This is a genomic window from Aeromonas salmonicida subsp. salmonicida (genome assembly GCF_001643305.1).
GTDB lineage: Bacteria > Pseudomonadota > Gammaproteobacteria > Enterobacterales > Aeromonadaceae > Aeromonas > Aeromonas salmonicida.
On the sequence record NZ_LSGW01000047.1, the window covers coordinates 57292 to 171875 of the forward strand.

The window sequence follows — 114584 nt, forward strand, 5'->3', positions numbered from 1 at the left end:
CGTGCCTGGCTCTGACGGCCCGGTCGACAGCGATGCCAAGCACAACGCCGCCATCGCCAAGCGCATCGGTTATCCGGTGATCATCAAGGCCGCCGGTGGCGGTGGTGGTCGCGGCATGCGCGTGGTGCGCAATGAAGCCGAGCTGGCTGCCGCCATCGCCCTGACCAAATCCGAAGCAGGCCAGTTCTTCAAGAACGACATGGTCTACATGGAGAAGTACCTGGAGAACCCGCGCCATATCGAAATTCAGATATTGGCAGACGGCCAGGGCAACGCCCTCTATCTGGGCGAGCGTGACTGCTCCATGCAGCGTCGCCACCAGAAAGTGGTCGAAGAGGCACCGGCACCCGGCATCACTGAAGAGATGCGCAAGTTCATCGGCGAGCGCTGCGTGCGCGCCTGTATCGAGATCGGCTACCGCGGTGCGGGGACCTTCGAGTTCCTGTACGAAAACGGCGAGTTCTATTTCATCGAGATGAACACCCGTATCCAGGTTGAGCATCCGGTCACCGAGATGGTCACCAGCGTGGATCTGATCAAGGAGCAGCTGCGCATCGCCGCCGGCCAGCCCCTGTCGATCACCCAGCAGGACATCCGCATCCGTGGCCATGCCATCGAATGCCGGATCAACGCCGAAGACCCGGCTACTTTCATGCCGTCTCCCGGCCTGATCCAGCGCTTCCATGCGCCGGGTGGTCTGGGCGTACGTTGGGATTCCCACATCTACGCCGGTTACAAGGTACCGCCTTACTACGACTCCATGATCGGCAAGCTGATCTGTTACGGCGAGAACCGTGACGTCGCCATCGCCCGCATGCGTCAGGCGCTGGACGAGCTGGTGGTAGAAGGGATCAAGACCAACGTCTCCCTGCAAAAAGAGATCATGAAGGACGAAAACTTCCAGCACGGTGGTACTAATATCCACTACCTGCACAAGAAGTTGGGTCTGTAAGGATCCAAGGCAGAACAATGACTTCCGATAGAAGTCAGCTCCGCAAGGAGCCTCTGTTGAAAAAGGGCCATGGCGACATGGCCCTTTTTTGTTATTCTTGCGCCCCTCAAAATTGTCGGAGGCCAAGGTGAATCGTTTCGCGCTCGCTCGTCGGGAAGCAGCCCTCTGCCTGCTGCTGACCCTGCTCTATTTCTTTGCCTGGTATGGCACTGCGTATTTCATCCCGGAAGAGATCGAATACTGGGACATGCCACTCTGGTTCCTGCTCAGCTGCATGGTGATGCCGCTGCTGTTCATTGTGCTGTGTGGCCTGATGGTGGATCGCCTGTTTGTGGATATTCCCCTCGATACGCCTCACCCCCATGCCAAGGAGTCCCCCCATGAATCTTGAGCTGATGCTGCCGCTCATCATCTATCTGGTGCTGGTGCTGGGAGTCGGCTTCTGGGCCAGTCGCCATCGCACTGGCGGCGACTTCGTGCAGGAGTACTTCATCGGCAACCGCAGCATGGGTGGTCTGGTGCTCGCCATGACGCTGGTGGCTACCTATACCTCGGCATCGTCCTTCATCGGCGGGCCGGGTGCCGCCTACAAGATTGGCCTTGGCTGGGTACTGCTGGCAATGATCCAGCTGCCCACCGTCTGGCTTACCCTGGGGGTGCTCGGCAAGAAGTTCGCCATCATTGCCCGCCGGGTCAATGCGGTGACCATCAATGACATGCTGTGGGCCCGCTACCAGAGCAAGGCGGTGGTCATTCTCGGATCCGTTACTATCATCCTCGCCTTTATCGCCACCATGGTGGTGCAGTTCATCGGCGGTGCCCGCCTGCTGGAGACGGCCACCGGCCTCTCCTACCAGCAGGGTTTGATGCTGTTTGCCAGTTGCGTGCTGCTCTACACAGTGATCGGCGGCTTTCGTGCCGTGGTGATGACCGACGCCCTGCAGGGGATCATCATGCTGATCGGCACCGGCGCCTTGCTGGCAGGGATCCTGATTGCCGGGGATGGATTACCCAACCTCATCCACCAGCTCAAGGTGATCGATCCCAAGCTGGTGAGCCCGACGGGGGCCGGCGATATGCTGACCCAACCCTTCATGCTGAGCTTCTGGATCCTGGTCTGCGTCGGTGTAGTGGGGCTGCCCCACTCGGCCCTGCGCTGCTTCGGCTATCGGGACAGCAAGGCGCTCCATCGCGGCATCCTTATTGGCACCGTCGTCAGTGCCCTGCTGATGTTCGGCATGCACCTGGCCGGCGCCCTGGGCCGCGCCATCCTGCCCGGCATGGACAGCCCGGACAAGATCATGCCCTCCCTGATGATGGAAGTGCTGCCGCCCTGGCTGGCCGGGGTGTTTCTGGCGGCACCGATGGCGGCCATCATGTCCACCATCGACTCCCAGCTGATCCAGGCCTCCGCCACCCTGGTGAAGGATCTCTACCTCAACTACCTCAATCCCAAGCAGGAGAAGCTGGAGGTGCACATTCCTCGCCTCTCCCTGCTCTGCACCCTGATCCTGGGCACGCTCGTACTGCTGGCGGCGCTGCAGCCCCCCGAGATGATCATCTGGCTCAACCTGCTCGCCTTCGGTGGCCTGCAGGCCGTGTTCCTGTGGCCGCTGGTACTCGGCCTTTACTGGTCAAGGGCAAACGGGCCGGGCGCCCTGGCCAGCATGGTATCCGGCATCGTCTGCTATGGCGTACTGAGCCAGTGGGGGATAAAACTGGCCGGACTGCATGCCATAGTACCGAGTCTGGGACTGGGGCTGGTTGCCTTTGTGCTGGTCAGCCTGCTGACTCCGCCCCCCTGCCAGGGGGTTCGGCGATTATTCGAACAGCAATAACAAAGAGATTAATAAAGGGTTCCAAAACTATCCCCAAATAGGTGTTTTACGGGTAAACTGTGCGCCAAGTCACAAAACTCAGCACCTTTATGCCAGTACAGAACGCCAGACAGACCCTGATCCAGGCCCTGCAACGACTCGGTTACGCCCTGTTGTTGCCGGTCTCCATACTGCCACTGGCTGCGCTGCTCTACCGGCTCGGTCAACCGGATGTACTGGATCAGGCTGTGCTCTCCCTCACGGGGCGCGCCCTGTTCAGCCAGATGCCGCTCATCTACGCGGTGGCCATCGCCTTCGGCCTGAGCCGACAAGGAGAGGGCACTCAGGCGCTGGCCGGGGCGGTCAACTTTCTGCTGCTGAGCTCGGCGCTGGGCACCCTGGCCCCCGGCCTGCATGCAGACATGATCTGCGGCCTGCTGGCGGGGCTCACCACCGCCATCATCTACCCCTGGGTGAAACGGCGCACCATGCCTGGCTGGCTGCAGATGGCACAGGGGGATTTCGCCTGCCTGTGCACCTCGGCGATCGCCTGCCTGTTGCTGGCGTTTCCTCTCTCCCTGTTCTGGCCGCTGCTGGAGCAGGGCATCACGCTGCTGGCCTCGGAACTGCTCACCACCCCACTGGGCGCCTTCTGTTACGGTACCCTCAACCGGCTGCTGATCCCCCTTGGCCTGCATCAGGTGCTGGGCAGTCTCATCGGCCTTGGCGAGAGCAACCTGCAGGCGCTGGCCACCGCCCAGCCGCTGCATGAAGGCTATGTAGCCGGTCTCTATCCCATCATCATGTTCGGCCTGCCGGGCGCCTGCTTTGCCATCTGGCTGCACCGCCAGCGCATGCAGCGACTGCCGCAGGGTGGACTGCTGCTCACCCTGGCGCTCACCTCTGCACTATTGGGGATCACTGAGCCCATCGAGTTCCTGTTCGCCTTCACCGCTCCCTGGTTGTTTCTGGCTCATGCCCTGCTGACCGGGTTGTCCCTGGCCATCTGCAGCGGGCTTGGCATCCAGGTGGGTAGTTACTTCTCCGCCGGTCTGCTGGATCTGGTGCTGAGCTATCAGTCCGGCGAGCACAGCTTCTGGCTCATTCCGGTCGGCATACTCTTCTTCGTCGCCTACACACTGCTGTTCTATCAACTGCTGGAACGAGCGCCTCTGAGCCTGCCGAGCAAGCCCATCGCCAATGAGCACCCACGGTTGGCCAGTGTAGCCCCCTCGGATCCCCAGATGCTGGCAATCCAGTACCTCAAGGCGCTGGGGGGCATGGACAATCTGCAAGCCATGAGCGTCTGCCTGACCCGCCTCAGCCTGCGGGTGTGCGACATAGCGCTGGTGGATCAGTCCCGCCTGCCGGGGCTGGGTTGCCTCTCCTGGATCCAGCTCAACGACCATCAACTGGTACTGGTGCTGGGCCCCAACGCCAGCCTGATCGAGGGGCAGATCCGCATGCTGGCGGAGCGTCAGTCGGTAGCGCTCGGCCTCAAACCCAATCAGGAGTCTGCCAGCCCAGGCAACTGGTAGGCTCAGGCGAACGGCAGCCGCTCGGCGACAAAGTCCATCAGCGAGCGCAAGGCAGGCGCCAGATGTTCCCGGCTCGGGTAGATGAGATAGAAGGGATTGGGCGGTATGGGGTGATCCGGCAGCAATTTCTGCAACCGCCCCGTCGCCAGATCCTCCTGACAGACATGGTGTGGCAACAGGGCAATCCCGCCTTCGTGCAATGCCAGCTCCCGCAGTGCCAGCAAGCTGTTGCTGATGCAGGCCCCTTGCGGCCGCCAGCCCCCCTCCTGCAATGGCCACACAGGCAATGCCGAGTGCACCAGACAGGGGTGAAGCCCCAACTCAGACAACTGCTGCGGCGCGCCATGAGCCGCCAGATAACCGGGAGCCGCCACCAGATGGCGCGGCACCTGACCAATGCGCCTGCAAATGAGACTGGAATCTTTCAGCGGCGCCGCCCGCAGCGCCAGATCATAACCCTCCCCCACCAGATCCAGCTGATCGTCGCAGAGGGTCAGCTCCAGCACCACCTCGGGATAGAGGGCACGAAATTCGGCCAGGATCCTGCCAAGCAGCAGGGTACCGGTCGCCTCGGGCGCCGTGATCCTTACCCGACCAGCGGGGGCGGCGCGCAGCCGCGCCATCGCCAGATTGGCACTACGGGCCAGCGCCAGCAGCGCCTGGCATTGCTCCACGTAGATCTCACCCTGTGGGGTCAGGCTGAGCCTGCGGGTGGTACGCTGCAGCAGTCGCACCCCTAGCTGGGTTTCGAGCCGCGAGATCTTCTGGCTCACCGAGGACTTCGGCATGCCAAGCGCCTCGGCGGCACCGGTAAAACTGCCCTGCTCCACCACGGTAGCGAACAGCCCCATCAACTCCAGATCGACATTGTTCATATATTCAAACAGTCTTTACCAATTACCCATCTTAATAAGAATAATTAACCAGACTAGAGTAGCTGGCAATCCCAATCCATCCGATTTGAAAGGAACTGCCATGAAAGCCATTGCCCTCACCCATTATCTGCCCAGCGATCACCCCCACTGCTTCATCGAGGCCAATCTGCCCGACCCGACCCCAGGCCCGCGGGATCTGCTGGTGAAAGTGACTGCCACCTCCATCAATCCTGTGGATACCAAGGTGCGCGCCCCCAAGGCCAAGGTTGAAGCCAGCCCGCGGGTACTGGGCTGGGATGCAGTCGGTGAAGTCGTGGCCGTCGGCAGCGAAGTGAGCCTGTTCAAGGCGGGCGACAGAGTCTGGTATGCCGGCGACATCAGCCGCCCGGGCAGCAACAGTGCCCTGCAACTGGTGGATGAGCGCATCACCGCCCTCGCCCCTACCAGCCTGACCGACCTGGAAGCCGCCGCCCTGCCGCTCACCGCCATCACAGCCTGGGAGACACTGTTCGAGCGCATCGGCCTTCGCCGCGAGAGCACAGGCAAGCTGCTGATCATTGGCGGGGCCGGTGGGGTAGGCTCCATCGCCATTCAGTTGGCTCGCCAGCTCACCAATATGGAAGTGATTGCCACAGCCTCCCGACCAGAAAGCCGTGAATGGTGTCTGGAAATGGGCGCCCATCAGGTGGTAAGCCATCACAAGCTGCAGGCAGAGCTCACCGCTCTGGGCATCACCCAGCTCGACGCCATCTTCTGCACCAATGCTACCGAGCAGCACTGGGATGCCATGGCCAGCCTCATTCGCCCGTTCGGCCACATCTGCACCATCGCCGAATCCAGCGAGCCCTGGGATCTCTCCCTGCTCAAGAGCAAGAGTGCCACCTTCGGTCAGGAATTCATGTTTACCCGATCCCTGTTCCAGACCCCGGACATGATCGAGCAACACAAGCTGCTTGGTCAGGTTGCCTCCCTCATCGACCAAGGGGTGCTCAAGAGCACACTCACCCGCACCCTGTCCGAACTGACCCCGGTCACCCTGGCCCAGGCCCATGCCGAGGTGGAAGCCGGCCGCATGGTGGGCAAGCTGGTGATCGACATGAGCAGATTTGCAAACTAATCCCTTATAGGTAAAAACTGCACCATCATGGGGTGATTTCACCAGTGACAGGCCCCAACAGTGCACAGTTCATATCAGGCACCAGACAGTCACCACGCAGAGTCACCATAAAAACGACATAAAAAAGGGGCCATCCCGCTGGGATGGCCCTAAATACCTGAACGTTGGGGTAACAATCACACACATATCCTTATGCAGGACATACCCATCTTTGCATCTTGTGTGCCAACGCCCCCACTTCCCCCTGTTCCATCCCCTCACGCCTGCCATCCGTACTTGTTTCCCCCAGCCAGCACTAATGCCGAAAAAAAAAGCCACCCTAAGGTGGCTGAAAAAAGATGACGGAACTTTCCTAGAGCAAAGCATTCAGCGGGAACAGGTTGCTTCCCGTCACCCAATGAGGAATACATTAACCGTGCCAACTCGGCAGAGTTCTCTTCCTGCGCCATGCAGACATGGGCAAACCACGACAGCACAGGCCCATGATGATAGAATCTCGCGGTTTCACATTTATGAAGAGTCGACGCAATGCCCTGGATACAAATTCGAATCAACGCCACTGCCAAGACGGCAGACAAGGTGAGCAACATGCTGCTGGGGCGTGGAGCCCAGGCCGTGACCTTTATGGATGCCCAGGATGTCCCCGTATACGAGCCGCTGCCCGGTGAAACCCCGCTCTGGGGCGAGACCGAAGTGATGGGTTTGTTCGATGCCGAAACCGATCCGGCCCCCACCATCGCCTTCTTCCAGCAGATCTTCGGGGAAGACGTGGGCTACAAGGTCGAACAGCTGGAAGACAAGGACTGGGTGCGCGAGTGGATGGATCACTTCCACCCCATGCAGTTTGGCGAACGGCTCTGGATCTGCCCGAGCTGGCGCGATGTGCCAAACCCCGATGCGGTCAACGTCATGCTGGATCCGGGTCTGGCATTTGGTACCGGTACCCACCCCACCACGGCGCTCTGCCTGCAGTGGCTGGACGGGCTGGATCTGGCCGGCAAAACCGTGGTCGACTTCGGTTGTGGCTCCGGCATCCTCGGCATTGCCGCCCTGAAACTGGGGGCCGCCCGCGTCATCGGCATCGACATAGACCCGCAGGCCATTCAGGCCAGCCATGACAACGCGGAGCGCAACGGCGTGGCGGGCCAGATCGAACTCTACCTGCCGGCGGATCAGCCGCAAGACGTAGAAGCGGACGTGGTGGTGGCCAACATACTGGCCGGCCCGCTGCGCGAGCTGGCACCGCTCATCGCCGGCCATGGCAAGCCAGGCAGCCTGATGGCGCTCTCCGGCGTGCTGGAGAGCCAGGCCCCGGAGCTGGAAACCATTTACGGCCAGTGGTTCGACATGGACCCGACCGCGGTAAAAGAGGAGTGGTGCCGCCTCTCCGGCCGCAAGCACGGCTGATGGCAACCACCTCATACAACAAGGGCACCGATGGGTGCCCTTGTTGTTTCCGCCATCCTCTCGTATCTCCCCTGCTCACTGCCCCACATACAAGCAAAGGCCCGGACTTCGGCCGAACAATCTGGTGCTGCTGCACCACAACAACGCAGCGGACACACCTTGGCCTCAGACCATAAAATAGCTGTAACCATATGAATAAAAATGACTAAATAGCCATATAACTGGATGGCATATCCCTTGCAATTTGCCTCTTCAGAGACTTTCACCATTGAACGTCATATTGGAGAAGCGTATGCAGCAACAGGATTGTGCGAAACCGGAACTGAAACGAACCCTGGGGGCTTTTCACCTGTGGGGGATCGCCGTGGGACTGGTCATTTCGGGGGAATACTTTGGCTGGAGCTACGGCTGGGCGCAAGCAGGTACCATGGGCTTTCTGGTCACCTCCCTGCTGGTGGCCACCATGTACACCGCTTTTATCTTCAGTTTTACCGAGCTGACCACCTCAATTCCCCATGCAGGAGGCCCCTTTGCCTATGCCTACCGTGCCTTTGGTCCGGTCGGAGGATATATCGCAGGCTTTGCCACCCTGGTGGAATTTGTGTTCGCGCCGCCCGCTATCGCCATGGCGATAGCGGGCCTACCTCAACGTCCAGTTTCCGGCCATAGACCCCAAGTGGGTGGCGGTGAGCGCCTATCTCATCTTCATGACCCTCAATCTGGTCGGAGTCGGTATCGCCGCTACCTTCGAGTTGCTGGTCACCCTGCTCGCCATTTTCGAACTGCTGGTCTTCATGGGAGTAGTAAGCCCGGGTTTCAGCGCCAGCAATTTTATGCTCAACGGCTGGGCAGGCCAGCAGGAGTTCAGCCTCGGCGCTCTCCCCGGTATCTTTGCCGCCATCCCGTTCGCCATCTGGTTCTTCCTCGCCATTGAAGGCGCCGCCATGGCAGCCGAAGAGGCCAAGGAGCCGAAGAAGACAATTCCGAAAGCCTTCATCGGTGGCATCCTGACCCTGGTCATGCTGGCCATGGGGGTCATGGTGTTCGCAGGTGGCGTCGGAGACTGGCGCCAGCTTGCCAACATCAATGATCCCCTGCCCCAGGCGATGAAGATGATAGTGGGCGAGAGCAGCGGCTGGCTGCACATGCTGGTCTGGCTGGGGCTGTTCGGCCTGATCGCCTCCTTCCACGGCATCATAATGGGCTACTCACGCCAGATCTTTGCCCTGGCCCGGGCCGGTTATCTGCCCGGTGCCCTGGCCTCGGTCAACCGCCGCTTCCAGACCCCCCACTGGGCCATTCTGGCCGGTGGCGTTGTGGGGATCCTGGCGATATTCTCCGACTCGCTGATCGTCATAGGCGGGCTATCCCTCACCGCCAACATAGTCACAATGGCGGTGTTTGGCGCCATTGTGATGTACATCATCTCGATGGCGGCCCTGTTCAAGCTGCGCCGCAGCGAACCGGCACTGGAGCGCCCATTCAGAGCCCCTCTCTATCCTTTTGCTCCGGCTCTCGCCTTGGGACTGGCAGTACTCTGTCTGGTCGCTATGGTCTATTACAACGGCTTGCTGGCGCTGATCTTTGGCGCCCTTATGCTGGCGGGCTATGCCTACTTCCGTCTGACCCATGATGAAGGGATTGCCACCAGTGACGGTGAGCTGGTCAAGGCAAGCTGAACCAGGTCCTCTGTGCCCATCAGGAGCAAGGCCATGCGCTGGCCTTGTTTCCCCCCCCCCAGCATCGACGAGAGAGCCCCATGTATCGCACCCAACTGTCACACCACGGCTATCAGTTTCCCGACCTTCGCACCCTGATGGCCAAGGCGACCCCTGCCCGTTCAGGTGACTATCTGGCCGGCGTGGCCGCCCACAGCGCCGAGGAACGCATGGCGGCCAGGATGGCGCTGGCAGACCTTCCGCTCAAAACCTTCCTCAATGAGGCGCTGATCCCTTACGAGCAGGATGAGGTAACCCGCCTCATCATGGACAACCACGATCATGCTGCCTTCGCCCCCATCAGCCACCTGACGGTAGGGGATTTTCGCAACTGGCTGCTGTCTGAGACGGCCAACAGCCAGACCCTGGCACACATAGCCCCCGGCATCACACCCGAGATGGCAGCCGCGGTCAGCAAGCTGATGCGCAATCAGGATCTCATCCTGGCCGCCAAGAAGTGCCGGGTCGTCACTGCCTTTCGCAACACTATTGGGTTGCCCGGCCACCTTAGCGTGCGGCTGCAACCCAACCATCCCACCGATGATCCTCAAGGGATAGCGGCAGCCATGCTGGACGGTCTGCTGTACGGCGCGGGAGATGCGGTGGTCGGCATCAATCCCGCCAGTGACAACCTGCCCGTACTGGCCAGCCTGAACCAGATGCTCGACGAAGTGATCCAGCGTTTCGCTATTCCGACCCAGTCCTGCATCCTGACCCATGTCACCAACACCTTGCAGCTCATAGAGCGCAATGTGCCGGTAGACTTGGTGTTCCAATCCATCGCCGGTACAGAGGCTGCCAACCGAGGATTTGGTATCGATCTGGCCCTATTGCAAGAGGCGTATGACGCTGCCCTCAGCCTGGGGCGTGGCACCCTTGGCAACAACGTCATGTATTTCGAGACGGGCCAGGGCAGTTGCCTCTCGGCCAATGCCCACCACGGACTGGATCAGCAGACCTGCGAGGCCAGAGCCTACGGGGTAGCTCGCCACTTCAAGCCGTTGCTGTGCAATACCGTGGTCGGTTTCATCGGACCGGAATACCTCTATGACGGCAAGCAGATCATCCGCGCCGGACTGGAAGATCACTTCTGCGGCAAACTGCTGGGGGTGCCGCTCGGCTGTGACGTCTGCTACACCAACCACGCAGAAGCTGATCAGGATGACATGGACACCCTGCTCACCCTGCTGGGCAACGCTGGCCTCACCTTCCTCATCGGCGTTCCCGGGGCGGACGACATCATGCTCAACTACCAGAGCACCTCGTTTCATGACGCCCTCTATATTCGCGAGCTGCTCGGCCTCAAGCACGCACCGGAATTTGCAGACTGGCTGGTGCGGATGCAACTCACCAACCCTGGTGGCCAACTGCTCGATGCCAGCCTGCGCCACCCTCTGTTAACGGCTTTTGGCCAAAGCGGCAAGGTGGCCTAATGAGCAAGGATCCCCATGACATGAGTGACATAGTTCACCTCAATCCCTGGCTGGAACTCAAACGCTACACCTCGGCCCGCATAGCGCTGGGGCGCACCGGGGTCAGCCTGCCCACAGAGGCACTGCTGGCGTTTGGTCTGGCCCATGCACAGGCTAGAGATACTGTGCACCAGCCCCTGGAAGTGGCCGCCCTGACCAAAGCACTGCACGCCACAGGACACAAAGTTCTGACGGTGCAGAGCGCCGCCACCAGCCGGGAAGAGTATTTGCATCGCCCGGATCTAGGCCGACGGCTGAACGATGCCAGCCGCCTCCTGCTGAGCCAGCTCCCGCAAACAGAGGCCGATCTCGCCCCCCTGGAGTATCAGACCCGGCAGGCTGAAGCCGATCTCGTCATCATGCTGGGTGATGGACTCTCCTCCACCGCTCTGCATCAGAATGCCCTGCCCTTTATCGAGGCGCTGCAACCCCATCTCAGGCGCCTTGGGTTGGCCTGTGCCCCTCTGGTGATCGCCAGCCAGGCCAGAGTGGCACTGGGAGATGAGGTAGGGGAGCTGCTAAGTGCCCGGGCCGTACTGGTGATGATTGGCGAGCGCCCCGGCCTCTCCTCCCCCGACAGTCTGGGGCTCTACCTGACCTGGCAACCCAGAGTCGGGTGCATGGATTCACAGCGCAACTGCATCTCCAACGTACGTCCCGCCGGGCTCGATTTCCCCCAGGCGGCTCACAAGCTGGCCTGGTTGCTGGAGCAGGCCTTCAACCGCCGCTTGACCGGGGTTGCCCTCAAGGATGAGAGCGGCGAGCTGGCCAGCCTGATCGAACACGACGCCCCGCGTCCCCCTTGCCGTCCAGCATGACAACGGGGCGGCCAGCCTGGTCCGCCCCATCACCAATTCCAAACTGAACCACTTGAATCTGCAATGAAAACTGGGCATCGTCTCGCCTGCCCCCGCCAAGAAGCCAAGGGGCGCGCCTCTACCCCTCAGGACAATTGCTTGATACACAAGAGGAACGGATGAAGATTGCCATTTTGGATGACTATCAGGATCAGGTTCGTCACCTGCCCTGCTTTACCTTGCTGGCGGGTCATGACGTTACCATCCTCAACCAGAGCGAACCCGATACAGCGCGCCTCGCCGCAACGTTGGAGGGAGTAGAAGCACTGGTGCTGATCCGCGAGCGTACTCGTATCGACGAACAGCTGCTGATGCGGCTTCCCACCCTTAAACTCATTAGCCAGACCGGCAAAATCAGCCAGCATATCGACCCGGCACTGTGCCAGCGGTACGGCGTTGCCGTGGCAGAAGGCGTAGGCAGCCCTATTGCTCCCGCCGAACTCTGCTGGGCACTTATAATGGCAGCCTCCCGCCATATTCCGGCTTACACTCGCGAGTTGACCAACGGCCAGTGGCAGCAATCTGGCTCACTCGGCCTGGGACGCCCCCTGTACGGTCTGACGCTCGGTATCTGGGGCTACGGCAAGATAGGTCAGCGCATTGCTCGTTACGGCAATGCATTCGGTATGTCTGTGCTGGTATGGGGTAGCGAATCTTCTCGTCAGCGGGCGACACAGGATGGATTCGACGCCGCCCCCAACAAGACAGCGTTTTTCCAACGTGCCGATGTCTTGTCCCTGCATCTGCGGCTCAACGAGCTCACTCGAGCCTGTGTCACCCGTGCCGACTTGGCTCGAATGAAGGCAGACTCTTTGCTGGTCAATACCAGCCGGGCCGAGCTCATTGAATCTGGCGCACTCCATGCGGTGCTCAGTGCGAATCCCACCCGGCGAGCGGCACTGGATGTGTTCGATAGCGAGCCCGCCAACCTGGATAACGAACCTCTCCTGGCTTTGCCCAACCTGCTGGCCACACCGCATCTGGGCTATGTGGAGCAAAACAGCTATGAGCTCTACTTTCGCAAGGCATTTGAAAATGTGCTGGCCTTTTCCGAGGGCAGGCCACAACACCTGGTGATGCCGGCTCTGGGCTGAGGCTCACTCTTATCCTGCTGACAAAGCAGTAATATATGCCTCTGTCAGTGCGCTTGTTGCCGGTGGACAGGTCTGCACTGGAGGTGCTGCGCTTGCGCGACAGCCAGCCACCCAAATCGCCTCATGCCAACCAGAGAGCAGGAATCCCCATGACCGAATATCAGAAGATGATCAGCAGCCAACCCTACAACTGCATGGCGTCGGAGCTGGATGTCCTGCGCCGTGAAACGGCGCGCCGCTATCGACGCTTCAATCGGGTGGAAGAGGAGGATGAACAGCTGGCGCTGTTGCAGGAGATAGTCGGCGAGCTGGCGGAGAACGCCTTTATCTGCCCGCCGTTTTACTGCACCTATGGCCGTCATATCAGCCTGGGGGCGGGATCCTACGTCAACATGGGGGCCACGTTTCTGGACAACGCACCGATCCGCATCGGCGCCAACGTAATGATAGGGCCGAACGTGCAGATCTACACAGCTGCCCACGCGCTGGCCGCCGATGAGCGCATCCAGGGGGGGGAGACGGCGCTGCCGGTGACCATAGAAGACAAAGTCTGGATTGGCGGCGGCGCCATACTGCTGCCCGGTGTCACCATCGGGCGGGAGGCCATCGTCGGCGCGGGGGCAGTCGTCACCAGAGACGTGCCTGCCGGCGCACGGGTGGTGGGCAACCCGGCGCGGATCCTGCCTGTCAACCGCTGAGACGCCCCGCGCTCATGCAAACAAGCGCTGATCCTGACGCACGGGCTCAGGCACTTCCCAGCAAGCGGTCGATACAGTGCACCACCTGCATGCTGGCGCTTTCCATTGTCTTGAGCTGCTCGACCATCTCCTTGATATTGCCCTGCTGGCGAGCATGAAGGGCTGCTTTGCCACTCTCGTGTACCCGTTTGTGTGGCCCATCCAGCTCGCGAAACCCGGGCTGCCGGGCAAAGAGATCGGCGCCTTGTCCCTCGAAATACCACCTGCCCAGCCGACATTCGGTATGACCATTGACCGGTTCATGGAAGTGCTGCTGATCAATAAGGCGATAGATGGTGTTCTTCCAGACCGCATGATCGAGCTTGGTAGTATTGAGGAAAGAGGTGGTGGCAGCACTGTGGATCACCTGCTGCATCCTGCCGGATTGAGCCAGCACCTGGGCCACTACTGCATCGATCTGGGAAGAGGAAGTCGCCACTTCGGCTGCGCTGGCCTGATTGTCATCGATGATGAGCTTGATATCCTGCGCCTGGCCGACAATCTGTTTGACCAGCCCCTCAATCTGGCGGCTCGCTTCGTGGGCCTTGCTGGCCAATTGCCGCACCTCGTCGGCCACGACGGCAAAGCCGCGTCCAGCTTCCCCGGCTCGGGCTGCTTCTATGGCCGCGTTGAGGGCCAGCAGATTGGTCTGTTCCGAAATACCCTGTATGGCCGCAACAAACTGGTTGATGGCCGACGTGGTGGCATCGAGCTGGTTGACCACCTTGAGGCTACGTTCGGCTTCACCTGTGATCGCATGGGCCCGATCGGAGAGGCGGCCGATGGCACTGCGGGTCTGGGCGAACAGTTGATCCAGCTCCGAGAGCGCGCTCTTCTCTTCCATCAGATGTTCGGCACTGCCCGCCAGCGCTTCACGCACGCTCTGCAGCATCTCGCCCCCCTTGTTCTAGCACGAGATCACCTGGTTGAAGAGGTCACTACTCTCCCTGCTACTGCGCTGCATCTGCTCATACTCACCTATGGTGGCGCGCAGCTCGGCCAGCGCCTGCTGGTGTTGCTCCTCCTTGAGACTCAGGGCCTCCCGCAGCTGCTGATTTTCCATTTTTAGTTTGCTGTTGAACCACATAAAGCCTCCGGCTGGCAAGAAATGCAGAGTGGACTACCTCAATGGGAATAACCCACTCTCTTGTTATTATCTGCCAGCGAAGCGGGATCCTGACCCCGATTTTATAAGGAAAAGCGTGAACCTTGATCGCGATCCAAATCTCAATTGGAGCTACAAAAAATCTTGCCCATAAAAATAAAGCCCAATGTCATGAAGACGTTGGGCTGTAAAAAGGTGCTACGGAATTGCGACTCTCATCGCAGAAAATTAGAAGGGGTCACCTTCTAAACTGGCACAGGGATATTAACGAGGCGCAAACGTTTTACATAGCGTAATCAACCAGGATTGAGAACAGCCTCTCACTATTTAAAAAATTCCCTGCCAAGCCCCGCCCCCCTCTTGGCAAGCATTTATTTATCAGTACAGCCTCAGGATCGTGATCGGGCATGATCAAAAAAGCCCTGACAAGTCAGGGCTTTGGCTGAAATTCATACGACTTAGAAGTGGCGGACAAACTCATCCGGCGGCAGTTCACGCAACTTGCGCGCCTCCAGCATGGGGGTGCCGAGGTAGAGAAAGCCCACCAGTTGATCCTCCGGTGCCAGTGCCAGCCCCTTGTTGATCAACTCATCGAAGATGAACCAGCCGGATCGCCAGATGCCGTTGAAGCCCTGGGCTTGTGCCGCCATCTGCATCGCCATCAGGGCGCAACCGGCGGAGAGCTCCTGCTCCAGTTTCGGCACCTTGGGGTGGGCCTGATAACGGGTGGCTACGGCCACCAGCAAGGGAGCGCGCAGCGGCGCCTCCTGGCACTTCTTGATGCTCTCTTCATCTTCGCCACGGGCACGAGCAGCCTCGGCCAGCAGATCCCCCAGCCGCTCACGCCCCTCCCCTTCAAACAGGATGAACTGCCAGGGAGTCAGGGTGCCATGATCCGGTGCGCGCAAGCCCGCCTTGAGGATATTGTCGAGCACCTCACCGCTGGGGGCGGGTGTGGTCAGGCGGCCACAGGAGTGGCGGTTGAGCAACAGAGTGAGGGCATCCATGGGCAAATCCTTGTCAGGGGCTGTGATGGCGCTACCTTAGCACAGCGCACAATGAAGAAAACCCCTGAGGCTCAGGGGTTTATCGCAATATCAGACCAATAGCGGGCCAGGGCGGAGTAACTAGATAACGGCGGCCAGCTCGGCCCCTTGGCGGATCGCCCGCTTGGCATCCAGCTCGGCGGCCACGTCGGCGCCACCTATGATGTGCACCGGCTTGCCTGCCGCCTGCAAGCCGGCCTGCAGCTCCTTGAGAGGCTCCTGGCCGGCACAGATGATCACCTGATCCACCGGCAGGCACTGTTTGGCTTCACCTATCTGGATATGCAAGCCTTCATCGTCGATGCCAAGGTACTGGACGCCGGAAAGCATCTGCACCTTGCGGTTCTTGAGCACGGTTCTGTGGATCCAGCCGGTGGTCTTGCCCAGACCGTCACCCACCTTGCTCTCCTTGCGCTGAAGCAGCCAGATCTGGCGCTCGGGGGCGTCGATCTCCGGCGTGATCAGGCCACCGCGCTCACCAAGCTGCTTGTCGATGCCCCACTCCTTGAGCCAGTGATCGCGATGTCCGTCGGTACCGCTATCAGCCTTCTTCTCCACAAGGTACTCGGCCACATCAAAGCCGATGCCACCGGCACCGATCACCGCCACCTTCTGGCCGACCGGTTTGTGATCCCGCAGCACGTCGATGTAATTGAGCACCTTGGGATGCTCTATGCCTGGTATGTTCGGGGTACGCGGGCGTATGCCGGTGGCGAGGATCACTTCGTCAAAGCCGCCGCCGAGCAGACTCTCGGCGCTCTGGCGCTGGCCGAGGTAGAGCTCGACGCCGCACTTCTCCAACCGCCTGGCAAAATAACGCAGAGTCTCGTGAAACTCCTCCTTGCCCGGGATCTGCTTGGCAAAGTTGAACTGGCCACCAATCTCGCTCGCCTGATCGAACAGGCTCACCTGATGGCCGCGCTCGGCGGCGTAACAGGCGAACGCCAGCCCGGCCGGACCCGCCCCCACCACCGCCAGCTTCTTGGGCTGGGGCACGCGGCCAAACGTCAGCTCGGTCTCGAAACAGGCGCGGGGATTGACCAGGCAGGAGGCGCGTTTTTGCTTGAACACGTGATCCAGGCAGGCCTGGTTGCAGGCGATGCAGGTGTTGATCTCGTCCGCCCGGTTCTCGGCGGCCTTGATGACAAATTCAGGATCCGCCAGGAAGGGGCGCGCCATGGAGACCATATCCGCTTCGCCGCCCGCCAGAATGCGCTCGGCCACTTCCGGGGTATTGATCCGGTTGGTGGTGATGAGCGGCACTGTGAGGTGCTTTTTCAGCTCGGCGGTCACCCAACTGAAGGCACCGCGCGGTACGCTGGTGGCTATGGTGGGGATGCGCGCCTCGTGCCAGCCAATGCCGGTGTTGATCAGGGTCACGCCGACCTGCTCCAGCGCCTTGCCAAGGGCTACCACCTCCTCCAGCGTCGAACCCTGCTCCACCAGATCCAGCATGGAGAGACGGAAGATGATGATGAAATCCGTGCCGACCCGCTCGCGGATGGCCCGCACTATCTCCACCGGGAAGCGCATCCGGTTCTCATTGCTGCCGCCCCAGCCATCGGTGCGCTTGTTGGTACGCTCGCAGATGAACTGGTTGATGAGATAGCCTTCCGACCCCATCACTTCGACGCCGTCGTAACCGGCCGCCCTGGCCAGCTGCGCGGTGGAGGCAAAGTCACGGATGGTACCGCGGATCTGCCGCTCGCTCATGGCGCGCGGTTTGAACGGGGATATGGGCGCTTTGAGGGCGCTCGGCGCCAGACTGAAAGGATGGTAGGCATAGCGGCCGGCATGGAGGATCTGCAGCGCTATCTTGCCCCCCTCCTGATGCACCGCCTGAGTCACCTTCTTGTGCTTGGCGACTTGCCAGGGGAAGCTCAGCTGTGAGCCGTGGGGCACCAGCCGCCCACGCAGATTGGGGGCTATGCCACCGGTGACGATGAGGCCGACACCGCCACGGGCGCGCTCGGCATAGAAGGCGGCCAGCTTGTCAAAGCCACCCTTCTCCTCTTCGAGGCCGGTATGCATGGAACCCATCAGTACCCGGTTCTTCAACTGGGTAAACCCGAGGTCAAGGGGCGTCAGCAACGTAGGATAAAGGCTCACAATGCCTCCAGTTAATTTTTTGTTATCAAATTGCAGCTAGAGTAAAGAATCAAAAATGCTTTTTCAAACAAATGTTTGGACATTTTTTCAGCGAACAGGCGTATTCCGAAGCAAGAAGGGGTGACAGGGCTATCGATCGCACCGAAGCGGAAATGGCAATTCACCGGCCAACTGGTTAATAATGGCCTTTCTCTACCCATTAACAGGGCGATAACGCGGCTATGTCTATTTTCAAAGGTCTGGGTTGGCTGTTTCGCAGTCTGTGGCGCCTGCTCAATTTCACCCGGCTGATGCTGGTCAATCTGCTGTTTCTCATTCTGGTGCTGGTCATCGTCTTTAGCATCAGCCAGAAAGAAGCACCCAGTGCTCCCATTGAAGGGGCGTTGACCCTCAATCTCAACGGCGTGCTGGTGGAACAGCGCACCCAGACAGATCCCACTGTGCAGTTGCTGCGCCAGGTGGACAGCAGCGACGAGCAGCCGAGCGAGATCCTGCTTTCTGATCTGCTATGGGCCATTCGCAGCGCAAAAGATGACGACCGCATCAAGGCGCTGGTGATCAAACCACAGGGATTGCAAGGCACCAGCTTGTCCAAACTGCAGGAGGTGGCTGGCGCCATCGACGAGTTCAAGGAAAGTGGCAAACCTGTCATCGCCATGGCCGACTACTACAACCAGGGTCAGTATCTGCTGGCTGCTCACGCCGATCATGTGCTGCTCAATCAGAGCGGCGCCGTACTGATCGAGGGACTCGGTGTCTACCAGACCTACTTCAAGTCGGCGCTGGAGAAGCTCAACGTCACCCCTCACGTGTTCAAGGTCGGTACCTACAAATCCTTCGTCGAACCCTACACCCGGGACGAGATGTCCCCGGAGAGCAAGGAGGCGAATCAGCGCTGGCTGGATCAGCTGTGGCAATCCTATGTAGCGGACGTGGCCGAGCAGCGGGAGATAGAACCCGAGGCCGTCGCCCCAAGCAAAGATCGTTTCCTCGAGCTGCTGCGCAAGGCCGGCGGCAACGCCGCCAGCTACGCCCTCGACAATGGTCTGGTGGATCAGCTCGCCACCCGTGACGAGATGACCCAGGCTGTCATCAAGGAAGTGGGTGAAGACGAGGATCACGGCTGGAAAGGGGTCGGTCTGAAAGAGTATCTGACAGCCGCCCCCGAGCAATATCCCCAAAACGGCAAGGATGAGGTGGGCCTCATCGTTGCCAGCGGCGCCATCATGGATGGCGTACAGTCGGCCGGCACCATAGGTGGCGACAGTCTGTCGGATCTGCTGGCCGATGCCCGCCGTGACGACAAGGTGAAAGCCGTGGTACTGCGGGTCGACAGCCCGGGCGGCAGCGCCTTCGCCGCCGAGCAGATCCGCGCCGAGCTGCTGGCGCTGAAACAGGCTGGCAAGCCGGTGGTGATCTCCATGGGCAGCTACGCCGCTTCGGGCGGCTACTGGATCTCCGCCGATGCGGACAAGATCTTCGCCTCCCCTACCACCCTCACCGGCTCCATCGGGGTGTTCGGCATGTTCGCCACCATAGACAAGGCGCTCTCCCAGTACGGGATACACACAGATGGAGTAGGCACCACGGATTACGTCGGTGTCGGCCTGACCCGCGCCCTGCCTGAACACGTAGGCCAGGCCATTCAGCTGAGCGTGGAAGATACCTATCAGCGCTTTGTCGGTCTGGTGAGCAAGGGCCGTGGCCTGAGCCCGCAAGAGGCGGAAAAAGCCGCCGAAGGCCGGGTCTGGACCGGCCAGGATGCCAAGGCGCTGGGTCTGGTGGATGAATTCGGTAATCAGGAGGACGCCATCAAGGCGGCGGCCACGCTTGCCAACCTCAAGGAGTGGCAGGTCACCCCCATAGAGCAGGAGGAATCTGCCAGGGACAAGTTCCTGCGCCAGCTGTTCGACAGCAGTGCCCAGGCGCTGGCCCCGCACCTGCAAAGCTGGTTGCCGGCCGGATTTGGCAAGGCGCTGGTGGAGGTGAACCGCAGTCTGGATCCGCTGACCCGCTTCAACGACCCTCAAGGCACCTATGCCTTCTGCCCGGTCTGTGTGCAGTAAGCGGACACCCTCAATAAAAAAACCGCCCTCGGGCGGTTTTTTGCATCTTGCTCAAGGGGCCTGATTCACACCAGCAGGCCGGACTCGTGCCAATGATGCAACTCAGCCAGTACCCGGGTCTCCCGCGCCGTCCACTGGGGGCAAGGGCCCGCCAGCTGGGTCTTGTTGGTTTGTAGCGCATCATCCAGCTCGAACCAGCCCGGAGTGAAACCTAGCCGTACCTCGTATGGCTGGGGGCGAGGTTCACTCCACCCCTCACCGACCCGGCACAGGTAATAGAAAGAGCGGATGCAATAGGCATCATAGTCGGCCTCCCGGGCAGCGCGGTACTCCCTCGTCTGGCCGAGCAGGGCACCGACCTCCACCAGCTCGGCACCACACTCTTCCCGCAGCTCGCGAGCCAGGGCAGTGCCGTGGCACTCCCCTTCTTCAATGCCGCCGCCAGGAAACATGAGATCGCCGTTGACCCGGGAGTGCACCAGCAGCAACCGGTCGCCACGCAGGACAATGGCCCTGACAGTCACGCGCTCCAGCCGGCGGCCATCAATGGCCACCTGGCCGTGCATCAGCTGGATGTCGAAGGGATGAGGCCAGTCACTGGCCAGTTGGTTTATGTGGTTCATCAGGGATCAGGGACGATAAGTCCCGCTTTTTAGCTGCTCGACTATGGTGGCGGCCTGCAGATCCCAGGCCTCCTGCTCTGTCTTGCTCAAGGAGTGATAGAGACCAAAGCGTTTGGCCGAGACGTCAGGAGAATCCTGAAACGACTCGCTCACCTTGCCCCACAGATAAGCCAGACCGTACTCCTTCTGGCCCATGTAGAGGGTGCTGAGAGAGGTGAGGATCCGGCTGTTGACCTTGTCCCCTTCTCCATAGAGGGAGAGGGCATGGTGCATGAGAGTGATGGCTTTCTGTGGGGCACTCTTGGCATAAATGCCTCCCAGCGCCAGTTGCAGCTCGGGCTCCTCGAGCACCGGCTGCCCCTCCAGCGCCGTGAACTGCTCACGGGCCTGCTCGTTGGTGTTATTGGTCCAGTGCCAGAGCAGCAGATAGGGATCCTGCGAGTTGCGGGTAGCTGCATCGAGCTCGGCCAGCTGATCACCGGCCGCCAGCATGCCTTCCACTCTGGGGCTCTTCTGCTCCCTCGCCGTCTTGTACTCTATGTTGGTCGACCGCTCCGCACACTTGAGATAACGCTCCAGATTGCGCATCAGCTCGTACTTGCGCCTGTCCGTCCCCTCTTCTTGCAGATAGAAGCGGCTGCGGATGATGTCGGTCCGCTCGTAGCGGCACCAGCCATCGTCCACCAGGTCCTGACACAGCTCGGGATGATTGGCACAGATGTTGTGGATCCTGTCATCGTTGCAGGCAATCAGAGTCAGGCCGCAGGAGAGGCCGAGCAGTACGGAACGTAGTGGAAAAGGGGTCATAGTTCACATCTGGTTGGTAACAATGGGAGCCTTGTGCAGCCACCTCTGGCTAGCAAACCGGCTACATATCCATTACAATGCGCGCGCCGTATAAGGCCGCGATTGCAGAATGATATAACGAAATATACACCCCTACACTGATCTGCATTCGACGAATTTCTATTTGCCCCAACAACGTGAAATAAAGGATCTGGTTAATGACCCACGAGCACTACTTGCAGGCGTGGCAGGAGAGCCAGGAGCTCGCCGAAGCCATGCAACCCTTGATAGGTCGCCTCTACCGACAACAAGGGATCGAGATCACCCTCTACGGACGCCCGCTGCAAAACGCCTCCACCATCGATATCCTCAAAGCCCACAGGGTCGTCCGCCGTCATCAGGGCTCCCCGCTTCCGATCCAGCAAAGCTTCCCCCTGCTCCAGGCTATCCTGGCCTTGAACCCCACCGCCGCCGAGATCGATCTTGGCAAGCTGGCCGTCGGCTACTGGCAGGATCACCAGGACGAAGCAGGCATTGACGATTACCTGCGTGCCAGGTTGGCACCAGCACTGGGGCGGTGTGACATCCCGCAACCGACGGACGTGGTGCTCTACGGTTTTGGTCGCATCGGCCGCCTGCTGGCCCGCCTGCTCATAGAGCGTACCGGCGCCGCCAACTCACTGCGTCTGCGAGCCATAGTGGTGCGTGGCGGCCGTGAGGGAGATCTGGAGAAGCGCGCCAGTCTGCTGCGCCGTGACTCGGTACATGGCCCCTTCAACGGCTCCATCGAGGTGGACAGTGATCGCAGTGCCATCATCGCCAACGGCACCTTCATTCAGGTGATCTACGCCAACAGTCCGAGCGACATCGACTACACGGCATACGACATTCACAATGCACTCATCGTCGACAACACGGGTGTCTGGCGCGACGAGGCCGGTTTGAGCGAACACTTGAAGGCGCGCGGTGCCGCCCGTGTGCTGCTGACGGCGCCGGGCAAGGGCGACATGAAGAACGTGGTGTTCGGGGTCAATCATGAAGTGATCGGGCCGGATGACAAGATCATCTCTGCCGCCTCTTGTACCACCAACGCCATCACACCTGTGCTCAAGGTGATGCAGGACAAGTACGGCATCCGCCACGGCCACGTGGAGACGGTCCACTCCTACACCAACGATCAGAACTTGATAGACAACTATCACAAGGGCGAGCGCCGCGGTCGCAGCGCAGCCCTCAACATGGTGATGACCAGCACAGGTGCCGCCAAGGCGGTGGCCAAGGCACTGCCGGAGCTCAAGGGCAAGCTGACCGGCAACGCCATTCGGGTGCCAACCCCCAACGTGTCGCTGGCCATCATCAACCTCTCACTGGATCAAAGCACCGACAGGGAGAGTCTCAATGCCTATCTGCAGCAGATGGCGCTAAGCTCGGCCCTGCATCGCCAGATCGATTTTAGCGCCAGCACAGAGCTGGTCTCCTCCGACATGGTGGGTTCCCGCTTCGCAGGCATAGTGGATTCCCAGGCCACCATCGCCGAGGGGGATCACTGCGTCCTCTACGTATGGTATGACAACGAGTTCGGGTACAGTTGTCAGGTAGTGCGGGTGATGGAGCAGATGGCTGGCGTAGTCCGCCAGGATCTGCCTGCATAGCCCGCCAGGATCTGCCCGTCAGATCCTGGGTTCATGGCTCAATTTTCAAGGAGAAGCCGGATGTCGTTTCAACAGGGTGAGTTTCAACAGGCCATCAGACAGATGCCCAAAGAAGTGTACGAGCGGCTCAAGACAGCGGTCGAGCTGGGCAAATGGCCCGATGGCAAACCCCTGAGCGACGAGCAGAAGGCAACCTCGCTGCAGGCCGTGATGGCCTGGCAGGCGATGCACCTCGACAATCCCGAGCACATGAACATAGGCCGGGACGGCGAGATAGTGATGAAGAGCAAGAGCGAGCTCAAGCGTCAGTACCGTGACGAGGAAGAGATAGTGCGGATCGACCTCAGTCACTGAGGCAGGCCGCCCATCCCGTGCCGCGACCGGATACGGCAAACAGCAAAGAGGGGAGCCATGGTGGCTCCCCTCTTTTTTCCTCTCCCCCCTCATGGTGAGGAGGCCAGAAGCTGTTCACGACCTGTCGCGAGAAGGCGTCAGCAAGGTGAAGAGCAGCGCAGGAACCGGAGTGTATAGGCATACATGAGCCCTCTTGTTCACAAACAAGCGAGCAGCACATGAGCCTTGATCACGGCTTCGCAGCAAGATCGTGGACAGTTTCTCAGGGCGTCAGCTCGCCGCGCAGGGACTGTTGCATCAGCTCGCGGATGCGGGGTGCAGGCAAGTCCAGGCTCAGCAGGAAGTGCAGCTTGGTGAGCGCCGCCTCGGCAGTCATGTCAAACCCCGAGATAACCCCGGCACGGGAGAGCGCATTGCCGGTGGCATAGCCCCCCATGTTGACCTTGCCGTGCAGGCACTGGCTCAAGTTGACTATGATGACGCCGCGGGCAGATGCCTCGGAGAGCAGCGCCAGCATGGCCGGATTCTGCGGCGCATTGCCCACGCCAAACGAGAGCAGGATCAGCGCCTTCACCGGTTGCTGCAATATGTTGGCGATTACCTCGCTGGAGATGCCAGGATAGAGGGTCACCACGCCGATGGGTTGGGGGGTAATGTCGTGCAGCACCAGCGGACGATCGGACGGCTCCCCCAGCTCACCCGCTTCCAGCGAGATGGCGATACCGGCATTGAGCAGCGGCGGATAGTTCGGCGAATCGAAGGCGTGGAAGCCATCGGCGTGCACCTTCTTGCTGCGGTTGCCACGATAGAGCTGGTTGTTGAAAAACAGCGTCACCTCGTGGATCGGGTAGTTGGCAGCGATATAGAGGGCGTTGAGCAGGTTCTGCTGACCATCGGAGCGCAGCTCGGCGAGCGGGATCTGGGAGCCGGTGATGATGACCGGCTTGTGCAGATCTTCGAGCATGAAGGAGAGCGCAGAGGCGGTGAACGACATTGTGTCTGTGCCGTGCAGGATCACGAAACCGTCGTATTTCTCGTAGTTGCCTTTAATGTCCTCGGCGATCCGCTGCCAGTCCGCAGGCGTCATGTCGGAGGAGTCGATAAGGGGGTCATATTCGTGGATATGGTAATCCGGCATCTCGGGTCGATGAAACTCGGGCATCCGCGCCAGACAGTCTTCCATAAAGCCCGCCATCGGCACATAACCGTGGTCGGAACGCTGCATCCCTATGGTACCGCCTGTGTAGGCAATGTAGATGGACTTCTTCACACCCTCTCCTCTTGATGGACCGGCAACCGGCAAATTAATAAAGGAATAAACCGACAACTTCACACCTGACCGGTTTCCTCTTGTGGGCTGGAAACCGGCGAATTATAGAGACTGGCGCCCCAAATGACAGCCGGGAAATAGCAGATCCGGCCCATAACATGACGCTTGTCCCAATAGTGTTAAATGTCACAATAAAGTTTAAAGCCGACCATTTATCTGACAAATATGGATATAAGCGGTGCTTTTTGCTACTATCCGGCGGATTTTTCATAAATCTCATCTGGATGCCTGATCAATTCAGGCCCGCATAGATCCCGCCTTTGCGTGGGACCGGGGCTGCTAGCCCCTTCTTTGTTGGCACTTGAGCCACCCTGGTTTTTATCCCGGCTGAATCTGTGAGTCTTCATCAACGAAAGACACAGCCAATCAACATGGGAGTACTGAATGTTACAACTTGATTCCTACGCCACCCTGGTCGCAGCCACCCTGGTGTTGCTGTTTGGCCGCTTGCTGGTGACCCGAGTCGGGCTGCTGCGCACCTTCAACATCCCCAAACCGGTTGCCGGCGGCCTGGTGGTCGCCCTGGTACTGTTGCTGTTGCGCTCCACCCTCCAGGTAGAGCTGCAATTTGATACCAGCCTGCAAACCCCGCTGATGCTGGCCTTCTTCGCCTCCATCGGTCTCTCCGCCGATCTTGCCAGCCTCAAGCGCGGCGGCAAGGCGGTGATCACCTTCCTGATGGTGGTGACCGGCCTGCTGCTGGTGCAAAACACCCTGGGCGTGGGTCTGGCAACCCTGCTCGGTCTGGACCCGCACATGGGACTGCTGGCCGGCTCCATCACCCTCTCCGGCGGCCACGGTACCGGTGCGGCCTGGAGCGCCACCTTCTCCGAAAAGTACGGGGTGCAATCCGCCGCCGAGCTTGCCATCGCCTGCGCCACCTTCGGTCTGGTACTGGGGGGCCTCATCGGTGGTCCGGTAGCACGCTATCTGGTGAAAAAAGTGCAGGTACCCGGTGAGGAGCACAACAAGGACGACGCACCACGGGGCTTCGAGATGCCCGACATGGAACGTCCGCTCACCACCTTCAGCCTGATCGAGACCCTGGCGCTGATCGCCATCAGCCTGAAAGGGGGGGAAATGCTCTCCACTTTCCTCAAAGGCGGCGCCTTCGAGCTGCCGGTCTTCGTCTGTGTGCTGTTTGTCGGCGTGCTGCTGCGCAACCTGCTGACCCTGCTGAACTGGCACGAGGTGAGCGATCGGGAAGTCTCTTTGCTCGGCAACGTCAGTCTGTCGCTGTTCCTGGCCATGGCGCTGATGAGCCTGAAGCTGTGGGATCTGGCGAGCCTTGCCCTGCCCATCTTTATTTTGTTGGTCGCCCAGACGGTGGCGATGGCGCTCTACGCCATCTTCGTCACTTTCAGGGTCATGGGCAGCAACTATGACGCGGCCGTGCTGGCGGCAGGCCACTGCGGCTTCGGCCTGGGTGCAACCCCGACCGCCATTGCCAACATGCAGGCCATTACCCAGCGCTTCGGTCCGTCCCACCTGGCGTTGCTGGTGGTGCCCATGGTGGGTGCCTTCTTCATCGACATCATCAACGCCATGGTGATCAAGTTGTTTATGGCACTGCCTTTCCTGTAAGCCCGCCAGCAACCACAAAATAAAAGCCCCGCACTCGGCCGAGTGCGGGGCTTTTTCATGGCGGTCTCTGCCGCCTGAAATCCGGTTCCTTACAGGATAAAGGTCGACACCTGCTGGTTCAGGTCGGTGGCACGACCCTTGAGGCGATGGGCCTGATCCAGATCGCGCATGGCGGCGGCAGTAATCTCGTCACTCACATCCTTGATGGCGGTGGTGTTCTGGGTGATCTCGCCAGTCACCTGGGTCTGCTCCTCGGCTGCGGTGGCGATCTGACCCGCCATGTCGGAGATAAGCGATACGGCCTGGGTGATCTCTTCCAGCGCGGCAGCGGCGGCATCGGCGTCTTTCACGCTGTTGTCGGCCAGACCCTGGCTGGTCTGCATCAGGCTGACCGCACGGGCAGTAGTCTGTTGCAGCGTCTCGATAGTGGACTGGATCTCCTGGATGGAATCCTGGGTACGACGGGACAGCACTCGAACTTCGTCCGCCACCACGGCGAAACCACGACCCTGTTCACCGGCACGAGCCGCTTCGATGGCCGCGTTCAACGCCAGCAGGTTGGTCTGCTCGGCAATGCCCTGAATGGTGGAGAGGATGCCGGAAATGGCCTGGGCGTGACGGCTCAGCTCGCCGATCACAGCGGTCGCCTGCCCCACCTCTTCGGCCAGACCGTTGATGGACTGGCGGGTCTGATTCACCAGCATCTTGCCCTGCTCACTGCTCTGGGCGGATTGCTGGGCGGCGGCGGCCGTGCTCTCGGCGTTGCCGGCGATCTCCATGGTGGCGCTCGCCATCTCGGTGACGGCAGTGGCAACCATGGTCACTTCCTGTTGCTGGCGCTGCAGCTCGTCCACCGAGGCCTGGTTGGTCACCAGACTGCGCTCGGCGTCGGCGTTCAGCTCGTTGGCCAGCTTGCGGATATTGGCGATCAGCTGATGCTGACTGCCGACGAAACGGTTGAAGCTGTTGGCCAGCTGGCCCACTTCGTCGTTGGCGTCGATCTTGATGCGCTGGGTCAAATCACCGTTACCGTCGGCGATGCGGGCCAGGGCCTGGGAGACCTTGGTGAGCGGGCCGAGCAACAGGCTGACCAGCCAGGAGATGGCGAGAATGCTGCCCACCAGCACCAGCAGGGCAAGACCGAGCTGGGTCATCAGCAAGGAGGAGAGCGGCGCCTCCAGGGTAGCCTTGTCCAGCACCAGTACCAGTTCCCAGTCGGTATCCGGGATGTCTACTGCCATCAGCAGCTTGTCACGGCCTTCGCTGTCAAAATAGGCAGGGATCAGGGTATTGCCAGCCTTGCTCTGATCGATGAGGGCATTGGTCAGATCGTTGTCGATCTCGGTGGCCGGCTTCATCGCCTTGGCTGCGTCCTTGTACGCGATGACGGTACCATCCTTGTGCATCATGATGGCAAAACCGTCGGCGGGCAGCTTCATCTTGGTGATGTCTTCTACCAGAGATGCGATGGAGAGGTCACCACCGACCACGCCGCCCTGAGCGGGTTGGGCCAGCGTCACCACCATGATGTTGTAGGCGACGTCCAGATAGGGCTTGGTCACAATGAGGCCGCCCTTGCTCATGGCTTCCTGATACCAGCCACGGGAGCGCGGGTCATAACCGCTACGGTTGATGGAAGGATCCGAGTCGTTCATCTTGCCATTGCCCTCACCGAAGTAGGTGAGCTGGAAGCGACCCGACACTTGCGCCTGTTGCAGGGCATTGAGGGGGTCGGCACTGGCCTTGTTGCCAAGCGCCTGGATCACGTCGCGACGGGCAGAGAGCCAGTGACTGACGCTGGCTGCCTGCTGGCTGCCCAGTCGTTGCACCTGTTCCTGACTGCCTTGCAGCAACAGGGACTTCTGGCTGGTATAGCTCTGCCAGGAGAGCAGCAGGATCACCAATGACAAGGCGATCACCACCGACAAGAGTATCTTCTGCTTGAGTGATAGGTTTTTCATCATGATTTCTTCTTATGAGGTCAGGAACCGGATTTCCCAAAAGAGTGCACAGCACTGCGTAGTTATTAGCGACCCGGCAGGCGAAAACTGAACCTGCAAATGAGTCTGCGGACGATATTTTCCACCGAGTTGGGGAAAACTGCACCAGAAATTGACTACCGGATGCGCACAAGAAGAGGCGACCCTGTTTATTCCTTCCACAATTGGCTAGAATATCCCGTTTTTAAATCACATCGACCCCGAGAGTTTTCACGATGTTTGAAGTCAATCCTGTATTAAACAAACTTAAGGAGCTGTCTGAGAGGACAGAGCTTCTTAGGGGGTACCTTTGACTATGACGCCAAGAAAGAGCGTCTAGAAGAGGTCAACGCCGAGCTGGAACAGCCGGACGTATGGAATGAGCCCGAGCGCGCACAAGCGCTGGGCAAGGAGCGCGTCTCCCTGGAGAACGTGGTCGGCACCATTGACGTCTTGACACAAGGTGCTGAGGACGTCGAGATGCTGGTGAGCCTGGCGGTGGAAGGGGAAGACGAAGATACCTTCAACGAAGCCGTGGCCGAAGCCGATGTACTTGAAACCAAGCTGGTGGACCTCGAATTCCGTCGCATGTTCTCCGGTCAGCACGACGGCTCCGATTGCTACATCGACATCCAGTCCGGCTCAGGTGGTACCGAAGCCCAGGATTGGGCCAACATGGTGCTGCGCATGTACCTGCGCTGGGGCGATGCCCACGGTTACAAGCCGGAACTTATCGAGCTTTCTGACGGCGACGTGGCCGGCATCAAGTCCGCCACCGTCAAGTTCACCGGCGAGTATGCCTTCGGCTGGTTGCGTACCGAAACCGGCGTCCATCGTCTGGTTCGCAAGTCACCGTTCGACTCCGGTGGCCGTCGCCACACCTCATTCTGTTCCGTATTCGTCTATCCCGAGATCGATGATGACATCGACATCGAGATCAACCCGGCCGACCTGCGGATCGACGTCTACCGCGCTTCCGGCGCCGGTGGTCAGCACGTCAACCGGACCGAATCCGCGGTACGTATCACCCACATCCCGACCGGTGTCGTGGTACAGTGCCAGAACGATCGTTCCCAGCACAAAAACAAAGATCAGTGTATGAAGCAGCTGAAAGCCAAGCTCTACGAGCTGGAAATTCAGAAGCAGAACGCTGAGAAGCAAGCCCTCGAAGAGACCAAGTCCGATATCGGCTGGGGCAGCCAGATCCGTTCCTATGTGCTGGATGATGCACGCATCAAGGATCTGCGCACCGGCGTCGAAACCCGCAATACCCAAGCGGTACTCGACGGCGACCTGGACAAGTTTATCGAAGCTAGCCTGAAATCAGGCCTGTAAAAACAGAACAGCAGGAATCACCATGTCTGAACAAACCACAACTCCGGAAGTCGACCACACTCTCGAACTGAACAACGAGATGACGGAGCGTCGTTCCAAGCTGGCCGCCTTGCGCGCCCAGGGCAACCCCTTCCCCAACGACTTCCGTCGTGACAGCCTCTCCGGCGATCTGCATGCCGAATTTGGCGACAAGAGCGCCGAAGAGCTGGTGGCCTTGGGTAAACAGGTGAAGATTGCCGGTCGCATCATGACCCGCCGGATCATGGGCAAGGCGTCTTTCGCCACCCTGCAGGACATGGCTGGCAAGATCCAGATCTACGTGACCCGTGACGATCTGCCGGAAGGCTTCTACAACGAGCAGTTCAAGAAGTGGGATCTGGGTGACATAGTCGGCGTGGAAGGGACCCTGTTCCGTACCAACACAGGCGAACTCTCGGTACACGTCTCCACCATCCGCCTGCTGACCAAGGCACTGCGTCCGCTGCCCGAGAAGCACAAGGGCCTGACCGACCAGGAAGCTCGCTGCCGCCAGCGTTACCTGGATCTGATCGCCAACGAAGAGTCCCGCAAGACCTTCATGATCCGCACCAAAGTGGTTGCCGGCATACGCAAGTTCTTCAACGACAAGCGCTTCATGGAAGTGGAAACCCCCATGATGCAGGTCATCCCGGGTGGCGCCTCCGCGCGTCCGTTCGTCACTCACCACAATGCGCTGGACATCGACATGTACCTGCGTATCGCCCCCGAGCTTTACCTGAAGCGTCTGGTGGTCGGTGGTTTCGAGCGCGTGTACGAGATCAACCGCAACTTCCGTAACGAAGGTATCTCGGTACGTCACAACCCCGAGTTCACCATGATCGAGTTCTACATGGCCTATGCCGACTACATCGATCTGATGGACCTGACCGAGGAGCTGCTGCGCACCCTGGCCCAGGACATTCTGGGTGACACCAAGATCCGTTACGCCAAAGAGGGCGAAGAGGGTCTGACCATCGATTTCGGTCAGCCGTTCCAGCGCCTCACCATGGTGGACTCCATCCTGAAGTTCAACCCGGATGTGACCCCGGCGGATCTGGCTACCCTGGAGAGCGCCAAGGCGGTTGCCAAGCATCTGCACATCGAGCTGATGAAGGGCTGGGAGCTGGGCCACGTGATCACCGCCATCTTCGAAGAGACGGTAGAGCACATGCTGCTGCAACCCACCTTCATCACCGAGTACCCGGCCGCTGTTTCTCCGCTGGCGCGCCGCAACGACGTGAACCCGGACGTGACAGACCGCTTCGAATTCTTCATCGGTGGCCGCGAGCTGGCCAACGGCTTCTCCGAGCTGAACGATGCGGAAGACCAGGCCAAGCGCTTCCAGGATCAGGTGAACCAGAAAGAAGCCGGTGACGACGAAGCCATGTTCTACGACGCCGACTTCGTGACCGCGCTGGAACACGGCCTGCCGCCCACTGCCGGTCAGGGTATCGGTATCGACCGTCTGGTGATGCTGTTCACCAACAGCCACACCATCCGTGACGTCATCCTGTTCCCGGCCCTGCGCCCGCAACAGAAATAAGCTCAGAGTGCAGGCCAGGCCTGTGATTCGATGGCAACGAAACGCCCCGCAACTGCGGGGCGTTTTTTATGGCGACCATTATGGCGAACATAGAGGGGCGCACACTTGTACCTTACAGGGTGGATGGCAGCAGCCACTCCCCCTGCCAGAGGGTCAGCGCCTGGCCCGACATCAGCACGCGATCCCCCTGCAACTCGAGCACAAGCTCCCCGCCGCGCGCCGAGATCTGGCGCGCCTTCAGTCGAGTTTTGCCGAGACGCGCGGCCCAGAAGGGCACCAGAGCGCAGTGGTTGGAGCCGGTGACGGGATCCTCATCCACCCCGACCCAGGGAGCGAAATAGCGGGAAACGAAGTCATCGCCTGCACGGCTGGACGGGGCCGTCACCATCAGTCCCCGCCCAGGCAGGGCACGCAGGGCATGAAAATCCGGTACTAGCCCCCTCACCTCCTCTTCGCTTTCAAGCTCCAGCAGGAACTTGGCACCGGCCGCCAGGGTCTGCCGCGGCGTACAGCCGAGCGCAGCCCCGTAAGCCGGGTCCAGCACCAGTGGCGTGAGCGGGATCCGCGGGAAGTCGAGCTGGATCCATTCCCCCTCGCGCCGGGCCAGCAAGACGCCGCTGCGGGTCTCGAAACGGATGACCTCCTGAGGGGCCACCTCCCCGGTCTGCCACAGCACGTGGGCGGCGGCGAGCGTGCCGTGACCACAGAGATCCACCTCGACCTGAGGGGTAAACCAGCGTAGCTGATAACACGCCGCCCCTGCCGGTGTGAGAAAGGCGGTCTCCGACAGGTTGAACTCGGCCGCCATGGCCTGCAACTGCGCATCGGACTGGGCCGGCCCCAGCACCACCACGGCCGGGTTGCCGCCAAAGGGCTGCTGGCTGAAGGCATTGACATGAAACAGTCTGATAGTCGGCATTCGTTTTTCCTGTGACGTCACGACGGGGCTCATTCTTCGCCGTTTATACCATGAAACAGGGCGCAGCCCGAGCAGGCTCAAGCCAGGATCCCTTGGGGTTTTAATGCATTAATAGAATAAAAAAGACATTTTTATTCTTTGTTGTTATCCATCACACCCCTTAACCTGACCAAAAATCAGACCATGGAAGACGCGTGTGATGCAATTGAAGGACTCCCTGACCAATCTGGCCCCCCTCTCTGATGAACAACAACGTCAGCTGAACCAGGCATTATCAACCCTCAATACCCAGCAACTGGTCTGGGTGAGCGGCTATCTCTACGGTCTCTCCCAATCCGGCAGCCAGCCAGTGGCGGCTACGGGTGCCGTGACAGCACCCGGCGGCAGCCTGACCATTCTCTACGGCTCCCAGACCGGCAATGCCAAAGGGGTGGCCAGTGCCATCAAGGCGCAGGCCGAGGCACGCGGCCTGCCGGTGACCCTCACCTCCATGGCAGATTACAAACCCAAGCAGCTCAAGAAAGAGACTCACCTGCTGGTGGTAGTGAGTACTTACGGGGAGGGTGAACCACCGGAGAGTGCCGTCGATCTGTTCGAGCAGCTCAAGAAGGGCAAGGTTGGCAAACTGGAGGGGCTCAAGTTCGCCGTGCTGGGGCTGGGTGACAGCTCCTACGAATTTTTCTGCCAGACAAGTCAGGACTTTGACAGCCTGCTGACCAAGGCGGGCGCCGATCGCATTCATGAGCTTGCCAGCCTGGATGTGGACTATCAGGATGCCGCCAAGGCCTGGGGCGAGCAGGCGGTCAATGCCATTGCCGCCACGCTATCTGCCGGGGTTGCCACCAGCAGCGTGGCGGGGGCGGTACAAGCGGCTGTCGGTCACAGCCAGTACGACAAGGCCAATCCCTTCCCGGCCCGCCTGTCGGTGAATCAGAAGATCACCGGCCGCGATTCCACCAAGGATATCCGCCATATCGAGATCAGCCTCGAAGAGTCAGGGCTGACCTATCAGCCTGGGGATGCCCTCGGGGTCTGGTTCGACAACGACGCCGACCTTGCTGGCCCTGTCCGGACGCAGTGGTGACGAAGCCACCGCCCATGGCAGCCTGCGCGAGGTGCTCACCCGCAATCTGGAACTGACCCGGTTGCACGGCGGCTTTATCACGGGGTTGGCAGAGATCTCGGGTAACGCAGCGCTCAAAGACCTGGCCGGTGACAAGGCCCAGGTCAATGCCCTGGTGGCCTCTGCCCAAGTGGTGGATGTGCTCAAGCGCTTCCCGACCGAACTCAGCGCGGAGCAGTTGACTGGCCTGCTGCGCCCCCTCACCCCTCGCCTCTACTCCATCGCCTCCGCCCAGAGCGAAGTGGAAGAGGAGGTGCACCTGACCGTTGGCGTGGTGCGCTACCCGCAAGAAGATGGCACTGTGCGCAGTGGCGCCGCCTCCTCCTATCTGGCGGACAGGCTGGCCGAAGATGCCGAGGTACGGGTGTTTGTGGAGCACAATGACAACTTCCGCCTGCCGGCCAATCCCGATACCCCCGTCATCATGGTGGGACCGGGCACCGGCATAGCTCCGTTCCGCGCCTTTATGCAGGAGCGCGAGGCACAAGGGGCCGAAGGCAAGAACTGGCTCTTCTTCGGCAACCCCCACTTCACCCAGGACTTTCTCTATCAGGTGGAGTGGCAGCGCTATGTGAAATCGGGCCTGCTGTCGAAGATCTCGCTGGCCTTCAGCCGGGATCAGGCCAACAAGATTTATGTGCAGGACAGACTGCGTGAATCGGGTCTGGAGCTCTACCAGTGGCTGGAAGCAGGTGCTCACTTCTATGTGTGCGGCGATGCTAACCAGATGGCGAAAGATGTGCAGGAAGCCCTGCTGGATGTGATTGCAGAACACGGTCACAAGAGCCGTGAGGAAGCAGAAGAGTATTTGAGCGAATTGCGTCGTGCCAAACGTTATCAAAGGGATGTCTATTGATGAGCAAACAAGTGATTCCGGGACCGGTCGAAGGACCGCTGGCCGACAACGAGCGCCTCAAGCGCGAGAGCAACTTTCTGCGCGGCACCATAGAGCAGGATCTGCAAGACCCGCTCACCGGCGGCTTCAACGGCGACAACTTCCAGCTGATCCGCTTCCACGGCATGTATCAGCAGGATGACAGAGACATACGCCCGGAGCGTACTGCCCAGAAGCTGGAGCCCCTGCACAACGTTATGCTGCGCGCCCGTCTGCCGGGCGGCATCATCACCCCGGCCCAATGGCAGGTGATCGACAAGTTCGCCGAGGAGCACAGCCTGTATGGCAGCATCCGCCTGACCACCCGTCAGACCTTCCAGTTCCACGGGGTATTGAAGCGCGACATCAAGCTGATGCACCAGACCCTCAACAGCACCGGCATAGATTCCATCGCCACCGCTGGCGACGTGAACCGCAACGTGCTCTGCACCAGCAATCCGGTGGAGTCTGAACTGCATCAGGAAGCCTACGAGTGGGCCACAAAAATCTCCGAGCACCTGCTGCCCAAGACCCGAGCCTACGTGGAGATCTGGCTGGATGGCGAGAAGCTGGCTGGGTGGGGACGAGGAGCCGATCCTCGGCTCCAACTACCTGCCGCGCAAATTCAAGACCACAGTGGTGATCCCGCCCCACAACGACGTGGATATCCACGCCAACGATCTCAACTTCGTGGCGATTGCCGAAGGCGGCAAGCTGGTGGGCTTCAACGTGCTGGTGGGCGGGGGGCTCGCCATGACTCACGGCGACACCAGCACCTACCCGCGCAAGGCGAGTGACTTTGGCTTTATTCCCCTCTCCCACGTATTGGAGGTGGCGGCCGCCGTGGTCAGCACCCAGCGTGACTGGGGCAACCGGGTCAACCGCAAAAACGCCAAGACCAAGTACACACTCGAACGTGTTGGAGTCGAGGCGTTCAAGGCCGAGGTGGAAAACCGCGCAGGTATCCCCTTCGCCGAGAGTCGCCCCTATGAATTCACCAGCCGTGGCGATCGCTTCGGCTGGGTCGAGGGAATCGATGGCAAGCACCACCTGACCCTCTTTATCGAGAATGGCCGTTTGCTGGACTTCCCGGGCAAACCGCTCAAGACCGGCATGCTGGAAATCGCCAAGATCCACCAGGGGGATTTCCGCCTGACCGCCAACCAGAACCTCATCATCGCCGGCGTCCCCGCTGGCGAGAAGGCGCGCATCGAAGCCCTGGCTCGTCAATACGGCCTGCTGGATGACGGCGTGAGCGAGCAGCGCAAGCAGTCCATGGCCTGCGTGGCCCTGCCCACCTGCCCGCTGGCGATGGCCGAGGCCGAGCGTATGCTGCCGGCGTTTGTCACCGACATCGAAGGCTTGCTCACCAAACACGGGCTGGCGGATGACGCCATCATCTTCCGGGTCACCGGCTGCCCCAATGGCTGCGGCCGCGCCATGCTGGCGGAGGTGGGTCTGGTGGGCAAGGCACCGGGCCGCTACAACCTGCACCTGGGTGGCAATCTGGAAGGGACACGCATCCCGCGCCTCTATCAGGAGAACATCACTGAGCCGCAGATCCTTGCCGAGCTGGATCGGCTGATCGGCCGCTGGGCTGCCGAGCGCACTGCGGCGGAGTGCTTCGGTGACTTCGTGATCCGCACTGGTGTGGTGGCCCCCGTCATCGACTCAGCGAGGGACTTCTATGCCGCTTGATGTCACTGAAAATGGCCGTCTTGACCTGCAGGCCCTGCTGACCCTCGGCCGTGAAGAGCAGACCGAGGCGCTGGCCCCCCTCAACCGGGAGCTGGACACCATGAGCGCCCCCGAGCGGGTGCGCTGGGCGCTGGCGAACCTGCCGGGGGAACATGTGCTGTCATCCAGCTTCGGCATCCAGGCCGCGCTGATGCTGCACCTGGTGAGCAGTGAGCGGGCCGACGTACCCGTGGTACTCACCGATACCGGCTATCTCTTCCCCGAGACCTACCGCTTTATCGATGAGCTGACCGAACGGCTGGCGCTCAATCTGAAGATATACAGGGCAGAACTGTCACCGGCCTGGCAGGAGGCGCGTTTCGGCCTGCTGTGGGAGCAGGGGGTGGAGGGGATCACCCGCTACAACCAGCTCAACAAGGTGGAGCCCATGGACCGCGCCCTGAGCGAGCTGGGGGCCCAGACCTGGTTTTCCGGCCTGCGCCGCGAGCAGGCGGGCAGCCGTGACAAGCTGCCAGTGCTGGCCATACAGCGCGGCCGCTTCAAGTTCCTGCCTGTCATCGACTGGAGCAACAAGGACGTCTTCTACTACTTCAAGGAGTTCGACCTGCCCTACCACCCACTGTGGGAACAAGGCTACCTCTCGGTCGGCGACGTGCACACCACCACCAAGTGGGAGCCGGGCATGAGCGAGGAGCAGACCCGCTTCTTCGGCCTCAAGCGCGAGTGCGGCCTGCACGAAGAGAGCGGCGAGCACGACGGCTCAGGTATCTGATCCCTCTTCAGGGTTCTGACAATGAAAAAGCGCCCGGCAACTGCCGGGCGCTTTTATGGGTGATATTCAGCGCGTGAAGGCGCGCCCTGATGGCGTGGCACCTTCTTGCGCCCTGATTATCCGCTTACTTGGCGGCGCGAGCCTGAGTCAACCAGTCGTTGACCTGGGCTTCGTGTCCCTTGAGCCAGGCCATCACATGGCGCTCGATATCCGCCTGGGTGTTCTGACCCTTGTTCATCAGACCGTTCTGGATATTGATGTCATTGAGGGGCAGCTTGACGATGCTGAACAGCTTGGCGGCCGCCGGATTGGCTTCGGTAAACCCCTTGTTGGCGACGATGTGCATGGAGTTGACGGGGAAGCCGTAGTTTTTGCCATTGGGCAAACGGGTCTTGTCCGAATCCTTGGCATTGGCAGGGACTTCCAGCCACACAACGTCACGTCCCGGCACCAGCTCGCTGCTCAGCCAGTAAGGCGTCCAGGTGTAGTAGAGCACCGGCTTGCCACTCTGATAGCGGGCCCGGGTGTCGGCGATCAGGGCCGCGTAGTTGCCCTGCTTGTGGGTGACGGTCGGGGTCAAACCAAACGCATCCAGATGATGATTGATGGCCTCTTCACAGCCCCAACCCGGGTTGCAGCCCACCAGATCCGCCTTGCCGTCGCCATCGCCGTCAAACAGCGCCGCCAGCTTGGGATCCTTGAGCTGACCCAGATTGGTGATGCCGTACTGGGTTGCCGTCTTCTTGTCGATGAGATAACCCTGGGCGGCCCCCGATACATAGGTGCCCTGACGGAAAAATACCTTGTCGCCGCCAGCCTGTTCGTACTTGTTGTTTTGCAGCGGGATCCAGTTAAAGGCCAGGAAGGTGCCGTCGCCCTGTGCCACCGAGGCGTAGGCCACGTTGTAGTCCACCTCCTGCACAGGCTGGACGTCATAGCCGAGGCGACCCATCAGCTTGCTGACCAGCAAGGTCTGGAAGGTCTCTTCCGGCAGGGAGCTCTGCAAGGGTTGAACGCGGATCCCCTCCCCCGGTGATTCGGCACTGGCCACGGCGACAGAACTCAGCAACAGGGAGTTCAGCAGCAGTGTGCTCAGGGTCAGTGTCCTGGTAATGGGTTTCATGCGTTTACTCCTTTGTAATCAATAGATTTGCTACGGCCACGCAGGCGCATCAGCAGGGCCACAGGGCCATGTTGATACCAGCGGCCTGTGCGGCTGCGATCCCGCTGCCCCATTGCCTGGGTCAGACGGTCGAGCACTATGGCCAGCAGCACTATGCCTAGGCCACCGATGGAGGCGAGCCCCATGTCGAGGCGACCAATACCGCGCAACACCATCTGGCCCAGACCACCGACCGCTATCATGGAGGCGATCACCACCATGGAGAGTGCCAGCATCAGGGTCTGATTGACCCCGGCCATGATGGTGGGCATGGCCAGTGGCAGTTGTACCTTGAACAGCAACTGGGAGGGGCTGGCGCCAAACGAGTGGGCCGCCTCCACCAGATCCTCAGGCACTTGCCTGATCCCCAGCATGGTCAGCCGGATCATGGGTGGCAGGGCGAAGATGACGGTCACCACCACACCGGGCACGTTGCCGATACCGAACAACATGACGATGGGAATGAGGTAAACGAAAGCCGGTGTGGTCTGCATGGCATCCAGCAGCGGTCGGGTCCAGGTAGACAACCGCTCGCTACGAGCCAGCATAATGCCGACCGGCAAGCCAATCAGGATGCAGAAGAAGAGCGAGTTCAGCACCAGCGACAGGGTCACCATGGCATCGGACCAGGCACCTATGAGCCCGATCCCGACGAGAGAGAGCAGGGTGCCAAGGGCCATGCGGCCATTGACCATCTGCCAGGCTATCAGGGCCAGCATCCCCATCATCAGGGTGGATGGCACTGTCTGCAGCAGATGGGTCATGGCGTTGAGAGTGACCTCTACCGGCGCCCGGATCAGCTGAAATACAGGGCGCAGGTTCTCGACCAGCCAGCCGATACCGCTCTCCACCCAGACATCCAGCGGCACCAGTGCCTGCTGGAAGGGATCCAGCCAGTCGACAGCCGCAGAGGTATCCGTCGCTTCAATCTGGTTCTGCCAGTCAGCGGCTTCAGTCTCTGTGCTACCCCAGGGATCCGTGGCAACAGTCGTGGAGGCAGAGGCACCCCAGGGGTCGGCCTGCGCCTCATCGGCCCGGACGGGGGCACTCGCCAGCAGCAAGAGTGCCAGCAAGCCGGTCAGCAGACGATGAAAGGGTTTGATATTCATACCGGGGTACTCCTGTCCAGGGTGTTCAGCAAGTTGGCTTTGGAGATAAGGCCCAGGTAGGTGCCATCTTCCTCGACCACGGGCACCTGACAGGGCGCTGAGGCCACCTGACTGATGAGTTCATTGAGCGAGGTGTCGCCCAGGATGGGCTGGATATCGGCCAGCAAGGCCTGCTCCAGGCTGCCTTTGTTTTTCACCGCCTGACCGAGCGACTCGACCGAGACGACCCCGAGGAAGCGACGACTGCGATCCACCACGTAACCGAACTCCCGCTCCTGGTCCTTGAGCTGACGCAGGGCGTTGCCCGGTCCATCCGTGGTGTGCTTCTTGATAAGCGGCATCTGCTTGCGACTGACGATATCGCGGGCACTGAACACATTGGCCAGATCCACGCCGCGAAAGAAGGCACGCACATAATCGTTGGCCGGTTGGCTCAGGATCTCGTCGGGGGTCCCGACCTGGATCACCTGACCGTCCTGCATGATGGCGATGCGATCGCCGATGCGCATCGCTTCATCCAGATCGTGGGAGATAAAGACGATGGTGCGCTGATGGCTGGCCTGCAGCTTGAGCAGTTCATCCTGCATCTCGGTGCGGATCAGCGGATCCAGCGCGGAGAAAGCCTCATCCATCAACAGTATGTCGGGGTCATTGGCCAGTGCGCGGGCCAGACCAACCCTTTGCTTCATGCCACCGGAGAGGGCATCGGGGAAGGAGTCCACCAACTGGCCCAGACCCACCTGATTGAGTGCCTGGCGGGCACTTTCCTGACGTTCGAGAAGCGGCACACCGGCCAGCTCCAGACCAAAGGCGGCATTTTCCAGCACGCTCAGATGAGGCATGAGGGCAAAAGATTGGAACACCATGCTGATCTTCTTGCGCCTGACCTGACGCAGCTCGCTGTCCGAGATGGCGGCGATGTCCTCACCGTCGATCAACACCTGACCACGGGTCGGCTCGATAAGGCGGTTGAAGAGACGCACCAGGGTAGATTTGCCCGAACCGGACAAGCCCATTACCACAAAGATTTCTCCCTCGTGGATGGCGAGATCCACCCCATGCACACCCAGGGTCTGACCCGTCTTTTTCAAAATGCTGGCGCGGTCGTGCCCTTTCTCCAGCAATTTGAAGACTTTCTCCGGCTGTTCTCCGAAGATTTTATAGAGTGATTTGACTTCGAGTTTGACTGTCATACTGTCCTATTTTTATTGTCGGCATCTTGATAATTAACCCGCCGAACGCTAACCAATTACTTACTACACTAAGCAATTTACACCAAAAACGAAAGAACCATAAGAGTCCCCACAAAACAATGAAAACATAACATATTGATTTTAATGGTTTATTTTTGACAATAAAAACCCACAAATCGACAAGCATGACCCATGCCAGCATGATTTTTTGATTAGATGACTAATATATTAATCATGCTTGTTAGGGAAAAATCCAATGGAGTCGGGCTGTTATGGTGCGATTCTCGGATGCAGTGATCCCCTCGCAGGAAAAACCTGCAAAATCATTACAACCCTAATGATTTGATTGGGGAGAAAAGAGGTAGAAAGAGGAGCAAGGAGGAAGTGCCAAGTGCAGCCCTGACAGATGATATGTCTCTCGGGCGGCCCAGTTGCAGCAAAGAAAAAGGCCCCTTGTGCAGCACAGGGGGCCTTTCATTTTCAACGGTGACCCGGAGATCTCAGCGCCGCTGCCAGGTTTCGAAGCAGTAGGGATGAGGATTCTTCTCGTCGGGCTCATGGGGTTCGCGCTCAACGCAATGCCACTCGTCCTCCTCGAAGGCGGGGAAGCAGGTATCCCCAGCCACCGCCAGATCGATTCTGGTCAGATAGAGGCTGTTAGCCTGTGGCAGCAGTTGGCCATAGAGATGACCACCGCCGATCACCATCAGCTCGTCCACATTCCCGGCGTTTGCCAGCAGCATCAACGCGGCCTCGACAGAATCGACTACCTCCACCCCGTCGGCCCGGTAATCGGGATTGCGGCTGATCACCAGATTGCGCCGCCCTGGCAGCGGCCGACCAATGGATTCAAAGGTCTTGCGCCCCATCAACACAGGCTTGCCCAGAGTCACCCGCTTGAAGTGGGCCAGATCCGCCGGCAGGTGCCAGGGCATCTGGTTATCCAGGCCTATCACGCGATCGTGCGCCATGGCGGCAATCATGGAAATCTTCATGGGGTCAGCCTCTCACTGCGTCTGTCAAATAATGGGCCGGTTACGGTACACGACCAGGGAGGGGATCGCCAAACCGAAACTGAGAGCCCCCACGATAAACAGTGCCTTGAGGCCGTTCTCCACCGCGCTCTGGATAAGCTCCATGGTCACCCCCGAGATATTGAGCTCCACCACGGCGATCATGGTCTTGAACGCATAGCTGCCGGGGATCATGGGAATGATGGAGGCGACGCTGAACACGGGCCGTGGCGCCAGCAGGCGACGAGACCAGTAGACACAGACAAAGCCGACCGTGGTCGCCGCCGCCAGGGTTGCCCACTCGATGGGCATGCCGTAATGGATGAGCAGGGTACGCAAGCTGTGGGCCAGGGCACCGCCCATGGCACAGTACTTCAACATGCGCGGCGGCACGTTGAACAACATGGCAAACCCCACGGCCGGAATGGAAGACCAGAAGGCATCCTTGGCCAGTAGCCAGATCAGATCCATCATACCTTCCACCCCCAGATACCAGTGACCGACATGGCCAGAATGATGCCGAGGTTGATCCGCGCGCTGATGGTCAGCAGGCCAAGTCCGTTCCTGCTGGCCAATACAGAGTCAAAGTCCTTCATACCTTCCACCCCCAGATACCGGTCACCGACATGGCCAGAATGATGCCAATGGCTGCGCTGATGGTAAGCAGAGTTGCCGTGCCCCAGCGCGCAAGCCCCATGTTGAAGTAACCCTTCACCATGTCGGAGACAGCATTGATGAGCGGGAAACCCGGCACCAGCAAGAGCACGCTGGCTGCCATGGCGAGATAGGGCTGGGCGCCCCAGTTGAAGAAAGTGGCGCTGGAAGAGAGCAAGGTGGCGATAAAACCGGTCGCGGCAAAGTTGATGAGCGGGCTGTGGTGATGGCGGGCGATCAGCTGGCGCACCCGCATCGCTACGGCAGCGGAGAGACAGGTCACCATGAAGATGGGCCAGTCACCGCCAAACAACAGGCTGAAGGCGCCGCAGGAGAGCCCCACCATGGGGACCACCAGCCAGGGGTGGTAATGAAACGGCACTATACCATCGAGCCGCAGACGCACCTCTCGTGCCCCTATCAGCTCCTTTTCCGCCATGATGCAGATACGCTGGATTTCGCACACCACCTGCATGTTGATACCGTGTTCCCGCACCCGGCGGGTAGTGGTGACACAACTGCCCTGATAGAGGCTGGTGAGCACTATGGCACTGGAGGAGATGGCCATCTCGACGCTCTCCAGCCCAAGCGCCATGCCGAGCCGGACCGTGGTCTGCTCTATGATGCGGCTCTCCGCCCCGAACTGGGCCAGCATCTGGCCCGCCTTGACGATGATGCGGGTGATCTCTGTCTGTTGATCCCGCGACAGCACCCGCCTTGGTGTGATACTTCTCATAATCCCTTCGAGTCGTAGCAAATTTAAAGTATCGCCATATTAGCCTAACTGTCGGCACCATTCATCCACACCGATCACGGCAATAATCAATTTTTAATAAAACAGCTGATGCCACTAAAATACATCAAATGGATTACAAATAACTTCAGATAAATTAACGTCACCAAACGAGCCTCACCTGGTAACGAATATATTATCTAAAATAATATTTAACTGAATTATTAATGAAGGGCGTTATTTCTTCTTGTGGTAATAATCAAAGAAAGAAACAACATTATTTTCCCTATAGACGGGCGCCTGATCGGCATAGAGATTGGCATTGAGCTGGATCATCTCGCTGCGCATGGAATAAAAGGAGTCGTGCATCATGGCCGCAATACGAATACAGCTGTCCATGTTGTTCTTGGCCAATTGACGCTGGCAGTCGATGCGAAACTGCAGGCCGCGCAGCCGCTGTTGCTGCTCTGGGCTGACCCGGTCGATCAAGCCCTCTATCTGCTGGCGCAGCAACTCGTCGAGCCGCTCGGGCTCCGCCACAGCCAACCGTCTCAAGGTATCAAAATCAGGCAACTCCATATGCCCTCCCGCGGCCAGCCGCTGCATGGTGATACTCAAACAACAACGATTAGCTCATAATTCAACCAACCGTATAAGAAGTTATATAAGACGATTACCCGCCTGGTTCAATCCATACAGCCCTCTTTCGAACCCGATTGCGCCAAAAAATGACGGCAACGGCAAGCTGCTACTGGCTTATTCGTTATGGATCAACCGATTATTCCTGAATATTTTCCCTTAATTTGTTTATACATTTTTATGGCGACGACACCCTAGCCTTATGTCTTATTGAAAGGGAACCTGCAATATTGCTTTTCATTCGGCACTCGATGTTGAGCACCACACTCGCCGATACCTGGCCTCGTTTAACATATCTCACTGATTATGTTATTTTATTTGCCACTTATTCAGCGCAACCAAGAGCAGACCATGAGCAAGGCAAAAATCGGCATCGTCACCGTCAGCGATCGCGCCAGTGCAGGCATCTACGAAGACCTCTCCGGCAAGGCCATCATAGAGACGCTGGGCGCGTATCTGACCTCTGAATGGGAACCCGTCTATCAGGTGATCCCGGATGAACAGGATCAGATTGAAGCAACCCTGATCCGGCTGGCAGACGAGGAGCAGTGCTGCCTCATTGTCACCACGGGCGGCACTGGCCCGGCCAAACGGGATGTGACCCCGGAGGCCACGGAGGCGGTGTGCGATCGCATGATGCCGGGCTTTGGCGAGCTGATGCGGGCCGAGTCCCTCAAGTTCGTGCCGACCGCCATTTTGTCGCGCCAGACCGCAGGCCTGCGCGGCAGCTCGCTCATCGTCAACCTGCCGGGCAAGCCCAAGTCCATCCGTGAGTGCCTGGATGCTGTCTTCCCCGCCATCCCCTACTGCATCGACCTCATGGATGGACCCTATCTCGAGTGCGACGAAGCCGTCATCAAGCCGTTTCGCCCCAAGAAATAGGTAAATGGACGGGGGATGTGACCCCCCGTCCATCTCTTATTTGCGGCCGTATACCTTGACCCCGGCCTTGCTCCCCTCCGAATTGCCATAGACCTCGATCCGCTTGATGCAAAGGCGGCTGCCGAGGGATTTCCAGTCCGATTCCTGATCCGCTTTCAGATCCTTGTCAAAAGTGAGGGTCTTGCTGCTGTCGTTGCCATAAAACACCTTGACCCGGTTAAGGGTCAATTCCCGTCCTGCCTTGACCATGATGGACTTGGCAGGTCGGCAGACAATGATGGGAATAATGGCGGCATGGTCGCCCACTCCCAGCAAAAGAGTCTTGCCCAGCCGAAATTCATCATCGGCCATGGCCGGCGCAGGCAGCGCCAATAAAAGGGTAGACAGCAAGAGCGCATTGAAGCCGCGGCGCAGGTGGGGTTGAACAGAGAAAACAGCAGATGGAACAGACAATATGCCTCCCGAAAAATGGGAGGCATCTTAATTCATCAAGACCAAACCCAGGCTGTACCGGCGCCCTGCCCGCAGGCAAGGCGCATGGCTTCAGGACCAGCGTTTGAAGATAAGGGAGGTGTTGATGCCGCCGAAGGCGAAGTTGTTGGACATCAGATAGTCCACCGCCAGCGCGCGACCATTGCCTACCACATGATCCAGCGGGGCACAGGCCGGATCCGGCTCTGTCAGATTGATGGTGGGGGCAAACCAGCCCTCCTGCATCATCTCCAGCGACAGCCATGCCTCAACGGCACCGCAGGCCCCCAGGGTATGACCGAAGAAGCTCTTGAGCGACGAGATAGGCGTCTTGTCGCCAAAGATGGCGGCGGTGGCGTGGCTCTCGGCAATGTCGCCCCGCTCGGTGGCCGTGCCGTGGGCGCTGATGTAGCCGATGTCGGCCGGTACCAGCCCTGCCTGGGCCAGCGCCATCTCCATGCAGAGCTGCATGGTCTCCTGCTGGGGCTGGGTCACATGGGCGGCGTCGCAGTTGGTGGCAAACCCCACCAGCTCGGCGATGATGGTGGCTCCACGCGCCTGCGCATGTTCCAGCTCCTCCAGCACCAGGGTACCCGCCCCCTCGCCAATCACCAGACCGTCCCGCTGCCGGTCGAACGGCCGTGGCGCCAGCTCGGGGTTGTCGTTCATCTGGCTGGTGGCAAACAGGGTGTCGAACACCACGGCCTCAGACGGACAGAGCTCCTCCGCCCCGCCGGCCACCATCAGGGTCTGGTAGCCGTGCTTGATGGACTCGTAGGCATAGCCAATCCCCTGGCTGCCGGAGGTGCAGGCGCTGGAGGTGGGGATCACCCGTCCGCGCAGGCCGAAGAAGAGGCCGGTATTGACCGCCGCCGTGTGCGGCATCATCTGCACATAGGTGGTGGCCGTGATGCTGGCGGTGCTCTTGTCGTTGAGCATGACCCCGAAAGCGCGGATGGGATCCGTGCTACCAGTGGAGGAGCCATAGGCGATGCCGGTGCGACCGCCGGTCAGCACAGGGTGGTCAAGCAGTCCGGCACGTGCCAGCGCCAGCTCGGTGGCCACGGTCGCCAGCTGGGAGACTCGCCCCATGGCCCGGGTCTTCTTGCGCGGATAATGGGCAGGCAGCACAAAGTCGGTAATGGGCGCCGCCAGCCGGGTGTTGAGCCCCTCGTAGATGGCCCATTCCGGCATAGTCACCACAGCGTTGCGTCCCGCCTGCAACTTTGCCCGCACACTTGGCCAGTCCTGGCCGAACGCCGTCACCCCGGCCATACCGGTTACTACTACCCGCTTCATACCATACCGCCATTCACAGAGATAAGCTGGCGTGCCACAGAGACAGCGCCATGTTGAACCGACATCAGGCAATTGCTCATAAGCATTCGCGTCATACCATGCCCCCGTTGATGGAGATGACCTGCCGGGTCACGTAGGCAGCGATATCCGACATCAGGTAGGAGACCAGCCCCGCCACCTCGTCGGCCTGCCCCATGCGCTTGAGCGGGATCAGCTTCATCGCCTCCTCTTTCACCTCGGCATCGACCATGCCGGTATCGATGAGGCCAGGTGCCACGCAGTTCACCGTGATCTTGCGCTTGGCCAGCTCCAGCGCCAGCGCCTTGGTGGCCCCCATGATGCCGGCTTTGGCGGCACTGTAGTTGACCTGGCCACGGTTGCCCATCAGGCCGGAAACCGAGGATATAGTCACTATGCGGCCGCCCCGGCGCAGGCCAATCATCGGCATGATGCAGGGCTTGAGCAGGTTGTAGAAGCCATCCAGATTGGTGTGCAACACCCCGTCCCAATCCTCGTCCGTGAGGGCGGGGAAGGCGGCGTCACGTATGATTCCGGCGTTGCAGACCACGCCATAATAAGCGCCATGCTCGGCCATGTCGGCTTCCAGCCGCTCGCGGCAGCCCTGACGATCGGCTATGTCGAACTGGATCAGGCGCCCCTGTCCCCCTGCGGCTTGCAGGCTCGCCAAGGTGGCCTCGGCACCTGCGCGGTCGCCGTGGTAGTGCACGACGACGAAAAAACCGTCGGCAGCCAGCTTGAGGGCGATGGCGCGGCCTATCCCCTTGCTGGCGCCCGTGACCAATACGGTAGAGATCATGAAGCTTCCTTACGCTAACAAATCGGACAATTCGCCGGGTGCGGGCTGATAGGTCGAGAGGCGCGCAGTGGCACACTCCTGCCTATCTTGCAGGATCCGGCATTCGAAACTGGCCATGCCGCCGTCTTGCAACAGGCAGCTGGCCTCTATGGTGAGCAGGGCTCCCGCCGCAAAGCGGGTGGGCTGGCAGCGATATTTGCGGGTACCGAGCAGCATGCCGATGCGCACTGGCTCGCCGCGCAATCGCCCCTGCATGCCGGCCCAGGCGGCTATGGTCTGGGCCATCAGCTCTATGCCTGCCCAGGCGGGCAAATTGCCCTCGCCATCGAGCAACAAGGCGTGCCGGGGGCCGACCCGGGTCTCGCAGCGCACCTGGCTCGCATCCACGGTGCAGAGCCTGTCCAGCAGCAGCATGGGGGCCTGATGGGGCAAAAGAGTGTCGATGGCGGGCAGCGGTACGAGCTCATTCATGAGGGGGATAGTCCAAACAGCAGGCTGACATTGTTGCCACCGAAGGCAAAGGAGTTGGAAAGGATCCGGGGTGCCGCAAGCCGAGTGGCGCCACTCACCAGCCGGATGGGGGCCAGCACCGGATCCGGTGTCGTCACCCGCTGGGGCGGCAACGGCAGGGCTCGCTCCAGCAGCAGACAGGCGAGCGCGGCCTCGATGGCCCCCGCGGCGCCCAGGGTATGGCCGGTGAGCGGCTTGGTGGAGCTGCAGGGTACCTTGTCCCCGAACAGGCGATGCACGGCCTGGCTCTCCATGGCGTCATTGAGGCGGGTGGCCGTGCCATGCAGGTTGATATAACCCACCTGGTCAGGCGCTATACCGGCCTGAGCCAGCGCCATCTGCATGGCCGCCTCGGCCCCCACGCCATCCGGATGAGGGGCCGAGATATGCCAGGCATCGGACGACTCGCCCATCCCCAGCAAGGCCAGCGACGCGGGTTGTTTGCTCAGCAAAAACAGCGCAGCCCCCTCGCCTATGTTGATGCCCTGTCGACCGTTGTCGAATGGCTGGCAGAGGGTGCCACTGAGGGACTCCAGGCTGTCAAAACCGTTGATAGTCAAGCCGCACAGGCTGTCGGCGCCACCGACGATCACCGCATCCACCAGTCCGGCCGCCAGCATCCGCTGACCGCTGATGAAGGCGCGGGCGCTGGAAGAGCAGGCGGTGGAGAGGGTGTAGGCAGGCCCGGAGATGTCGAGATAACGGGCCAGAAATTCGGACGGAGAGCCCAGCTCCTGCTGGCGATAGTCAAAGGCCGGGGGAATTGCCTCCCCCCGCCGGGCGGCGGCGATCGCCAGCTCGGCCTCGCCGATCCCGGCTGTGCTGGTGCCGAGCACCAGGCCTACCCGCGCAGGGCCAAACTCCACCAGCGCCTTGTCCAGGGCCGGGCGGATCTGCGCCAGCGCCGCCAGCAGCAGGCGATTGTTGCGCGAGGCATAAGGGGCCAACGCCGCCGGTATTTCCGGCAGAGCGCCCTCGACCCGCCCCACCGGGGTCAGGCGACCATCCAGCAAGGTCTGGTTGTGGCGGGTGAGCGGCGTGCTCCCCTCTGCCTGCCAGGCCAGCAGGGCCTCGGCGCTGGCATCCCTGCCCTCCCCCAATGCCGAAATGAGGCCGTAAGCCGCGATATAACAACTCATTGGGACAGCGTCTCCAGCTGCAAACGGTAGTGAAATACATGCTGTTGCAGGCTGACCGGCTCCCGTACGCCACCCTTGTCCTGGTACCCGATCTCGGTGACCAGGGCGCCATCGGGAGAGCGCAGCCGGCGTGTCAGCCCTTGGTCCCGCAGCGTCCAGCCCGGCGGCAGCTGCGGCTGCCAGCTGGCCAGTGGCCAGTAGCAGAGCATGACGTCCGCCAGCACCTGGGTCACTGGCGGCATGCCGGTGGCGAGCAGCGGGCTCAGTTGTTGAGTCGCTATGCCCTGCTGGTCGTAACGCACCCGGAACAGCCGGATCCCGGTCGGGGTCAGGCCGACCAGGGTCAACTGGCTGCCATCGGCCTCCAGCACAGTCATCAGCTGATGGGCACCCTCACCCACAGTGGCCGTCAGCAACTGCTGGCGATAGAAGGGGGTGGCAAGCACAGGGGCCGGCAGAGCCATGACGGTCCCCTTGTCGAGATAGGCGGTGGGGGCAGGCTGGCTGCTGCAGCCCCCCAGCAAAAAGATGAGTAATACAAACAGTGATCTTATTGTCATGTTGGCTCCCGGCTATCCTGCCCTGACAACTTGGGCTCCCGCACCGCGCCATCCGGTTGCACGCGGTCCAGCACCAGAGGCGACAACAGGAAGGCAGTAAAGATACCGCCGCTCAACACCAGACCAAAGCCCGCTATGGCGGGGGTGTGACTCAGCGCCAGCAAGCCGAACGCCAACTGGGTGGTGAGGTTGGCCAGCAGGATGGCGAGCAGGGTGGAACTCTGCCGCGCCAGCTGGTTGCCACAGTGGGCAAAGAAGAGACCGTAGTCGATGCCGATGCCGAAGATGAGGCTAAGCGCCAGCACACCAAACAGGGTGAGCGGCTGGCCGCAGGCGGCAAGCAGCGCCAGCCCCATGGCGAGAGCAATCAGGTTGACCAGCAGCACCCGGGACGCCCTGGCTGCCCCCATCCGCCGCCAGAGCAGCAGGGCCACCAGGCCGATGGCCAGCAGCAGCAGTTCGGCCAGCTTGATCCGGTAGTGGGCAAACAACTGGCTCCACTCGCTGCGCTGATCCTGCCAGTAGATACCCTGCTCGGCAGCTGCCAGCGCCGTCAGGGCGACCTCGTCCTGCACCCCGACCAGCGGCACCCAGATGGCGACGCGGCCATCCTCCAGCGAGAGCCACAGCAGACGGCTCCCCTCGCTGACCGTGCTGGCAAGCCAGGCTGCCGGGGTCAACCAGTCAGGCTGACGGTCAGGCCCTTGCCCCCCCGCTGGTATTGGCACTCCGGCCTCTTGCAGTCGGGTCACCACCCGGGGCAACAGGGCCCGAATGGCGGCCGCATCCTGCTGCTGGCGCGCCAGCGAGGGCAGCCAGCGACTGAGGGAGACAAAGTCCCGCAATGCGCCGCTATTTTTAAGCTCGGTCAGCTGATCATCCAGTCGCTCCAGCCGTTGCAGCGCCTGTTCGGCATCCGTACCCGTCACCAGAAAACCCTGCATGCCCCCCTGCTGACCGGTCAGGGCCTTGATCTGGTTCTCCTGCGCCTGCAGTTCCACCGGCAAGGGTTGCAGCCGGCGTATGTCGTCATCCACCTTCAGTTGGCTGATGCCAAGGGTGGCCAGCAGCAGGCAGAGCAGCGGCAGGCCGATGCGCACCAGGCGACGCTGCTGCCAGGCTCTGAGCCAGGCCATCAGCAGTGGCTGACTGCGCAGGGGCCGGGTCTGCAGGGGGCCCGACCAGCGCGGGAACAGGCAGAGCACAGTGATGAAGGCGCTGAACAGGCCCGCCAGTGCGCACACCGCCAACTGTTGCAGCCCGGGGAAGGGGGCAAACCAGAGCAGGCCATAGCCGATCAGGGTGGTCAACACCGCCAGTGAGAGGCTCGGCAGCAGCCGTAGTCGGGTCTGATGCGGCGTCTCGTCGTCACCGTGCAGCCGTCGCTCGCACAGGAAGTGGATGGCGTAGTCGATGGCGATGCCAATGAGGCTGCTGCTGATCACCAGGGTGAAGAGATGGATCTCGCCAAACAGGATGAGCACAGTGCCCAGCCCCCACATCAGCCCCACGCAGATGGGCAGCAGGGAGAGCAGCAGCGCCCGGGTCGAGCGAAATACGCCCCAAATAAGCAGAATGACTCCGATCATGGAGCCAAGCCCTATGGTGGAGATGTCCTGCTGGGCCAGGTTGCTGGCGTGCTGGCTGTAGAAAAGGGTGCCACGGCGCAGCAGCTCGGCACCGGGATAGGCTTCGGCCAGCCGGAGCTCGGCGTTGTCGAGCACCCTCAGCAACCCCTGATTGCGCTGGATATCGAAGGCGGAGAGATCCAGCTCGGCCCGCACCATGAACCAGTCGCGACCCGCCTTGTCCCGGCTGACCAGCCAGTCCTCCTTGAGCTGCATGGGGCCGCGGGCCTCTGCCAGCACTCCGGCCCGGGTCAACAACAGCGGATCACTCTGCAACTCGGCGCGGGAAACACCGCCAAAGGGCGAGTAGATCTGGCCAAGCACCCATTGGCTCCAGCCCTCGGCGCCAGCCGCCAGCCGGGCCCGGCCCGCTTCATCCAGCCGCTGCCAGGCGAGACTGTGCAGATAGCCCTGCCAGGCGGGGGCCAGCTCGGGCTGATAGCCCTTGATATGGGAGAAGGCCGCTATCTGGTCGAGCTGTTTTACCCACAGCTCGGCCGCCGCCTGCCCGTTCTGTCCGGCAGGCAGGCTCAGCATCCAGACCAGCTGGCGATCGAGCTGTTGCAGCAAGCCCTGCTGCAACGCCGGATCCAGATCGCTGCGGGATTCGTGGGGCAACAGATCCATCAGGCTGGTGTTGATGCGGCTGTTGGGCAGCTGCCAGACCAGCACGGCCACCAGCAGCAGGCAGAGGCCGATCCAGATAGTGCCAAGCCGGCGCCAGGTGGTTTCAGATTGCAGCAAGGTCGATTCTCCCGGCCAAACCAAGGGCAGTGGCAGTGGCAGTGGCAGTGGCAAGGTACAATACGGGGCTAGTGGGCAGCAAAGCGGGCCTGCTCCTCGTGGGTCAGTGGCAGGCTTCGCTCCTGCCAGGCGCTGAAACGGATGCGGGTGCTGTCACCCTGCTTGTCGGCAATGACCAGCTCATCCAGCTGCCCTTGCCCGCTCAGGGTGAGGCTGGCGAACACCTTGTCCAGCGGCGTCAGGGTCGGCACCAGCAGCAGCTGCCAGCCCGCCTCCGTGCTCTGAAAATCGATCTTGAAGTAGCGGCTCAGGGTCGCCTCGTCCGAGCCGAACAGCGCCAGCAGCATCTGGCTGAATTCAAGCAGCTGGGGACTGTCGATGACGGTGGCGGGCTGACCCGCCATCTGCTGCACCATGCGTTGTGGCGTCAGGGTCAGGGTCAGGGCAAAGGGCTTCTGCTGCTGCCACCAGAGACCAAGGTCGCGCACCAGCAGCAGCTCGCCGGAGGCCTTGAGCGGCTGGCTCAGCCCCGCCACCTGTTTCTCCTGCTCGAAATGGGCCTGTCTGACCGGACTCAGGGTCAGCAACTGCTGTACCTGATCACGGCTCAGTGGAGCCGCCTGCAGCGGCAACGCCAGCAGCAGGGTCAGCCCGATCATCAAGCGGTTCAGAAGGCGGCTCACTGGCTCACCCCCAGCTTGTCCAGCAGCACCTGGGGCGAGGCCAGGCACATCTCGCCGCTCGCCTTGCTCACCGCCACCTGGATGCTGTAGCCCTTGCTGGTGCGAGTGCCGCTCGCGGCATCGCTCAGCAGGTAGTCGATCTTCAACCGGTTCTGGTACTCGGTCAGGGTGGCGCGCACCCGCACCCTCTGTCCGAAGCGCAGCGGTGCCAGGTACTTCATCCGGGTATCTATGATGGGCCAGAGGTAGCCGGAAGCCTCCATCTGCGGGTAGTTGTAATCGATAAGATCGAGCAGGGCGCAGCGGGCCAGCTCTATGTAGCGAAAGTAGTGACCGTGCCAGGCGACCGCCATCATGTCCACATCGTGGAAGGGGATGGTCACTTCCACTTCAGTGCTGATCTGCCAGGGTTCATTCTGCATGGGTTGTCTCATAGGGAGTGCCCCTGACAGACTAATGCAGCCATCATGTCCACGTCGTGGAAGGGGATGGTCACTTCCACTTCGGCACTGATCTGCCAGGGTTCAGGTGCAATCCGGGTACAGCTCATAGCGAAGATTCCTGATAGAGGGGGTAGTGACGCAGGCGAATGCGGGCGATCAGCGCCCTGAGCTCCTGCTCCAGCGCCCTGTCTTCCAGCAGAGGCGCAAACTCGGCCCGCACCTGCTGCACCATATGGGCCAGGGCCGGGCTGAGCGGGCGGGTGAAGGGCGTGGGCTGGGCCAGGCGCAGCTCGACCCCCTGTACCGCCGCCAGCAGACAGGCGGCCCCGACTTGCTCGGTCAGGGTCAGCACCCGCAGGGCATCGCGCGCCGCTATGGTGCCCATGCTCACCTTGTCCTGGTTGTGGCACTCGGTGGAGCGTGAGAAGACGCTGGCGGGCATGGTCTGCTTGAGCGCCTCCGCAGTCCAGGCCGAGACGCCGATCTGCACCGCCTTGAAGCCGTGGTTGATCATCTGCCGACCGGCCGGCGCCCCCGAGAGGTTGCTCGGCAGGCCGCCGTTGAACTTGGTGTCCACCAGCTGGGCCAGCTGGCGATCCAGCAGGTCCGCCAGATTGGCGATGGCCGTCTTCATGCTGTCCATGGCCATGGCGATGTGGCCGCCGTAGAAGTGGCCACCGTGCATCACGTGCTCCCCCTCCCCGTCGATCAGCGGGTTGTCGTTGGCGCTGTTGAGCTCGTTTTCGATGAGCTGGCGCCACCAGGGCAGGCTGTCGGCCACCACACCGATGACGTGGGGCGCGCAGCGCAATGAGTATCTGTCCTGCAGCCGGTCGCTGTGGCGCGGCAGCTCGCCGGCCACCAGATCCGACCTCAGCCAGGCCGCTATCCCCTGCATGCCGGGGTGGGGCTTGACGGCAAACAACCGCTCGTCGAAGTGGAAGGCGTTACCCCCCATGGCGACGCTCACCAACGCAGTGATCCGGGTCGCCAGTTGCATCAGGTAGTCGGCGCGGGCGTAGGCGAGACAGGCCAGCGCCGTCATCACGGAAGTGCCGTTCATCAGCGCCAGTCCCTCCTTGGGTCTCAGGGTCAGGGGAGTGATCCCCAGCTCCTGATAGACCTCGGCGGCGGGACGCAGTGCGCCATCGTGATGGAGCTCGCGCTCCCCCACCAGCACGGCGGCAACGTAGGAGAGCGGTGTCAGATCGCCGCTGGCGCCGACGGAGCCCTCTTCCGGTATGCGCGGTATGAGATCCTGTTCCAGCAGCCAGCAGAGCCTCTCGAGCAAACCCGGGCTGACGCCGGATACCCCCTGCGCCAGGGAGCAGAGCCGGGTCGCCAGTACGGCGCGACCGGCATCGAGCTCAAGATCCTCCCCCAGCCCGCAGCCGTGGAAGCGGGTCAGGTGCAGCGGCAGCTCTGGCACCAGCTCGGCGGGCACGGGTCGGGTCACCGAATCCCCGTAGCCTGTAGTCACCCCGTAGATGACCCCCTCCTCGGCCAGCAGTCGGTCGAGAAAATCGGCGCCCCGCTGGATGCGGGCCATAAAGGCGGGATCCCGGTTCAATGCCGGGCGGGCACGACGCTCTGCCAGCGCCACCACATCTTCGATGGTCAACGGCTCGGCACCGAAGGTGACGTACTTCATCTCACTCTTGTTCATCGGTCAGCTGCCAGAAATCAAAGAAGTTGAACCAGTCCAGCGGGGCGCGCAGGCAGTGATGCTGCAGGCGATCGGCATAGGCCTGCACCCGGGACGCGAGTATCTGTTGTCGTCCCTGGCGCGGCAGACTGAGGCTGTCGGCAAAGGGCTCGAAATGCACTCGAAAGCGCCCCTGCTCCTTGAGGCCGAACATCAGGTAAACCGGGCAACCCAGCACACTGGCCAGGGCAAAGGGACCGAGGGGAAAGGGGGCCGGCGCGTCGAGAAAATCGGCCCAGACCACCCGCTTCTCCCGGGTCACAGAGGTGCGATCGCCGACGATCACCACCCATTCCCCCTGATCCAGCTTCTCCTTGAGCAGGATGGCGGTATCGGCCCCCATCTCCTGCACCTGGATGAGGTTGAGCCGTGAATCCGGGTTGATCTGCTTGAGCAAGGCGTTGAAGCGGGCCGCGTGACGGGTGAAGACCAGCGCATTGATGCGCACCTCCCCCTTGCGACTGCCAAGGGCCCGGCACAGCTCGAGGTCACCGAGGTGAGAGCCCAGCAGTAGCAAGCCCTTGCCGCTGTTGATGGCGGCCTCGTAGTGCTCCCTCCCCACCAGCTCGACCTGATCCTCTGCTATGTCGCCGCGCCAGCCGGCCAGCTTGTCGAGCGCAGACTCACCAAAGCGCAGGAAGTGGCGAAAGCTCGATCTCGGCTCAGGGGGGAGCCGTATGCCCTGAGTACGGGAGAAGGCCTCAAGCCGGGCCAGATAGGCTTGGGATGCCTGACGCTGGGCGCGGCCGGTCAGCCAGAAGTAGCCGATGACGGGATAGAGCAGCAGAGAAAAGCCCCGCCGCCCCAGCAGGCGATAGCTGGCCAGCATGATCTGCATGCCGAGCAATGAGCCGCGCTCCGGCGTGCGCGACCAGTGGGTCCGGCGCTCGCGCCACAGCCGGGTCGCCCATGACCAGAGGCGGCGAGGCCCGCTCGTCAGGCGCAGCAGCAGATCCCACAACAGGCGGCACACCAGCCGGGTGTGCATCCAGGAGATATCGCGGTTGTCGCGCCAGAGCTGGAAATGGGAGCTGCCATCGGCGGGATAGATGACCCGGGTCGGCACGAAACGCACCGCCACCCCGGCCCAGTGCAGGCGCACCATCACCTCGGTGTCAAAATCCATCCGCCTGCCAAGCGCCACCTGTTCGAGCAGCGCACAGCTGGCCGCCAGCGGATAGACCCGAAAGCCGCACATGCTGTCCTTGATGGTAAACGACAGCGTCTCGATCCAGACCCAGACATGGGTGATGTAGCGGCCATAGAGGCGCCCTTTGGGCACGGAATCGTCGTAGACAGGGCGCCCCGAGATAAGCGCTTCGGGATCCCGGTGCGCCTCGGCCAGCAGGGCCGGAATGTCTGCCAGATCGTGCTGGCCATCGGCATCCACCTGCAGGGCGTGGCTGAAACCGAGGCCATGGGCGTGGCGCAGCCCCGTCATCACGGCGCCGCCCTTGCCCTGGTTGTGCGAATGGCGCAGCAGGGTGACCCAGGGGTGGCAGGCGGCCAGCCCATCCAGCGCGGCGGCGGCGACGGGTTCGCTGCCATCGTCGATCAGCAGGCAGGGCAACTGGTAGCCGGCCAGCCGATCCAGTACGGCAGCCAGGGGGCCGGCGTGGTTGTAACAGGGGATCAGGATGCAGGGCGTCATGGGATGAAGCGCACCCGTCCGCTGCTCGCCAGCTCATCCCCCAGCGTATAGCTGAAAACGAGCTGATCCTTTTGTGGCTGCCACTGCAGGCTCAGGCTGCACTCGGCCCCCGGCCGCAGCGGACGCTGGAACTTGAGCTGATCCAGCCCGTGAAACGGCAGCTCCAGGTTGAGCCGACTGGCGGCATAGTGCATGACCCAGTGGATCTGGGTGACCCCTGGCAGCAGGGGCGCCCCGGGAAAGTGGCCCGCAAACCAGGGCAGCTCCGGATCGAGCCGCAGGTGCAGGCGCACGCCATCGGCCAGCGTCTCGCAGCCCAGCACTGTCGGCAGCGAGTTCATCGGCAGCGTGTCAGCAGAGAGGCTCATCGAACAGCTCCTTGAGTTGTGGCCAGGGGCGTTTTCCCTGGGCGTTGACGGGCATGCTCTCGACCCGGCGCAGGCTGCGCGGCAGGGCGACCGGTTCGAGCCAGGGGCGCAGTTGCTGGCGCAGGGCCAACAGGAAGCGGCCCTGACCCAGTTCAGCCCAGCGGGCGGCCCCCAATTCGCTCAGCACTAGCACGGCGCCGAGGATCTGACGCTGGCCTTGCTGCAGGGGCAGCACGGCGGCCTGCTCCACCTCAGGCAGGGCTTGCAGGCGCGCCTCCACCTCGTCGAGGGAGATTCGCTTCTCCTCCAGCTTGATCACCCTGTCCTGACGCCCCAGCAGCTCGAACCCTGCCTCCTTCATCAGGATGCGATCGGCGCAGGCCAGCCAGCCGTCCTCTGCCAGGAAGGGGGAGCGCAGCAGCAAGCCCTGATCCGGGCCGACCCGCACCTCAACCCCGGGCAAGGGAGTCCAGGGGGTCTGCGCCTGATTGCGCTGGCGCCAGCCGATGCCGCCGGTCTCGCTGCTGCCGAAGATCTCTACCGGCAGCTGGCCGAGCAGCGCCCAGGCCTGATGGGCATCCCCGGGTTGCAGGGGACCGCCAGAGGAGACGATAAGGCGGCAGCCCGCAGCGGGAATGGCCGGATCGAGCCGGCTGAGAAAAGCGGGGGAAGCGATCAGCACCCAGGGGGCGGTTTGCACCGCCAGCTGCTCCGGATAGTCGATGCTGCGGCGATCGAACGGACGACCGAGGGCCAGAGGCAGCAGGATGCGAAACAGCAGGCCGTAGATGTGCTGGTGACTGACGCTGGCCAGCACCCGGGTATCGGCCAGGGTCTCGCCCCAGAGCGCCATCTGCACCCGCAGCTCGGCCTCCAGCTGTGGCCAGGCTTTGGGGATCGCCTTGGGCTCGCCGGTGGAGCCCGAGCTGAACAGGGTCAGATCGAGATGCTCGGGTGTCAGGTCGGCGCGCTCTGCATCCCGCTCGTCATGGCAATCGGCAAGGGGCAGCCGCAACTGGGGCATATCAAGCCCATCGACTGGCAGCTCGCCATCGGTGAGCAGGCCGTCAAACTGATCCCGCAGCGCCAGCAGCCCGGCCACCCGTTGATGGCCCGGCAAGATGGCTTGATGACCGCCGAGGGCGCAGGCGAGCAACGCTTGCGCAAACAGCAAGCTGTCATCGAAGCAGAGCGCCCAGCGCGCGTGCGACTGCCCGGGGCGAGCATGGCGTGCCATGGCCCGGGCCAGTTGCAGGCTGCCAAGGCGTAGCTCGGCCAGAGTCACCTCACCGCCTTGACCGAACGCCACCAGCTGGTCGTCGTCCTGCTGCCAGAGCGTTTGCAGCAGGGTCATGGAGCCAGCCTCTTCATCAGCCGCCGGCGTACCAGATACTCCCCAGCCATCAAAGCGCCCATCAACCCATAGCTGATGAGGCCGTTGTAGAGGCTCCAGAGCGCCAGATCGCCGTACCAGATGGTGAAGGCCGCCAGGGCGCCATTGACCACGAAGAAGCCGCACCAGATCTGGGTCACCCGCCGGGTGTAACCGATGGCGACATCCGGCAGGCGGGGATCCTGCAAGCGGGCCAGCCGCTCCACCAGACTCATGGGGCGGGTCAGGCTCCAGCCAAACAGGCAGAGCAGCGCCAGGCTCACCGCCAGCGGGTAATAGAGCAACCAGTGGCGGGCAGAGAATAGCGCCGACAGCAGGATCAGCCCCAGACCGATGCAGGCCAGCAGGCGACCCAGCCAGAGCCACTCGGGCAGGGGACCAAACCGGACCCGCCGCTTGAGCAGACCCGGCAGCAGCCGCAAGGAGAAGATGACCAGCAGACCCACCAGCAGCGGAGTCTGGCTGGTGTGAGTCAGCCCCCAGTACACCGCCAGCGGGTAGAGCAGGAGGGCACCACCGGCCAGCCAGGAGAGCCAGCGCGTCATGATCTGGCGCGCATCCGCATCAGGCGCCGGCGAGCAGACGCTCGACCGCATCCACAACGTCATTGACGCTGCGCACCGACTTGAACTCTTCCGGCTTTATCTTCTTGCCGGTCAGCTTTTGCAGGTGCACCACCAGATCGATGGCATCTATGCTGTCGAGCTCGAGATCCTGATAGAGGCGTGCCTCGGGAGTGATGGCCTCTTCATCGACTTCGAACAGATCGACAAGGGCGGTTTTGATCTGGGCAAAGATGTCGTCACGGGTCATGGCTCAGGCCTCCCCTTTCGACTGGGCCTGCACCAGGGCGACCAGGGCTGCGACTGAGGCAAAGTGACGACGGGTATTCTCATCCTCGGCGGAGAGCACTATGCCGTAGCGGCCCTTGATGGCAAGGCCCAGCTCCAGCGCATCGATAGAGTCCAGTCCCAGGCCATCACCGAACAGCGGGGCCTGGCTGTCTATATCTTCAGGGGTCAGTCCCTCGAGGTTGAGACTGTCGATGATGAGTTGTTTGATCTCTAGGTGCAGGTCTTGCATAACTGTTCCATACGCTGTCATTGGAGCCCTGTTTGCAGGGTCCGGGTGAGAAAACGGGTCAACTGGCGCGCGGCCAGAGCGCTGCTCTGTCCGGTAGCGACCACCTCGTCTGGCGCCACTTGCGGCAGGAATTCTATGGTGAAGGTCGGCTTATTTTCCGGGATCTTGAACCATTTGTCCTGCTTGGTGAGAAATCGGGTGTTGCAGTGGATCCGCACCGGTTGCAGGGGCACCTGGCTGCGCACCGCCAACTGGGCAGCGCCCCGTTGCAACTTGATGGGCTCCCCCGGTGTGGTGCGGGTGCCCTCAGGGAAGATCAGCAACAGACCGCCGGCCTGGATCCGCGCCATGCAAAGGGGCAGGAGGCGCTCCGCCTCTACGTTGGGAATATAATCTGCCGCCCTGACCACACCGCCCACGAAAGGGTTGCGCCAGAGGGATTGCTTGACGATGCAGTCGCACACCGGCATCTCGGCGGCCAGCATGACGTAATCGAGCAGGCTGGGGTGATTGGCCACTACCAGGGCGCCGCGCAAGTCGACGGGCATGCCGCTCACCCGATAATCCAGCACGCCCCAGCCGCGCAGCACACCAAGAAACAGCCGAAAGCTGTGGCGTATGGTCAGCTGGGCCAGGGTACGCCGTCGCTCACCGCGCAGGCAGAGCGCCAGCAACGGAAACCAGAACAGGGTGAGCAGCAGACCGCCCACCCCGAACAGAGCGAAGCCAAGGGCCGTGCCAAGCAGGCGCCAGCACAGGTTCAGCGCCGCTGCCATGTCCACTCCTGCCGGCCATTGCAAAGGGTCAGTGCCGATTCATCCCGCAGCAGGGCCCGCCAGAAGGCCAGCGACTGAGGCAAAGTCGAAGTTGCCCCGGATCCCGGACTCACGCCACTCGCAGCTTGGCAGCACCACTGCTCACCGGCCTGCAATATCAGCCCCAGTGCATGGGGTGGCGCCTCGTCTGGCAGCCAAGGGTGATGAAAATCCGGCACAGGCCCCTCGAACGCCACCAACAGCACCTGTTGAGCACCGGCGTGCAAGGCCGCAACCGCCTCGGTAAACCCCGCCATCAATCCGCCCTCTCCCGCCGCCAGCGACGTCATCGGAATGGCGGCCTGGCCCTGGATGGAACAGAGGCCGGCGGCCGTATTGTGGACTGACATGGAAAAATCCGTGGGTGAGAGCGCCTGTCTGGCCGCCAGCGCCTGCAACAGGGTCACGGAACGAGCCAGCTCGCCGTGTCGACTGACGAAGATGGCGTAATCGACGGGATGGCGGGCCAACAGGCTCAAGCCGACCTGCACCGCCAACCGGGAACCCTGGCTCAGGCGACGCGCCATCATCATGGGCAACAGAGGAGTGGCAGGAAATGGTACCGCCGCAGGCCATTGACCCCACTGCGCCCACTCCTGCCAGTCGCGTTCGTCGACCAGACCTGGTGACAGTGCCTGACTAGCTTGCAGCGAAAAAGAGAGCATATTTCAGGCAACCTGTCCTTAACATTTGGCGTGAGCGCGAAGACGGTAAAAGGCACTCACCCGCTGGGCAGTGCCTGCTCCATGGAAATTAACAATTGGAGTCATCACATTAATGCTGCGCGAATAATACCATTATTCGTCAAAAATAATAGCTGGCGCAGATTATCTATTGGCATAGTGATTGAAAATAAATGATTTGTGTTGTCTCATTGCCATGCCCTCAATATTGAATATCGTCGCAAGGAATATTATGAAAGTTATTAACAAGGTATCCCTGTTGCTGGCCTGCGCCCTGCTGGCCGCCTGCTCCACCAGCCAGCCCATTCGCAATATGGCCGCCAACCCGGTTGCCTTTACTCTGACTGAAGATCAGGTAGCCAGTGCCATTATCACGGCGGGGATCAGTAAAAGCTGGGTAATGAAAAAAGAGAAGCCAGGACTTATTCGCGGCCAAGTCAATGTGCGCCAACATCAGGCGGTGATCGATATTCCATATAGCGCTCACGACTATTCCATTAATTATGTGAGCAGCGTCAATCTGGATGATAAAGGCAAGGGCAACATTCATCGCAGTTATAACCGCTGGGTACTGGGCCTGAATCAGGCCATCCAGACCGAACTCGCCCGCGCAAACAGCCGCTGATCCGGCAGGAGCCATCCAGTGAACCACTATCAGGCAGACCCCTATAACGCGCTGGAGGCCATCAGTGCGGCCCAGAAGATCGCCTTCGGGCCCATGTTGTTCCAGGCCAGCTGGTGTCTGCGTGAAACCGGGGTGCTCGCCTTTCTCGAGACCCGTGGCCAGCAGGGTGCGCCGCTGGCACAGATAGCCCGTGCGTGCGAGCTGAGCGAATATGCCGTCAGCGTTCTGCTGGACATGGGGCTCAGCGGCGGACTCTGCTACCTGGCCGGCGAGCACTATGTGCTGGGCCGGGTCGGCAAATATCTGCAGCACGATGCCATGAGCCGGGTCAATTTCGACTTCACCCAGCACGTCTGCTATCAGCCCCTCGCCCACCTGCTCGATGCCATCCGTCAGGGCACACCGGCCGGCTTGCAGGAATTCGGCCCCTGGCAGACCCTCTACCCGCACTTGAGCGAGCTGCCGGAGCCTGCCCGCAGCAGCTGGTTTGCGTTTGATCACTTCTACTCCGACTGGGCGTTCCAGCAGGCCCAGGACAAGGTGTTCAGCTATGAACCAAGCCACCTTTACGATCTGGGCGGCAACACCGGCAAGTGGGCCATCGCTTGTGCCAAGCGGGATCCCGCCCTGCACGTCACCATTCTGGACTTGCCCGAGCAGCTGGCACTGGCCCGCCTGAGTATTGAAGAGGCGGGTCTCGGCGAGCGAGTACAGGGTCATGGGGTGGATCTGCTGCAACCGGGCCCCTTGCCCGGCGAGGCAGACATCTGGTGGATGAGCCAATTCCTCGACTGCTTCAGCCACGAACAGATAGTCGCCATCCTGAACCGGATCCGGCATTGCATGAAACCCGATGCCCGGGTCTGCATCCTGGAGCTGTTCTGGGACCGGCAGACCTTCGAAGCCGCCAGTTTCAGTCTCAACGCCACCTCCCTCTACTTCACCTGTCTGGCCAACGGCAACAGCCGCTTCTATCACTCCAAACAGATCTACCAGTGCCTGCGCGAGGCGCATTTCCACGTGGAGGAAGAGCACGAGATCCCGGGCCCGGGCCATACCCTGCTGGTTGCCCGCCCGCTGCACACGGGGCCATAATGCCCGCCGCAGATCGGATATAACGATGAAACCTGAAGGAGTACGGCATGATGCGTAACTGCATGGCACTGTTGGCACTCGGCCTGACCCTGGGCACCTTGACCAGCGGATGTGCTGACATCAAGGAGGCGGGCAGAACCGTGGGGCATACCACCCGCAACGTGACCCGCGAGATTGGCCACACCACCCGGGATGTGACCCGCGAAATTGGTCACGGTACCCGGGACACCGTCAAGAAGATAGGTGACGACCTGAACGACTGACAACAGGGGCCCAGGCCCCTGTTGTCGTTACCGCGAGTCAGTTGCTCCACATGGCCATCAGCCGGGATTCCATGGCCTCTTCCTGTTCATCCGGCAGCTCGGTGAAAAGATCCAGTCCGGTCTGCTCCTCCACCGCATCCACAGTCACTATGTAATCCGCAAGCCGGCTGGCCGATACGTTCTGTTGCGGCAGGACGAAGGCGATCGCCTCCTGGTTGGCCACATCCATCACCACCCGGTAGTAGGCGTGGGGCACAGTTACACCGTTACCGATAGCGCCATCGGAGTTGGTGAAGATGGGGCCCGTGATCACCTGAACATCCTGATAGGCGATGGCCCACTGGCGGGTCTTCTCTTCCAGAATGCGCCAGGCCCCCTGATTGAGCGCCGGCAACTGCGGTGTCATGTTGGTCAGCAGGAAGCTCTGCTTCATGGTAGCGGCGGTGGAACGCATGTCCGCCGCGGGCGCCTGATGACCCCTGTCGTAGCCCGACCCCTTGTAGTCCGCCAGGGTAGCGCGGAACTGCACCGGCACCTCCCTGTCTTCGGCGAAGGCATCCTTGCGCGGCACCTGACCCTGGCCGCTGGCCGCCGTCATACGGTAAGAGACCCAGTCTGCGACCTTGGTGTCATAGTTGTATCCGGCGGCATAACCGTCCCGGCACAACAGCTGACTGGATTGACTCGGGACCCCGAATGTGACGTGATCCTTGCACTGGAAGCCTGCCGCCAGGGCCGGAAAGGTGGTGAGAGTGAATCCAATAGCCAGAACTAATTTATTGATATTATTCATTATTATGCCACTCCTTGTATTGGGCGGAGTGATTTGACACCAGGTCGGATGAGTTAGGCAATCGAACAGATTGTGAGCGTGTTGAAATTGTGAAGAGGGCTGCAAATCGGTGAAATCCCCGTCGCCAGCTGGGGGATTGTCATCCCCTTGTCATTATGCTGAATACGGTACTTTGGCTTTTTTATCAGATAGATAGAGCCATGAAAAAGCGGGACCTCTGCCCCGCCTGGATTCAGACTCACGACCCGGTCAGCTCTTGACCTGAGGCCTGGGTGTATCGGCTTGGGAGGGCGGCAGGATCGGCAGCACTATCCGGGGCTGCTCGCCGGTCAGGCTCTTGAGGTAGGCGGTCATGTCGTCAGCGTCCTGCTCGCTCAACGCCTGGCCCAGCTGGATGTCCGCCATTATCTGCACCGCCTCCTTCAGATCCCAGACTGAACCATCGTGGAAGTAGGGGTAGGTCAGCTCGATATTGCGCAGGGTCGGCACCTTGAACCAGCCGATGAACTGCTTCTCGCCCGTCACGCCGCCACGGCCCTGGGCCGGGTTGTCGGTCTTGAACTGCTTGACCAGCCCCATCTTCTGATAGGAGTTGCCACCGATGGCCACCCCGTTGTGGCAGGCGGTGCAGCCCTTCTCCTTGAACAGCTGATAACCCTTCAATTGATGCGCCGTCAGCGCCTTGCCGTCTCCCTTCAACCAGAGATCGAACGGCGCGTTGGGGGTGATCAGGGTCTCTTCGAAGGCGGCGATGGCGTCTGTCACCTCATCGATGCCAAAGTCCGCCTTGCCGTAGACGGCGCTGAAACGGCTACGATATTCGGGCAGGGTATGCAGGGTATCCACCGCCAGCTTGTGGGTGAAGGCCATCTCAAGCGGATTTTCGATGGGGCCTGCCGCCTGCGCCTTCAGATCCTTGGCGCGGCCATCCCAGAACTGCACGAAGTTGAGGCTGGAGTTGAGCACTGTGGGGGAGTTGATCGGTCCCTCCTTCCACTTGTGACCGAGGGAGCTGACCTGGTTGTCCACGCCGCCGGTCGCCAGGTTATGGCAGGAGTTGCAGGAGATGGCGCCGGATTTGGAGAGCCTCGGCTCGAAGAACAACATCTTGCCCAGCTCGACTTTCTCTGGCGATCCCACCTTGACTGCCTCGACAGGTTGGATCGGTTCGACTGCCCACCCCATCCCCGGCAGGCCCAACGCCAGCAACAAATAATATTTATTCATTTTTCTCTCTCCCTTGTAGCTGTGCATAACAGCAAGCTCAGCCTGACCGGGAACGCTTGTGCGTTATTTGCTCAAGATCAAATGAGACCAACAAAAACCACAATAAAAACAATGAATTATTATATTTCAGACGGACTGGTGGCGGGGACTTGCGAGGCAAAAAAGAGCTGAATTTCGATGAGTGAATTATGAACAAATCCATCTTCAACAACAGCCGATTAATTAGATTGCTGTCATTGAATAAAGCGATTATTCAATATGCAGTGGCAGCCACCTGTTAATTAGATCCATTTTATATGCATCATAAATATGATCTGTCATACGGCTGTTAATAATAAAAATACTGTCTAACATTCTGTATCCCGCATTTTAGATAATGCCATCCACTGTTCCTTCACTTATTAAGGAAGCGGATGGCTGTGCTTTTCAATCAAGATAAGGATGTATGATGAGAAAGTCTCTGTTGGCCTGCTCTTTGTTGCTGTGCCCCGCCGTCTTCGCTGCCACCCCGCACTGGGAGTACAACGGTGAAGCAGGGCCGGCACAATGGGCCAAACTGACGCCGGAATTTGGCCAGTGTGCAGGCAGCAACCAGTCGCCGATAGACCTCGACGGTCTGGTCGACGCCCAGCTGGTTCCACTGCAGTTCCACTATCTGGCGGGCGGTAAAACCCTAGTCAACAATGGCCATACAGTACAAGTCGGCTATGCCCCGGGCAGTGCCTTGATGCTCGATGGCATGCGCTTCGAGCTCAAGCAGTTCCACTTCCATGCTCCCAGTGAAAACCTCATCAAGGGCAAATCCTATCCGCTGGAAGGGCATCTGGTGCACACCAATGCCAAGGGCGAGATCGCCGTGCTGGCCGTGATGTTCGAAGCGGGCAAGGCCAATCCGGCGCTGACCCGGGCCTGGGATCAGTTGCCAGCGAAAACGGGCGAGATCCACACCCTCAAGGCACCGCTTTCGGCCGAGCAGTTGCTGCCAGCCAATCGCGACTACTACCGCTTCAGCGGTTCGCTGACCACACCGCCCTGCTCGGAAGGGGTGCGCTGGCTGGTAATGAAGCAGCCGGTCCAGGTGAGCCAGGCCCAGATCGATGCCTTCAAGGCTGTGATGCACCACCCCAACAACAGGCCCGTGCAGCCACTGCATGGTCGGCTGGTATTGCAATAATTCACCCGGGCGATCACAGAGCCGAAATAGAAAAGAGGGCCAAGGGGCCCTCTTTTCTCCATTGCGACAGCTGATTACAGACTGGCGGCGATGCGCGCCCCCAGGGCGGCGTTGTTCAGCACCAGCTGGATGTTGGCCGCCAGGGAGTTGCCGCCGGTCAGCTCACACACCCGCGCCAGCAGGAAGGGGGTGGATGCCTTGCCCTTGACTCCCTGCTCGTCCGCCTCTTGCAACGCCTGTTTGATCGCGGCATCTATGTCGGCCTTGGGCATGGCGAACTGGGTCGGGATCGGGTTGGTGACCACGGCGCCACCGGCCAGTCCCAGCTCCCACTTCAGACGCAGCGCCTCGGCGATGGCCGCCGGGGTGTCGAGGCGGTAATCTACCTTGAAGCCGCTCTCGCGGGTGTAGAAGGCGGGCAGCTCCTCGGTCTGATAACCGATGACGGGCACACCCTGAGTCTCCAGATACTCCAGGGTCAGGCCGATGTCGAGGATCGACTTGGCACCGGCACACACCACGGCGACCGGGGTCTGGGCAAATTCTTGCAGATCCGCCGAGATGTCGAAGGTCTCCTGGGCACCGCGATGTACGCCGCCGATACCGCCGGTGGCAAACACCCGGATACCGGCCATGGCGGCAATGATCATGGTGGAAGCCACAGTCGTTGCGCCCAGCCCCTTGTTCGCCAGCACGAAGGGGATATCCCGTCGGCTGCACTTGGTGGCGTCGTGACCGGCCCGGCCCAGCGCCTCCAGCGCCCCTGCATCCAGACCCACCTTGAGGCGGCCATCCAGAATGGCGATGGTGGCCGGTACGGCACCGTTGTCGCGCACCACCTGCTCTACCTGGCGCGCCGTCTCCACGTTCTGCGGATAGGGCATGCCGTGGGAGATGATGGTGGACTCCAGGGCAACGACAGGTTTGCCGGCGGCCAGGGCAGCGGCGACTTCAGGTTGGATATCGAGGTAAGCGTTCAACATGGGTACTCCTCCAGCATGCGTTCAACGGCGGCCTTGGATAGGCCGGAAAAGACGGTATCGGAACAATTGACGGTGAGGGCGGCGCAGCCGAGGGCGAAGCGGGTGGTGTCGGTCATGTCGCTCTCCTGCAACCAGGCGTGGGCCAGCCCTGCCATGAAGGCATCGCCACCGCCGGTCACGTTGACGACAGGGCTGCCGAGCACGGGCAGATGGCCCTGGCACTCCCCGTCGCTGTAGAAAATCCCCTGATCGCCGAGGCTCAGGAACAGCCGCTGCACCCCGGCGCGGTGGAACCAGGCTGCCGCCATAGGCCAGGTATCGGGCCCGGCAATGGTGAAGCCGCACAGCTGCTCAGCCTCGCTGCGATTGGGCTTGAGGATGTGGATCCGGTGCAGCCAGGGGCGGATCTTCTCCACCTTGGCCACGGAGACTGTGTCGACGAAGATGATGTGCTCCCCTTGGCGCTCGAACAGCCAGTCCAGGGTGTGGGTGGCAAGGTTGGTGTCGAGCACCCAGAGCCGGGCCGCGCCAAGGAAACCGGTGAGCGGGGTAAGCCGGGCCGGCGTAAGCTGGTCGATGATCGCCATGTCGTTGACGGCGCAGCTCATCTCGCCGCTGCCATCGTGCAGGCTGAGGTAACAGGAGGTGGCCTGCCCCTCCAGCACCAGCACCTGCCGCACGTCAACGCCGGCGCGCTGGCTCACTTCCAGCAGATGATGACCGTACTGATCGTTGCCCACCGCGGTCAGCAGCCGGGTGTCGGTGCCAAGCCGTGCCAGGTTCTCGGCTATGTTGCGCCCTACCCCGCCGGCGGAGGTACGCACTCGACCGGGGTTGGAGTCGCCGATGCGCAGGTTGTCATGACTGCAGCCGCAGATATCCATATTGGCGCCGCCGATCACCACGGCGTAGGGTCCTTCCCGCAGCACATAGCCGCGCCCCTGCACATAGCCCTGGCGCATCAGGCTGGAGATGTGGCTCGCCAGCGCCGAGCGGCTGATGCCGAGGCGATCCGCCAGCTCCTGCTGGGCAATCATGGGATCCTGGCGCAGCAGGGCGAGGATCTCTTGTTCACGCTCAGTCATAGACAAACATCCAGTTACAAACGTTTGTCTATTATTTATGAAAAACGTTTTCCCGCCATCCTCTCGTGCAAGAAATGTCGATTTGCGCACAAAAAATCAGCTGCAAGCTGCGACGGGTTTCTCGTCTATGTACGCCACTTTTCATGTGCGGGCGGGCGACTGCCGCTTATAATGCGGCCGCCACAGAGGAGAGAGAGATGAAAGAGTCGGATTACGGCTGTGAGGGACAAACCAATCCACAGTCACCAACAGAGGACGCATCCCCGTATTGCTGCATCGGACTGGTCAATCCCAAGTCACCGGAGAACGTGGGGGCCGTGATGCGTGCCGCCGGTTGCTACGGGGCGGACGAGGTCTACTACACGGGCAACCGCTTCGAGCTGGCACGCCGTTTTGCTACCGATACCAAGCAGATGGTGGACAAGATCCCCTTGCTCGGGGTCGAGGCGCTGCTGGACTTTGTGCCGACCGGCTGCACCCCTGTGCTGGTGGATCTTATCGAGGGGGCCACCTCGTTGCCGGATTATGTCCATCCTGAACGTGCCTTCTACATCTTCGGCCCCGAGGATGGCACCCTGGATCCCGCCCGCTTCGCGGCAGTGAAGGAGGTGATCTATGTCCCGACCCTGGGCTGCATGAACCTGGCCGCCTCGGTCAATGTGATCCTCTATGACCGGCTTGCCAAACGCCTGAGGGCCAAGGGATAATAAGCATCTGGTCTATGTGACTACACAGCAAGGCAGCATGAACCAGGTGCCTCGATCAACGTTATCCTCTACGACCAGTTGGCGAAGGGATAACCTCAGTCCTGAGCCGTGGCGCTGTGACGAACAGTCAAACCGTAATGGAAAATGTGCTGTTCATTGGCAAGTTGTCAGAATTGGCGGCCGCGGGAGCTTCTTGACGCTTGTTGGTCGGCTCCTCTTTCTTGGCGGCTTCCGCCTGCAGGCGAGCAATTTCCGCCATGATCAGTTCCAGTTGTTGTTGCAGGACTTTGATCTGCTCTTGCTGTGCTTTCGCTGATTGGGGATCCGCTGCCGCGCTCTCATCTTTCTTGTCTGTGAGCGCTTTTATCTGTTCCCTAATCTTTGCCGATTTTGCTTCTAATTGAGCAATTCTGCTTTGAGGGTCGCCAGATGCACGGCTGCCTATAGAAGCTGTATCGCTGCGGCCGATAGCGGCTGATGGAAGGGGCACTTGCATGTTATCTCCCTAGATTTTCGATAGATTTATCTTTCTATCGACCAGAGAATGAGTTACTTCACTCCTTTTCCCTCTGTAGTTGCATCAGTTACCGCTTGGCTCGACTCTTTGTTCCAACTCCTTGATAAAACCGCGATAGTAATCATGGAGCTGGTAGCGGCGATAGATCTCGGCCAGGGTGCCGCTGCGGATCAGGCGCACCATGCCCTGATCCCAGAGTTGCTGCAGGCGGGCCCCCCGCTCGGTATCGGCAAAGATGGGGTAGGTCGGGATCCAGCGCAGGAAGGTACGATTCATGTTGGCGGGAATGGAGTCGGCTGAATAGAGCACGCCGGCTGTCAGGTAGTAGCGGTAACGCTCCTTGGCCAGCAGTTGCAATGCCATGTCGTGGCTGTCAATCTCGTGCCAGCGCATGGAGACCGGTATGTACTTGTCGAAGGCCCAGCCCCGCAGCCACAGCACCCCCTGCCCTTTCAGACTGTTTTCACCCAGCCACTGGGGTTGCCACTTCTTGAGCATCAGCACCGTCAGATCGTCGGCAGAGGCGGGATAGTCCGGCTGGCGTACGCCGTTGACCTCGTCCCGATAGACCCCCATCGCCATGTCGCCCCCCTTCTGCGCTACCACCGCCAGCGCCCGCTTGTAGGGCACTATGTGCGGGACGACCTCATAGCCATGGGGCTGATAGATGGCGCCGACGATATCCAGATAGATGCCCCGCCCATCGGGCTGACAGAAAGCGGGCCAGTCATCGCAATAGACATGCAAAGGGTCGGCCCTGCCAGGCAAGCAGAACAAGAGAAACAGCAGCGAAAGCAGCAGACGAACCATGATTCACAATTTCCTCGGTGGCGATGCGCTCATCGGGCGGATCAGCCTGCGCGATGAGTACACCAAAGCCATACCACATGATATGGGGATCTCGAACCGAATCACCTCTTTTTCCCTGTTTTGCGAGCGAGTCGAGGGTTATTGCCCTCTGAATGGGTATTATTGACAATAAGATTCATTAGTAACCCAACCATAGGGGAGCCTTCATATGCCATCCATCAAAACCCTGCTCTGCCCCGTCGATTTTTCCCAGATGTCCCAGTCAGTGCTCGACTATGCCGTGTTCATGGCCCAGAGCCATCAGGCCGAGCTAAAGCTGATCCATGTGGTGGATCAATTGCATGGTTTCGACAGCTACAAAATCCTGCACATGACCGCCATCGAGATCACCCACGAAATGGAACGCCAGGCCAAGACCCAGTTGAAAGAGCTGGTCGCCACCCTGCCCATTCCCGCCAGCTTCGAAGTACGCTTCGGCCGCGCCGCCGACGAAATCGTCATTCAGGCAAAAGAGGAGAAGGTTGATCTCGTGGTTATGGGCAGCCATGGCCGTTCCGGCCTCAGCCACCTGCTGGTGGGCAGTGTCGCCGAGTCAGTGGTGCGCCACGCCCCCTGCCCTGTGCTGGTTGTCCGCTAACCCTTCCATCGCCAATCAACGAACTAAGGCCAGCACTCTGCTGGCCTTATCTCTTTCAGAAACGCGCTCAACCGTGGGCGTAGATGACGCTGCCACCCTTGATGGTGTCTATGATGGCTCTGGACAGCTCCTTGGGCAGCGCAGGGCAGCCCCAACTGCGGCCCAGCTTGTCATATTTGCGCAGATGCTGCGGGCTGGCATAGCTGGCCCCGTGCACCACAATTGCCCGCTTGCGGGCATTGCAGTTCTTGCCCGGGCTCAGGCCATCGAGACGCAGTGAATAACCGTGCTTTCCCTGATAGGTCTCGGCGGTGCGATAGACACCGAGGGAACTCTGCCTGGAATTCAACTGATTGGAGAACTGGCGAGCGGCCAGCTCACCTGAATTGCGACCATGGCTGACCCAGGTGTGGTAGAGCAACTTGTGGCGTTTCACGTCGATCACGAACAGTCGGCGCTGGGTCGAGGGCTTGGTGTAATCAATGATGGTGAGGATGGGTTTGCGCTTGTGGCGCACGCTCTGGTAACTGTCGATGGCCTTGCGAAACACCTGCTTGTCGAGCTTGCCTGCCAACCCAAGCTGACGATAGAGATCCTGATCCCAACTGGCATGGCTGCTGGCACTGAAACAGATCGCTCCGAACAGGAGCGGCAAGCTCAACCAGAGCGCACCAAATCGCTTTATCCAATCTGTTTGCTTCATCCTTGAATCTGCTCCCGTTTTTGTTGGTAGCGCAGTGTGCAAAACATCGCCACAGCCTGCTGGATAGTTATATGCAAGCCCCTGATGGGGCGCAAGAAAAAAGCACAAAAATGCCGACCATGGTCGGCATCATGCAATGCGTTCTGGTTGTGCTATCAGGCGCAGATCAGATAGTCCGCCAATCCCACCCATTTGTAGCTGGTCAGCTCGGTCAACCCCATGGGGCCGCGGGCATGCAGCATCTGGGTCGACACCGCCACCTCGGCACCCAGGCCAAACTGGCCACCGTCGGTGAAACGGGTGGAGGCGTTGACGTAGACAGCAGCCGAACCGGCGCCGTTTACGAAACGCTCCGCATTGGCGAGATCATTGGTGAGGATGGCATCGGAGTGACCGGCATTGTGCTCGCGCATGTGGGCCAGCGCCTCGTTCACGTCCGCCACCAGCTTGATCCCCAGGGTCAACCCCAGCCACTCGGTATCGAAGTCTTCCGGGCCTGCTTCGCACAGGTTGTCGGCACCAGCCAGCAGTGACATGGCGTTGGGAGCGGCCACCAGGGTCACCTGGCGCTCGTTCATCAGGCGGACCAGCTGCGGCAAAAAGCTCGCCGCAATTTTCTTATGCACCAGCAGGGTATCGAGGGCATTGCAGGCCGAGGGGCGCTGCACCTTGGCATTTTCGATGACCGCCAATGAGCGCACCGGATCGGCACTCTCGTCCACGAAGACATGGCTGATGCCAAAACCACCGATGATGACGGGGATGGAGCTGTTCTCCTTGCACATCTTGTGCAACCCGGCGCCGCCACGGGGGATGATCATGTCCACATAGCGATCGAGACGCAGCAGCTCGCCCACCAGCGCCCGATCCGGATTGTCGATGTACTGTACCGCTTCGGCAGGCAAGCCGGACGCAGCCAGCGCGGCCTGGATCACCCGCACCAGTTCCAGATTGGAGTGGAAGGTCTCGCGACCGCCACGCAGCATGCTGGCATTGCCTGTCTTGAGGCAGAGACTGGCGATGTCGATGGTCACATTGGGGCGCGCCTCGTAGATGACGCCGATGACGCCGATGGGCACCCGACGGCGGGAGAGGCGCAGGCCGTTTTCCAGCACCCGGCAATCTATCTCGGCACCAACCGGATCATCCAGGGTGATCACCTTGCGCACATCGGCCACTATCCCGGCAAGGCGTGCCGGGTTGAGCAGCAAGCGATCCAGCATGGCTTCGGAGAGGCCTGCCTCACGGCCTGCCGCAATATCCTTGTCGTTGGCAGCCAGGATCTGGCTGCTGCGTGCTTCCAGCTCATCGGCAATAGCAGCCAGCGCCCAGTTTTTCTGCGCCGTACTGATGGTCGCCAGCTGATAGGCGGCTTCACGGGCCGCCTGCCCCATTTTTTCCAGACTCATAACCTAATCCCTTTGTCTCTCGACTCTGGGTACCACCCTGGAGCAGTACCATATCGTCTCTGCGAATGGACCATTTATCCCGTTCTATCGAACGGCCTTAGAGCAGTACCATATCATCTCTGTGAATGGCCACGGCACCATAGCCGTAACCCAATACCTGCTCGATGCTGTCCGAATGCACGCCGCGCAGCTTGTTGAGCTCTACGTGATCATAGCGACAGATGCCCCGCGCCAGCTCGACGCCTTTGGGATCGAGAATGCGCACCACGTCGCCCCGGACGAAGTCGCCCTTCACGGAAACGATCCCCTTGGGCAGCAGGCTGGAGCCTTTGTCCTGCATGGCGGCAACAGCGCCTTGATCGACCTGGACTTCACCGTGCGGGGGCGGGCCTGCCAAAATCCAGCTCTTGCGCCCTTCCAGCGGGGAAGCGAGCGCCGGGAACAGGGTACCGATACGCTCACCTCTGGCGAGACGACCGATCACCTCGGGCATCTGGCCGGTAGCGATCACCACCTTGACCCCGGCACGGCGCGCCACATCGGCCGCCTGCAGCTTGGTTGCCATGCCGCCAGTGCCGAGCCCGCCGACACTGCCACCCGCCAACTTGCGCAGCGTGTCGTCTATGGTCTGCACCTCTTCTATCAATTGTGCATCAGGGTTACTGCGCGGATCGGCGGTGAACAAACCCGTCTGATCGGTCAGCAGGATCAGCAGATCGGCATCAGCCAGGATAGCGGCACGAGCCGAGAGGTTGTCGTTGTCTCCCACCTTGATCTCAGCGGTTGCCACGGCGTCGTTCTCGTTGATGACGGGAATGATGCGATGATCGAGCAGGGTTCGCAGCGTATCGCGAGCGTTGAGGTAACGCTCCCTGTCCTCCAGATCGGCGCGGGTCAGCAACATCTGACCGATATGCAGCCCATAGAGGTTGAACAAGTCCTGCCATACCCGAATGAGCTGGGTCTGGCCTACCGCCGCCAGCATCTGCTTGTTGGGCAGAGTCGGCGCCAGCGGAGGGTGGCCCAGATGTTCACGCCCGGCGGCAATGGCCCCCGAGGTGACCACCACGACTCTATGGCCGTGACGATGCAAGGCGGCACACTGTCTGACCAGCTCCACCATGTGGGCACGGTTAAGCTGGGAAGATCCCCCTGTGAGCACGCTGGTGCCCAGTTTGACGACTATGGTTCTGTTTTCCATGGGAGCAAGAAGGCTGAAAAATTAGGAATCCCTTTATACCCACGGCCCTGTTGCCCTGCAAGGCAATTAAGCCCGCGAGCTGTACTCGGATAAAGGAAGGGGCCAGACATGGTTGCCTTGCAACAGCATCGACCAGGACTAAAGAGAGAGTGTGTGTGAGTGGAGGAAAGCAGTGTGGAAAAGATGGCCCTGCGAGTGAATGGACAACTCGCAGGGCATCAGATCATCAGGCGGCGGTGACCGCCAGCTCGTTGGTCACCTGCTCGGCAGGGGCCAGCTGGCACTCCAACAAGGTGAGCTTGTCACTGATGAGCTTGTAGAAGCGGTTGAGGGTTCGCTCGACTTCTGCCTGGTGCTTCTTGGGCAGCGGCTTGTTGATCCACTCCCCTTCTGCATTGTAGAAACCGACCTGATAGTGATAACTGAAGCTGCGATCCTGCTGTTCCAGCACAAGCCACCAGCCCCAGAACTCCCGCTTGTCCGGTGCCGGCTTGGCACTGACACAGACGGAAAGACAGTCGAAACGGTAACGGCCCTCTTCACACAGGTCCTCACGTAAATAGGGGCCGATAGCGGCAAACTGCCTCAGCAGTCGCTTGTAGGTCACTCTTTCTGACATGTTAACCTCCCTGTTGAACAAGCCACATCACCTGGGTGACGTTATGTTTTTAGCGCTAAATCATGTACATAGGTGTTTTTTAAGCCAGTCGATCATCTCTTTCAACGCCTCGTCGTACACCTCCAGCAAGGGTTGTTTGTCGAACACCACTGCCTTGCCATTGTGGCTGGCGGCTGCCAGCGCCCGTACATCTTGCTCGGGGCAAATAAAATCCTTCTTGTGTCCGATACTTAATATCGGCACGGAAGTGCGAGTCCCCAGTAATCCTTGCGTCTTGAGTGAAAATACCTGGCACTTGGTGCGCAGCAACTCCCACTGAGCCGCATCGGCTCCAAGGCGGTTCGCCAGTCCGTCGCGCATCATGCGCGGGCAGCGGGCAAACATCTCCTGATTGGTGAACACCTGATTGACGCCGGCACCGATGCAGACGACGGTTCTGAGTTTGAACGGTTCGATGAAGGCCAGCCGTGCCGCCACATTGCCCGCCAGACGAAAGCCCACCATGGCGATGCGCTGATGATCGACCCAGGCAACCTCGGAAAGATGGTTCAACACTGCCTGATGCAGGCGACTGGTGTCCTGCACCAGCGGCCAGTGTTCGGCATAGCCGATGCCCGGCATATCCAGCGACAACATGCCGATGCCGTTGGGTTCCAGATACTTGAGGTAAAGGCTGAGGAAATCGACCTGCAAGGAGTCTATGCCACCGCTGACGATGACCAGAGGCACGGGTTTGTCGATGGTCGGCAGATGCAGATAGCCCTGAATGCTCTTGCCACGAAATGGCACCTGTATCTCTTTGAGGGGGACCTTGAACAGACGGCCAGCCTCGCGGTAAGCCATGTTGCAGAGCAGCTGAGCCTGATCGGCCAGCTCGTCATTCTTGAGATGGGGATAGCTGGCGATGGAGTAGTAGCGTACCGCCTTGAGCAGATCTTTGAGGGCTGGCGCCGAGTCACCTTGCTCCGCGAGTGCCCGCCCCTGCTTGAAGTAACTGCCAGCCAGCAGACTCCACTCGTAGATCCAGTTTCCGGGCACATATCCCTTGATGGTATCCAGGTAACGCTCGTGGGTGCGCTCACCCTTTCCCATGGCGATGCAAGCCAGGGTCTGTTCCACTTCGACCGGATCCGCCCCCTGCCAGGCCCAGGTGGGTCGGCGCAGCAGACGATACCAGTGTGACGACATGGAACCGTCGATAAAGGTTTCGTCCAGATTGGCATCTTGCTCTTCCACCGGGCTGCTGTTGGAGATTTCAGACGTCTCCAGCACCTTCTTTACCCGGGTGAAAAGCTTTTCGGTCAGGTTAAGGTCATCATTCAAGTCCAAAGCAATTACTCATACTGTCAGGCAGTGGTCCCATCTTAACCACTTTTCACGCCAGGCAGCCAGTTACACCACAAAAAAACAGGGCTCCGGATGGGAGCCCTGTATGGTGATTACTCTTCGTCGCAGATTGGATGGGCAAATTCCAGCGCCATATCCCATGGCTGCTCAATCCAGGTGTCTTGCGGAATGGCGACCTCGAAATCATCCACCAGCGGCTCACCCATCGGCTTGGCGAAGATGGTGATGAACTTGGCTTTGGGATAAAGATCGCGGATTGCCTTGGCAGTGCCACCGGTATCCACCAGATCGTCCACCACCAGCCAGCCTTCACCATCACCTGCGGTGGTGGCAGCCTTCACCACCACCAGATCACGCTGGTTATTGTGGTCATAGCTGGAGATGCACAGGGTTTCGACATTACGGATGCCAAGTTCGCGAGCCATCAGCGCGGCGGGCACCAGACCACCACGGCTAACCGCTATGATCCCTTTCCACTGGCTGACAGGCAGTTGACGACGGGCCAGACGGCGCGCTTCACGTTGCAGGTTATCCCATGAGACGTAGAATTTTTTCGGCATGTTATCGATCTCGAAGAGTTATATAAAACAATTACTTAAAAAATAATCGCCTCGCGTTCACGCGCGGCTGAGTCAATGCTGGCGCCTCTGTCTCCCGAATTCGGCTTGCACGTTGGCTGCCCCAGGGCTGGAACCTCGGCAGCAAAAACGGATTCAATGAAAGCGGGATGGGCATAGCTGTCGGCCATGTCGTTTGGAGGAAAGACCCCAGACAGGCTGTTGGGCCGGGATGATAGCACCGTTTGCGGATAAATTGACTGGCAAACGTATGCGAAATACAGGAAAAAAACTGCATCATCCCGCTCGCGCCATTCGGCTTTGGCCTGCCACACGCGCTGCATAACCAGACGCTGGCGCCAATTGCAGATAAAAAAATAGCAGGGGGAGGATAGATTCCTCACTCACCTGCTGCTGCATCTTGCGTGTTGCCCCTGTGGGGCGCCCCTGGCTTAGCGGTAAGCGAAGGGATTCGGGTAGCTATAACCCTGGGTATAAAGTGATTGGGCAAACCAATAGGTTGAATTGCTGCCGGACATAGTAAAACTCCTGATTGCTTAACAAGTTACGTACCTTTAATGCGGGCTCAAATCCTTGAACAGATACTCGGTTCCATGGAGGCGCACTTGCTTTGCTTCGGTTCCCTGGAGGCACTCCTCGTCATCCTGACGGGTGGCGAACCACGGTCACTAATTTACCAGTCGGCGCCATAAACACAATGTTTTTGTGATGTGTGTCACATAATTTCTTTTGTGCTGGGTCTGGTCACTCACACATCGGCTGCACGCTGTGAAGCGCCAGATTGTCAGCACAAGTCGCCCGCAATTTGCGCTGTTCGCTCACATTTTTGTGTGATTGACTGTATTATCGTTATCCTCTTCCCCGGCCCGTTGATGGGGCCCAATCATTTTCCTTGCTGGTAAGGAGTCCCGACGTGGCACAGCTTAGTTCTCTCTCTCCCAAACTGATTTGGCATTTCTTCGAGCAGATCTGCTCCATTCCCCACCCTTCCAAGCACGAAGCCCGCTTAAGCGCCTGGATAATGCAGTGGGCCCAAGAGGAAGGTCTCGCGGTCAAGCAAGATGCCGTGGGCAACATCATCATCAAAAAGCCGGCCACCCCCGGGATGGAAAACCGCAAGGGTGTGGTGCTGCAGGCCCATATCGACATGGTGCCCCAGGCCAACGCCGACACCCGGCATGATTTCACCCAAGATCCCATCGATGCCTATATAGACGGTGACTGGGTGACGGCACGCGGTACCACCCTCGGTGCCGACAACGGCATGGGCATGGCCGGCTGCCTGGCCGTGCTGGCCGACAAGAGCCTCAAGCATGGCCCGCTGGAAGTGCTGCTGACCACGGACGAAGAGACCGGCATGACGGGCGCATTCGGACTGGAAGCAGGCTGGCTGGAAGGCGAAATTCTGCTCAACACCGACTCGGAAGAGGATGGTGAGGTCTACATGGGTTGCGCCGGTGGCGTGGATGCCAATATTCGCTTCCCGCTGGAGCTGGTAGCCCCTACCGAAGGTGAAGGGTTTGAACTGCAGGTGAAGGGGCTGCGTGGCGGTCACTCCGGCGTTGACATCCACCGCGGTCGTGGCAACGCCAACAAGCTGCTGGTACGCCTGCTCAAGGCTGCAGAGCCACTGGGGGTGCGTCTGGCCGAGATCCATGGCGGCACCCTGCGCAACGCCATTCCGCGCGAAGCCCGTGCCAAGCTGCTGGTACCCGCTGCTCACGTCAATGAATTCAAGGCCCTGGTCGATCGCTACGCCGGTATCTACCAGAGCGAACTGACCGCCACCGAAGCCAACCTGACAGTGCTGCTCACGGCTCAAGACAAACCGGCCAAACTGATGAGCGAGACCCTGCAGGCCCGTCTGCTGGACGCCCTGATGGCCTGCCCGAACGGCGTTATCCGCATGAGCGATGCCATCCCGGGCGTCACCGAGACCTCCACCAACCTCGGCGTCATCAAGACGCTCGAAGGTGAGGTCTATGTGCAGTGCCTGATCCGCTCCCTCATCGACTCCGGTCGCGAGAGCGTCGAACAGATGACTCGCTCCCTGTTCAATCTGGCCGGTGCCAGCTGTGAATTTACCGGCGCTTATCCTGGCTGGGCGCCAGATGTGGACTCCCCCGTCATGGCACTGGTACGCAACAGCTACCAGACCCTGTTCGGCGAGATGCCCAACGTCATGGTGATCCACGCAGGCCTGGAGTGCGGCCTGTTCAAGAGCGCCTACCCGGATTGGGACATGGTCTCCTTCGGCCCGACCATTCGTGGCGCCCACTCACCGGACGAGAAGGTACATATCCCGGCCGTCGAGCGCTTCTGGCAGCTGCTGGTCCATGTGCTGGAACAGATCCCGGCCAAGTAAACCTGCAAGCTCATCAGCGGGAGTCGGCCTCTGATCTTTCGCAGAATAGGCTAGTCCGCTAGCACTATGATTTATGCCCCGCCCAGTGCGGGGTATTTTTTTGCAACCGTCACCCGCGGAGCCGTGCCAGCACACTCCCGAGGAGTCGGATCGGCGCATCTGCAGGTCCCCTTCTTTGATCCACCCGCCCTTCATCTGTTTGAGCATCCCAATACCGCCATCCGGCGATGCATGTCTCTGAAACCGTCTCCATGAACAGAACTGGGTTTGAAAACCTTTTCCATGATTTATGTAACTTTACCACTCAAAAAGTTGATCCATATCACATAAGGCCATAGGATCAAATTGTGACTCAGGTCACAAACAACAATTAGATAACAGAGCGATGAGGTGAATATATGTTTGAGAACCTGGCAGTATTGTTCCACCTTAAGGGTGCAACCAGCAAAAAAGGCGCCGTAGAGAAAGACACCTACGCCCCGTCAACCCGTGAGTACTACTTCCGTTACGGTGCCTGATGCATCAGGGAAGTACATTAAAAGTAGTAAAATTACACACATTATAATCCGTACAACAGCCACCCCATGTCGGGGCCGCTGTCCTGCCCTGGCCAGATGTTCCACGGCCAAACCTGAACTCCAACCATGAAGATGGGGCCCACAGGCCCCATTTTTTTATTGCTTCTCTTCCCTGCCCTCTGGCTGTGACGCCGGCAGCGGCATCACACCGCCTTTCCCAACGGCACCGCCTCAGCCACCGGCAAGGGGGTGTGGCAAGCTACCTCATGGGCATCCCCATCACAAATCTGCAGGCTCGGTGCCGTATTGCGGCACAGATCCGTGGCATGGGGGCAGCGTTGATGAAAGTGGCAACCGCTGGGTGGCGATATGGGAGAAGGTACATCGCCGGTCAGCAGGATGCGCTGGTTGCGACGGCGCGGATCCGGTACCGGAATGGCCGAGATCAGCGCCTGGGTATAGGGATGGCGAGGGGACAGGTAGAGGGTTTGCGCATCCGCCAGCTCGACAATCCTTCCTAAATACATGACGGCAATGCGATCCGAGATGTGTTTCACCACCGACAGGTCGTGGGCGATGAAGATGATGGCGAGGTTCATCTCCCGCTGCAGGTTGAGCAGCAGATTGACGATTTGGGACTGCACCGATACATCGAGGGCCGATACGGCCTCGTCGCACACCAGCAGCTTGGGCTTGAGGGCGATGGCGCGGGCGATGCCGATGCCGATGCGCTGACGCTGACCGCCGGAGAACTCGTGGGGGTAGCGATCCACCGCACTTTTCGGCAAACCGACCTTGTCCAGCAGCGCCAATACCCATTCTCGCCGCTGCTGACTGTCGCCCTTGCCATGAATGATGAAAGGCTCTTCCAGGATCTGGCCCACCGTATGGCGGCTATTGAGGGATTCTGCAGGATCCTGAAACACCATCTGCATCTCCTGGCGCAGGGAACGCATCTCTCTGGTCGAGAGCTTGGTGATATCCCGCCCCTCGAAACTGATGGTGCCGGCAGTCGGCTCGAACAACTTGAGCAGTGAACGCCCCAGGGTGGACTTGCCACAACCTGACTCCCCTACCAGCCCAAGCGTCTCCCCCTGTTTCAGATCGAAACTGATGCCATCCACCGCATAAACGGTGTAGTGCTTGCGCAAAAAGCCACCGCCCAGCCGAAAATGCTGTTTCAAATCCCGCACGGATAAAAGCGTGTTCATACGGCCAGCTCCTTCCAATGGTGACAGGCAACCCTGTGGTGGGGATTGAGCTGTTCAGTCGCCGGAATGGCGATCACACAGAGCTCGGTGGCGTGTGGACAGCGATTGGAAAAACGACACCCGGCCGGCATCTCGTGCAGGGCGGGCACCTGACCCTTGATGGTCTTTAGCAGGCTCTTGGGCACATCTTCCAGCCGAGGGATCGAGCTCATCAAACCATGAGTATAGGGATGGTGCGGACTGTCAAACAGCTCAAAGACATCGGCCTGCTCCACCGCCCGGCCGGCGTACATCACCACCACCTCGTCGCACAGCTCGGCCACCACACCAAGGTCGTGAGTGATGAAGATGATGGCCATGCCCGTCTGGGCCTGCAGCTCTTTCATCAGCTCCAGGATCTGGGCCTGGATGGTCACATCCAGCGCCGTGGTGGGCTCGTCACAGATGAGCAGGTCCGGCTCGCAAGAGAGCGCCATGGCAATCATTACCCGCTGGCGCATGCCACCCGACAGATTGTGAGGGTAGACGGCAAAGCGCTGGGTTGGCTCAGGTATGCCCACCTTCTGCAGCATGGCGATAGCCGCTTCCTTGCGCTGGACCTTGCTGTACTCTGGCCTGTGAAGGCGAAACACCTCCATCAGCTGATCACCGACCGTCTGCACCGGGTTGAGCGCCGTCATCGGCTCTTGGAAGATCATCGAAATACGGTTGCCGCGAACCTTGTACATCTGATCCGGCGCCAGGGTGAGCAACTCCTCTCCCTGAAAGCGGATGGAACCCGCCACCACCTGACCATGGGGCTTGGGCAAGAGCCCCATGATGGCGAGCGAGGTGACGCTCTTGCCGCAGCCGGACTCGCCGACTATCCCCAGAGTCTGGCCCGGGGCCACAGAGAAGCTGACCCCGTCGAGTACTTTTATCTTGCCGTCGTCGACGGCGAACTCCACCTCGAGATCACGTACCTCGAGAATAGAGGCGCTGCTCTGGCCGTTATCAACGGTGAACTTCACCCCATTATCTCGGACGTCGAGGATGGGAGCCTGTATGGTTGGCATAACAGCCGCTCCCTTCTCAATGGCATCAATAATGTGCATAGGTCTTGTCGAGCAGGTTGATGGGCGCCAGCGCCTCTCCTGCCTCCTTGGCTTTCAGGGTCTCTTCCTTCACCTTGGGATCGAGCCAGAGCAGACCGCCGCTGCTGTGGGGATAACCATCCATGGGCCAGTAGAGCTGATCAGGGGTATTTCTGGTGGCCGGCACCTCGGGCAGCATCACATGGCGCCAGCTGCTGGCCCGCACATAGTTGAGCTGCACCCCGGGCACGAAAATGGCGAGATCATAGATGAGCTGCTGGATCTGACGGGAAATCCCGGCCCGCTTGGCCATGTCGAACTCTATGTTGTAAGCGTCGATCAGAGTGTCGAGCTCCTTGTCAGCCACGTTGAACAAGTTGTTGGTCTGGGGCTTGTTGGCGTTGGCCGAATGGAAGGATTCCCAATACTGGGGATAGAGACCACCGCCGCCCCAACCGAGCCAGGCTGCCTCGTGTTTCTTCTCCAGCATCACCTTGAAGCCGGTGGCGCCATCCACCAGGTTGAGCTCCAGATCCAGGCCCGCCTTCTTGGCTTCCTCTTTGAGCACAGTCAGTCGCTTGGAGTGCTCCTGGGTGGTGTAGGTGAGCGCCAGGGTCAGCCGCTCGCCCTTGTCATTTTGCAAGATGCCGTCCGGCCCCGGTTTGTTGTAGCCGCCCTTGGCGAAGTACTCCCGTGCCTTGGTGATGTCATAAGTCCGGCTTGGCAGTGACATGTCGGTAAAGTCACCGAAACCCGAGCCGAAAGTGGTCGCCCTGTCATAGTCGCCACGCAGTACCGTCTCGATCATCTTGTCTAGGTTCATGGCATGCTGAATGCCGAGGCGCACGTTCACGTCCACCAGCTTGGGGTTACTGACATTGAGGTGTACCCCCTGCCCCCCCTGCTTGGTGTCGGTCATGGCCATCACCTTCTGCACATACCCTTTCTTGTATTCCGGCGTGACTGCTTTTTCATGCCACCAGTTGGGCAGGATCATCTCGAAGGTATCGAGCTCCCCCTTCAGGAAGTGGCGAAACGCTATGTTGTGATCCCGGATCACCTGTACCTTGATGGTGTCAATATTGAATCTGTGCTGGTTGTAACGATCGTCTTTGGCCCACCAGTCTTGCTGCTTGCTGAAGGTGATGGACTTGCCCTTCTTGACCTCGCTCATCACATAGGGGCCAGTGGTCGGGACCACGGCCCAGTTGTACTTTTTCACCCAGTTGGGGTCGAGCTTGTAATAGTGCCTGGGCTGAGGCCACAGCTCAGTGGTGTTGAGCAGGTCCAGCTTGGCCTTGCGGCTGCCCGCCTTGACCAGAATGGTGTGGGCATCAATCTTGTCTACCACCACCACTTCGGTGGTGTAGTAGTTGTTGAACCAGGGGGCCCGGATCTCCTTGGAGCGCATCATTTCGTAGCCGAAGGTGTAGTCATCGGCGGTAACCGGCTTGCCATCGGACCACTTGGCGCGCGGATCCAGCTTGAAATAGACGGTCTGGCTGTCTGGTGCTATGGCCCAATGAGTCGCCAGCGATGGTATGGGATTGCCAGTATTGGGGTGAAAACTGATGAGTCGCAGCTGGTTATCCAGAATATAGGAGCGGAACGAACCATTGGAGTCCGGCCCCACGGTGCGAAACGTCAGGGGAAAGCTGTCGACAAACATGGTGATGGCACCACCGGGCAGCGCCTTGGGAGACGCGAATGTCGGGTCAGTATCGTTGGTCTCCCACTTGAGATCTGCGGGCAGACTGGCGGCCCAACCCCAGGATCCGTTCACCAGTAGAAAAAGAGCACCTATCCATTTGATTTTATTGTTCATGTTTGACTTCCAAGTCTAGCCCCTGCACTGGGGGTCTTGATTGATAACGGGTTTATCCCTTGCTCCCGGGTCCGCCTCTGGTGGCAGCCCGCCCTTCATTAATTACTGTTCGTAGCCAGCGTATACCAACGCGATGTAGCGCCAGCTTCGTCACTGATAACGGGTAAATTTGCGCGGGTCAAACGCCTCGCGGATCGCCTCGCCAATAAAGGAGACCATGATCAGCACCAGACTCACCGCCGCCACCACTGAGCTCACGATCCAGATGGCATCCAGATTGTTGATGCCCTGGGAGAGCAATTCACCCCAGCTTGGGGTCGGCGGCGCCAGGCCAAAGCCCAGATAATCCAGTGCCGTCAGGGTGGAGATGTTGCCCACCACAGCAAACGGCGCCAGGGTGACGATCATCATCAGGGTATTGGGCAGTATGTGGTTGAAGATGATGCGTTTGGTGGTGGCCCCCTGGGCCCGCGCCGCCATCACATAGTCTCGCGCCCGCTCCTTGTAGGTGAGGGTACGCATGTACCAGGTGATCCCCATCCAGCCAAACAGCACGTTGATGCCGACAAAGAGGCCAAAGTTGGGTTTGGCCAGCGACACCAGGATCATGATGACGTAGAGAAACGGCACCTGAGACCAGATCTCGATGAAGCGTTGCAGGATGAGATCAAAGCGCCCGCCGAGGAATCCCATCATGCAGCCTATGGTCACCCCTATGGCATAGCTGGCCGCCAGGGCGATAAAGGCAAAGCCGATGGCGATGCGAAAACCGTACACCAGCCGCGCCAGCACGTCGCGACCGCTGGTGTCGGTGCCAAGGAAGTGGCGCTCCGCCACACTGGGAGCATAAGGGGGATAGGCATCCTCCTTGAAGTCCTGCTCATAGGGGTTCCAGGGCACCAGCGGCAGCAGTACCCAGTCGCCTTTGCCTTGTGCTGCGAACTTGGCTTTGAGCTGGCGGTAATTGGTCTCGTACTCGTAATCTAGCCCGAAGTGCTGGCCCGGGATCACATCACCGTAAGTGGGAAAGTGGAGCTGGCCCTGATAGCTCACCATCAGTGCCCGGCTGTTGACCAGCAGCTCCGCCAGCAGGGAGAACACCACCAGGGCAGTGAAGATGACAAACGAGTAGAAACCGCGCTTGATCGACTTGAAGCGCTTGAGTTTTTTCAGCGTAACCGGGTTGAGGTTCATGGTTATTCTCCAAACCGCACGCGGGGGTCAACAAGGGCTACGCAGATATCGGAAACGATATTGCCCACCAGCATCAGCATGGAGGTGATGGCCAGAATGCCCATGACGGTGGGGTAATCCCGCTCGACGATCGCCTCGTAGCCAAGCAGGCCTATGCCGTCGATGTTGAAAATGGTCTCGATGAGGAAGGAGCCGCCGAAGAAAACAGTCAGCACGCTGCCAAGATGACTGGCAATCGGGATCAGGCTGTTGCGCATGGCGTGGTCGGTGACCGCCTTGCGAAACGGCAACCCCTTGGCCACGGCGGTACGCACATAATCCGCCGACAGGTTCTCCATCAGGCTGTTTTTCATGGTCATGGTCAGGATGGCGAAATCCCCGATGGCGTAGGCGATGAGCGGCAGCAGGGCATGGGCAAAGACGGTGCGGACCTGATCCCAGCTGCTCTCCATGGATTCAAAGTCGTCCCCCGGAAAACCGCCCATGGGCAGCCACTCCAGATGGAAGGCGAACACTGTGATGAGGAAGATCCCCACCACATAGGCGGGCAGCGCATAGGCCATGTAGATGAGCATGGAGCTTAAAGAGTCAAAGCGGCTGTTATGCCTGAGGGCTTTGGCAACCCCGAGCGGTATTGACACTGCATAACTGAGCAGAAAGGTCGCCAACCCGAAAAAGGCCGTCACGGGAAGCTTGTCCTTTATCAGATCCCATACTGGCTCGTAGTAGCGGGTCGACTCCCCCAGATCCAGCACAGCCAGCTTCTGCAGCCACTCCCAATAAGCGACCAGCATGGGCTTGTCCAGCCCGTAAAATGCCTTCAACTCCTCGATCTGTTCATCGGAGAGCGCCCTTGCTGCCACTGGATCGCCCGGTCTCATTCTGTGAGACCTGAGCCTGCAACAGCATGCGTTCGACCGGGCCGCCCGGCACGAAACGGGTGATGGAGAAGACGAGCAGGGTGATACCGAGAAACGTCGGGATGATCAAAAGCATCCGACGTAAGAAATACGACAGCATGGTGAAACCTCGTCCTTGTTGTTCTTGTGTGGCTAGTCAATTCCGATGACCTGCCTGTCCTTCCTGGCATTACTCACTGGATAGTCTGTTTATTGGCAGACAATCCGCTCGGTCACTGTAAAAGCTCTGCAACAAAAATCAAGTACAAGAAAGGGTAAAACCGATGGAAATGGCCACTTGGTGTAAAAGCCGCAAGAAAATGACGTTTTTTATTTAAAAAAGAAAAATCAAAACAAAACGCTGGCTATCAATTAAATTTTAAAAAAAATAAACAGTTGTTTAACTGCTATTAAAGAAAACCCAACCACATGAATTTAAATGGCTTTATCTTCCAGCCTGCCGAACTGAAAACGATATCAACACAACACCTCTATATTGTTCTACGGGTAACTACCAATGGTATCTATCGCCACTAAAACAGTGTTTCCTCCTTTTTTTTCTCATTTTCACAAAACAAGATACAAAGAGATACCAGCATTAATAATAAGTTCATCACTTTTTAGTTAGGCGACACAAAAGGCATTTAACAAAACTTTCACATTGCTTTGAATGTTATTCATAGAATTATTCACTGAGAAAACGCCACACAAATAACACACTCCTCTTATTGCGCTCAGCTTGCACTCAGCGCTCTGCTTTTCCCCTGCTCCATTGACGTCACCAGCCAAAGATTGATAAGCCTTACGCATCGCTCCAACGAGGGCGGTATGGAAGCAAACAAAAAACAACCAGGAAGGATATAAGCGATGCTTAGGAAAAGCAGACTCTCTGCTGCCGTAGCGTTTGCCTTGGCGAGCGCGGCAGTTATGACCACCCCTGTCTTGGCCGAAGAAGGCCAAAACGTCGAAAAGCTGCAAAAAATCAAGGTTACCGGCTCACGTATCTCCCGCGTCGATGTGGAAGGTGCCACCCCTGTTGTCTCCGTCAGCAAAGCCCAGATAGAGCAATCAGGTCAGCAGACAGTGGCAGATTACCTGAAGCAAGCCTCCTACAACTCCTTCGGTGGCGTATCCCCCGCCTCCGGCAGCTCTTTTCAATCCCAGGCTACCGTAGGCCTGCGCGGCCTTGGCTCGGAGCGCACCCTGATCCTGTTGAATGGCAAACGTGTCGCCGGCTCTCCCACCATGGGTGGTACCTCCATCAACTTGAACACCATTCCCATGGCGGCGGTTGAACGAGTGGAAGTGAACCTGGATGGTGGCTCGGCCATCTATGGCTCCGATGCCATCGGCGGTGTCATCAACGTGGTGCTCAAAGAGGGCTATGAGGGCTTGACCTTCCAGGGCCGCATCGGCAGCCCGACCGAAGAGGGGGGGGACGAGAAGAGTGGCTCCATCGTCGCCGGTGTCGCCAGCGAGAAAGGCTCCCTGATGGCGGTCTACGAGCACGACAAGAAAGACGTCGTTTACGCTCGCGATCGCGACTATCTCGCCAAGCAGGGCAACGACTCCCCCAGCGTCTATGGCCGCAACGTGGAAGGTATCACTGGCCTGGATGCCAATGGCGACCCCATCTGGAAATATGGCCCGCTGGCGGGTGCAACCAATGCAAACGGCACCTGCAAGGAGCCCTTCACCAATTTCGAAGGCGGTTGTAACTTCAACTATGGTCAGGTTGCCGCCACTACCGCCTCTCGCAGTCGTGACACTCTCTATTTGAATGGTCGTTATCATATCAACGACAACGTCGACTTCGTACCCCAGATCATTGGCTCACGGGTCGAGAGTTTCGGTCGCTTTGCACCCGCAGCAGGGGTGTTCACCATAGATCCTGCCAACCCGAAAAACGCCAAGTTCTTCACCGACAACGGCCTGGATGCCGCAGCCACCCAAGGGCTGGGTGAGGCTGCCTATGCCTACTACCGTTTCAGCAACGTCGGTACCCGTGACAACCTGGTCACTGACACCACAGGCAGCATGAACCTGGGTTTTGAAGGCACCCTAGCCACCGAAAGCGTCGGTGACATGCAGTGGAACGCCGGTTACATGTACTCCAAGACAGACAACAAGGAGAACGGCACCGGTTATGTGCTGAAGTCTGCCGCCCAGAAGGCGATCGAGGATGGCAAGTTCGTCGGTGGCGAGTTTGATGCCTCCACCACTGCCTCCATGGCCGCCGATACCAGCCGCCGCTCCACCATGGACTTCTACCAGTGGTATGCCGGTGTCCAGTGGGACATGGGCGAACTGCCGGCCGGTCCGGTCAGCTGGTACGCAGGCGCCGAGTACAACGACTGGGTCTATGCCGACAAGTACGATGCCCAGTCAGAAGCTGGCAACATCATCGGCTCCGCCGGCAACTCGTCCGGTGGGGTGCGCGACGTCACTGCCGCTTATATCGAGTCACTGGTACCCATTACGGATGAAGTTGAGCTCAACGTAGCCGGTCGTTACGACAAATACAGTGACTTTGGCAGCGCCTTCTCACCCAAGGCCAGCCTGCGCTACCAGCCGCTGGACAACCTGATGCTGCGCACCTCCTGGTCACGTTCGTTCCGCGCTCCCAGCCTGAGCGATCTCTACTCTGCAGACTCCGAGTCTGCCGACTGGGCCAAGGATTATGTCTATTGCGCAGCGAACGGCATTTCGGCGGCAGCATGCCCGAATCAGCAATACACGACCATCCGTACTGCCAACGAGAATTTGAAGGAAGAGACGGCCGATACCTGGAACTTCGGTGTGGCCTACAGCCCGCTGGATGATCTGAATCTGTCGCTGGACTACTACACCATCAAGATCACCGATCTCATCCAGCTGAACTCCCTGCAGTCCATCATCTATGACGAGCTGAACAACGGCAGTTCCAGCAACATAGTGCGTAACAGCCAGGGCAAGATCAAACAGGGCACCGCTCCCATGGTCAACCTGGGTGAGCTGAACACCAGCGGCCTGGACTTCAAGGCGGACTACAAGTACGACCTGAACATGGCGACGGTGCGCTATGACTTCGGTGGTACCTATATCCTTGAGTACAAGGAAGGTCTGTATGCCGGTGGCCCCGTCATCGACAAGATCGGTCAGAACGGCATGCCACAACTGCGCTTCAACACTGGGGTCGGTGTCAATGTGCCCCAGTGGTGGAACATGGATACCTACCTGAGCGCCAGCTACATCGACTCCCAGAGCCAGGACTACATCGCCGATACCGGTGCTGAAGTGGGTCACATTGCATCCCAGACTACCTGGAACCTGAACGTCGGTGTGGAAGCGCCCTGGGATGGCAAGATCCAGGTCGGCGTGAAGAACATGTTCAACACGGCCCCGTCACTGGAAAGCGATGGCTTCACCTATGACGATGAAGTGTACGGTATCGACGGTCGCATCTATTACCTCGACTACACCCAGAAGTTCTAATCAACCCCGTTGATATACGACCCAAGCCGGCCCGGTCGGGCCGGCTTTGCCCAACGTCCAAGGAAGTTACGGAGATAGGGTAATCCTATGAAGACAAGGACTATTAAAATGAAGAAAGCGCTCCTCGGCAGCCTGGTATCCGCTGCCTTGCTGACCAGCTTCAATCTGAGTGCCGCCTCTGCCGGTCAGGCAGTGGACGCTCAAGCCGCCACCGACAATGCATCCAAAGTTTCCCAGCAGAAGATCGACAACTACGCCGAGTCTGCCGAGTCTGCCCTGGCACAGTACAAAGCCGCCCTGCGCCAGGTCGACAGCCTGCGCGCTTACAACGAGCAAGTGGGCAAGATGGTCGACTCCCAGAGCAGCGAGCTGGCATCGATGCAGCGCCAGATTGCCCAGATCGATCAGACCAGCACCGAAGTGGTGCCCTTGATGCTCAAGATGATCGACTCCCTAGAGCAGTTTGTATCGCTGGATCTGCCGTTCCAGAAGGTCGAGCGGGAGGACCGCGTAGCAGCCCTGACCGACCTGATGAACCGGGCCGATGTCACCATCTCCGAGAAGTACCGCAAGATCCTGGAGGCCTACCAGATCGAGGAGGGCTTCAGCCGCACCATAGAGGCCTACAAGGCCAGTCTGGACAAGGATGGCAGCGAGAAAACCTACGAGTTCCTGCGTGTCGGCCGCATCGCCCTGCTCTACCAGTCCCCGGATGGTAACGAGACAGGCATGTGGAACAAGAAGACTCGTCAGTGGGAAGCCTTGCCACAGGAGTATCGCAGTGCAGTCGAACAGGGCTTGCGTATCGCCAAGAAGCAGGCACCGCCCGCGCTCATCAAGCTGCCGGTTCAAACTGCGGAGAAAGCATCATGAAAGGAATCAAACTCGCCATTGCCTCCCTGATCGCGGGAGCCACCCTGATCACCCTGCCGGTGACCGCAGCCGAAAAACCGGTGGACTTGAATGCCCTGCTGAGTCAGGTCAAGGCATCCAGCCTGAGTGAATCCCAGCTCAACAAGGAGCGGGAAGCCCGCTTCCTGGCAGACAAGAACGAGCAAGGGGCCCTGCTGGCCAAAGCCAAGGCAGAGCTCGCCGCCGAAACCGCCAAGGGCGAGCAGCTCAAGGCCACCTTCGATGCCAATGACAAACAACTGACCGAACTGACCGAGACCCTGCGCCAGCGTTCCGGCAACATGGGCGAGATGTTTGGCGTGCTCCGTCAGTTTGCAGGTGAGTTCAAGGGGATCTTCAACGCCTCCGCCCGCCGGGTCGAGCACCCTGAGCAGGCCGCGTTGCTGACCCGTCTGGCCGAGAGCAAGGAGCTCCCCTCCAGCGACGACTTGACCGCCTTCTGGACCACTACCCTGGGCCGCATGGTCGACGGTGGCAAGGTGAGCCAGATACCGGCGACCGTGGTGTATGGCGAGGGCAACCAGGCCGACAAAACCGTTACCCAGATCGGTGAGTTCAATACCGTCTCCGAAGGCAAGTACCTTACCTTTGTGCCGGAAACCGGCAAGTTCGAACAGCTGCCCCGTCAACCCGACAAAGGCGTATTGGAACCGATCGCCGAGTTTGAGCAGGGTGACGGTGGCGTCAAGCCCATCTTTGTCGACCCGTCTCGCGGCGTGATCCTCTCCCTGCTGGTGCAGTCTCCGACCTTGAAAGAACGGATCGATCAGGGGGGCGAGGTAGGTTACGTCATCATGGTACTCGGCGTGCTCGGTACCCTGCTGGCCCTGTTCTGCGGTGCTCGTCTGTCCCTCATCGGCGGGTCCATGCGCAAGCAGCTGAAATCCGACCAGATCATCAAGGGCAACCCCATCGGCGAAATGCTGGGGGCCTACCAGAGCCATCGTGGTGACAACATAGAGGATCTGGAATCCAAGCTGGACGAGATCATACTGCGCAACGTGCCCAAGTTCGAAAAGGGCATCAGCATCATCAAGCTGATCGCCTCGGTTGCCCCCCTGCTGGGGACAGTGGTCGGCATGATTGCCACCTTCCAGGCCATTACCCTGTTCGGTACCGGCGATCCCAAGCTGATGGCTGGCGGTATCTCCGAGGCCCTGGTCACCACAATGCAGGGTCTGGTGGTCGCGGTCCCCATGCTGTTCCTCTACACCATAGTGCAGACCCAGAGCCGTCGTCTGATCCAGGTGCTGGAAGAGCAGAGCGCCGGTTTCGTCGCCCGTTATCAGGAAAGCCTGCACGCCACCAAAGCAGCAGCGTAAGGAGTCTTCCATGTGGTTCTGGTTGATTGAAGAAGTCGAGTCGGTCCGCCGGTTTCTGGGATTGGGGGGCGACGTACTGGTCGCCCTGTTCTTCCTCACCCTGATGATGTGGGCCCTGCTGCTGGAACGCTGGTTCTACTTCATGGCGGTCTATCCCAAGCAGGTGAAGCAGACCAAGACGGCCTGGCTGGCACGCAGCGATCACCTCTCCTGGTCTGCCAAACAGATCCGGCGTGAACTGGTGTCGCGAGTCTCCATGGCGGTGGACAAGGGGATGCCAGTCATCAAGGTGCTGATCGCCCTCTGTCCACTGATGGGGCTGCTGGGAACCGTGGTCGGCATGGTGCAGGTGTTTGACACCCTCGCCATCACAGGCACGGGTTCCCCCCGCGCCATGGCATCAGGGATCTCCAAGGCGACGGTACCGACCATGGCGGGCATGATTGCCGCCCTTTCCGGCCTGTTTTTTGTCAACCAGCTCGATCACAAAGCCAAACTGGCGGTGCAAAAGCTGGAAGACAACCTGAAACACGGTTGATGCAGGATGCATACCCCCGGCTAGGCATGACCTGCCGGGGGCACAGAACAAGCAAGGAGTTTCTGCTATGAGAAAACGTTACAGCGACAGCGGTGCTGACGAGGCGGCTATCGATTTGACCCCCATGCTGGACATAGTGTTCATCATGCTGATCTTCTTCATCGTCACCACCTCGTTCGTCAAGGAGTCCGGCGTGGAGATCAACCGCCCGAGCGCCAGCACGGCCGAGACGGTGAAGAAGGGGAACATCATGGTCGCGGTTCGCGAAAATGGTCAGGTCTGGGTCGACAAGCGCATCGTCGAAGTGGGTGCCGTGCGCGCCAACATCGAACGGCTGAGGGCCGAGAACCCGGAGAGCGCCGTGGTGATCCAGGCCGACACCGAATCCCGTTCCGGTCTGGTGGTCCAGGTCATGGATCAGATCCGCATGGCCGGTGTCCAAAGCATCTCCATCGCGGCAGACAAGAGCAGCTGATGCCGGAGCGAGCGCCATGAGATACCTGATATCGTTAGCTGTCTCCTGTGTGGTGGTGTTCTTCCTGTTTCTGGGAATGAACAAGCTGATCACACCGGATCACCGGGAGTTGGTGGAATCCGAAGACGTCAGCATGACCGACTTCATCCGCCTCAAGCCCCAGGAGACGCTGCAAGAGAAACAACGGGAGCTGCCCAAGCCGCCGCCGCCGAACCGCCCGCCTCCCCCTCCCGAGATGGAAGTGGCCAGTACGGACAGGCCGCAGATGGAAAGCTCGCCCATGGACATGCCCAAACTCGACATCCCGGTCAACATAGGGGGCGGCAATGCCCTCGGTGCCTACAGCACGGGCGGCGGTGGTGGCGGTATGGGTGGCAACAACGGTGCCATTCCGCTGGCGACCTTCGAACCCATGATGCCCCGCAAGGCGGCGCTGGCCGGGCTCGCTTCCGGCAAGGTACTGGTGGAGTTCACCGTGACCGAACGCGGCACCGTCAGCAATATCCGCATCGTGAAGGAAGAGCCGCGCAGCTATGACCTCGGCAAGGAAGCGCGCAAGACCATCACCAAGTGGACGTTCAAGCCGGCCATGGTCGATGGCAAGCCGCAAGCCAGTCGCATGCAACAAGAAATCGAGTTTGCGACCAACTAAGGAAGGTGGCGATGAAAAAGTTACACACCCTGATCCTCGCCCCGGTTGCCATGGCGGTGCTGCTCAGCACCGCCAGCTGGGCCGCCGAGCAGCCAGCCCTGTCTGACCGTGCCTACCGCGCGGTCAACAAGGCGCAGGCGTTGATCACAGAGAAGAAATACGGCGAGGCCAATGCCAAGCTGCAGGAGGCGCTGTCCGGTGCCGGCGAGCGGGTCTACGACAAGGGGGTGATACTGCAGACCCTCGGCTTCGTGGCCGCCCAGCAGGAGAAATACGGTCAGGCGACCAAGTATTTCGCCGAGGCCATCGCCACCGGCGGCCTGCCACAACCCGTGGCACAACAGGTGCGCTACAACCTGGCCCAGCTCTACATGGCGGAGGGAAACTTCAAGGGTTCCATCAGCACCATGAACCAGTGGTTTGCGAGTCTCGGCAAGGATGAGAAACCGACCCCGCACGCCTACATCACCCTGGCCAACGCCCATGTGCAGCTCAAGCAGTATCGAGAGGCCATCCCTGCGGTGGATCAGGCCATCAAGCTGTCAGCGGGCAAGGCACCGGAGTCCTGGTATCTGCTCAAGATGGCGGCGCACTACGAACTGAAACAGTACAAGCCGGCCACAGAGGTGCTGACCGCTCTGGTGGACAAGTTCCCGGAGAAGAAGAAGTACTGGACCCAGCTCTCCGCCATGCACATGCAGGCGGGCAACGATGCCAAGGCGCTGGCGGCGCTCGAATCGGCCTACAACATCGGCACGGCCGAATTGCAGCGTCTCGCCAACTACCTGGCCTTCGCCGGCATTCCCCACCGCGCCGCTCGCGTGATGGAGAAGGCGATGAAGGAGGGGAGCATAGAGAGCAGTGCGGCCAACTACAAGACACTGGCCAACTACTGGCACCAGGCCAAGGAGCTGGATCCGGCCATCGATACCCTGGCCAAATCCTACAAGATGGCCCCCAGTGCCGAGCTGCAGCTCAAGATGGCACGCATGATGATCCAGAGCAAACGCTATCAGGATCTGGTGGCCCTGGCCGCCAAGCCGGCCGCCAATGCCAATGGTGAGCAACGCGCCGACCTGAAGTTCCTGACCGGAGTCGCCTATTTTGAGCAGCAAAAACCGAAGGAAGCATTGAACGCCTTCACCCAGGCAGCACAGAATGGCAACGTCAGTGGCCGCGCCTCCCCCTGGATAAGCTTCCTCAAGGAGCAACAGGGCGGTGCCGTCACTCAATAAGTGCCCGAGCGCACTGGCCCCGGCCATTCACTCCCGGGTCGAGGTCAAGGCTCAATGACGCGAAACGGGTGCGGGCGCCCTCCCCGCCCCCGTTTCATACCACAAGGGGTTCGCCCCACCGCTTGCCTTGGTGGCAATTGGCCGCTCCCCGGAGCGGTCTTTTTTATGCCTGCGACCTCCTCTTTATATATGCCGTCATAAAAAATCCGGAGCCTGGGCTCCGGATTGGGTCATTCATGGATACGGGCATTACCTCATCGGTGAGGGTGTCGGCTGCGCCCGCTCCGTTGCACCATCAGTAACTGCATACCAGCTTCCAGCTGCCATCTGTTGCCTTGGGCTCGCTGCTGATCCACCAATTCGCCTGCCACACCACCTTGTTATGGGTGATGCGATCGCCACCACCTGCGTGATCCCCTTGCGGCCAGGTCGGGTAGGCCTTGTAGGCCGCCGGATTGACGTTCTGGCTGCTACAGGTGGCGCCGCCCGGGTTCTCACCACCGCCCGAGCCCAGTACGGCCTCTGGCAGGGTCGGGAACTCGGCCTTGAGGCCTATAGTCTGGCTGCCGCTGATGATACGCATGCCGCTCGGCACGCCGGCGGCGGGCAGGTAGTAGGTCATGGCGACTTCAACTTCAGCGCCCGGCGCCAGGGTCTGCCAGCTCGGCAGGTTCATGGCGACCTTGTGGAAGTCCTTCTCGTTGGCAATGCCCTCCGAGTTGTCGTTGCCACCGCTCTCGACCACTTTCAGCCCCATGCCACTCTGATCCGTGATGGTGTCAGAGGTGGACGTCGGCATCAGAAACTCGATGCGAGCGCCGCCCGGAATGGTCTGGGTCGACTTGTTGACCAGCTTGAGTTTCGGGTTGATCGGGTAGTTGGAGTCCCCTTCCTTGAAGCCGGAGAGGCTGACCTGGATGTCGAGCTGGGCACTCGGCGCGGCCAGATCATTCTGCTTGTTGTTGTAGGGAGTTGCCTTGGCAAACTTCTCGTAGGCAAGCGTAGTCAGAGTGCTGCCCATGCCGTACTCGTTCTTGGCCGGATCGAAGGCGTAGTCGCCCGCCATCTCCCAGAACATGACGCCACCCAACCCGCGCTTGATGATGTAGTCCAGCTTGTGACCCATGGACTCTTCATCTTCGGTGGAGAGGAACACCTTCTTCTCATCGTTCCAGAGCCAGGGCGCCTGCGCCTTGTCATCGTAGTAACGGACGTACTTGCCCTGCATCACGTGGGCCGGGTTGTTGGGATCCAGACCCCAGGCAGTGCCGTAACTTGGTAACGTTGTGATGCCCAGGCTGGCCGCGTTCTCCAGGTTCTTGGCATGCCACATGGGCACGGCGCCACCGCCGATCTCCTTGCCGTTCTTGTCCAGATCATGCCAGATGTTGTCGATGCCGACCACACCATTGCCGCACGGAATCGTACTGCCACCGGTGCCCGGCTGACACTCGTTCTGGCTCGGCAGGGCCGCCTTGCCACCCAGACCGTGACTACCACCGCTCACCCCCTGCCAGCCGCGAGTGTAATAGGGCACACCCACGTTGATCTTGCCGGCCGCCAGGGCGCCACGGAAGTAGTGGGCAGACCAGGCGGCGTTGAGGTAACCGATACCGCCAAACTGGGCCTGATTGTATACGCCCCAGTGGGAGAGTTCGGGATCGGCATTGTTGTCGAACAGGGCCGCGTTGTGACCGACAAAGTGGTTCCAGGCACCGTGGAAGTCATAGGTCATCAGGTTGACGTAATCCAGATACTGGGTGACCTGGAAGTTCTCCATGCCTCGCAGCAGGTAGGCTGACGCCGGTGAGGCTATGGTCAGCATGTACTTGCGACCATCCTCGGTACCGGCATTGTCGAGCCGCGCCCGCAGTGTCTTCATCAGCACCTCGTAGTTGGCAAACAGCTTGGCACGGCACTGGTTGGAGAGCGGGAAGTCGTTGGGGTTGCCTGCATCCTTCATGGAGGTGGGGTACTCGTAGTCCACATCCACCCCATCGAAACCGTACTGGCGGATGAAACTCACCGCCGAATCGGCAAAGGCGTTGATGCCGGCTGTGTTGACCGAGCAGTCGCCCTTGGTAGTGGCAGTATAGAAGCCGCGGGTATCGGCCCAGCCCCCGACCGAGATAAGGGTCTTCACGTCCGGATACTGCTTCTTGTACTTGGAGATCAGGTTGAAGTGGCCCTGATAGGCGAATTCGGGATCCATCTCGGCGCCCGGCACCCCGTCCCAGGTCAGCTTGGTGGCTGCATCATCCACCTTGATCTGGTGACTCTGCTCATCCACAGCCGCGAAGGCGTAGTTGATGTGGGTGAGCTTGTCCCAGGGGATGTCGTTCACCAGGTAGGCGGGCAGGCCATTCTTGCCAGTGCGCCAGGAGGTGAAGTAACCGATCACCCGGCGGGCGTGGTCATCCCCCATGCACTCGTAACCGTCCGGGCGATAGATCTGGCGAATGTCACAAGAGAGATTGCCACCGGTGGGCGGCAGCGCCGCCTCTTCCACCTGCACATCGACCTGGGCAGACTCGCCCACCAGATTTTCCTTGTCGGTCGCCACCAGCTTGAGGGCGGCAGCCCCCTTGCTCTGGGGCGTCCAGCTCACCTGCCAGGGGGCGCTGGTATCTTCGCCCACCTTCTTGCCATCCACGTAGAGTTCGACCCTGGCCACGTCATTGTTGGCATCGGTGACATTGCCACTGACCGCCACGCTGCGCCCCAGGGTCACCTTGGCACCGCTGGCCGGGCTGCTGATACTCACCCTGGGCGCCTCTGGCGCGACCACGGCGTTGACGCTGAAGCTGGCATCCGCCTCGCTCAGCACGGCGCCATCCTTGTCCAACCCACGAGATTTGAGTTGATGGGGGCCGACACCGGTAGCGACCCAGCTGGCCGACCAGGGGGCCCCGCTGCTCACCGCCACCGGCTGACCATCGATCAGATACTCGACCTTGACCAGGGCGCTGCTGTTGCCACTCAGGGTGACCGCAAGGGCCACGGGTACACCTTCGTTGAAAGCGCTACCAAGAGCGGGCGAACTGATTGCCAGCCCAAGGCCCGGAGTCGTGCCGCCGTCGTTGAACAGCTTCCAGGCATCGGCCCAGACAGCACCCACACCGGGGGCATAGTGATAGGGGGATGCCCCGCACCAGCCGGAGTAGGGAAATTCTTTGCATTCGTAGAGAGCGCCTGCGTTGCTGACCACATCACCAGCCTTGTAAGCGGTGCCGGCCTGATAGGCGGGATAAGCGGCTTGTGCCCAAGCGGGCATGGCAGCCAGGGCCACCAGCATGGCAAGCCTGCTGGGCCTTAAGGTCTGTTGCATATTGTTATCTTCCTTGTTTTGTCTTGGCATTGGTCACCAGGGCAAAGAACAAGCGCAACCGGCGTGATGGGAGCAGACAACTGGCAATGGACGTGCCACAAACACCACCTTCACCCTGGGAAGCCCCGCTATCTGGATCGACTGATCTGGAGACCGGAGGCATTGCGTCCCGGCATTTCGACCGGTTTGCCCTTTACCTGGGTTCCGTGAGGAACAAGCCGAGTATAGGAATCAACCAGCAGAGTCTCAATCTTCATTCTCGAAGAAAAATATGTGGATGCAAGCCAGATCACACTTTCCCGAGAACAGTGAATTAATGATTTTGTCATTAATTTCATAACGTTAGTCAGGTCAAAAAAACCAGCACTGCCCTCATTTGCATCCCGGTAATGTGCGTTGGCTCACTGGTATGACGTGCCAGAAATGTGACAATGCGCGCCCTTGGTCAAGGTGCCAAGGCTATGGAAACACTGGCAAAAAATAAAAAAGGAACCGTTATGAAAGGAACACGTGCCCTGCTGTCGCTGGCCGTGGGGCTTGCGCTCGCGTCCCCGTCCGTCCATGCCGCCAGCTTCAGCTGCCCGGCTGACAGTGCCCTCACCCCCATCCCCGTCATTCAGGGCATTGGTGGCAAGAGTCCCCTCATCCCCGATGGCAAGTTCGAAAGCGCCCAGAGCGTCACGGTCAAGGCGGTGGTCACGGCACTTGGTGAGAGTCTCAACAAGGGTTTCTACCTGCAGGATCTGCAAGGGGATGACAATCCCCAGACGTCGGATGGCATCTTCGTCTACCTCAACGACAAAAACTTCGCCAGCAAGTACCCGGACATCAAGCCGGGTGCCGAAGTCTGTCTGGAGGCCAAGGTCGAGGAGTACTACAACCACACCCAGCTCAAGCCGGTCGTTGACAGCGGCGCCCCGCGTCTGCAGGTTCTCGCTCAGGGCTCTGTGCCTGCCGCCGTGCCGCTGCGGGTACTGGAAAACGAGACCCTGGCCAGGGCGCTGGAGCGTCACGAAGGGATGCGGGTACGCCTCGATGCCGACAGCACACTCAAGGTAAGCCGCAACTTCAGCTATGACTACGCCGCCAAACGCAACAATCTGGTGCTGTCACACCAGGCACCGCTGATGAAGCCGACCCAGCTGCATGCCGCCGACAGCAAGGAAGCCAAGGCGCTGGCCAGGGCCAATGCCCGCAACCGGGTATTCCTCGAGTCTGACTTCAAGGCCGCCGATGGCAAACTGCCCTGGCTGCCGGGCTGGGATCCGGAGCAGGGTTATCTGCGCATCGGCGATGCCCCGGTCAATCTGGATGCGCTGGTGGGCTACAGCTACAACGAATACCGGTTGATAGTGCCGCAGGATCAGGTGATCACCGCCGGCGATCTGCTGCGCACCAGCGATAACGATCGCCAAAGCGCACCGGCCCGTGCCGATGGCACCAACTTGCGTATCGGCAGCTTCAACGTGCTCAACTACTTTACCAGCCACTCCAGCGTGGGGGGGGCCCTCAATGTGCTGTGCAAGGATCAGGCGGATGCGGACAGCGCCAAGGGCTGCAACCGCGGCGCCAAAAACCTGGAGGACTTCCAGAAACAGCGTGCCAAGATAGTCAACGCCATCACGGAGATGGATGCCGATCTGCTCGGCCTGATGGAGATGGAGAACAACGGCTTTGACAGCCACTCCGCCATCAGTGATCTGGTGCAAAGCCTCAACGCCCAACAGAAGGAAGCCGACAAACAGTACGCCTTCGTGGCCCTGCCCAAGGCGCGGCTTGGCGACGAGCGCTTCTTCGGCGGCGACGCCATCATGGTGGCCATGATCTACCGACCCGCCAAGCTGACGCCGCAGGGGGATGCCAGCGTCATTACGCTGCCGGTACAGAAATACCAGGATGCGAAAGGAGTCGAGAAACAGGCCTCCCAGCGTGACTCCCTGGTGCAGAGCTTCACCGTCGAGGGCAGCAAGGAGCCGCTGACCCTGGTGGTCAACCACCTCAAATCCAAGGGATCCGGCTGCCTGGAGAACCTGGACGGCAAGGAGCCGGCCGATCTGCAGGGCAAGTGTACCGAGTTCCGGGTCAGTGCCGCCAAGGTACTGGGCGAAGCGGTGAACACGCTGCCGGGTATGGTCATGTTGGTGGGTGACCTCAACTCCTACGCCAGGGAAGATGCGATCCGGGTGCTGACCGACTATGTGCCGACCGAAGGTCAGCGCAAGATAGTCTCCGCCTCCCGGACCTTCCTCGGCGAGCAAGTCTATGAGCAGACCGGCAGCGAAGTGAGCAAGAGCTATGGCCTGATCGATATGAATGTCAGGTTCAACAAGGAGAAGGCGATCTCCTACAGCTACGAGGCCGAACTCGGTACCCTGGACTATGCCCTCGCCAACCCGGCACTGGCCAGCAAGGTAGTCGCGGTCGCCGACTGGCACATCAATTCGTTCGAGAGCAGCCTGTTCGAATATGGCCGTGGCTTCACCGGTGACATGATCAAGTCCGACAATCCGTTCAGCGCCTCCGATCATGACCCCATCATCGTCGACCTCAAGCTGAAGGAAGAGAGCAACGGCGGTGGTGGTGCCATGAGCGCCCTGTTGCTGGCCCTGCTGCCCCTGGCCTGGCGTCGTCGCCGCAACTGATACGACTTCGCCATCATGCCAAAAGCCCGCTGCGATGCGGGCTTTTTTACGGGCAGGAGACGGCCGGACACAAAATGAGCCAAAACAAAAAGGCCACCGCGATAACGGTGGCCTTTTGGCTTCTTGTCACAAGAATTTGGTGGAGCTACGCGGGATCGAACCGCGGACCTCTTGCATGCCATGCAAGCGCTCTCCCAGCTGAGCTATAACCCCGAATTTTGTACTCAACAAATGGTTCTGGCGGCCATCTGTCGTAAATAGTGGTGGAGCTACGCGGGATCGAACCGCGGACCTCTTGCATGCCATGCAAGCGCTCTCCCAGCTGAGCTATAACCCCGAATTTCGTACTCAACAAATGGTTCTGGCGGCCATCTGTCGCAAATAGTGGTGGAGCTACGCGGGATCGAACCGCGGACCTCTTGCATGCCATGCAAGCGCTCTCCCAGCTGAGCTATAACCCCTTTGATTCCAGATTGTTCGAGGAGAATTTGGTGGAGCTACGCGGGATCGAACCGCGGACCTCTTGCATGCCATGCAAGCGCTCTCCCAGCTGAGCTATAACCCCAACTCACCTCGGCGCTGACGAAGTTATCTCCGGCAACGGAGGCGCATGATAGGCATCAACCGCTTTGCTGTCAACCCAAAAATAACACCGGCTGGAGCGTTTAGTCAAAATTCAAGCAGTTAGCTGTTTTTACCGGCAACCTTGCCGCTATCTCGCTGTTTTATGTCACAAATCTGGTTAACCGCGAAAAACAAAGGCTCCCTTGCGGGAGCCCTTTATTGTCAGCGGAAGGCAATTTATCCGGCTGCCACCAGTCGCGGCAGCAGGCGACTTACTCGGCGGCCATGCGCGCTTCGATATACGCCAACGCGCGATCGATGCGAGCCAGCACGCGCTCTTTACCCACCAGCGCCATCACGGCGTCGATACCAGGGGACTGACCCAGACCGGTCACGGCCACGCGCAGCGGCATGCCGACCTTGCCCATGCCCTGACCCAGCTCGGCGGCAGTGGCTTCAATCAGCTCGTGCAGCGCTTCGGTGGTCCAGGTGTCCAGAGCGGTCAGCTTGGCCTTGGCCAGCGCCAGCGGCTCGGCAGCCACGCCGCGCAGGTGCTTCTTGGCAGCCGCTTCGTCGATCGCCTCAAAATCTTCAAACAGATAGCGGCTCTGGGCGGCCATCTCCACCAGGGTATTGCAGCGCTCGGCCAGCAGAGTAACAACTTCTGGCAGTGATGGGCCCTTGCTGGTGTCAATCTTCTGGTTTTCCATGTGCCAGGCCAGATGCTTGGCCACATAGGCCGGGTCCAGGCTGCGCATGTAGTGGTTGTTCAGCCACAACAGCTTGTCGGTGTTGAATGCGGAGGCGGACTTGGAGATGGCATCCAGGCTGAACAGCTTGATCATCTCATCCAGGGTGAAGATCTCCTGATCGCCGTGGGACCAGCCCAGACGCACCAGATAGTTCAGCAGCGCTTCCGGCAGGTAGCCGTCGTCGCGGTACTGCATCACGGAGACGGCGCCGTGGCGCTTGGAGAGCTTGGCACCGTCGTCACCCAGGATCATGGAGACGTGGGCAAACTCCGGCACGGGCGCGTTCAACGCCTTATAGATGTTGATCTGGCGCGGGGTGTTGTTGATGTGGTCTTCACCACGCACCACGTGGGTGATCTCCATGTCCCAGTCATCGACCACCACGCAGAAGTTGTAGGTCGGCGCGCCATCGGTGCGGCGGATGATGAGATCGTCGAGCTCGGTATTGGCGAACTCGATGCGGCCACGGACGTGGTCATCGAATACGACTGAACCTTCGGTCGGGTTGCGGAAGCGAATAACGTGCGGCGCATCTGCCGGGTGATCGTGGGCGCTATCCCGGCACTTGCCGTCATAGCGGGGCTTCTCGCCGCTGGCCATCTGGCCTTCGCGCAGCGCGTCCAGGCGCTCACGGGAGCAGTAGCACTTGTAGGCACGGCCATCGGTCAGCATCTCGTCGATGATGCCGTTGTAGCGGTCGAAACGCTTGGTCTGGTAGTAGGGGCCCTCATCCCAGTTCAGCTCCAGCCATTCCATGCCCTCAATGATGGCGTCGATCGCCTCCTGAGTGGAACGTTCCAGGTCGGTATCCTCAATACGCAGCACGAACTCACCGCCCTGGCTCTTTGCAAACAACCAGGAATAGAGTGCGGTACGGGCACCGCCGACATGCAAAAAGCCGGTCGGGCTGGGAGCAAAACGGGTTTTGACTTTCATCTTTAAGCCTTGTGTAGAGGGCCTTGGGCCAATTCGTTAGAAAAAACCGTCGCATTTTAGCACTCAGAATCCCGGATGGGAAAACCATGAGGCCGTTGCGGGCTAAAGTAGGGGGTTAAATTTGCTGCCCGGCCGCCTGCAGCCTGATATTTGAGGGGGATCGCAAAACCGAAGCGGCATTTCCGATTTGCTATGGGGAGTGTTGGAGAGCTGCCTCCTCCGGCCGATATCCAAACAACTCTCACACTACTTCTCACGACACAAGGAAGAGACGATGCAGTTCCGTTCTATCCAGAATCGAATTCTGGTAATGGCCGGGATCGCCATGACCGCAGCCCTGGTCATACTGATCCTGCTCAACCAGTATTCCGGTCAACAGACCCAACAGCTGACCATCAGCTCCAGTCGCGCCGCCCTGCAGCAAGAAGCCTGGCAAAAGGTGAGTGCCAACGCACGGGCCGAGGCCGCCACCATCACACAGTTGCTGCAAAAGGGGCTCTCCTATACCCAGCAGATGGCCAGTGCCCTCGCCTTGCAACAAGAGGGCCTGCTGCCGCTGGATCGCCAGCAGGCCACGGATCTACTCAAGGCGCAGCTCGCGCTCGAACCACAATTATATGGCGCCTTCGCCGGCTTCGAGCCGAACGGCTTCGACGGCCAGGATGCCACCTTCGCCGGTCAAAGCACGCTGGGCAGCGACAGTCAGGGCCGCTTCGTGCCCTACTTCTATCGTGACAAGGACCAGATAGGCACAGACCTGCTGCTTTCCATCGAAAAGACCGATCCGGATGAATTCGGCAACCCGGCCAACGACTACTACTCCTGCCCGAAACGGGAGGGGCGCTCCTGCCTCATCGACCCCTTCAAGGTGGATATCAACGGCCAGCAGGTGCTGGTGAGCACCATCACCACCCCCATCATGGTGGCAGGCAAGTTCAAGGGGATCGCCGCGCTGGATCTGGCTGTGGACTCCATCAGCCGTCAGGCCCAGTCCCTCAACAGCAACATCTATGACGGCAAGGGCGAGACCCTGATCGTCAGCGCCGCCGGCGTCATCACGGGCACCAGCGGTGACGCCAGCCTGCTTGGCAGCCGGGCCGACAAGCTGCTCGGCAACCAGTGGCAGCAATATCTGAAACCGGAAGTGCAGCGTCAGGAGCTGGACGAATCGTTTCGTATCTCAGTGCCCATCATGGTACCAGGCATGAGCCGCAACTGGGCCATCATAGTCACCCTGCCCTACAAGGTGGTACTGGCGGGCGCCGATCAGCTGGAAAGTCAGCTAAGCGACATGAGTCGGGCTGCCATGACCCAGCAACTGGTGGGTGCCCTTGTCGTACTGGTGCTGGCACTGGCCACCATGCTGATGATAGCGCGCAGTATCACGGGCCCCATCCGCCAGATGGTCAGCCTGGTGGACGATATCGCCGATGGCGAGGGGGATCTCACCAAGCGCCTCACCACCCGCTCCGTCGACGAGCTGGGGGATCTCGCCAAGGGCATCAACCGCTTCATCGACAAGTTGCAGGTGCTGCTGGGGGATGTGCTGAAAACCGCCAGCGAAGTGAATCGCCACGCCGGTGATACCGACCGCATCGCAGGCCAGACCGACACCAACTTGCAGCATCACCAGGCGGAGATGGAGCAGATGCTGACTGCGGTACAGGAGATGTCCTATGTCAGCCAGGAAGTGGCCACCCACGCCAACAACACCGCCGACTCGGCCAAGCAGGCCCAGAGCGCGGCGGATCAGGGCAAGGTACGCTTCCAGCAGGTGATCCAGTCAATGCACAAGGTGGCGGCCGAAGCAGGCAAAGGCGCCGAAGTGGTCGAGGGGTTGGCTCACGACAGCGAGCAGATCACCAACATACTCACTGTGATCCAGGGCATTGCCGATCAGACCAACCTGCTCGCGCTCAATGCCGCTATAGAGGCAGCACGGGCAGGCGAACAGGGCCGAGGTTTTGCGGTGGTGGCCGACGAGGTGCGCAAGCTGGCGGGCAACACCCAGCAGGCGGTGCAGAACACCCAGGAGCTGCTCGAGAAGATCCGTCTCAGCTCGGCCAATGCGGTCAGCGCCATCAATCAAAGCCAGCAGCTGACCCATCAGGCGGTGGGCGAGGCGGATCTGGCGGAAGAGGCGCTCGCCAGCATCTATCAGGCCATCTCTACCATCAACGACATGACCTATCAGATCGCCTCCGCCGCCGAGGAGCAGAGCTCCGTCTCCGAGACGGTGTCCGGCAATCTGTCAAAAACCAACGCACTGGCCAACGACATCGCTCAGGATGCGACCGAAACGGCCAAAGCCAGCCAGGCATTGCGTCAGGCAGCCGAGCGTTTGCAGCAATTACTGGGACAATTTCGTCTCAGCTGACAATTTTCCTCTCTCGGACTCTCCCCCTCGGGGGCGAGTCCGTTTACCATAGGCAACGAATTTGCCTGATGGCAGGCAATGTAGTGAGAGGTAAATGCCGTGCCCACCCCGGACCGTCGCCCACGTGGCCATAACAGACGAGCCCAGCAGCGTCGACAAGACGAATCACAAGGATCCCTGCTCCATCGTATCAATGCCGCTACCCTGCGCCAGCGCATCGGCCAAGGGATGCGTGGCCTTGGCCAACGCGGCCAGGAGGCCAGCGCAGGCAAATTCAAGCTGGCCAACCCGCTGCCCCGCAAACACACCATAGGCCTGCTGGTGCTGGTGCCCATCTGGCTGCTGTTGCTGGCTTGGGAACCTGCGCCTGCCATGCCGACAACCGCCCCGTCCGGTTCGCTCGCCGTGCCGCTGGCCGTGCCAGCCGAAGCGCTGACTACTGGCAATGGCACCTCGGCCGCCAAACCGGTCGAAGAGAAAGTAGATGGCAGCTGGCTACAGCACGATGTGCAAGCCGGTGAAACCCTCTACTCCATCTGGCGCAAGTTCGAGCTGCCAGGCGCCGAGCTCAGTCGCCTGATTGCCATCGAAGGGCCGGACCGCCCTTTGACCCGGCTGCAATCGGGCAAGTCGGTGTTCATTCTGGTGGATGACAACCGCCGCATCCAGCGGGTGGAGATCCGCTCCTACGGTCAGGCCATCTATCGGTATGACCGGCAGGGCCAAGGGTTCGCCCTCAAGGAGTGACAAAACGGGAGGCCATGAGCCTCCCGCTTTTTGATCCAGCACCGTGAAATAAGCCGCTGACTTCACAATATTTTTAGCTTGCTCAAAAAATGAAAAGCGCAAAATTGACAAGGATCTGCTCTCACGTACAATCGTTTGTGCTTTAGACAGGGATTGTTCTACATGCTACTGGGACAAATTGACGTGGTCAGTCATGCTTCAACCCCTGATTCCTAGGCAAATGCTGCCCAACAAGGCTTAGTTTCATTTCGTTATAGATAGGACTTACCACATGTCTGACATTCGCACCGGCCAAGTAAAATGGTTTAACGAAACCAAGGGTTTTGGCTTCATCGAGCAATCCCAGGGACCGGACGTTTTCGTTCACTTCTCCTCCATCCAGAGCACAGGTTTCAAGACCCTGGCTGAAGGTCAAAAAGTCCAGTTCACTGTGACTCAGGGCCAAAAAGGTCCTCAGGCTGAGAACGTTACTCTGCTCTAAGCCACGCCAGTGAGCCTGTAGGAGGAGACCTGCTCCTCCTATTTTTTTGCCTGCCGTTTACCACGCCACTATTGTTCATCGCCCGCTTGTGACCAGACCCTCTCCGGGTTGTGACTGCGCTTGCCCGCCATTTCCCTCTTGTCGCCCCTCACCCATCAGGCCATCACGACCACTGGGTATCAGCTCACCCCGGACCAGGGCAGCGTCTTGCTATCAGGCTAAGCGAGCTTGGCAAACGGAGGGGTAGAGCTGAAAAGCAGGAATACAAACGCATCACAGCGCGATACGGAAGTCATTTTTGAAGGATTAAAAGGAATGCTGGTACTACGAAGAGAAATTGGAGCGGATAACGAGACTCGAATACACGACCCCAGCCTTGGCTGGCATGGATGATGCTCTACCAACTGCGATTGGTTCAGTACTCGATGACGTACAGAGAGGGTATTTGAAGAGAAATTGGAGCGGGAAACGAGACTCGAACTCGCGACCCCGACCTTGGCAAGGTCGTGCTCTACCAACTGAGCTATTCCCGCAACAGGATGTCACATTGCAAATGTATTGGAGCGGGAAACGAGACTCGAACTCGCGACCCCGACCTTGGCAAGGTCGTGCTCTACCAACTGAGCTATTCCCGCATCGGGCTGGATTGAACCAGTTTCATCATCACATTTTGGAGCGGGAAACGAGACTCGAACTCGCGACCCCGACCTTGGCAAGGTCGTGCTCTACCAACTGAGCTATTCCCGCAACAGCGTTGTCATTATCTGGTCTGTGAAGATGATTGGAGCGGGAAACGAGACTCGAACTCGCGACCCCGACCTTGGCAAGGTCGTGCTCTACCAACTGAGCTATTCCCGCATCGGGCTGGATTGAACCAGTTTCATCATCACATTTTGGAGCGGGAAACGAGACTCGAACTCGCGACCCCGACCTTGGCAAGGTCGTGCTCTACCAACTGAGCTATTCCCGCACACACCATAAAATGGCATCAAAACAAATCGTGCAGCATTTGGTTGCTTGCGCTACTGCACGGGAGCCGAATTATAAGAGCAGTCTTTCCAATTGCAAGGGCTTTTTCGTCTGGTTGCGCGTGTTCGCTCAAAAGCTGGCCGAACTGTCGATTTTAGCAACCAATCGATGGCAACCCCATGCCAGGCAATCAGATCTTGAAGACGTGACTACGATAGAAGCGCAACTCGGCGATGGATTCACGAATATCGTCCAGCGCCATGTGGGAGCCACTCTTGGTGAACTGATCCAGCAGCTCGGGCTGCCAGCGGCGTACCAGCTCCTTGATGGTGCTGACGTCAACGTTGCGGTAATGGAAGAAGGCTTCCAGCTCGCTCATGTGCTTGACCATGAAGCGGCGATCCTGGCCTATGCTGTTGCCGCACAGCGGGCTGGTGCGCTCCGGTACCCACTGGCGAATGAAATCGAGGGTCTCGGCCACGGCCCTAGTTTCGTCGTACTGACTCTCCTTGACCCGGGCCACCAGTCCGCTCCTGGTATGGGTGTTGACGTTCCAGTCGTCCATCTTGGCCAGCTCTTCATCGCTTTGGTGGATGGCGATGACAGGCCCTTCTGCCAGCACGTTCAGATCCTTGTCGGTGACTATGGTGGCGATCTCCAGTACCACGTTCTCTTCGGGGTCCAGACCCGTCATCTCCATGTCGATCCATACCAGGTTCTGCGCGCTGACTGTCATGATTATTCTCTCTATTGGGAGGAATGGCGGAATTTTGCCAATTTGCATGTATCATACTGGCTTTGAATCTGTTCATAAACTGGCGAATCGAGTGGCAAAGAAAGCAAAACTCAATCTGGGTCAACAAAGCCGCGTCCAGGCCAACCGCGAGCGGCGGTTGCAAAAAGATCACACCACTGTCGTGGATGACACCCTGTTTGGCCCGGCCATTGAAGGAGTGGTGATCAGCCGTTTCGGTCAGCATGCTGACGTAGAAGCGACTGACGGCACCATCCACCGCAGCAACCTGCGTCGCAGCATCAGCAGCCTGGTGTGTGGCGACAAGGTGGTCTGGCGGCCCGGCCTCAATACCGCGACCGCAGGTGTCATCGAAGCGGTGCATCCGCGCCACTCAGTGTTGACCCGGCCGGATTTCTACGACGGGGTCAAACCCATCGCCGCCAACATCGACCAGATCATCATCGTCTCGGCGGTGATGCCCGAGTTCTCCACCAACATTGTCGACCGCTATCTGGTCGCCGCCGAGGATGTGGAGATACAGCCACTCATAGTGCTGAACAAAGTCGACATGCTCGATGAGGCTGCCCGCATCCGTGTCGAACGACAACTCGACCCCTATCGCAAGCTGGGCTATCAGGTGATCCTGGTCAGCTGTGAGAGCGGCGAAGGCCTCGATGAGCTCAAGGCCCAGTTCGAAGGCAAGATCAGCATCTTCGTCGGCCAGTCCGGGGTGGGCAAATCGTCGCTCACTAACGCTCTGATGCCGGGGCTGGATGTGCTGACCGGCGAGATCTCCGAAAACTCGGGGCTAGGTACGCACACCACTACCACAGCGCGACTCTATCACTTCCCGAGCGGCGGCGATCTCATCGACTCCCCCGGGATCCGCGAGTTCGCACTCTGGCATCTGGAAGCCGATCGCATCACCTGGTGCTTCATCGAGTTTCGTGACTACCTGGGTGGTTGCCGATTCCGCGACTGCACCCACAAGGACGACCCAGGCTGCGCCCTGCGTGCGGCGGTCGACCGTGGTGACATCAGTGCCGATCGCTTCCACAACTATCACCGCATCCTGGAAACCATGCAGGAAGCCCGCCACGGTCGGCAACAAGCCCGGACGTGACCTATTCAACCCTCTTTCCATAAAGACCAGATCAAGATCATGAGCATCACTGACAACCTGAAAATTGCCGGTCAATACTGTTTGCCCAAGCACGCCCTCTCCCGTCTGGTGGGCAAGCTGGCTGCCGCAGAAGCGGGCAACCTCACCACACGGGTGATAGAGGCCTTTATCAAACAGTACGGCGTCGACATGAGCGAAGCGCTGCACGAAGATCCAGCCCACTACACGAGCTTCAACGCCTTCTTCACCCGCGAGCTCAAGCCGGGGATCCGTCCGCTGGTCGAGGATGCCATGACCCTGGCCCTGCCGGTGGACGGCACCGTCAGCCAACTCGGCCCCATTCATCAGGGCCGCATCATCCAGGCCAAGGGCCACGACTACAGCGCCCGCGAGCTGCTGGGTGGCTTCGAGGATCTGGTGGCGCCATTCAAGGATGGGGACTTTGCCACCATCTATCTGGCGCCCAAGGATTACCACCGCATCCATATGCCGCTGGACGGCGTGCTGGAAAGCATGGTGTTCGTGCCGGGGGATCTCTTCTCCGTCAACCCGCTCACCGCCGAGAATGTGCCCAACCTGTTCGCTCGCAACGAACGTGTGGTCGCCACCTTCCGCACTCCCCATGGCCCCATGGCGTTGGTGCTGGTCGGCGCCACTATCGTCGCCAGTATCGAAACCATCTGGGCCGGCAATATAGCGCCGACCAAGCAGAAAGAAGTGGTGCGTTGGGATTACAGCGGTGATGAAGCCATCACACTGCAAAAAGGGGCCGAGATGGGCCTGTTCAAGCTCGGTAGTACCGTGGTCTGCCTGTTTGGCCCTGGCATGCTTGCCGGTTTTGAGCCCCATCTGGCCAATGGCGTCACCACTCGCATGGGTCAACCCTTTGCCAAGCTGGCGGCCGACGCATGAGTGACCAGCCAGGCTCCTCGCAAGCAAAAAACCCGCTACACGGGCTGACCCTGGAGGCGATCGTCACCGCCCTGGTCGAGCACTATGGCTGGGCAGAGCTCGGACAGCAGATAAACATCCGCTGCTTCACCGACGACCCCAGTATCAAGTCCAGCTTGAAGTTCTTGCGCAAGACCCCCTGGGCACGGGAGAAGGTCGAAAGCCTCTACCTCTATGTCCAGCGCAAGCAAGCCAAATTGAAGAAGGAAGGGCCAGATGGCGTTTAAGATTACCTACACCTACAAAAAGCAGACCAAAGAGCTCGGCTATGCGAACGACAAGTTTCGCAGCATCTACGATGCCATTGCCGCCGCCGAAGGGCTGGATCTCTCCAGCTTCCACGCCATGGAGGCCCAGCTGGCCCAAGTCTGCCGCCGCGACAAAAAGAGCGTGAAGGATTACCAGGAGAACTACTTCAAGGAGCTGGGTTTCTCCAACATCGTCATCGAACGGGACAATCTCGAAGACAAGCAGGAGTAAGCATGCGCACTCTGACTCTGATGGCCGCCTCCCTGCTGCTGGCGGCTTGCAGTACCCCGACCCAGCATATGGTCGGCAATGATCAGGATATCCACGGCTGTCGTGCCAGCGCCGGTTATCAATGGTCAGCGCTGACCAACCAGTGCGTCCGCCTGTTTGAACAGGCGGTGAGACTGCAATCCCTCAAATCGGATGAGACCGGCAGCGCCTTCGTGCTGTTCAATGCCGATCAGAGCAAGGCCGAATTGACCCTGCCAAACGGTGAGCAGACCTTGCTGACCCGACAAGGGGATGAGGGCAACTGGTCCTGGCAGGGAGGTGCTTACCAGCTCTTCCCCTGGAAAGGCTATGTGCTCAAATCCGGCGAGCAGGCTCTCTTTCACGGTGACAGCGCCCTCTAGTCGCCAGCCAGTCGTGCTGACGCTCCGAACGCCCCCGGCCCCTGCCGGGGGCGTTTTTCTTTATGTCTGGCGGCAACACAGGGGCACCCGGGTGTCAGAACCTGAAATGCGCTGACGGCGGCATATACCCTCTATTCAGGGCATGCTGACAGCCCAAAAACAAACACCCCGCTGCAAGCAAGGGGGTGTTTGATGCTGGCCACCATACAAGCAGGCGGCTGACAGAGGCGGGTCAGTTGCCCAGAGTGGCAAACAGACTCTGTTCCAGGCGCCCCTGGGAGACACAGACAGGCGTGATGGAGGGGGCCGCAACACGCTCGCCGGACGACTCAACGAAGTAGAGCTGGGTATTGCCCTTGACGTTGACGGTCGCCACGCTGTTGTTGCCGCTCTGGGTGATGATCAGATTGATCTGCAGATTGGGGTTGCCCAGCGCCACTTTGGAACCCATGGTGCCGCAATCCAGCCACTCCAGACCATCGGCGGAGTTTTCGACGTTGGCCGTCATCAGACCCGATCCACGCTGGCTGTTCTCGATGTTGAGACCGTGATCGGCAAACCACTTCTCGGCGCGCGCCCACACCAGATCCACCGGGATCTGCATCTCCTGGGTGTTGTTGGTCGCCTTGGCAACCGGCGGGTTATAGCGGTACTGCTCACCACCATTGTTGTCGCTGGCACACCCGGCCATCAGCAGGGCCAGGGCGATCCCCAATATCTTTTTCATGCTGCTTCTCTCATCCATATTATTCGGCCATCGGCCAACCGGCGGCTATTATGGCGTTGACGACACAGACTGTCAGCAGAGATCGGCAGAAATGCATCCTCGTTAACCCAAGCTTTACAAAACCCGTCTGCTATCATAGATTTGCTCGAAATTACCCCCGTGAGTGCCTGCGTGAATTCCTTGCTCACCCTGACGCTGTTACAGCAGATCATCGATCAGTTGCCCATGAATATCTTCTGTCGGGATACGGACGGGCGCTACCTGTTTGCCAACCGCACGTTTGTGGAGCAGGCCGGTCTGCAGCAAACAGAAGAGCTTATCGGCAAGACGGACATAGAGATGCCATGGGGCAACATCTTTCGGGAAGAGGATGATCGCCTGCTGGCAGAGGGCAATCCTTTGCTCTATCAGCAGCTGCACTGCAACAGTGGCGACAGCACCCGTTGGATGGAGATCCACAAGATCCCCCTCTATGACGAGCAGGGCAAGCCGGTGGCGCTGTTTGGCATGGTCAACGAGATTGGCCAGCGCAAGGAGCTGGAGCAGACCTTTCGTCAGCAGCAGCTGCTGCAGCGCCGGCTGCTTGACGCCATCCCGGATCCCATCCGGCTGGAAGACCATCAGGGACTGCTCATCGACTGCAACCAGGCCTTTCTCGACTTCATGGGCATGGCGGCGAGCGAGGCGCTCGGCCAGCGTGTCGCACACAGACTCTCCACCGAGTTACCCATGGGACGGGGCGAATACTGCCTGGTGGATGCCAACGGTCAGGGCCGCCACCTGGAGATAACCCGAGTCGATGTGCCGGACGACGAGGGCAACTCCCTCGGCATCCTGACCTTGAGCCGTGACATCACGGGACTGCGGACCACCCAGGCCCAGTTGCAGCAGGAGCAGCACTACGACAGTCTGACCGGCCTGCTCAAACTCTCCCATTTTCTGCAGACCAGCCGCCACCTCGGGGCCCGCAAGGCCAGCCTGCTGCTGGTCGACCTGCAACACTTTCGCGAGATCAATGACCGCTTCGGCATCCGGGTCGCCGATCGCCTGCTGAGCCAGGTAGCTCGTCGTCTGCAACAGCTGGCGCGGCCCCAGTCACTGGTGTGCCGGGTCGCCGCCGACGACTTCGCCATGCTGCTGCCGGAGCTGAGCGAACCGCTGGCAGACTGGAGTCGCCGCCTGCAAAACGAGCTGATGGTGCCCTACCAGATCGAAGAGCACAGGATCCAAATCCCTGTGTTCCTTGGCATTGCCCACGGCAGGGCCAACGACGCCGAACGGCTATTGAGCCATGCCGAGGCCGCGCTGGCTCAAGGCAAGCGTCAGCAGCAGCACTGTACCCTGTTCGATCCCGAGCTAGATGCCAAACTCAAACGCCGTCAGCTGATCGCGGCCCAGCTGCCGCTGGCCATCAAATCGGGGCAGCTCACCGCCGTCTATCAGCCCATCATCAGCACCCGCAACAACCAGTTGCACGGGGCTGAACTGCTCTGCCGCTGGCCCCACCCCGAACTCGGCATGATCTCGCCAGATGAATTCATCCCGCTGGCAGAGGAGCTGGGGCTCATCGGCCAGCTCGGTCAGCGCATGCTGGAACAGGGCTGTGCCCAACTGGCTCGCTGGCAGGGTGCGGCACCGGATCTGGTGCTCTCAATCAATCTGTCACCGCTGCAATTTCGTGACCCCGACCTCTGCCCGCAGATCTTCGCCTGCATAGAGCGTCACGGGCTTGCCCCCTGGCAACTGGAGCTGGAGATCACCGAAGGGGTGCTGATGGAGAACGCCGACGAGATTGAGAGCAACCTCGCCAATCTGATTGAGGCGGGGTTCCAGCTCGCCATCGATGACTTCGGCACAGGTTACTGCTCGCTCGCCTACCTGCCACGGCTGCAGGTGGCTACCCTCAAGCTGGACCGCAGCTTCACCCAGGGGCTGGCCACCAACCAGGCCACCACCGCCATAGTGCGCTCCGTCATCGGCTTGGGCCACGAGCTTGGGATCAGGATCACCGCCGAAGGGGTTGAAACCCCCGAGCAGCAAGCCTGGCTGGTACAAGCCGGTTGTGATCGGCTGCAAGGCTACCTGTTCAGCCGCCCACTGCCACCCGACGAGTTTGCCCGCAACTACCAGTTGCCCGGCAGCTGACCGCAGACAAAACAAAGGCCACTCGAAAGTGGCCTTTTTGTTGTCCGGCACAGCGCCGACACCCGCTGTCGTCCTTACTCCTGGAAGTAAGTACCCCACCCGTCGTAATCCACGCCGTACTTTTTGAGGATCGGCAACATTTTCTCGATGTCGGCCACTATGGTCTCTATGTCCAGCTTGCGCTCTATGGTGGCATCGAAACAGAAGATGGGGGCGCCGTCATCCAGCTCCATCTCTTCCGCGTCAGTCACTTCAAAACCGGCCTTGAACAGGTCGACGGCCGCTTTCTCCAGCTGATCGAAATCCTGACAGGCGAAGTGGTGCTCAATGTCATATTCCAGATCCGGGTTGCTGCCATCGGCCAGCAACTCGTTGACGATGGCGGTGGTCTCTGCACGCCACTCTTGCATATCAAGACTCATATTAACCCCAGCTACTACTTTGTTAGTGTCACATGCCGTCGGCAATCGGGTGCCTGCTTCGGCTCACATTCACCCGGCGCGGCATAGTTGCGGCAAAGCATACCCGCAGAGTGCATCCGGCTCAATGCGCAAGCCAAGATAGCGGCTCGCCCGGGGCCACCCCAAATGGGGTGCCATCATAAAAGGTTAATAAAGTGTAATCTGCCGCTTCTCGTGAAATGTCCCATACGGAACTTCACATCTGGATGGACGATACGCACAACCCCATCGAAAAGTACTGTGAAATCAGCACTATCCACCAGTTTTCACTCAGTGACAAGAGTCACTCAAGGGGTGTATCAAGGGACGCGGGCGCAACAGGGCCCGTACGGAAAGAGGAGCCAGCAAGGCTCCCTTTTATCATGTGAAGGAGCACATAGAATGCCTAAAAAAACAATAATGAGCCTGATCATCGGCTCAACCCTTATGATTGGAAACCACGCCATGGCCGCCCCGGTACATGGCCCGTTCGATGCCCCCCTGGCCGACGAGGTGAAGGTGCTGGATATGCTGAAGAAAAGCGGCCGCATCCCCACCCTGGCCTCCCCCGAGATGGAGCAGGCCGCCCTCGCCCGTTTTTATCGCGAGAAGTCGCGAGCCTACCAGGGCCACAGCGGCACCCTGGCGGTGAAAGAGGGCAAGATGCGGGAGACCATCCTCAAGAAGATCCGCCTGAACGGCACGGCCCGTCCCGGCGACCGGGTGCCCACCCTGCTGCTCAAGTCCATCGAGAAGGAGCACTACAACGGCAAGATGCGCAAGGACAAGATCCTCGCCATCCTGGTGGACTTTCCCGACTACCCGAAGAACAGCGTCACCCCGGATCTCACCAAGATGTACTACCCGGACTACACACCCGAGCACTACAACGACCTGCTGTTCTCCGGCAAGGGCTACAAGGGCCCGAACGGTGAAACTTTCATCTCCATGCGCCAGTTCTACGAGCAGCAATCCGGCAAGAGCTACAGCGTGCGCGGTCAGGTGGCGGGCTGGTATACCGCCGACAAGAATGCCGCCTACTACGGCGCCAATGCCACCCCCAATACCATTCGGGACCTGGTGAAGGAGGCGTTGATCCAGGTGGCCAATGACCCCTCCATCGATCTGGCCCAGTTTGACCAGGAGGATCGTTACGATCTCAACGGCAACGGCAACCGGAACGAGCCGGATGGTCTCATCGACCACCTGATGATCTTCCACTCCAGCGTGGGGGAAGAGGCCGGTGGTGGCGATCTTGGCGAGGATGCCATCTGGGCCCATCGCTGGAACCTGGGCGCCCCCTTCCCCATCCCCGGCACCAGCAGCCCGAACGGCAACTTCGGCGGCCAGTTTGCCGCCTACGACTACACCATCCAGCCCATCGATGCGGCGGCCGGGGTCTGTGCCCATGAATATGGCCACGATCTGGGACTGCCGGACGA

The 114584-nt window shown here is 59.9% G+C and carries 102 protein-coding genes, 9 tRNA genes, 4 pseudogenes and 1 riboswitch (2 of these 116 only partly in view); of the genes and pseudogenes, 46 read left to right on the plus strand and 69 right to left on the minus strand.

Annotation, left to right across the window (positions count from 1 at the left end):
• From accC to AXW79_RS06120, 4 genes are all read left to right on the plus strand, one after another.
• Positions 1-952: the 3' portion of an acetyl-CoA carboxylase biotin carboxylase subunit gene (gene accC, locus AXW79_RS06105; protein WP_005317655.1), read on the plus strand. Its footprint begins 389 nt before the window's first position; 952 of the gene's 1341 nt are visible here — the last part of the coding sequence; its start codon lies beyond the left edge, outside the window; the stop codon is at positions 950-952.
• Positions 953-1079: 127 nt separating this feature from the next.
• On the plus strand, positions 1080-1343 hold the full coding sequence (locus tag AXW79_RS06110; protein ID WP_005317658.1) for a YhdT family protein: 264 nt from the start codon (positions 1080-1082) through the stop codon (positions 1341-1343).
• The gene (gene panF / locus AXW79_RS06115; protein WP_005317659.1) at positions 1333-2790 is read left to right on the plus strand and encodes a sodium/pantothenate symporter; all 1458 of its coding nucleotides are present in this window, start codon (positions 1333-1335) and stop codon (positions 2788-2790) included. The genes AXW79_RS06110 and panF overlap by 11 nt, the downstream gene beginning before the upstream one ends.
• Positions 2791-2879: 89 nt before the next feature.
• Positions 2880-4307 carry a PTS transporter subunit EIIC gene (locus AXW79_RS06120; RefSeq protein WP_005317662.1) on the plus strand — a complete coding sequence of 476 codons (1428 nt, stop codon included), beginning with the start codon at positions 2880-2882 and terminating at the stop codon, positions 4305-4307.
• A 2-nt stretch (positions 4308-4309) separates the two neighbouring features.
• On the opposite strand, the gene AXW79_RS06125 is transcribed toward AXW79_RS06120, so the two are convergent.
• A complete protein-coding gene (locus AXW79_RS06125) occupies positions 4310-5182 on the minus strand; it encodes a LysR family transcriptional regulator (protein WP_005317665.1) in 873 nt (290 codons plus the stop codon).
• 100 nt (positions 5183-5282) lie between these two features.
• Between AXW79_RS06125 and AXW79_RS06130 the strand changes: the two genes are divergently transcribed.
• The 7 genes from AXW79_RS06130 (at position 5283) to AXW79_RS06160 (ending at position 13545) form a co-directional block, all read left to right on the plus strand.
• Positions 5283-6299, plus strand: coding sequence for a zinc-binding alcohol dehydrogenase family protein (locus AXW79_RS06130; protein ID WP_005317667.1), 1017 nt, complete (start codon positions 5283-5285; stop codon positions 6297-6299).
• A 528-nt stretch (positions 6300-6827) separates the two neighbouring features.
• On the plus strand, positions 6828-7706 hold the full coding sequence (gene prmA / locus AXW79_RS06135) for a 50S ribosomal protein L11 methyltransferase (RefSeq protein ID WP_005317670.1): 879 nt from the start codon (positions 6828-6830) through the stop codon (positions 7704-7706).
• 686 nt (positions 7707-8392) lie between these two features.
• On the plus strand, positions 8393-9385 hold the full coding sequence (gene eat, locus AXW79_RS06140; RefSeq protein WP_231109895.1) for an ethanolamine permease: 993 nt from the start codon (positions 8393-8395) through the stop codon (positions 9383-9385).
• Between the two features lie 80 nt (positions 9386-9465).
• Positions 9466-10857 carry an ethanolamine ammonia-lyase subunit EutB gene (locus tag AXW79_RS06145; RefSeq protein WP_005317675.1) on the plus strand — a complete coding sequence of 464 codons (1392 nt, stop codon included), beginning with the start codon at positions 9466-9468 and terminating at the stop codon, positions 10855-10857.
• Between the two features lie 20 nt (positions 10858-10877).
• Positions 10878-11714, plus strand: a complete 837-nt coding sequence (eutC, locus tag AXW79_RS06150; protein WP_011898420.1) for an ethanolamine ammonia-lyase subunit EutC — start codon at positions 10878-10880, stop codon at positions 11712-11714.
• A 158-nt stretch (positions 11715-11872) separates the two neighbouring features.
• Positions 11873-12847: a D-2-hydroxyacid dehydrogenase family protein gene (locus tag AXW79_RS06155; RefSeq protein WP_005317681.1), complete on the plus strand. Its 975-nt coding sequence runs from the start codon at positions 11873-11875 to the stop codon at positions 12845-12847.
• A 149-nt stretch (positions 12848-12996) separates the two neighbouring features.
• Complete coding sequence (locus tag AXW79_RS06160) at positions 12997-13545, plus strand: sugar O-acetyltransferase (RefSeq protein ID WP_011898419.1); 549 nt, start codon at positions 12997-12999, stop codon at positions 13543-13545.
• Positions 13546-13591: 46 nt separating this feature from the next.
• On the opposite strand, the gene AXW79_RS24110 is transcribed toward AXW79_RS06160, so the two are convergent.
• The 5 genes and pseudogenes from AXW79_RS24110 to AXW79_RS06175 form a co-directional block, all read right to left on the minus strand.
• Positions 13592-13960 (minus strand): CZB domain-containing protein, encoded by a 369-nt coding sequence (locus tag AXW79_RS24110; RefSeq protein WP_231109897.1) that lies wholly within the window; start codon positions 13958-13960, stop codon positions 13592-13594.
• A gap of 24 nt (positions 13961-13984) precedes the next feature.
• Positions 13985-14275 (minus strand): annotated as a pseudogene (locus AXW79_RS24115) (methyl-accepting chemotaxis protein); the annotation flags it as partial.
• Between the two features lie 216 nt (positions 14276-14491).
• Positions 14492-14647, minus strand: a complete 156-nt coding sequence (locus AXW79_RS23660) for a hypothetical protein (protein WP_005317690.1) — start codon at positions 14645-14647, stop codon at positions 14492-14494.
• Between the two features lie 500 nt (positions 14648-15147).
• Entirely contained in the window at positions 15148-15696 is a 549-nt protein-coding gene (locus tag AXW79_RS06170; RefSeq protein WP_005317693.1) for an NAD(P)H nitroreductase, read from the minus strand.
• A 120-nt stretch (positions 15697-15816) separates the two neighbouring features.
• Positions 15817-17844: an NADPH-dependent 2,4-dienoyl-CoA reductase gene (locus AXW79_RS06175; protein WP_005317696.1), complete on the minus strand. Its 2028-nt coding sequence runs from the start codon at positions 17842-17844 to the stop codon at positions 15817-15819.
• Positions 17845-18065: 221 nt separating this feature from the next.
• Here AXW79_RS06175 and sppA point away from each other — a divergent pair, with 221 nt between their 5' ends.
• On the plus strand, positions 18066-19910 hold the full coding sequence (gene sppA / locus AXW79_RS06180) for a signal peptide peptidase SppA (protein WP_005317698.1): 1845 nt from the start codon (positions 18066-18068) through the stop codon (positions 19908-19910).
• Between the two features lie 65 nt (positions 19911-19975).
• On the opposite strand, the gene AXW79_RS06185 is transcribed toward sppA, so the two are convergent.
• A complete protein-coding gene (locus tag AXW79_RS06185) occupies positions 19976-20533 on the minus strand; it encodes an NUDIX domain-containing protein (RefSeq protein ID WP_005317701.1) in 558 nt (185 codons plus the stop codon).
• 6 nt (positions 20534-20539) lie between these two features.
• Positions 20540-21340 carry a DUF2989 domain-containing protein gene (locus AXW79_RS06190; RefSeq protein WP_005317704.1) on the minus strand — a complete coding sequence of 267 codons (801 nt, stop codon included), beginning with the start codon at positions 21338-21340 and terminating at the stop codon, positions 20540-20542.
• Between the two features lie 197 nt (positions 21341-21537).
• Between AXW79_RS06190 and AXW79_RS06195 the strand changes: the two genes are divergently transcribed.
• Positions 21538-22971, plus strand: a complete 1434-nt coding sequence (locus AXW79_RS06195; RefSeq protein ID WP_005317706.1) for a glyceraldehyde-3-phosphate dehydrogenase — start codon at positions 21538-21540, stop codon at positions 22969-22971.
• A 60-nt stretch (positions 22972-23031) separates the two neighbouring features.
• Entirely contained in the window at positions 23032-23325 is a 294-nt protein-coding gene (locus AXW79_RS06200; RefSeq protein WP_005317709.1) for a YeaC family protein, read from the plus strand.
• 262 nt (positions 23326-23587) lie between these two features.
• Here AXW79_RS06200 and ansA read toward each other — a convergent pair whose 3' ends face one another.
• Complete coding sequence (gene ansA / locus AXW79_RS06205; protein WP_021138095.1) at positions 23588-24595, minus strand: asparaginase; 1008 nt, start codon at positions 24593-24595, stop codon at positions 23588-23590.
• 444 nt (positions 24596-25039) lie between these two features.
• On the opposite strand from ansA, the gene gltS reads away from it, so the two are divergent.
• The gene (gene gltS, locus AXW79_RS06210; protein WP_043151208.1) at positions 25040-26239 is read left to right on the plus strand and encodes a sodium/glutamate symporter; all 1200 of its coding nucleotides are present in this window, start codon (positions 25040-25042) and stop codon (positions 26237-26239) included.
• A gap of 89 nt (positions 26240-26328) precedes the next feature.
• Here the strand turns inward: gltS and AXW79_RS06215 are convergent, their stop codons facing one another.
• Positions 26329-28200: a methyl-accepting chemotaxis protein gene (locus AXW79_RS06215; RefSeq protein ID WP_005317716.1), complete on the minus strand. Its 1872-nt coding sequence runs from the start codon at positions 28198-28200 to the stop codon at positions 26329-26331.
• A gap of 254 nt (positions 28201-28454) precedes the next feature.
• Here AXW79_RS06215 and prfB point away from each other — a divergent pair.
• Positions 28455-29553 (plus strand): peptide chain release factor 2 gene (gene prfB, locus AXW79_RS06220; RefSeq protein WP_096072019.1). Its coding sequence is split into 2 segments (ribosomal slippage): positions 28455-28529 and positions 28531-29553, totalling 1098 coding nucleotides; the frame shifts between segments, so codons are not numbered across the junction.
• A gap of 22 nt (positions 29554-29575) precedes the next feature.
• Positions 29576-31114: a lysine--tRNA ligase gene (lysS, locus tag AXW79_RS06225; protein ID WP_005317721.1), complete on the plus strand. Its 1539-nt coding sequence runs from the start codon at positions 29576-29578 to the stop codon at positions 31112-31114.
• Positions 31115-31226: 112 nt separating this feature from the next.
• Here the strand turns inward: lysS and AXW79_RS06230 are convergent, their stop codons facing one another.
• A complete protein-coding gene (locus AXW79_RS06230; protein WP_005317724.1) occupies positions 31227-32033 on the minus strand; it encodes a PhzF family phenazine biosynthesis protein in 807 nt (268 codons plus the stop codon).
• 199 nt (positions 32034-32232) lie between these two features.
• Between AXW79_RS06230 and AXW79_RS06235 the strand changes: the two are divergent.
• The 3 genes and pseudogenes from AXW79_RS06235 to AXW79_RS06245 all read left to right on the plus strand — a co-directional run bounded on the left by AXW79_RS06235 (position 32233) and on the right by AXW79_RS06245 (position 36500).
• A pseudogene (locus AXW79_RS06235) lies at positions 32233-34012 on the plus strand (assimilatory sulfite reductase (NADPH) flavoprotein subunit).
• Positions 34012-35728: pseudogene (gene cysI, locus AXW79_RS06240) on the plus strand (assimilatory sulfite reductase (NADPH) hemoprotein subunit). The pseudogenes AXW79_RS06235 and cysI overlap by 1 nt, the downstream one beginning before the upstream one ends.
• Positions 35718-36500 carry a phosphoadenylyl-sulfate reductase gene (locus tag AXW79_RS06245; RefSeq protein WP_005317726.1) on the plus strand — a complete coding sequence of 261 codons (783 nt, stop codon included), beginning with the start codon at positions 35718-35720 and terminating at the stop codon, positions 36498-36500. Before cysI ends, AXW79_RS06245 begins: the two are co-directional and overlap by 11 nt.
• 124 nt (positions 36501-36624) lie before the next feature.
• Here AXW79_RS06245 and proX read toward each other — a convergent pair whose 3' ends face one another.
• From proX to AXW79_RS06280, 8 genes are all read right to left on the minus strand, one after another.
• Complete coding sequence (gene proX, locus AXW79_RS06250; RefSeq protein ID WP_005317729.1) at positions 36625-37623, minus strand: glycine betaine/L-proline ABC transporter substrate-binding protein ProX; 999 nt, start codon at positions 37621-37623, stop codon at positions 36625-36627.
• The gene (gene proW, locus AXW79_RS06255; RefSeq protein ID WP_005317734.1) at positions 37620-38771 is read right to left on the minus strand and encodes a glycine betaine/L-proline ABC transporter permease ProW; all 1152 of its coding nucleotides are present in this window, start codon (positions 38769-38771) and stop codon (positions 37620-37622) included. The genes proX and proW overlap by 4 nt, the downstream gene beginning before the upstream one ends.
• Positions 38768-39964, minus strand: a complete 1197-nt coding sequence (gene proV, locus AXW79_RS06260; protein WP_005317736.1) for a glycine betaine/L-proline ABC transporter ATP-binding protein ProV — start codon at positions 39962-39964, stop codon at positions 38768-38770. Before proV ends, proW begins: the two co-directional genes overlap by 4 nt.
• Before the next feature lie 500 nt (positions 39965-40464).
• A complete protein-coding gene (folA, locus tag AXW79_RS06265) occupies positions 40465-40959 on the minus strand; it encodes a type 3 dihydrofolate reductase (protein WP_005317740.1) in 495 nt (164 codons plus the stop codon).
• A gap of 24 nt (positions 40960-40983) precedes the next feature.
• Entirely contained in the window at positions 40984-41451 is a 468-nt protein-coding gene (locus tag AXW79_RS06270) for a threonine/serine exporter family protein (protein WP_005317742.1), read from the minus strand.
• Positions 41448-41573: a hypothetical protein gene (locus AXW79_RS23940; RefSeq protein ID WP_005317745.1), complete on the minus strand. Its 126-nt coding sequence runs from the start codon at positions 41571-41573 to the stop codon at positions 41448-41450. The genes AXW79_RS06270 and AXW79_RS23940 overlap by 4 nt, the downstream gene beginning before the upstream one ends.
• Positions 41570-42367: a threonine/serine exporter family protein gene (locus tag AXW79_RS06275; protein WP_011898413.1), complete on the minus strand. Its 798-nt coding sequence runs from the start codon at positions 42365-42367 to the stop codon at positions 41570-41572. Before AXW79_RS06275 ends, AXW79_RS23940 begins: the two co-directional genes overlap by 4 nt.
• A gap of 234 nt (positions 42368-42601) precedes the next feature.
• A complete protein-coding gene (locus tag AXW79_RS06280) occupies positions 42602-42943 on the minus strand; it encodes a DUF3135 domain-containing protein (RefSeq protein WP_021140758.1) in 342 nt (113 codons plus the stop codon).
• A 411-nt stretch (positions 42944-43354) separates the two neighbouring features.
• Here AXW79_RS06280 and mog point away from each other — a divergent pair, with 411 nt between their 5' ends.
• Positions 43355-43885 carry a molybdopterin adenylyltransferase gene (mog, locus tag AXW79_RS06285; protein ID WP_005317752.1) on the plus strand — a complete coding sequence of 177 codons (531 nt, stop codon included), beginning with the start codon at positions 43355-43357 and terminating at the stop codon, positions 43883-43885.
• A 36-nt stretch (positions 43886-43921) separates the two neighbouring features.
• Here mog and AXW79_RS06290 read toward each other — a convergent pair whose 3' ends face one another.
• The 18 genes from AXW79_RS06290 to AXW79_RS06375 all read right to left on the minus strand — a co-directional run bounded on the left by AXW79_RS06290 (position 43922) and on the right by AXW79_RS06375 (position 59859).
• Positions 43922-44299: a DUF2541 family protein gene (locus AXW79_RS06290; protein ID WP_443261402.1), complete on the minus strand. Its 378-nt coding sequence runs from the start codon at positions 44297-44299 to the stop codon at positions 43922-43924.
• A gap of 129 nt (positions 44300-44428) precedes the next feature.
• The gene (locus AXW79_RS06295) at positions 44429-45655 is read right to left on the minus strand and encodes a beta-ketoacyl-ACP synthase (RefSeq protein WP_005317759.1); all 1227 of its coding nucleotides are present in this window, start codon (positions 45653-45655) and stop codon (positions 44429-44431) included.
• 91 nt (positions 45656-45746) lie between these two features.
• Entirely contained in the window at positions 45747-46472 is a 726-nt protein-coding gene (locus tag AXW79_RS06300) for a 3-ketoacyl-ACP reductase FabG2 (protein ID WP_005317763.1), read from the minus strand.
• Between the two features lie 9 nt (positions 46473-46481).
• Entirely contained in the window at positions 46482-46943 is a 462-nt protein-coding gene (locus AXW79_RS06305) for an ApeP family dehydratase (protein ID WP_005317766.1), read from the minus strand.
• Positions 46940-48121, minus strand: a complete 1182-nt coding sequence (locus AXW79_RS06310) for a beta-ketoacyl-[acyl-carrier-protein] synthase family protein (protein ID WP_005317769.1) — start codon at positions 48119-48121, stop codon at positions 46940-46942. The genes AXW79_RS06305 and AXW79_RS06310 overlap by 4 nt, the downstream gene beginning before the upstream one ends.
• The gene (locus AXW79_RS06315) at positions 48118-48675 is read right to left on the minus strand and encodes a DUF3261 domain-containing protein (protein ID WP_085941573.1); all 558 of its coding nucleotides are present in this window, start codon (positions 48673-48675) and stop codon (positions 48118-48120) included. Before AXW79_RS06315 ends, AXW79_RS06310 begins: the two co-directional genes overlap by 4 nt.
• 2 nt (positions 48676-48677) lie before the next feature.
• The gene (locus AXW79_RS06320; RefSeq protein ID WP_005317775.1) at positions 48678-51053 is read right to left on the minus strand and encodes an MMPL family transporter; all 2376 of its coding nucleotides are present in this window, start codon (positions 51051-51053) and stop codon (positions 48678-48680) included.
• Between the two features lie 68 nt (positions 51054-51121).
• A complete protein-coding gene (locus AXW79_RS06325) occupies positions 51122-51712 on the minus strand; it encodes an outer membrane lipoprotein carrier protein LolA (protein ID WP_005317778.1) in 591 nt (196 codons plus the stop codon).
• A gap of 20 nt (positions 51713-51732) precedes the next feature.
• Complete coding sequence (locus AXW79_RS06330; protein WP_005317781.1) at positions 51733-52158, minus strand: acyl-CoA thioesterase; 426 nt, start codon at positions 52156-52158, stop codon at positions 51733-51735.
• Between the two features lie 124 nt (positions 52159-52282).
• Positions 52283-53845, minus strand: a complete 1563-nt coding sequence (locus tag AXW79_RS06335) for an HAL/PAL/TAL family ammonia-lyase (protein ID WP_005317787.1) — start codon at positions 53843-53845, stop codon at positions 52283-52285.
• Positions 53832-55535, minus strand: a complete 1704-nt coding sequence (locus AXW79_RS06340; protein WP_005317790.1) for a glycosyltransferase family 2 protein — start codon at positions 55533-55535, stop codon at positions 53832-53834. Before AXW79_RS06340 ends, AXW79_RS06335 begins: the two co-directional genes overlap by 14 nt.
• Entirely contained in the window at positions 55532-55903 is a 372-nt protein-coding gene (locus AXW79_RS06345; RefSeq protein WP_005317793.1) for an ApeI family dehydratase, read from the minus strand. The genes AXW79_RS06340 and AXW79_RS06345 overlap by 4 nt, the downstream gene beginning before the upstream one ends.
• Positions 55887-57257, minus strand: a complete 1371-nt coding sequence (locus tag AXW79_RS06350; RefSeq protein ID WP_005317795.1) for an AMP-binding protein — start codon at positions 57255-57257, stop codon at positions 55887-55889. The genes AXW79_RS06345 and AXW79_RS06350 overlap by 17 nt, the downstream gene beginning before the upstream one ends.
• A complete protein-coding gene (locus AXW79_RS06355) occupies positions 57254-57904 on the minus strand; it encodes a COG4648 family protein (RefSeq protein WP_225854328.1) in 651 nt (216 codons plus the stop codon). Before AXW79_RS06355 ends, AXW79_RS06350 begins: the two co-directional genes overlap by 4 nt.
• A complete protein-coding gene (locus tag AXW79_RS06360) occupies positions 57861-58109 on the minus strand; it encodes an acyl carrier protein (RefSeq protein ID WP_005317801.1) in 249 nt (82 codons plus the stop codon). The genes AXW79_RS06355 and AXW79_RS06360 overlap by 44 nt, the downstream gene beginning before the upstream one ends.
• A gap of 3 nt (positions 58110-58112) precedes the next feature.
• On the minus strand, positions 58113-58379 hold the full coding sequence (locus AXW79_RS06365) for a phosphopantetheine-binding protein (protein ID WP_005317803.1): 267 nt from the start codon (positions 58377-58379) through the stop codon (positions 58113-58115).
• A 17-nt stretch (positions 58380-58396) separates the two neighbouring features.
• A complete protein-coding gene (locus AXW79_RS06370) occupies positions 58397-59155 on the minus strand; it encodes a lysophospholipid acyltransferase family protein (RefSeq protein ID WP_005317806.1) in 759 nt (252 codons plus the stop codon).
• Entirely contained in the window at positions 59140-59859 is a 720-nt protein-coding gene (locus AXW79_RS06375; RefSeq protein WP_005317808.1) for a beta-ketoacyl synthase chain length factor, read from the minus strand. Before AXW79_RS06375 ends, AXW79_RS06370 begins: the two co-directional genes overlap by 16 nt.
• 181 nt (positions 59860-60040) lie before the next feature.
• On the opposite strand from AXW79_RS06375, the gene AXW79_RS06380 reads away from it, so the two are divergent.
• From AXW79_RS06380 to AXW79_RS06390, 3 genes are read left to right on the plus strand one after another with little or no spacing between them, the layout of a single operon-like run.
• On the plus strand, positions 60041-60502 hold the full coding sequence (locus AXW79_RS06380) for a hypothetical protein (RefSeq protein ID WP_011898409.1): 462 nt from the start codon (positions 60041-60043) through the stop codon (positions 60500-60502).
• 18 nt (positions 60503-60520) lie between these two features.
• Entirely contained in the window at positions 60521-61597 is a 1077-nt protein-coding gene (locus tag AXW79_RS06385; RefSeq protein ID WP_005317815.1) for a methyltransferase, read from the plus strand.
• A 47-nt stretch (positions 61598-61644) separates the two neighbouring features.
• Positions 61645-61860, plus strand: coding sequence for a hypothetical protein (locus tag AXW79_RS06390; protein ID WP_005317818.1), 216 nt, complete (start codon positions 61645-61647; stop codon positions 61858-61860).
• 37 nt (positions 61861-61897) lie between these two features.
• On the opposite strand, the gene AXW79_RS06395 is transcribed toward AXW79_RS06390, so the two are convergent.
• On the minus strand, positions 61898-62653 hold the full coding sequence (locus AXW79_RS06395; protein WP_005317820.1) for a DNA/RNA non-specific endonuclease: 756 nt from the start codon (positions 62651-62653) through the stop codon (positions 61898-61900).
• A gap of 249 nt (positions 62654-62902) precedes the next feature.
• The gene (locus AXW79_RS06400; RefSeq protein ID WP_005317824.1) at positions 62903-63880 is read right to left on the minus strand and encodes a cytochrome-c peroxidase; all 978 of its coding nucleotides are present in this window, start codon (positions 63878-63880) and stop codon (positions 62903-62905) included.
• Between the two features lie 448 nt (positions 63881-64328).
• On the opposite strand from AXW79_RS06400, the gene AXW79_RS06405 reads away from it, so the two are divergent.
• Positions 64329-65054 (plus strand): carbonic anhydrase, encoded by a 726-nt coding sequence (locus tag AXW79_RS06405; RefSeq protein ID WP_005317826.1) that lies wholly within the window; start codon positions 64329-64331, stop codon positions 65052-65054.
• 74 nt (positions 65055-65128) lie between these two features.
• Here the strand turns inward: AXW79_RS06405 and AXW79_RS06410 are convergent, their stop codons facing one another.
• A complete protein-coding gene (locus tag AXW79_RS06410; RefSeq protein WP_005317829.1) occupies positions 65129-66037 on the minus strand; it encodes a pseudouridine-5'-phosphate glycosidase in 909 nt (302 codons plus the stop codon).
• Entirely contained in the window at positions 66031-67122 is a 1092-nt protein-coding gene (locus AXW79_RS06415; protein WP_005317832.1) for a PfkB family carbohydrate kinase, read from the minus strand. The genes AXW79_RS06410 and AXW79_RS06415 overlap by 7 nt, the downstream gene beginning before the upstream one ends.
• A gap of 197 nt (positions 67123-67319) precedes the next feature.
• On the opposite strand from AXW79_RS06415, the gene AXW79_RS06420 reads away from it, so the two are divergent.
• Complete coding sequence (locus AXW79_RS06420) at positions 67320-67829, plus strand: RNA methyltransferase (RefSeq protein ID WP_005317834.1); 510 nt, start codon at positions 67320-67322, stop codon at positions 67827-67829.
• A gap of 127 nt (positions 67830-67956) precedes the next feature.
• Here the strand turns inward: AXW79_RS06420 and AXW79_RS06425 are convergent, their stop codons facing one another.
• Together AXW79_RS06425 and AXW79_RS06430 are read right to left on the minus strand one after the other, a co-directional pair.
• Positions 67957-68325, minus strand: coding sequence for a FlxA-like family protein (locus AXW79_RS06425; protein WP_005317835.1), 369 nt, complete (start codon positions 68323-68325; stop codon positions 67957-67959).
• An 84-nt stretch (positions 68326-68409) separates the two neighbouring features.
• Entirely contained in the window at positions 68410-69156 is a 747-nt protein-coding gene (locus AXW79_RS06430; RefSeq protein WP_005317837.1) for a type 2 periplasmic-binding domain-containing protein, read from the minus strand.
• A 208-nt stretch (positions 69157-69364) separates the two neighbouring features.
• Here AXW79_RS06430 and AXW79_RS06435 point away from each other — a divergent pair, with 208 nt between their 5' ends.
• Positions 69365-69793, plus strand: a complete 429-nt coding sequence (locus tag AXW79_RS06435) for a universal stress protein (RefSeq protein ID WP_005317842.1) — start codon at positions 69365-69367, stop codon at positions 69791-69793.
• Between the two features lie 67 nt (positions 69794-69860).
• On the opposite strand, the gene AXW79_RS06440 is transcribed toward AXW79_RS06435, so the two are convergent.
• From AXW79_RS06440 to AXW79_RS06470, 7 genes are all read right to left on the minus strand, one after another.
• On the minus strand, positions 69861-70496 hold the full coding sequence (locus AXW79_RS06440) for a murein L,D-transpeptidase catalytic domain family protein (protein ID WP_005317845.1): 636 nt from the start codon (positions 70494-70496) through the stop codon (positions 69861-69863).
• Between the two features lie 155 nt (positions 70497-70651).
• A complete protein-coding gene (locus AXW79_RS06445; RefSeq protein ID WP_005317848.1) occupies positions 70652-71905 on the minus strand; it encodes a glutamate-5-semialdehyde dehydrogenase in 1254 nt (417 codons plus the stop codon).
• Positions 71906-72002: 97 nt separating this feature from the next.
• On the minus strand, positions 72003-73106 hold the full coding sequence (gene proB / locus AXW79_RS06450) for a glutamate 5-kinase (RefSeq protein WP_011898405.1): 1104 nt from the start codon (positions 73104-73106) through the stop codon (positions 72003-72005).
• Positions 73107-73332: 226 nt separating this feature from the next.
• Positions 73333-73725, minus strand: coding sequence for a sigma factor-binding protein Crl (gene crl / locus AXW79_RS06455; protein ID WP_005317854.1), 393 nt, complete (start codon positions 73723-73725; stop codon positions 73333-73335).
• A gap of 60 nt (positions 73726-73785) precedes the next feature.
• Positions 73786-75054: an esterase FrsA gene (gene frsA, locus AXW79_RS06460; protein ID WP_005317857.1), complete on the minus strand. Its 1269-nt coding sequence runs from the start codon at positions 75052-75054 to the stop codon at positions 73786-73788.
• Positions 75055-75164: 110 nt separating this feature from the next.
• Complete coding sequence (gene gpt / locus AXW79_RS06465) at positions 75165-75632, minus strand: xanthine phosphoribosyltransferase (protein WP_005317860.1); 468 nt, start codon at positions 75630-75632, stop codon at positions 75165-75167.
• A gap of 35 nt (positions 75633-75667) precedes the next feature.
• Entirely contained in the window at positions 75668-75973 is a 306-nt protein-coding gene (locus AXW79_RS06470; protein WP_005317863.1) for a hypothetical protein, read from the minus strand.
• 590 nt (positions 75974-76563) lie between these two features.
• Here AXW79_RS06470 and AXW79_RS06475 point away from each other — a divergent pair.
• On the plus strand, positions 76564-78015 hold the full coding sequence (locus AXW79_RS06475; protein ID WP_005317866.1) for an aminoacyl-histidine dipeptidase: 1452 nt from the start codon (positions 76564-76566) through the stop codon (positions 78013-78015).
• Positions 78016-78736: 721 nt separating this feature from the next.
• On the opposite strand, the gene AXW79_RS06480 is transcribed toward AXW79_RS06475, so the two are convergent.
• From AXW79_RS06480 to AXW79_RS06500, 5 genes and pseudogenes are all read right to left on the minus strand, one after another.
• A complete protein-coding gene (locus tag AXW79_RS06480; protein WP_005317874.1) occupies positions 78737-79744 on the minus strand; it encodes an ABC transporter ATP-binding protein in 1008 nt (335 codons plus the stop codon).
• The gene (locus AXW79_RS06485; protein WP_005317877.1) at positions 79741-80799 is read right to left on the minus strand and encodes an ABC transporter ATP-binding protein; all 1059 of its coding nucleotides are present in this window, start codon (positions 80797-80799) and stop codon (positions 79741-79743) included. The genes AXW79_RS06480 and AXW79_RS06485 overlap by 4 nt, the downstream gene beginning before the upstream one ends.
• 25 nt (positions 80800-80824) lie before the next feature.
• The gene (locus AXW79_RS06490; RefSeq protein ID WP_005317880.1) at positions 80825-82642 is read right to left on the minus strand and encodes an extracellular solute-binding protein; all 1818 of its coding nucleotides are present in this window, start codon (positions 82640-82642) and stop codon (positions 80825-80827) included.
• A 150-nt stretch (positions 82643-82792) separates the two neighbouring features.
• On the minus strand, positions 82793-83836 hold the full coding sequence (locus AXW79_RS06495; protein ID WP_005317882.1) for an ABC transporter permease: 1044 nt from the start codon (positions 83834-83836) through the stop codon (positions 82793-82795).
• 2 nt (positions 83837-83838) lie between these two features.
• A pseudogene (locus AXW79_RS06500) lies at positions 83839-84856 on the minus strand (ABC transporter permease subunit).
• Between the two features lie 746 nt (positions 84857-85602).
• Here AXW79_RS06500 and AXW79_RS06505 point away from each other — a divergent pair.
• From AXW79_RS06505 to AXW79_RS06535, 7 genes are all read left to right on the plus strand, one after another.
• A complete protein-coding gene (locus tag AXW79_RS06505) occupies positions 85603-88209 on the plus strand; it encodes a TonB-dependent receptor plug domain-containing protein (protein WP_011898400.1) in 2607 nt (868 codons plus the stop codon).
• Between the two features lie 108 nt (positions 88210-88317).
• Positions 88318-89082 (plus strand): DUF3450 domain-containing protein, encoded by a 765-nt coding sequence (locus tag AXW79_RS06510; RefSeq protein WP_005317887.1) that lies wholly within the window; start codon positions 88318-88320, stop codon positions 89080-89082.
• Positions 89079-90443, plus strand: a complete 1365-nt coding sequence (locus AXW79_RS06515; protein ID WP_005317892.1) for a MotA/TolQ/ExbB proton channel family protein — start codon at positions 89079-89081, stop codon at positions 90441-90443. The genes AXW79_RS06510 and AXW79_RS06515 overlap by 4 nt, the downstream gene beginning before the upstream one ends.
• 10 nt (positions 90444-90453) lie before the next feature.
• Complete coding sequence (locus AXW79_RS06520; protein WP_005317894.1) at positions 90454-90981, plus strand: MotA/TolQ/ExbB proton channel family protein; 528 nt, start codon at positions 90454-90456, stop codon at positions 90979-90981.
• A 67-nt stretch (positions 90982-91048) separates the two neighbouring features.
• On the plus strand, positions 91049-91456 hold the full coding sequence (locus AXW79_RS06525; protein WP_005317897.1) for an ExbD/TolR family protein: 408 nt from the start codon (positions 91049-91051) through the stop codon (positions 91454-91456).
• A gap of 16 nt (positions 91457-91472) precedes the next feature.
• A complete protein-coding gene (locus AXW79_RS06530) occupies positions 91473-92108 on the plus strand; it encodes an energy transducer TonB (RefSeq protein WP_005317900.1) in 636 nt (211 codons plus the stop codon).
• Between the two features lie 11 nt (positions 92109-92119).
• The gene (locus AXW79_RS06535; protein ID WP_005317903.1) at positions 92120-93343 is read left to right on the plus strand and encodes a tetratricopeptide repeat protein; all 1224 of its coding nucleotides are present in this window, start codon (positions 92120-92122) and stop codon (positions 93341-93343) included.
• A 295-nt stretch (positions 93344-93638) separates the two neighbouring features.
• Here AXW79_RS06535 and AXW79_RS06540 read toward each other — a convergent pair whose 3' ends face one another.
• Entirely contained in the window at positions 93639-96638 is a 3000-nt protein-coding gene (locus AXW79_RS06540) for a glycosyl hydrolase family 18 protein (protein ID WP_005317906.1), read from the minus strand.
• 148 nt (positions 96639-96786) lie between these two features.
• Positions 96787-96872, minus strand: a riboswitch (cyclic di-GMP riboswitch).
• A 296-nt stretch (positions 96873-97168) separates the two neighbouring features.
• Between AXW79_RS06540 and AXW79_RS06545 the strand changes: the two genes are divergently transcribed.
• Positions 97169-99313: an ExeM/NucH family extracellular endonuclease gene (locus AXW79_RS06545; protein ID WP_043143893.1), complete on the plus strand. Its 2145-nt coding sequence runs from the start codon at positions 97169-97171 to the stop codon at positions 99311-99313.
• A gap of 137 nt (positions 99314-99450) precedes the next feature.
• Here AXW79_RS06545 and AXW79_RS06550 read toward each other — a convergent pair.
• From AXW79_RS06550 to gltX, 5 genes are all read right to left on the minus strand, one after another.
• Positions 99451-99526: transfer RNA gene (locus tag AXW79_RS06550), tRNA-Ala, on the minus strand.
• 48 nt (positions 99527-99574) lie between these two features.
• Positions 99575-99650, minus strand: a tRNA-Ala gene (locus AXW79_RS06555).
• Between the two features lie 48 nt (positions 99651-99698).
• Positions 99699-99774, minus strand: a tRNA-Ala gene (locus tag AXW79_RS06560).
• 28 nt (positions 99775-99802) lie between these two features.
• Positions 99803-99878, minus strand: a tRNA-Ala gene (locus AXW79_RS06565).
• Positions 99879-100149: 271 nt separating this feature from the next.
• Complete coding sequence (gene gltX / locus AXW79_RS06570) at positions 100150-101565, minus strand: glutamate--tRNA ligase (RefSeq protein WP_005317909.1); 1416 nt, start codon at positions 101563-101565, stop codon at positions 100150-100152.
• Positions 101566-101839: 274 nt separating this feature from the next.
• On the opposite strand from gltX, the gene AXW79_RS06575 reads away from it, so the two are divergent.
• The 3 genes from AXW79_RS06575 (at position 101840) to AXW79_RS06585 (ending at position 105170) form a co-directional block, all read left to right on the plus strand.
• Positions 101840-103942 (plus strand): methyl-accepting chemotaxis protein, encoded by a 2103-nt coding sequence (locus tag AXW79_RS06575; protein ID WP_005317912.1) that lies wholly within the window; start codon positions 101840-101842, stop codon positions 103940-103942.
• Between the two features lie 99 nt (positions 103943-104041).
• Positions 104042-104689, plus strand: coding sequence for a LysM-like peptidoglycan-binding domain-containing protein (locus AXW79_RS06580; RefSeq protein ID WP_005317915.1), 648 nt, complete (start codon positions 104042-104044; stop codon positions 104687-104689).
• A gap of 271 nt (positions 104690-104960) precedes the next feature.
• Positions 104961-105170 (plus strand): cold-shock protein, encoded by a 210-nt coding sequence (locus AXW79_RS06585; protein WP_005317918.1) that lies wholly within the window; start codon positions 104961-104963, stop codon positions 105168-105170.
• Between the two features lie 457 nt (positions 105171-105627).
• On the opposite strand, the gene AXW79_RS06590 is transcribed toward AXW79_RS06585, so the two are convergent.
• From AXW79_RS06590 to orn, 6 genes are all read right to left on the minus strand, one after another.
• Positions 105628-105703 (minus strand) — tRNA-Gly (locus AXW79_RS06590).
• A 26-nt stretch (positions 105704-105729) separates the two neighbouring features.
• Positions 105730-105805: transfer RNA gene (locus AXW79_RS06595), tRNA-Gly, on the minus strand.
• A 36-nt stretch (positions 105806-105841) separates the two neighbouring features.
• Positions 105842-105917: transfer RNA gene (locus AXW79_RS06600), tRNA-Gly, on the minus strand.
• Between the two features lie 35 nt (positions 105918-105952).
• Positions 105953-106028, minus strand: a tRNA-Gly gene (locus tag AXW79_RS06605).
• 36 nt (positions 106029-106064) lie between these two features.
• Positions 106065-106140 (minus strand) — tRNA-Gly (locus AXW79_RS06610).
• Positions 106141-106329: 189 nt separating this feature from the next.
• Positions 106330-106875, minus strand: a complete 546-nt coding sequence (orn, locus tag AXW79_RS06615) for an oligoribonuclease (RefSeq protein ID WP_005317921.1) — start codon at positions 106873-106875, stop codon at positions 106330-106332.
• 91 nt (positions 106876-106966) lie between these two features.
• Between orn and rsgA the strand changes: the two genes are divergently transcribed.
• Genes rsgA through AXW79_RS06640 form a run of 5 tightly spaced genes read left to right on the plus strand, consistent with a single transcriptional unit; the run spans position 106967 to position 109830 of the window.
• Positions 106967-107998, plus strand: a complete 1032-nt coding sequence (gene rsgA, locus AXW79_RS06620; RefSeq protein ID WP_011898397.1) for a small ribosomal subunit biogenesis GTPase RsgA — start codon at positions 106967-106969, stop codon at positions 107996-107998.
• Between the two features lie 39 nt (positions 107999-108037).
• Entirely contained in the window at positions 108038-108910 is an 873-nt protein-coding gene (gene asd, locus AXW79_RS06625; protein ID WP_005317927.1) for an archaetidylserine decarboxylase, read from the plus strand.
• Positions 108907-109176, plus strand: a complete 270-nt coding sequence (locus AXW79_RS06630) for a VF530 family protein (protein WP_005317929.1) — start codon at positions 108907-108909, stop codon at positions 109174-109176. The genes asd and AXW79_RS06630 overlap by 4 nt, the downstream gene beginning before the upstream one ends.
• A complete protein-coding gene (locus tag AXW79_RS06635; protein WP_005317932.1) occupies positions 109166-109429 on the plus strand; it encodes a DUF2960 domain-containing protein in 264 nt (87 codons plus the stop codon). The genes AXW79_RS06630 and AXW79_RS06635 overlap by 11 nt, the downstream gene beginning before the upstream one ends.
• Before the next feature lie 2 nt (positions 109430-109431).
• Positions 109432-109830, plus strand: a complete 399-nt coding sequence (locus AXW79_RS06640; protein ID WP_005317936.1) for a hypothetical protein — start codon at positions 109432-109434, stop codon at positions 109828-109830.
• Between the two features lie 232 nt (positions 109831-110062).
• Here AXW79_RS06640 and AXW79_RS06645 read toward each other — a convergent pair whose 3' ends face one another.
• The gene (locus AXW79_RS06645; protein ID WP_005317941.1) at positions 110063-110557 is read right to left on the minus strand and encodes a substrate-binding domain-containing protein; all 495 of its coding nucleotides are present in this window, start codon (positions 110555-110557) and stop codon (positions 110063-110065) included.
• A 171-nt stretch (positions 110558-110728) separates the two neighbouring features.
• Here AXW79_RS06645 and AXW79_RS06650 point away from each other — a divergent pair, with 171 nt between their 5' ends.
• Entirely contained in the window at positions 110729-112702 is a 1974-nt protein-coding gene (locus AXW79_RS06650) for a sensor domain-containing protein (protein ID WP_005317944.1), read from the plus strand.
• Positions 112703-112776: 74 nt separating this feature from the next.
• Here AXW79_RS06650 and rraB read toward each other — a convergent pair whose 3' ends face one another.
• Entirely contained in the window at positions 112777-113124 is a 348-nt protein-coding gene (gene rraB / locus AXW79_RS06655; RefSeq protein ID WP_011898395.1) for a ribonuclease E inhibitor RraB, read from the minus strand.
• A 420-nt stretch (positions 113125-113544) separates the two neighbouring features.
• On the opposite strand from rraB, the gene AXW79_RS06660 reads away from it, so the two are divergent.
• Positions 113545-114584, plus strand: the start of a protein-coding gene (locus AXW79_RS06660; protein ID WP_042468086.1) for an immune inhibitor A domain-containing protein. 1237 nt of this gene lie beyond the right edge of the window; the window shows 1040 of its 2277 coding nt (coding positions 1-1040); the start codon lies at positions 113545-113547; its stop codon lies beyond the right edge, outside the window.

Excerpts from the sequence above, each read along its gene's own strand:
- AXW79_RS06190 (WP_005317704.1), bottom strand. The coding sequence starts at position 21,340 with ATGACCCCTTTTCCACTACGTTCCGTACTGCTCGGCCTCTCCTGCGGC.
- rraB (WP_011898395.1), bottom strand. The coding sequence starts at position 113,124 with ATGAGTCTTGATATGCAAGAGTGGCGTGCAGAGACCACCGCCATCGTC.
- proB (WP_011898405.1), bottom strand. The coding sequence starts at position 73,106 with ATGGAAAACAGAACCATAGTCGTCAAACTGGGCACCAGCGTGCTCACA.
- AXW79_RS06515 (WP_005317892.1), top strand. The coding sequence starts at position 89,079 with ATGAAAGGAATCAAACTCGCCATTGCCTCCCTGATCGCGGGAGCCACC.
- AXW79_RS06280 (WP_021140758.1), bottom strand. The coding sequence starts at position 42,943 with ATGGAGTTGCCTGATTTTGATACCTTGAGACGGTTGGCTGTGGCGGAG.
- gpt (WP_005317860.1), bottom strand. The coding sequence starts at position 75,632 with ATGCCGAAAAAATTCTACGTCTCATGGGATAACCTGCAACGTGAAGCG.
- AXW79_RS06130 (WP_005317667.1), top strand. The coding sequence starts at position 5,283 with ATGAAAGCCATTGCCCTCACCCATTATCTGCCCAGCGATCACCCCCAC.
- eutC (WP_011898420.1), top strand. The coding sequence starts at position 10,878 with ATGAGTGACATAGTTCACCTCAATCCCTGGCTGGAACTCAAACGCTAC.
- AXW79_RS06505 (WP_011898400.1), top strand. The coding sequence starts at position 85,603 with ATGCTTAGGAAAAGCAGACTCTCTGCTGCCGTAGCGTTTGCCTTGGCG.
- AXW79_RS06350 (WP_005317795.1), bottom strand. The coding sequence starts at position 57,257 with ATGACCCTGCTGCAAACGCTCTGGCAGCAGGACGACGACCAGCTGGTG.
- AXW79_RS06535 (WP_005317903.1), top strand. The coding sequence starts at position 92,120 with ATGAAAAAGTTACACACCCTGATCCTCGCCCCGGTTGCCATGGCGGTG.
- orn (WP_005317921.1), bottom strand. The coding sequence starts at position 106,875 with ATGACAGTCAGCGCGCAGAACCTGGTATGGATCGACATGGAGATGACG.
- AXW79_RS06435 (WP_005317842.1), top strand. The coding sequence starts at position 69,365 with ATGCCATCCATCAAAACCCTGCTCTGCCCCGTCGATTTTTCCCAGATG.
- AXW79_RS06470 (WP_005317863.1), bottom strand. The coding sequence starts at position 75,973 with ATGCAGCGCGTGTGGCAGGCCAAAGCCGAATGGCGCGAGCGGGATGAT.
- gltS (WP_043151208.1), top strand. The coding sequence starts at position 25,040 with ATGTTACAACTTGATTCCTACGCCACCCTGGTCGCAGCCACCCTGGTG.
- AXW79_RS06245 (WP_005317726.1), top strand. The coding sequence starts at position 35,718 with ATGCCGCTTGATGTCACTGAAAATGGCCGTCTTGACCTGCAGGCCCTG.
- AXW79_RS06155 (WP_005317681.1), top strand. The coding sequence starts at position 11,873 with ATGAAGATTGCCATTTTGGATGACTATCAGGATCAGGTTCGTCACCTG.
- AXW79_RS06520 (WP_005317894.1), top strand. The coding sequence starts at position 90,454 with ATGTGGTTCTGGTTGATTGAAGAAGTCGAGTCGGTCCGCCGGTTTCTG.
- AXW79_RS06330 (WP_005317781.1), bottom strand. The coding sequence starts at position 52,158 with ATGCAGAATGAACCCTGGCAGATCAGCACTGAAGTGGAAGTGACCATC.
- AXW79_RS06370 (WP_005317806.1), bottom strand. The coding sequence starts at position 59,155 with ATGGCAGCGGCGCTGAACCTGTGCTGGCGCCTGCTTGGCACGGCCCTT.
- AXW79_RS06125 (WP_005317665.1), bottom strand. The coding sequence starts at position 5,182 with ATGAACAATGTCGATCTGGAGTTGATGGGGCTGTTCGCTACCGTGGTG.
- AXW79_RS23940 (WP_005317745.1), bottom strand. The coding sequence starts at position 41,573 with ATGAAGGACTTTGACTCTGTATTGGCCAGCAGGAACGGACTTGGCCTG.
- sppA (WP_005317698.1), top strand. The coding sequence starts at position 18,066 with ATGTCTATTTTCAAAGGTCTGGGTTGGCTGTTTCGCAGTCTGTGGCGC.
- AXW79_RS06335 (WP_005317787.1), bottom strand. The coding sequence starts at position 53,845 with ATGAACAAGAGTGAGATGAAGTACGTCACCTTCGGTGCCGAGCCGTTG.
- AXW79_RS06305 (WP_005317766.1), bottom strand. The coding sequence starts at position 46,943 with ATGAATGAGCTCGTACCGCTGCCCGCCATCGACACTCTTTTGCCCCAT.
- AXW79_RS06340 (WP_005317790.1), bottom strand. The coding sequence starts at position 55,535 with ATGACGCCCTGCATCCTGATCCCCTGTTACAACCACGCCGGCCCCCTG.
- AXW79_RS06145 (WP_005317675.1), top strand. The coding sequence starts at position 9,466 with ATGTATCGCACCCAACTGTCACACCACGGCTATCAGTTTCCCGACCTT.
- AXW79_RS06120 (WP_005317662.1), top strand. The coding sequence starts at position 2,880 with ATGCCAGTACAGAACGCCAGACAGACCCTGATCCAGGCCCTGCAACGA.
- AXW79_RS06405 (WP_005317826.1), top strand. The coding sequence starts at position 64,329 with ATGAGAAAGTCTCTGTTGGCCTGCTCTTTGTTGCTGTGCCCCGCCGTC.
- AXW79_RS23660 (WP_005317690.1), bottom strand. The coding sequence starts at position 14,647 with ATGGAAAATCAGCAGCTGCGGGAGGCCCTGAGTCTCAAGGAGGAGCAA.
- AXW79_RS06495 (WP_005317882.1), bottom strand. The coding sequence starts at position 83,836 with ATGAACCTCAACCCGGTTACGCTGAAAAAACTCAAGCGCTTCAAGTCG.
- AXW79_RS06640 (WP_005317936.1), top strand. The coding sequence starts at position 109,432 with ATGCGCACTCTGACTCTGATGGCCGCCTCCCTGCTGCTGGCGGCTTGC.
- AXW79_RS06540 (WP_005317906.1), bottom strand. The coding sequence starts at position 96,638 with ATGCTGGTGGCCCTGGCTGCCATGCCCGCTTGGGCACAAGCCGCTTAT.
- AXW79_RS06480 (WP_005317874.1), bottom strand. The coding sequence starts at position 79,744 with ATGAACACGCTTTTATCCGTGCGGGATTTGAAACAGCATTTTCGGCTG.
- AXW79_RS06645 (WP_005317941.1), bottom strand. The coding sequence starts at position 110,557 with ATGAAAAAGATATTGGGGATCGCCCTGGCCCTGCTGATGGCCGGGTGT.
- AXW79_RS24110 (WP_231109897.1), bottom strand. The coding sequence starts at position 13,960 with ATGCAGCAGGTGATCCACAGTGCTGCCACCACCTCTTTCCTCAATACT.
- panF (WP_005317659.1), top strand. The coding sequence starts at position 1,333 with ATGAATCTTGAGCTGATGCTGCCGCTCATCATCTATCTGGTGCTGGTG.
- AXW79_RS06270 (WP_005317742.1), bottom strand. The coding sequence starts at position 41,451 with ATGATGGATCTGATCTGGCTACTGGCCAAGGATGCCTTCTGGTCTTCC.
- lysS (WP_005317721.1), top strand. The coding sequence starts at position 29,576 with ATGTCTGAACAAACCACAACTCCGGAAGTCGACCACACTCTCGAACTG.
- AXW79_RS06420 (WP_005317834.1), top strand. The coding sequence starts at position 67,320 with ATGAAAGAGTCGGATTACGGCTGTGAGGGACAAACCAATCCACAGTCA.
- AXW79_RS06440 (WP_005317845.1), bottom strand. The coding sequence starts at position 70,496 with ATGAAGCAAACAGATTGGATAAAGCGATTTGGTGCGCTCTGGTTGAGC.
- AXW79_RS06295 (WP_005317759.1), bottom strand. The coding sequence starts at position 45,655 with ATGAAGCGGGTAGTAGTAACCGGTATGGCCGGGGTGACGGCGTTCGGC.
- mog (WP_005317752.1), top strand. The coding sequence starts at position 43,355 with ATGAGCAAGGCAAAAATCGGCATCGTCACCGTCAGCGATCGCGCCAGT.
- AXW79_RS06585 (WP_005317918.1), top strand. The coding sequence starts at position 104,961 with ATGTCTGACATTCGCACCGGCCAAGTAAAATGGTTTAACGAAACCAAG.
- AXW79_RS06200 (WP_005317709.1), top strand. The coding sequence starts at position 23,032 with ATGTCGTTTCAACAGGGTGAGTTTCAACAGGCCATCAGACAGATGCCC.
- AXW79_RS06185 (WP_005317701.1), bottom strand. The coding sequence starts at position 20,533 with ATGAACCACATAAACCAACTGGCCAGTGACTGGCCTCATCCCTTCGAC.
- AXW79_RS06395 (WP_005317820.1), bottom strand. The coding sequence starts at position 62,653 with ATGAATAATATCAATAAATTAGTTCTGGCTATTGGATTCACTCTCACC.
- AXW79_RS06525 (WP_005317897.1), top strand. The coding sequence starts at position 91,049 with ATGAGAAAACGTTACAGCGACAGCGGTGCTGACGAGGCGGCTATCGAT.
- prmA (WP_005317670.1), top strand. The coding sequence starts at position 6,828 with ATGCCCTGGATACAAATTCGAATCAACGCCACTGCCAAGACGGCAGAC.
- crl (WP_005317854.1), bottom strand. The coding sequence starts at position 73,725 with ATGTCAGAAAGAGTGACCTACAAGCGACTGCTGAGGCAGTTTGCCGCT.
- AXW79_RS06230 (WP_005317724.1), bottom strand. The coding sequence starts at position 32,033 with ATGCCGACTATCAGACTGTTTCATGTCAATGCCTTCAGCCAGCAGCCC.
- AXW79_RS06410 (WP_005317829.1), bottom strand. The coding sequence starts at position 66,037 with ATGTTGAACGCTTACCTCGATATCCAACCTGAAGTCGCCGCTGCCCTG.
- AXW79_RS06635 (WP_005317932.1), top strand. The coding sequence starts at position 109,166 with ATGGCGTTTAAGATTACCTACACCTACAAAAAGCAGACCAAAGAGCTC.
- AXW79_RS06630 (WP_005317929.1), top strand. The coding sequence starts at position 108,907 with ATGAGTGACCAGCCAGGCTCCTCGCAAGCAAAAAACCCGCTACACGGG.
- AXW79_RS06490 (WP_005317880.1), bottom strand. The coding sequence starts at position 82,642 with ATGAACAATAAAATCAAATGGATAGGTGCTCTTTTTCTACTGGTGAAC.
- AXW79_RS06355 (WP_225854328.1), bottom strand. The coding sequence starts at position 57,904 with ATGACGTTGTGGATGCGGTCGAGCGTCTGCTCGCCGGCGCCTGATGCG.
- AXW79_RS06325 (WP_005317778.1), bottom strand. The coding sequence starts at position 51,712 with ATGATCGGGCTGACCCTGCTGCTGGCGTTGCCGCTGCAGGCGGCTCCA.
- asd (WP_005317927.1), top strand. The coding sequence starts at position 108,038 with ATGAGCATCACTGACAACCTGAAAATTGCCGGTCAATACTGTTTGCCC.
- proW (WP_005317734.1), bottom strand. The coding sequence starts at position 38,771 with ATGAATATCAAACCCTTTCATCGTCTGCTGACCGGCTTGCTGGCACTC.
- AXW79_RS06215 (WP_005317716.1), bottom strand. The coding sequence starts at position 28,200 with ATGAAAAACCTATCACTCAAGCAGAAGATACTCTTGTCGGTGGTGATC.
- AXW79_RS06445 (WP_005317848.1), bottom strand. The coding sequence starts at position 71,905 with ATGAGTCTGGAAAAAATGGGGCAGGCGGCCCGTGAAGCCGCCTATCAG.
- AXW79_RS06510 (WP_005317887.1), top strand. The coding sequence starts at position 88,318 with ATGAAGAAAGCGCTCCTCGGCAGCCTGGTATCCGCTGCCTTGCTGACC.
- AXW79_RS06160 (WP_011898419.1), top strand. The coding sequence starts at position 12,997 with ATGACCGAATATCAGAAGATGATCAGCAGCCAACCCTACAACTGCATG.
- AXW79_RS06530 (WP_005317900.1), top strand. The coding sequence starts at position 91,473 with ATGAGATACCTGATATCGTTAGCTGTCTCCTGTGTGGTGGTGTTCTTC.
- AXW79_RS06390 (WP_005317818.1), top strand. The coding sequence starts at position 61,645 with ATGATGCGTAACTGCATGGCACTGTTGGCACTCGGCCTGACCCTGGGC.
- AXW79_RS06375 (WP_005317808.1), bottom strand. The coding sequence starts at position 59,859 with ATGCTCTCTTTTTCGCTGCAAGCTAGTCAGGCACTGTCACCAGGTCTG.
- AXW79_RS06415 (WP_005317832.1), bottom strand. The coding sequence starts at position 67,122 with ATGACTGAGCGTGAACAAGAGATCCTCGCCCTGCTGCGCCAGGATCCC.
- proV (WP_005317736.1), bottom strand. The coding sequence starts at position 39,964 with ATGACAGTCAAACTCGAAGTCAAATCACTCTATAAAATCTTCGGAGAA.
- AXW79_RS06545 (WP_043143893.1), top strand. The coding sequence starts at position 97,169 with ATGAAAGGAACACGTGCCCTGCTGTCGCTGGCCGTGGGGCTTGCGCTC.
- AXW79_RS06365 (WP_005317803.1), bottom strand. The coding sequence starts at position 58,379 with ATGCAAGACCTGCACCTAGAGATCAAACAACTCATCATCGACAGTCTC.
- AXW79_RS06300 (WP_005317763.1), bottom strand. The coding sequence starts at position 46,472 with ATGATCTCTACCGTATTGGTCACGGGCGCCAGCAAGGGGATAGGCCGC.
- AXW79_RS06485 (WP_005317877.1), bottom strand. The coding sequence starts at position 80,799 with ATGCCAACCATACAGGCTCCCATCCTCGACGTCCGAGATAATGGGGTG.
- folA (WP_005317740.1), bottom strand. The coding sequence starts at position 40,959 with ATGAAGATTTCCATGATTGCCGCCATGGCGCACGATCGCGTGATAGGC.
- AXW79_RS06430 (WP_005317837.1), bottom strand. The coding sequence starts at position 69,156 with ATGGTTCGTCTGCTGCTTTCGCTGCTGTTTCTCTTGTTCTGCTTGCCT.
- proX (WP_005317729.1), bottom strand. The coding sequence starts at position 37,623 with ATGAAACCCATTACCAGGACACTGACCCTGAGCACACTGCTGCTGAAC.
- AXW79_RS06425 (WP_005317835.1), bottom strand. The coding sequence starts at position 68,325 with ATGCAAGTGCCCCTTCCATCAGCCGCTATCGGCCGCAGCGATACAGCT.
- AXW79_RS06275 (WP_011898413.1), bottom strand. The coding sequence starts at position 42,367 with ATGAGAAGTATCACACCAAGGCGGGTGCTGTCGCGGGATCAACAGACA.
- AXW79_RS06360 (WP_005317801.1), bottom strand. The coding sequence starts at position 58,109 with ATGACCCGTGACGACATCTTTGCCCAGATCAAAACCGCCCTTGTCGAT.
- AXW79_RS06170 (WP_005317693.1), bottom strand. The coding sequence starts at position 15,696 with ATGGATGCCCTCACTCTGTTGCTCAACCGCCACTCCTGTGGCCGCCTG.
- AXW79_RS06345 (WP_005317793.1), bottom strand. The coding sequence starts at position 55,903 with ATGAGCCTCTCTGCTGACACGCTGCCGATGAACTCGCTGCCGACAGTG.
- AXW79_RS06575 (WP_005317912.1), top strand. The coding sequence starts at position 101,840 with ATGCAGTTCCGTTCTATCCAGAATCGAATTCTGGTAATGGCCGGGATC.
- AXW79_RS06310 (WP_005317769.1), bottom strand. The coding sequence starts at position 48,121 with ATGAGTTGTTATATCGCGGCTTACGGCCTCATTTCGGCATTGGGGGAG.
- AXW79_RS06195 (WP_005317706.1), top strand. The coding sequence starts at position 21,538 with ATGACCCACGAGCACTACTTGCAGGCGTGGCAGGAGAGCCAGGAGCTC.
- AXW79_RS06400 (WP_005317824.1), bottom strand. The coding sequence starts at position 63,880 with ATGAATAAATATTATTTGTTGCTGGCGTTGGGCCTGCCGGGGATGGGG.
- gltX (WP_005317909.1), bottom strand. The coding sequence starts at position 101,565 with ATGAAAGTCAAAACCCGTTTTGCTCCCAGCCCGACCGGCTTTTTGCAT.